The sequence below is a fragment of the Microbacterium sp. FW305-3-2-15-F-LB2 genome (genome assembly GCF_058787255.1).
On record NZ_JBYSZO010000001.1, the window covers coordinates 2,919,508 to 3,033,917 of the forward strand.

Sequence of the window (114,410 nt, forward strand, 5' to 3'; positions counted from 1 at the left end):
CAGACCCGGCCTGCGGCACGGAGTTGCTGAAGAGGAAGTTGAAGACGTAGGCGATGATGATGCCCGAGATCACCATCGGGATGACGAAGACCGTGCGCAGCGCTCTCTTGAAGCGGATCTGCGCGGTCAGACCGACGGCCAGGAGGAACGCCGCGACGTTCACGACGATCACGGTGGCCACCGAGAAGCCGAACGTGAACAGGTAGGCCTGAAGGATCGCCGGGTCGCTGAAGATCGCGATGTAGTTGGTCAGTCCGACGAAGTTCCACTCCCCAATCCCGATCGAGTCGGTGAAGCTGAAGAAGATGCCGATGATGCCCGGCACCGTGATCGCCAGCGTGAACAGGACGAGCGTCGGGATCAGGAAGAAGTAATAGATCGGCTCGACGCGACGGGAGCTGCGGCGCGCGGCCGCCTTCCCGCCGGTGACGATCGTCGTGGTGGTGGTCATCGCACGTCTCCCTCGGCGGCGGAATCGGTGGTCGACGCGGCGGGCTGCCGGAAGGCCAGGCGCGCCCAGTCCTGGTCCATCGTCCGCAGGGTGGCCTCGGGCGAGGCGCCGAGGATCATCGCCTGGGCGTAGTTGAACGTGGGGATCGTCTTGGGGACGAGCACGGACGCGCCCTGGTAGATGCGGCCCTCGTCGTAGTACGGGATCATTCCCGCGACGCGCGGGTCGGTCGGGGCGGGGGCGTCCTTCGTCGGGGCGAAGCCGAGCTGCGACTCGTTGTACGCCTCGATGATCTCCGGCTGGTAGAGGTACTCGAGGAAGTCGCGGGCGGCATCCTGATGCCGGGAGCCCTCGGGGATGATGGCGGCGAGGTCCATGTTGACGCGGACGGCGAGGTCGTTCGGGTCGTTCGTCATCGGGAGCGGGAACGTGCCCAGCGGCAGGTCGGGCGCCGTCTTCGCGATCTCGCCCAGCGCCCACGGTCCCTGCAGGTACATGCCCGCCTGGCCCTGGGCGAACGCGAGGTTGCCGTCGCCGTACGCCCGACTGTCGGCATCCGGATTGGCGTAATTCGTGGCGAGCTCGGTCATGCGATCCATGGCGCCGGCGAAGTCCTTCTCGAAGGACACGCTCGAATCGGGTCCCACCTGGTCGCCCTCGGCCGCGAGCGAGTCGAAGAAGTCGATGACGTCGACCGACCCGCCCACGGCGTAGTCGTACCAGCCCTGGCCGACGGTCCAGTCGTCTTTGAACGTGCCGTAGAAGGGAGCGATGCCGTTCGCTTCGAGGGTCTCGGCGGTCTGGATGAGCTCGTCCCACGTGGTGGGCACCGTGAGTCCGAGGCGGTCGAAGATCTCCTGGTTGTAGATCACCGACGAGGCCATGACCGAGTACGGCAGCGCGCTCGTCCGTCCCGCGCAGACGCCGTACTGGTCCATCAGCGGCTGCAGGTCTTCGCGGACGGTCGCGGCCGCAGCCGTGCCCGAGAGGTCGGTGAGCGCGCAGCGTTGCACGAAGCGGGCGACCTCGTAGTTGTAGTTCGCGAGCATGATGTCCGGCGGGTTGCCGCGGACGAAGCTCGCCGAGACGACGTCGACGCCCGAGGCATCCATCTCGACGCGGACCGTGTCCTGCGAGGCGTTGTAGTCCGCCACCACCTGGTTCATGAACGCGAGGGCTTCGCGCTTGCTGAAGGTGAAGCGGATGGTCTCGCGACCATCGGCCGAGCACCCGGCGAGCATCGCTGCCCCCAGCGCCGCCACCGTCAGCGCTGCGACCCCTCGTCGCACCGTTGCCGTCTTTGTCGACACGTGTCCTCCTCGCATCCTTGCGATCTTGAATCAGTGATTAAATCTACTCGCCAAATCAATGTGTTGACGGCAGTATTGCATCGGGGTCGAAGGGAGTCAAGATTCGATGACGGATGCCACACCCTCGGTGCCCTCGCTCCGACGCCACAGCCTCGACGCCGTGCTCGCTTACGCGTGGGACGCCGAGGCGTTCACCGCGAGCGACGTGATGGCCGCGGTCGCCCTGACCCGCTCGACGACGATCGACGTGCTCGACGAACTCGTCGCGCGCGGGCTGCTGAGCGAGATGCCGAACGCCCGCGCCGTCGGTGAGTACTCCAAGGGGCGTCCCGCCCGACGCTTCGCGCTGCGCGCCGACGCCGGACTCGTCGTCGGGGTGGATGCCGGCCGCGGACACGTCACGGCGACGGTCGCCGACCTGCGCGGCGTCCCGGTCGCGACCTCGCGCCTGTCGATCGACCCGGAGCGCGACTCCCCCGAGCGCCGTCGCCGCGCCGCCGAGAAGGTCGTGGATGCGACCCTCACCCGGGCGCGCGCCTCGCGGGGCGACCTCGTCGCGGTGTGCGTGGGCGTGCCCGCCCCCGTCGACCGCGCCGGCCGCTCGCCCGCCCACCACGACGGCTTCTGGCAGCGGATGAACCCCGACTTCATCGACACCTTCGCCGCGTGGGCACCGGTGATCCGGGTCGAGAACGACGCGTCGCTCGCGGCCGTCGCCGAGCACACGCAGGGTGCCGCCGTCGGGTACGACGACTTCGTGGCGCTGCTCGCCGGCGAGCGTTTCGGCGCCGGGCTGTGGCTCGACGGTCGCCTGCTCCGCGGCGCGCATGGCGGCGCCGGCGAGACGGTCGCGTTCGACCGGGTCGAGGGTGTCGGCAGCGCCTTCGGCCTCGCTCCCCGCACGGTCGACGCCGCGCGGGCGGCGATCGCGGCGGGCACCCTCCCCGCCGGGAGCGCGTTGGCGGACGAGTCCCCGGACGACCTGGATGCCAAGCGCGTGCTCGACCTCGCCGCCGCCGGCGACCCGGGAGCCCGCGCCGTCGCGGCCGAGGTCGGCGGCCAGCTCGCGATCGTGACGGGCCTCCTCGGCAGCCTTTTCGACGTCCGCCGGGTCGTGATCTCGGGCGCGATCGCCGCCGGCGCCGCCCCGATCATCGCCGCGGCGACCGAGTCCCTCCCCGGCGCGCTGCACCTGCCGCCGCCCGAGATCGTGGCATCCCCGCTCGGCGCCGACATCGTCTCGATCGGTGCCGTCGCCGCGGCGATCGAGTCGACCCGCCTGCGCGCGATCGATCTCGGGGCGTTCTCCCTCCCGGCCGAACGCCGAGGCGCGTGAGGGCTCAAGAATTGTCGCCTCCGCCCCGGTCGAGGCGACAATTCTTGACCCCTCACGCACACAGGGGGCGGGCGCAACCCGTCTCCCCGAGCCGACCCCGGCGGATAGCCTCACCCCATGCCCGACTGGCCCGAACACGTTCTCTGGTGGCACCTGTACCCGCTGGGGTTCGTCGGCGCGCCGATCCGTGAGGGCGTCGACCGGGATGCCGAGCCGACGCACCGTCTCGAGCGCCTGGAGCCGTGGCTCGATCACGTCATCGAGCTCGGCCTGAACGGTCTGCTGCTCGGCCCCGTCTTCGCGTCGGAGACCCACGGGTACGACACCGTCGACCACTTCCGCGTCGATCCGCGTCTCGGCGACGACCGCGACCTCGACCGCCTGCTCGCCGCAGCGCGGGAGCGTGGCATCCGGGTGCTTCTCGACGGCGTGTTCAATCACGTGGGGCGCGGGCACCCCGCGTTCCAGGGCGTGCTCGACGGCGGCGACGCGGCGCTGTTCCGCGGCGCGTGGGTCGATGGGCGGTTCGAACCCGAGGTCTTCGAGGGGCACGGGGCGCTCGTGGCGCTCGACCACTCCTCGGATGCCACCGTCGAGCTCGTGGTCGACGTGATGTGCCACTGGCTCGATCGCGGGATCGACGGTTGGCGACTGGATGCCGCCTACGCGGTGCCGGCGGAGTTCTGGGCCCGCGTCCTCCCCCGTGTGCGCAAGCGTTTCCCCGGGGCATGGTTCCTCGGCGAGGTGATCCACGGAGATGGGCCGGCGATCGTCCAGGCATCGACGATGGACGCACTGACGCAGTACGAGCTGTGGCAGGGGATCTGGCACGGGATCGCCGACGGCAACTTCTTCGAGCTGAGCCACGCGATCGATCGCCACGACGAGCTGCTGGCGACGTACGTCCCGCAGACGTTCGTCGGCAACCACGACGTGACGCGGATCGCCTCGGCGGTGGGCGGGGACCTCGTGCCGCACGCCCTCGCCGTCCTGTTCACGGTGGGCGGCACGCCGTCGGTGTACGCCGGCGACGAGTTCGGCTGGACCGGTGTGAAAGAGGAGCGCGAGGGCGGCGACGACGCGGTGCGGCCGCAGTTCCCCGCAAGCCCGGGCGACGTGACCGACGTCGACGACCGCATCCTCGACGCGCATCGCGCGCTCATCGCGCTGCGCCGACGGCATCCGTGGCTCTGGCGTGCCCGCACCGACGTGGTCGAGGTGACGAACACGACGCTCGTGCTGCGCACCGCGGTCGACGACGAGGCGGTGATCGTCGCTCTGAACATCGGCGACTCCCCCGCGTCGCTTCCGGCCGCCGACGCCGCGACGGTGGTCGTCGGCGACGGCGTCCTGCGTGATTCCCGCGCCGCTCTGCCCCCGCACGGCTGGGTCGTGCTGGAGCGCTGAAGAACCTCGTCCCACTTCTGGCGGTGCATGTCCCAGTTCTGGCCACCCACCGCCCCTCCCACCGGCAATATGTGGGACGAGGGGATGCCGGCGCCCGCCGCCTCAGCCCTCCCACCAGCAATAAGTGGGACGAGGGGTGCCGGCGCCCGCCGCCTCAGTCCCTCCCACCGGCAATAAGTGGGACGAGGGGATGCCGGCGCCCACCGCGACTCAGCCGCCGGCGCGGAAGCGGTGCTCGGGGCGGCCCGTCGAGCCGTAGCGGAGTCCCACGGTCACCACGCCCCGCTCGGCCAGGGCGGTGAGGTGGCGCTGCGCGGTCGCACGGGAGATACCGATGCGCTCGGCGACCTCGGACGCCGACGCCTCGTCATCGCCGAGCGCCGCGAGCACGCTCTGCTCGGTCGCGGAGCGCGCGAGCGACGCGCCGTCGCGCTCGCCCCGCATGACCGCGGCCGCGCGGTCGACGTCGTCCTGGGTCAGCGGCCGCGACGTCGCGAGGAGGTTGCGGTACCGCGCATAACGGTCCAGCCGCTCGGCGAGCACGCGCGTGTCGAACGGCTTCACGAGGAACGCCAGGGCTCCGGCCGCGAACGCGCGCCGCACCGTCGCGGCATCCGTCGCCGCCGACAGCACAAAGGCGTCGAGGCCGATCGACCGGACGAGCTCGATCCCGTCGCCGTCGGGGAGGTACACGTCGGCGAGCACCAGGTCGGGGGCGTACGCGGCGATCGCCGTCCGCGCCTCGCCGATCGTGCGCGCGGGTTCCAGCGCCGTGAACCCCGGGCGCGCGTCGACGGTGTCGCGGTGGAGCCCGGCCACCCGGAAGTCGTCGTCGACGACGAGCACACGAATATCGGTCATCTCTCCCCCTCGGTCGCGGGCCGCGGTGCACCCGGCGGTCGCGCAGCCCCTTCGGGGCGCGAGCGCAGCACGCCCGGCAGTCGCGCCGCGACGACGGCGCCGCGGCCGTGCCCACCGGCATCCACGATCCAGACGTCTCCCCCGTGCCGCCGGGCGAACTCCCGCGACAGCGGAAGGCCGACGCCGAGGCCGTGGACCGCGGCGGGGTCGTCCGTACGCTCGCGGGGGGCGAAGGCCGCGTCGACGTCGGCGATGCCGCCGCCGGTGTCGGCCACCGTGAGCACGACGTCGGCTCCGTCTCCGAGCACGGCGACCTCGACCTCGCGGGGCTCGCCCCCGGATGCCGCGGCGCTCACGGCGTTGTCGACGAGGTTGCCGAGCACGGCGACGACGTCCTCCACGTCGTCGACGATCGACGACAGCCAGGTGTCCTCCGAGACCCGCAGGGTCACCGCGCGCTCGCGCGCGGACAGGCCCTTCGCCCCGAGGAACGACCGCAGCATCGCGTCGCCAACGAGATCGAGACCCGGCACGGCCCAGTCGACCGACCCCCGGTCGACGAGGTCGGCGAGGAACGCCCGGGCCTCGGTGACACGGCCCGCGTCGAGCAGGCCGACCGCGGCGTGGACCCGGTTCGCGTTCTCGTGGCGCTGCACCCGCAGCGCGTCGCCGAGCGCCCGCACGCTGTCGAGGCGGTCGGACAGCGCCAAGACATCGGTGCGGTCGCGCAGCACCGCGACGCGGCCGAGGGCCCGCGGGCCACGCCGGACGGGCCGGACGTCGACGAAGACGACGCGTTCGCCGATCGGCATCCCGTTCGGGGCACCCGATCCGGCGAGCGCGACGACGACGGCGTCGGGAAGCCCCAACTCGTCGAGCGGTCGCCCGACCGCCCCCGTCACCCCGAGAAGAGTCTCCGCCGTCGCCGTGCACACCCGCACGACGCCCCTGTCGTCGATCGCGACGACGCCTTCGTCGGCGCTCTCCAGGACGGCGGTCTGCGTCTGCACGAGAGCGACGAGCTCTTCCGGCTGCACCCCGAGTGTCAGCCGCTCGAGGCGACGACGCATGAGCAGCGCCACCGCGACCCCGAGGCCCACGGCCACGGCGACGGCGATGCCGATGCCGATCAGGAGCGCGGGCAGGTCGTCGAACACGCTCGCGCGCTCGAATCCGACGCTCACCTCGCCCACGGGGTCGCCTCCCCCCGGCGGATACACCGGCACCTTGGCGCGCGCGGATTCGCCGAGCGTCCCGGTCTCCCACGTGACGACCTCGCGTCCGGCCAGCGCGTCGGCGAAGCTCGTGCTCACCACCTGTCCCAGACGGTCGGGGTCAGGATGGGCGAGCCGGATGCCGTGGTCGTCGGTGATCACGACGAACAGTCCCTCGGTCCGCGCGGTGACGTCGGAGGCGTAGCGCTCGAGCGTCCCGCCGCGCAGAGCAGCGGCATCCGGGGTTCCGGGGTCCGCGGAGTAGGCGGCGACGAGTTCGCGGACCTCGGGTGCCTCGGCGACCGAGCGGGCGATGTTGAGGGCGGACGAGTCCGCTTCGGCGCGGAGTTGTTGGATGCCGAGCCACGCGAACACCGCGGTGCACACGGCCACGACGGCCACCATCGTGCCGATCTGCACCAGCAGCATCCGGGTGGCGAATCGCATGACACCTCCGGACGCCGTCGTGCGCGAAATGCGCAGAACACACGCTACGCGCACAACGTCGCTCAATGCGAGCAAGCGCGCGCTGCGGCACCCGGATCCGTAGCCTCGCCCCATCCCCGGCGCGGAGCGTGCCGGCATCCACGACGAAGGAGTCGCGATGACCCCCCACATCCTCCTGGCCGAAGCGGCCGACTACGCCGTGGCGTACACGCCCGCCGACGGCGTGCTCGTGGCCCTCGGCTTCCTCATGGTGCTGTCGTTCATGGCGCTGATCATGACGCGGCGCCTGACCCCGATGGTCGCGCTCATCGTCGTCCCGACGATCTTCGGCCTCATCGCCGGCGCCGGGTTCGGCATCGGCGACATGGTCATCGACGCGATCGGCAAGCTGGCCCCGACGGCGGCGCTGCTGATGTTCGCGATCATGTACTTCGGCATCATGATCGACGTCGGGCTGTTCGACCCCCTCATCCGCGTCATCACGCGCGTGCTCGGCGACGACCCGGCCAAGATCGTGCTGGGCACGGCGATCCTCGCCGGCGCGGTGTCGCTGGACGGCGACGGCTCGACGACCTTCATCATCACGACCTCGGCGATGCTGCCCCTGTACCTGCGGCTGGGGATGAGTCCCGTCGTCCTCACGTGCGTCGCGGGCCTCATGAACGGCACGCTGAACATCGTGCCGTGGGGCGGGCCGACCGTCCGAGCCGCCGCGGCCCTCGGCCTGCAGCCCACCGACGTCTTCGTCCCGATGGTGCCGTCGCTACTCGCGGGCCTCGTCGTCGCCCTCGCCTTCGCGTGGTTCCTCGGCCTGGCCGAGCGCAAGCGCCTCGCGGGATCCGTCGACACCTCGCGGCTCGACGCCCCCGGCGGATTCGGCCGCCTCGGTGCGCCGAAGCTGTTCCGCGGCGCCGAGCCGAAGCCCGGCGCCGTCGCGTCGCTGCGCACGGGGAACATCGTCACCGTCCGCGGCGGCCGGAGCGCCGTCGCCGCCCCCGAGCTCGTCGACGCCGCGGACACCGCGATGGCCGACACGATGCTCGACCCGAACCGCGCGACCCTGCGCCCGAAGCTCATCTGGATCAACCTCGCCCTGACCGTCGCCGTGATGGTACTGCTGGTGATGGACGTGGTGCCCCTCGCCTTCGTGTTCATGGTCGGAGCCGCGCTCGCGCTCATCGTGAACTTCCCGAAGCTCCGCTCGCAGGCCGACGAGATCGTCGCCCACGCACCGAGTATCGTCGGCGTCGTCTCGATGGTCCTCGCCGCCGGCGTCCTGGTGGGAGTGCTCAACGGCACCGGAATGGTCACCGCGATGGCCGACTGGATCACGCAGATCATCCCGTCGTCGCTGGGACCGTTCCTCGCCGTCATCACCGGCGTGCTGTCGATCCCGTTCACGTTCTTCATGTCGAACGACGCGTTCTATTTCGGCATCCTCCCGGTGCTCGCCGAGAGCGCCGCGAACTACGGGATCACGCCGGTCGAGATGGCACGTGCGTCGATCACCGGCCAACCGGTCCACCTGCAGAGCCCGCTGGTGCCCGCGATCCTGCTGCTCGTCTCGCTCGCGGGCGTCAACCTCGGCGACCACCACAAGAAGGTCCTGTGGCGCGCGACGATCGTCTCGCTCGTGATGCTGGCGGTCGGCGTGCTCGTGGGGGCCGTGCCGCTGCTGGGTTGAGGCCGCACGGCAACGGGGCTGAGGCCGCACGGCAGCCTCGATAAACGCCCACTGCATTGAGAAACGCGGTCTCCCAGCGTTTCTCGGTGCAGCGGGCGTTTATCGGTGGCCCGGGGCGGGAGGGGCGGGCCGGAGTCGGGATCCGGCCCGCCTCTCGCTCTCAGGCCTTCAGGTCGCCGCGTCGCGCCGCGTCGCGCACGAGGATGAGGTAGACGGCGGCGGTCCAGGTGTACGCGCGATCGCGAAGCCCCTCACCCGTCTGCGCATCGAAGTTCTCGGCAAAGCCGCCCCGCTCGCACAGACGGCGGAACCGCGCGCTGATGTCGTCGGCCAGCGCCGCCTGACCCGAGCGTCGCAGACCGTCTTCGAGAAGCATCGTCGACGGAGCCCAGATGGGGCCTCGCCAGTAGCCGTCATCCTCGTAGTACGGGCTGTCGGGGCGCTCGGTGGCGGGCCCCCATTCCGTCAAGAACACGTCGACGGCGCGGGCGAGCGCCTCCGTCGCTGCGAGGGGGAGACGATCTCCCGCGACAATGACGAGCAGCGGAAGCAGGCTGCTACGTCCGACGTCGAGTCCGTCCACGACGGCCCGCGCGACATAGCCGTCCCCACGCCACAGCTCTTCCAGGGCCGCACCGATGCGCGCGCGCTCCGCGCGCCAGGGCTGAGGGTCGTCGTCGATCTCATCGGCGAGCGTAGCGAGCTCGTCGAGCTGGATCATCAAGACCGCCGCCAACTCGGGCGACTCGATCAGCCGCGTCCGATCGAACACCGTCGCGTTGTCCCAGCCGCTGTCGTTGCCGTGCTGGTAGTGAGCGAGCGCCCGTCCGTGCACCCGCCGCTCCTGCAGCCAGAAACGAGTCCAGCGAGCGAGCTTGTCGTAAACATCCCGCTTCTCGGTGTCCGAGAGGATCATGCCCTCGTCTTTCAGACGGCCCAGAGCCCACCCGTGGATCGGCGGTTTGACGAAGTTGTACAGCCGTTCCGAGTGCGCCACGGAGTCGGGGAGCGCGCCCGTGGGGTCCTGATTGTCGAAGGGCACCAGGAACTGGTCGAGGGCGAGATCCCGTTCTCCGGGTGCCAGGGCGATCGCGGTGAAGCAGTGGTCCCAGCTCCATACTTTGTCCATCCAGTGCTTGGACATCAGGACGGCTTCTCGTCGGAAGAAGCCCGCGGGCGAGACGGTCGCCGACCAGAGGACGTACGCAGCCAGCAACGAGGCCTCCCGGGTCGCAGACGGCAGGCCGGCGTCCGTGCTCCACGGCGCCACTCGTGCGGCGAAACTTCGGAACTCGTCGGCGACCGCCGCGACGCAGTCGTCGAACGAGAGGGATGTCGCGAACGGAGGGCGCGAGCTCTCGAACTCCTCGATGGCGATCTCCCACCCGCTCTCGCCCGCTCGTCCCGTCACCGTGACCGACCTCTCGGCGACACCGAGGACCTCGGCCCCCTCGATGCGTAGATCACCGCGCAAGACGGAGATGCGGTAACGGCATCCGGTCTCGTACGACGTGAACACCGCCGCACCGTCGCGGGGATCGACGTAGAGGTAGATGCCGGTGAAGGGGGTCAGCTGTGCAGCGACCTCGGTGAGTCGGAGAGCCGAACCGGCATCGCCGCGCAGCCGAACGGTGTCATTGCCGGCGAACACCGCCTCCACGCCGGCGAGGTCGCAGGTCCAGCGAAGGACCGAGGCATCCGCCGTTGTCGCCCATGCGCCACCCCCGCGACGCACGTCGGACCGGAGCTGGGGCTCCAGGGCGAGCACGGCGTGCATCCCGGTCCGATGCGAGACCAGGTGCACGTCGTCGACCGTCCGATGCGCCGCGACGACCGGGGACAGATCGAGCCACGAACCGCGTCGGCTGAACGGAACGTGCCGCAGGTCGAAGGAAGGGATGGCGCTCGTCATCGAGGACTCCGAATCGATTGTGGTTTCTTCTTGCGCAGGAGATGACCTCATTGTACTGTCGAACCGGTTCGAATCGAACCAGTTCGACACGGCGAAGACGACGGCGAGCGGGGACACTCGGTGGTACCACCGAAAATCCCGCCGGACACCGAAGCCCGGCAGAGAAAGGACAGCGACATGGTCAACATCGGCGACGTGGCGCGGGCTGCCGGCGTCTCTCGCAGCACGGCCTCCTATGCACTCTCAGGGAAGCGCACGATCTCGCCCGCCGTGCGGGAGAACGTGGAACGCGCGGTACGCGAACTCGGCTACACCCCCAATGCCGGTGCACGTGCGCTGGCGACGTCGCGCACGAACGTGCTCGCTCTGCTCGGACAGTTCTTCGACGACGAGTTCGCCCCCGCCATGCTGCAGTACATCCTCGGCATCACCAACCGAGCCCGGGAGCTCGGGTTCGACACCCTCCTCGTCACGGAGAGCGACGGAGTGGGGGCGCTCTCCCGCATCGCCGCTTCACGCATGGTCGACGGGTTCGTCCTGCTCAACGTCGCCGAGTTCGACGAGCGCCTCGACGCACTGCGCTCGGTCGCCCAGCCCGGCGCTCTGGTCGGATTGCCCGGAGACCCCAGCGGAGTGGATGCGTTCGATCTCGACTTCGACGCGGCCGGACGTCTGATGGTCGACCGCCTGCACGAGATGGGTCACCGCGAGCTCACCCTGGTATCCCAGCCCGAACACGTCGTGGAGCGCGGGGGTGCCTACGTCTGGCGTCTCGCCGACGCGGCCCGGGCGCGGGCGGAGCGACACGGGATCCGGCTCCACCACATCTTCGGGTCGTCGCACCAGCCCGACATCGGTCGGGACCTCCACGCCGTTCTGGACGCGCACCCCGACGCGACCGGCCTTCTGCTCAACAACGAAGCCGCCGCTGCCGCCCTGCCCTCGGTGCTCGCTTCCCGCGGTCTGAGTTCTCCGACCGATCTCTCCGTGATCGGGCGCTACTCCGACGAATTCGCCCGCACGTTCTCGTTGCCCTACAGCGCCATCGACAGCGCAGCCGATCTTCTGGGTCGCCGCGCCGTCGAACACCTCGTTTCCCGTGTGCACTCCCCCACGCCCACGGACACCCACGTCGTCGACCTGATCGCGCCCGTCATCGATGACCGCGGCAGCATTGCCGCACCCCCACCCCGCCGCTGAGGCGAACCCACACAGCGCTCACCCGAGCATGTTCGAGGAGGAACACATGAACACCAAGGTCCTGCGCATCGCCGCGGCCCTGGCTACGGCGACCGTCGCCGTCGGCGCCCTGGCCGGATGCTCCGGCGGCACCGCCGGAGGCGATTCCACCGGTGACGCGGCAAGCGGCACGTACACCTGGTGGGACCCGTACCCGCAGCACGCGGAGGATTCCGACTGGGCCAAGCGCGTCCAGGATTGCGGCACCGAGGCCGGTGTGACGATCCAGCGCACCGCCTACGACACCACCGCTCTGACCAACCAGGCGTTGCTGTCCGCTCAGGACGGCACCTCGCCCGACGTCATCCTCATCGACAACCCCGCCGTTTCCACCCTCGCCGACACCGGCATGCTCTCGACCACGGAGGAACTGGGGCTGGACACGTCGAAGATCGACGAGAACCTCCTCGCCGCGGGCGTCCTGGACGGCAAGACCTACGGGATCCCGATCGGTGCGAACACACTCGCGCTCTACTACAACGCCGACGTGCTCTCCGCGGCCGGAGTCGACCCCTCCTCGGTCACGGACTGGGCGTCCCTCGACGCCGCCCTGGCCAAGGTCGCCGCCGCGGGCAAGAAGGGCATCACCTTCTCGGGCATCAACACCGAAGAGGGATCCTTCCAGTTCCTCCCCTGGTTCTGGGGTGCCGGCGCTGACCTGACCGACCTCTCCTCGCCGGAGGCCGTCGAGGCCGTGACCTTGTGGAAGAACTGGCTCGACAAGGGGTACGCGCCCAACTCGGTCATCACGAACTCGCAGAACACCGTGTGGGAGGAGTTCCTCACCGGCGACTTCGGCTTCGCCGAAAACGGCACGTGGCAGGTCAACAGCGCCGCCAAGGCTCCGTTCAAGACCGGCGTGATCGAGCTCCCCGCCAAGGACGGCGGGGCCGCCCCTGCTCCCACCGGCGGCGAGTTCATCGTCGCACCGGTACAGAAGGACACCGCGCGCTACGAGACCACGCGCAAGATCATCGAATGCATGACGACGCCCGAGGGCTTCGTCGACACGGCTAACACCTTCGCCTACTACATCCCGCCGACCGAGGAGGGTCAGAAGCAGCTTCTGACCGAACACCCGGATCTGAAGACGTGGGTGTCCGCTGTGCAGGCGGCGAAGGGTCGCACCAGCGACAACCTCGGGACGAAGTACCCGCTGATCTCCGAGCAGCTGTGGACCGCCGTTCAGAACGTCCTCTCCGGCGCGCAGTCGCCCGAGCAGGCCCTCGACGCCGCGCAGACGGCGGCCAAGTCGGCGACCAGCAAGTAGAGGCACCCGTCGGCATCCGGGGGAGCGGCGACGTTCCCCCGGATGCCCCATCGAAAGAAGTCCCCATGTCCTTCTCGGCCCTTCGTGAGCGCCCCCGCGCGGCCGACGACACCGTCGCCGTGACCGTCCCCCCTGCGCGTCGCCGCCGCGCGCATCGCGACGGGTCGCCCTGGGTGGCGGCCGCATTCGCCGCTCCCCTCGTGATCTACCTCGTCGTGTTCTACCTGTGGCCGCTCGTGCGCAGCATCGACCTGAGCATCCACGACTACACGGTCCGGGCTTTCGTGCAGGGCGACGCCGCCTTCGTCGGCCTGGACAACTACCTTGCGGTCATCTCGTCGCCCACCTTCGGGCCGGCCCTGGCCAACACCGCGGTCTTCGTCGTGGTCTCGCTCCTCTTCCAATATGCGATCGGTCTCGGTCTGGCCGTCTTCTTCCGTTCGCACTTCCCTCTCAGCGGGATCCTCCGCGGACTCTTCCTCGTCCCGTGGCTGCTCCCCCTGATCGTGTCGGGATCGACCTGGTCGTGGATGCTGAACAGCGACAACGGCCTCGTCAACTCTTTCCTCGAGGCCTTCGGCATCGGGCAGATCAACTGGCTGACCTCCCCGGACACGGCGATGACTGCCGTGGTCATCGCCAACATCTGGCTCGGCATCCCCTTCAACCTCGTGATCCTGTACTCCGGTCTGCAGAACATCCCGACCGAGCTCTACGAAGCGGCCTCCCTCGACGGGGCCGGACCCTGGCGGCAGTTCCGCAGCATCACCTTCCCCTTGTTGCGCCCCGTTTCGGCGATCACGCTCCTCCTCGGACTCGTCTACACCCTCAAAGTCGTCGACATCATCTGGATCATGACGCGGGGCGGTCCCGCGGACGCGACCACGACGCTCGCCATCTGGTCGTACCGCGAGGCGTTCGGCACCGGCCAGCCCGATCTGTCGCCCGCAGCCGCTGTCGGCAACATCCTCATCGTCATTGCCCTCGTCTTCGGGTTCGTCTACCTGAGGGCCCAGCGTCGCCAGGAGAACTCATGACCACCCACCGCGCGTGGTGGAAGACGGGCCTCGGCCTGCTCTTCACCGCTCTCATGCTCTTCCCTGTCTATTGGATGCTCAACGTGTCGTTCACCAAGACGAGCGACTTGCGCGACAGCCCGCCCCACGTCTTCCCCTTCGATCCGACCGTCGAGGGCTACACCGCCGTGCTCAGCCAGCAGCTGCCCAATCTCGGCACGAGTCTGATCATCGGCCTCGGCTGCGTGCTGGTCACGATCGTGCTCGCCGCCCCAGCTGCCTACGCGATCGCCCTGCTCAATCTGCGGGGCGGACGCACGCTGAACTTCGTGCTCCTGGTGGCGCAGATGATCCCCGCTGTCGTGATGGCGATGGGCTTCTACGCCATCTACGCGCGCGCGGGTCTGCTCAACAGCGTGCCGGGGCTCATCCTCGCTGATTCCACCGTGGCCGTGCCGTTCGGAGTGCTGCTGTTCACCGCGTTCATGGGTGGTCTCCCGCGAGAGCTTCTCCAGGCGGCACGCATCGACGGCGCCGGCTCCTGGCGCACGTTCATGTCGGTCGTCCTACCGCTGAGCCGCAATTCCGTGCTGACAGTCGCCCTGTTCTCGTTCTTGTGGGCGTGGTCGGACTTCATCTTCGCCTCGACCCTGGCCCGCAACTCCGCGCTGAAGCCCATCACCCTGGGCATCTACGCCTACATCGGCAACAACACCACGCAGTGGAACGCCATCATGGCCACCGCCGCCGTGGCATCCATCCCCGCGGCGATCCTTCTCGTCGTCGCCCAGCGCTATGTAGCCGCCGGCGTGACCGCTGGCGCCGTGAAGGACTGATCCGTGGTTCTCGAACGCCCCCTGATCCCCACCGGACGGGACAGTCAGGCGGTCCCCGTCGTCCCCGCGAGCGCGCGTGTCCGAGGCGCCGGCGTCCGAACCGTCCGCCTCGACCCCGAGGGATTCTGGGGGCGGAGGCAGGTGGTCAATGCCGAAGCGACCCTCGCACACTGTCTCGACTGGATGGAACGGTTGGGGTGGCTCGCAAACTTCGACCGCATCGCCCGGGGCGAAGAGCTTGCGGGCCGTAGCGGATGGGTCTTCTCGGACTCTGAGATCTACAAGCTCCTGGAAGCGATGGCCTGGGAACTGGAACGCAAGCCGAACAACGCCCTCGAAGCGATCTTCGCCTCGCTGGTCGAGCGGATCGCGCGCGCACAGGATGAGGACGGCTACCTCGGCACCGCCTTCGGACACACCGGCCAGCCGACACGGTACAGCGACCTGTCCATGGGACACGAGCTGTACAACATGGGTCATCTGTTGCAGGCCGCCGTCGCGCGCGCCCGCACCGGTCACCCCGACGATCCGATCGTCACCGTGGCGCGCCGCGCCGCGGACCACATTTGTCGGGAATTCGGCGACGGCGCACGCGACGGCGTGTGCGGCCATCCCGAGATCGAGGTGGCGCTCGCCGAAGCGGGGCGCGCGTTCGGCGAGCGTCGCTACCTGGATCAGGCGCGCCTTTTCGTGCAACGACGGGGGCAGGGAACTCTGGCCGTGCCCCCGCTGCAGTCCCCGGAGTATTTTCAGGATGACGTTCCCGTGCGCGACGCGGATGTCCTGCGCGGCCACGCGGTCCGCGCCCTCTACCTGTCCGCGGGTGCCGTCGATGTCGCGGTCGACACCGGCGACGCCGTCCTTCTCTCGGCACTCGAGCGGCAATGGGAGAACACCGTCGCGCGGCGGACCTTCCTGACCGGGGGGATGGGTTCGCGCCACCAGGACGAGGGGTTTGGCGATGACTGGGAGCTGCCCGCGGATCGCGCCTACTGCGAGACCTGCGCGGGAGTGGCCTCCATCATGTTCGCGTGGCGCCTGTTCCTGCAGACCGGGGATGTGCGTTACCCCGACCTCATCGAACGGACCCTTTACAACGTGGTCGCCACCTCGCCCAGCGCTGACGGGCGGGCCTTCTTCTACGCCAACCCGCTCCACCAGCGCATCGCGGGATCGCCGGCGGAGGACGGTGTCAACACTCGCGCGGAAGGCGGCGTGCGAGCGCCCTGGTTCGAGGTCTCGTGCTGCCCCACGAATGTCGCCCGTACCCTGGCCTCACTCGCGGCGTACACCGCCGCGTGGGATGACGACGGCATTCTCCTCCTGCAATACGCGGCGGGCATTCTGGAGAGCGGTGGGTGGCGTCTGATCGTGGACACCCGGTTCCCCGACGACGCGCGCGTGACGATCACCGTCGAGGAGGCTCCCGCCGACGCGGCTCGTCTCAGATTGCGGATCCCGGAATGGGCTCTCGGGGCCTCGGTCACTGTCTCCGGGGACGCGGCCCGCCCGGCCGCACCGGGATGGTTCGACGTGACCGTGGTCGAGCCGGGCACGGTCGTGACGATGACGTTTCCTTCACAGCCCCGGCTGGTGTTCCCGGACGAGCGGATCGACAGCGTGCGGGGGGCGGTGGCGATCGAGCGGGGCCCGCTCGTGCTGTGTCTCGAGTCGATCGACCTTCCCGAGGGAGTGGCGATCGAGGACATCCGGTTGCTCCCCCGCATTCCGGAAGCGCACGAGGACGGCGCACGGGCGTCGGCGATCGCTGTCGAGCTCGGCATTCCCACCGGGCTCCTCCCCTACGCCGCCCAACCCGTCGCTCACCGGGCGGGGCGGCCGCTGGAGGTGACCTTCATCCCCTACCACCGTTGGGCGGAGAGGGGCCCCTCTCAGATGCGGGTGTTCATTCCCCTCGCGCCCCCGGAGACGTCGACCGCGCGCTGAGAGGCCCCTCGATGGGCCCGGCCGCCGGCTGAGCGGGCCGCCGGGCCGATCTCGGGTGGTCACGCGACGGACTCCCCCCAGCTGCGCGGGCGACGGGGCGGACGCAGCACCAGGCGTGAACCGCCCGGGGGAAGCCGCGCTGCGACGCGAAGCGCCGTTCCGAACGTCCCGGAGCGGTACGGCGCCACGGACGCCGGGAGCACGGAGAGGACCCCGGATGCCAGGCATCCGGGGTCCTTTCCGGTCGGACGGACCTCCGATCAGGCCTCCGTGCGGCGCGGACGACGCATCGTCCACACCACCCCTCCCGCGACGAGGAAAAACCCTGCCAGCAGGGCCCCGCCGAGCGGCGCCTGCGCACCGGTCGCGGCGAGCTGCCCGGCCGCGACCACCGTGATCGGCACCGTGCGGATCACCGAGCCGTCGGCACCGTAGACGACGATCGAGTGCGCACCCGCGGCGAGGTTGCCCGGGATCTGCACGTCGAACGTGACGCGGCCGTTCGCGTCGGCGGCGGGGACGCCGGCGATGCGGATCGGGTCGCTGCGGAGCTCCGCCGTGACCTGCTCACCGGCGCCGAGACCCGTGACCGTGACGCGCACGATGCCCCCGCGCTCGACCGTGGTGGCCGAGACCGACACCGACGGAGCGGCACCCGGGGTCGTCGTGGGCGAGGCCGTCGGCGTCGGGGTGGCCGTGGGCTCGCCCGTCGGCTCCGGCGTCGCGGTCGGCTCCGGCGTCACGGTCGGCGTGGGCGTCGCGGTCGGCGTGGGCGACACCGTCGGCGTCGACGTGGGGGTCGGCGTCGGCGTCGGTTCAGTGGTGTCCGGGACCTCTCGCGGAGCGACGCTCGAGAGCGTCGGCTTCACGGTCTGGAACAGCCCGTCCTCCCCCACCTCGAGGCGATCGATCGTCGTCTCGCGGTTGGTTCCGCCACCGCCCGGGATCGCGAACCGGTGGTACGCGATGTACCACTCGTCCGTGCCCGGCACGTTGATGATCGAGCTGTGCCCCGTGCCGAGGATGCCCTGCGAGGCATCCTTCGACAGGATCACACCGCGGTACGTCCACGGACCGTCGATGCTCGTCGATGTGGCGTAGCCGACGCGGTAGTCGGCCGAACCGGTGTCGTCGATCGAGTACGTCAGGTGGTAAAGACCGTCGCGGTAGTTGACGAACGAGCCCTCGCGGAAGTCGTTCAGACCCGAGATCGGCCTGATCGTGCCCGCCTTGATGCTCTTCATGTCCTCGGAGAGCTCGCCGTAGACCGGGTTGCCGTTGCCCCAGAACAGGTAGTACTTCCCCGTCTTCGGGTCGTGGAACGCCGCCGGGTCGATCGCCTGTCCGCTGTGGACGCTCTCCGCGTTGGTGATCATCGGCTGCGCCTCCGCGGTGAACGGCCCCTCGGGGCTGTCGGCCACGGCGACGCCGATCTCCTTGCGGTCGTCCTTCGGGTTGTGGCCGCTGAAGTAGAAGTAGTACTTCCGGCCCTTCTCGATGATCGTCGGAGCCCACGCGTTGCCGGTGGCCCACGGGACGTTGCCGTCGGCGCCGTTCAGGGTCAGGAAGGGCGTGTCCGAACGCGTCCAGTCGACGAGGTTCTTCGACGTCCAGACGTAGAACGTGTTGCCTCCCCATCCGGGTACGCCGTCGGTCGTGGCGTAGATGTAGTACGTGTCGCCGAACACCGCGATGTTCGGGTCGGCGTACAGGCCCGGGAGCACCGGGCTCTTCATCTCGACGGCCTTCAGCGTCCAGACCACGTCGGACTGGCCCTCCGTCTTCAGCGTGACCGTGACCGGCGTGCTGAGGTTGCGCACCGTTCCCGACTCGGGGGTGGCCGTCGTCCCGGGCGCCGTCGCGAACGTCGGACGCAGGGTCGTCAGATCGGTCCCCGGCACGACGGGGAAGACCACCGTCCGGTTCTCGGCGTCGACGATCGGAGCGACCTTGAGCGCGGCGGCATCCTGCAGGCTCACGTTCGTGAGGATGCCGGGATTCTGGGCGGCGACCTCGTCGGGGCTCAACGCGCGGTTGTAGAGCGCGAACTCGCGCATCTGACCACGGAAGAGGTTGTCGTCGTTGTACACCGACTTCCCGAGGTAGTTCGCCAGGGTCTTGCCCCCGCCGATGTCCCCGGGGCGGACCGTCACGTTGGTGTTCTCGGCGACCTTCTGACCGTCGAGGTATGCCCGGGCGGTGTTGCCGCTCAGCGTGTAGGTCAGGTGCACCCAGCGGTCGCGGGGCAGCGCGCTGGCGGTGGCGGCGTTCTGCTCGCCGGTCCAGTTGCCCGTGGTGAGCGCACCGCGGTACTGGCCGTCACCGGTCGAGAAGAGGTAGCCGTTGCCCTTGCCGTCACCACCCGTGTTGCCGAAGGCGTACAGGAAGTACGGGTTCTTCTGCGCCGGATCGATGCGCAGTTCGGTGTCGACCGTGAAGTCGGTGACCCCGGCCAGCATGTCGTCCGGCAGGTCGACGTAGTCGTTGCTGCCGTCGAAGATCAGCGCGTCGTCGGAGAACGTCGCCCCGCCCTGGATCTGCGCGTCGCGGCCCGCACCGGAGCGGTCGTGCAGCGTCGCGCCCGACCCGTCGGTGAAGTCGTACCGCAGCACCTCGCCCTTCGCGTTGGCCGTGACCGGGGTCACGGTCGGCTCGGTCGGGATGTTCTTGCGGAGCGCCGCGAGCTCCTCGGCGGTCACGGGTATGACGGTTCCGTGGCGAGGGCTGCTCGGCAGCGTGTAGCTCGCGGGGACCTGCCAGTTCGGGTCGGCGATGTCGGTGGTGGCCAGCGGGATGTACCCGCGCCCGCCGTACTCGTCGACGAACAGGTAGTACTTGTCGCCGTTGACGTCACCCGGGTTGGACTTGAAGATGCTCGGGCCTTCGACCGCACCCGTGCCGGCGTTCTTGCCGATGCACGACGTGACCTGCGTCCAGTCCTTGAGCGGGGCGGTCAAGACCGGCGAACTCTCCTGGATGATGTCGCTGCACCCGGTGGTCCCGGCGCCCTCGTCCTTCGTGAAGCGCTGGTAGACGCCGTTCGCCTTGATGACGGTCGAGTCGATGCGAGAGATCCCGCCCTGCCAGACCTGGGGCTGGCTGAAGGTGACGAAGTCGCGCGTCGTGGCGTACATCATGCTGTTCGGCACGTTCGCGGTGTGGCCGGGGTCGTCCTCGGGGTAGATCTTCGACGCCCAGAACACCACGTACTCCCCGAGGCCCTCGTCGTAGTACGCCTCCGGCGCCCAGGTGTTGCCCGCGGTGTCGGGCGAGACCCGCACGTGACGCTGATCGCTCCAGTTCACGAGGTCGTGGGACTCCCAGACCTCGATGTACTTCGAACCCACCGTCTGCGAGTCGCCCCAAGAGGTGCCGCCGCCGATCGAGAGGTCGGTCGCGATGAGGTAGAACGTGTCGCCCTCGGGAGAGCGGATGATGAACGGGTCACGCAGGCCCTTCTCCCCGTAGCTCGAGGTGAGGACGGGCTTCCCGCCGTTGAGCTCGGTCCACGACAGCGCGTTGTTGCCGTTGCTCGCGGCGAAGTAGATGTTCTCGCCCTCGATGGTGTTGCCCGTGAAGTAGGCGAACGTGTAGCCCTCGAAGGCCCCGAGGTGCACGGCCTTGCGCACGTTCACGGCGATGTCGCGCGTCTTCGTGACCGAGCCCCTCGTCACGGATGCCGTGAGGGTGACGGTCGTGTCCGCCTCCTGGCGCGAGACGACGCCCGTCGTGGACACCACGGCGGGGTTCGAGCTCGCCCACGTGACGGCCAGACCGTCCGAGGTCGTCGGCAGCGTCAGGTTGCCACGGGCGTCAGCGGCATTGACCACCGTGATCCCGTCGAGCGCCTTCTGCGCCGCGCCGGCGTCGTCGGGGATGGCGAGGACCGTCGCGGTGACGGCGGCCGTCGTCGTGGCGGATCCGCGCGTCAGGGTGGCCGTCAACGTGACCTCGGCATCCGGCTGTCCGGCCGCGGGACGCGTGACGGCGCCCGTGTCCGACACGACCGCGGAGTCGGAGGACGCCCACGCGATGGCGGAGCCGTTCACTCCCGCGGTCGGCAGGGAGATGTTCGTGGTCACGGCGCTGAGGTCACCGAGGTCGAGAGCCGCCTTGTCGCGGGCGACACGCTGCTGATCGGTGGCGACGAGCGTGGCCACCTCGTCGGCGGACAGGGCGCGGTCGTACAGGCGGAAGTCGCGGAGGCTTCCGGCGAGGCGCTTGTCGGGGGTGTAGGTCGAGCGGCCGAGGTAATTGGCCGTGGTCTTCCCGCCGCCGATCGCCCCGGGGGTGATCGTCGTGTTGGTGTTCTCGGCGACCTGGATGCCGTCGAGGTACAGACGCGAGGTCTTCTTGTCCGCGTCGAGGGTGTAGGTGAGGGTCTTCCAGACCCCGCGATCGAGGTTCGCCGACCCGCGCGTCTCCTGCTCGGTGGTCCAGTTGCCGCTGGCGATGCCGGTGCGCGCCGGGTTACCCGTGGCGAAGAGGTAGCCGTTGCCGTACCAGTCCGTGGTGTTGCCCAGACCCCAGATGAAGTAGTTGCCCGACTGTTCCGGGCGCACCAGCACGTCGGTGCTCACGGTCACCGAGGAGAGTCCCTGAAGGATGTCGTTGGGAACGCTCACATAGTCATCGGCACCATCGAGGCGGACGCCGTTGGCGCCGGTGAGCGAGGGGCTGCCGACGTAGGCGGCGTCGCGGCCGTTGCCGGAGTCGTCGTGGGCAACGGCGCCCGAGGTCTCGTCGAGCGGGTACGAAACGATCAATCCGCTCGAACTCGTTGCCGCATCTGCGGCAAACGGGACAGCAATCGGCGCCGCGACCAGCGCGGCGGCGACCGGGACGGCGAGCGTCCAGGACGGGAAGCGGCGGGGGAGCGCCGTTCGATGGAGTGTAGGCACGGGGGTGCGGGTCCTCTCGTGAATGCGACATTGCATAGGCCGTCGACGACGACGACACCCCGAATGTTAGCGCTCACACCGCGATCGACACCAGTCTGACGTGCGAATCCGCTGGAGTCAGCGGCTACGCCGGAGACCCCGACCCCCGCCCTCGGCACCGGTCATGATCACGGGGCACGGACGTCGCGGAACGCCCGGTCGTCAGGAGCGCTGCGGGGCCGAGTCGCGCACGACGAGCCGCGTCGGGAGGGGGGTGCTCTCGCTCACGGTGTCGGGCTCTTCGACCATGAGCAGAACCTTCTGCATGAGGATCTCTCCGAGGGCGGCGAAGTCCTGACGGACGGTCGTGAGGGAGGGGAAGAGGAACGGCGCCTCGGGAACGTCGTCGAAACCGACCACGCCGATGTCCTCCGGCACCCGCAACCCGCGCTCGCGGAGCGCCGACAGCACGCCGATGGCCATGTGGTCGTTCGCGACGAAGATGCCTTCACCGGGGGCGAGATCGGTCTCCGTCGCGATCCGGTATCCGCTCGCGGCCGACCAGTCGCCGTGGACGGGCGGGGTCGACTGCGCGCGGGCGGATGCGATCTCCTCGCGCCAGCCGCGCAAGCGCTCCACCGCATCGGGGTTGCGCGCGGGGCCCGCGATGTGGCGGACGGTGCTGTATCCGGATTCGAGGAGGTGGCGCACGGCGGCGCGAGCGCCGCGGTACTGGTCGATCGCCACGAGCCGCGGATGCGGCCTGCTGGTCGTCGCCGCGGCGACGATGGGCACGTCGATCTCGATCGCCTGCACCGCGGCGAGCACCTCGACGTCGACCACGATGAGCACGATGGCATCCACGCGCTGTTTGAGCAGTCCGTCGATCGCCGCGCGGACGGCCGCGACGTCGTTCTGCGGGGAGCTGATCGCGTCGACGTTGTACCGGGCGGCGCGCGCCGCGAAGTTGAAGTTGGTCGCGATCGACGAGGGCCCGTAGTCGACGGTGCCCGGCGTGACGAGGCCGATCGTGCGCGTGCGGCGCGTCACGAGGGCCCGGGCTGCGGGTGACGGGCTGTACCGCAGTTGTGCGATGGCCTGCTCGACGCGCGCCCGGGTGGCGGGGCGGACGTTGGGCATGTTGTTCAGGACACGCGACACCGTCTGGTGCGAGACGCCGGCGAGCCGGGCCACGTCGAAGATGTTGGCGGTGCGCGAGGCCTTGTCGTCAGCCATCGGAGACCTCCTCCTCCCCCGCGGCGGGCTTGGCCACGAGGGCGAGCAGGGCGTCGGAGGTGAGCTCGGCGGCCGGGACGATCTGCGCGAGCACGCCGTCGCGCATGACCGCGACCAGGTGCGCCACGCGGAGCACCTCGTCGAGCTCGGCGGAGATGTAGACGATGGCCAGACCGTTGTCGGACAGTTCCCCCACGAGGCGCTGGATCTCGGCCTTCGCGCCGACGTCGATGCCGCGCGTCGGTTCGTCCAGCACGATGACGCGGGGCGAGAGCGCGAGGAGCCGGGCCAGCAGCACCTTCTGCTGGTTGCCGCCCGAGAGGGTGGCGACGGGACGGTCGATGTCGGCGGGGCGGATGTGCAGCGCCTCCACCCAGCTCGTCGCCAGCTCGCGACGCCGCGCCGTGCTCAGACGGTGGAAGATTCCCCGCTGCGCCTGCAGGGCCAGGGTGATGTTGTCGAGGACGCTGAGATCGCCGATGATCCCCTCGGTGCGCCGGTTCTCCGACGAGTAGGCCACGCGCCGACGGATCGCCTCGCGCGGCGATCCGAGCCGCACGGCTTCACCGTCGATGCGCACCTCGCCGCTGTCCGGGTGGTCGACACCGGTCAGCGCGCGCGCCAGTTCGCTGCGGCCCGATCCCAGGAGACCTGCGACCCCGATGACCTCGCCCTCCGCGATGTCGACGTCGGCGTCGCGCAGACGAGCTCCGGATGCCAGCCCCCGCGCGCTCACGATCGACGGGCCCTCCGCAGGCCCGGGCGAACGCGTCCCGAGCGGCGCGAGGGCGTCGGCCGCAGCGCCGAGCATCTTCTCCACGAGGTCGATGCGCAGCAGCTCGCGCGTGCCGTACTCGCCCACGAGACGCCCGCCCCGCAGGACGGTGACGCGGTCGCAGATCTCGTAGACCTGGTCGAGGAAGTGCGAGACGAAGACGATCGCGATGCCCTGCGTCTTGAGATCGCGGATGACGCGAAAGAGCTCGGCGACCTCGTCGGCATCCAGGCTCGAGGTCGGTTCGTCCAGGACGAGCACCTTCACGTCGACCGAGACCGCGCGGGCGATGGCGACGAGTTGCTGGATCGCGAGCGGGTGCGTGGACAGCACCGACGACGCGTCGACGTCGACGCCGAGCGAGGCAAGGGCCTCGGTCGCGCGGTCGCGCATCGCGCGGTGATCGATCATCCCGAAGCGGCGCGGTTCTCGTCCGAGCGAGATGTTCTCGGCGACCGTCAGGTTGGGAAGGAGGTCGATCTCCTGATAGACGGTCGAGATCCCCACTGCCTGGGCGTCCGCGGGGGTCGCGAACTGCATCGGCCGACCCTCGAGGAGGATCTCCCCCTGGTCCAAGCGCAGGGCTCCGGTGATCGCCTTGATCAGGGTCGATTTGCCGGCGCCGTTCTCCCCCATGAGCGAATGGACCTCGCCGGGGCGGAGTCGGAAGTCGACGTCGGCCAGGGCCGACTCGACGCCGAAACGCACCGTCGCCCCGCGGACCTCGAGGAGGGGCGGGGCAACGGCGGACATGGGGTCAATCATGCCCGCGCGACGGTCGCCGCGCGCGCATCCTCTGCGGGCGCGTCATTTGGAAAGCGCGGACCGCGAGACGATGATCCGCTGCACCACGACGAACACCAAGAGCAACGCGCCGACGGTGATCCGCGTCCAGGACTGCTCGGCGCCCGAGAACGAGATGATCGTGCGGATCAGGCCGTAGACGAAGACGCCGATCATCGAGCCCAGCACGAACCCGCTGCCGCCGGTGAGCAGCGTCCCGCCGATGACCACCGCGGCGATCGTGTCCAGCTCCGTCCCGACACCGTTCAGCGGATAGCCCGCGCCGGAGTAGGCCGTCAGGACGATGCCCGCGAGACCCGCGCACACGCCACTGATGACGTAGACCGAGAGCTTGGCTCGCACGACGGGCAGACCCATGAGACGCGCCGACTGCTCGTTGCCGCCGACCGCGTACACGGTGCGTCCGAATCGGGTGAAGCGGAGCACGAAGGCGGCGAGCGCGACGGTCAGCAGCGCGATGATGCCTGTCGGGGTGATGTACCACCCGGCGAAGGAGAAGCGGGTGGACTGCAGCCAGAGGAGCCCCTCGTTGTCGACCTTGATCGACTGCAGGCTCACCACGAACGCCAGACCCCGGGCGAGGAACATGCCGATCAGCGAGGCGATGAAGGGCTGGACGTCGAAGAACTGCACCAGCACCCCGATGAGTAGTCCGATCGCCGCGCCGATGAGGATCATCGCCGGCACCGCGACCGCCACCGGCACGCCCTGCGAGAGGAGGCTCGCGCACAGGATGCCGGTGAAGGCCATGACCGCGCCGACAGAGAGGTCGATGCCGCCGGTGAGGATGACGAACGTCATGCCCACCGCAAGCACCAAGAGATACGCGTTGTCGAGCAGGATCGAGGAGAGGATCCGGGGAAGCTGGAAGTTCGGGAAGTAGGCCATCGACCCCGCGATCATGATCACGAGGATCGCGATCGCGGCGAAAACCGGGATCCACGAGACGTGGCGGCTGAGGAATCGGCGATACGTGGTCGCGGCGTGGCCGCGCTCGGCGGTGAGAGTGACCATCAGGACAGCACCTTTGCGTCGGGACGTCGGGAGAGGGGACGCAGGGCCGAACGGCCCGCGGTCTGGAAGAACGCGCGGAACCGGCGCGACTGCAGCAGCACGACGATCAGCACGGCCGCGGCCATGAAGACGGGGCTGACCGCCGGCGGCACGCCCAGGAAGGTGATCGTGCTCTTGAGCGTCTGGATCGTGAACACTCCGACGACCGTGCCGGCGAGGCTGAACTTGCCCCCGGCCAGCGACGTGCCGCCGAGGACCACCGCGAGGATGGCATCCAATTCGATGTAGAGGCCGGCGGCGTTGGCGTCGGCGGCCATGATGTTCGAGCTGTAGAGGATGCCGGCCATGCCCGCGAGCGTGCCGCTGGCGATGTAGGCACCCCAGATGATGCCGCGCGAACGCACGCCGGCAAGCCGGCTCGCCTCGGGGTTGATGCCGACGGCTTCGGTGAGCATGCCCAGCGCCGTTCGCCGCTCGACGATGCCGACGACGATCACCGCGGCGATCGAAACGTAGAAGGCGAACGGCAATCCCAGGACGTATCCCTGCGCCATGAACTGGTACGGGTCGCTGTTGATGGTCGTGATGAAGCCCTTGGTGATGAGCAGGGCGACACCGCGGCCGGCGAGCATGAGCACGAGCGTGGCGATGATGGGCTGGATGCCGAGCACCGAGACCAGGAAGCCGTTCCAGACGCCCAGCAGCAGCGCACTGCCCACGGCCGCCGCGATCGCGATCATGACGACACCGAGGTTTCCGGGATCGGGTGAGGCCTCGATGATCGTCAGCGCGACGGCACCCGAGACCGCCATGATCGCGCCGACCGAGAGGTCGATGCCGCGCGTGGCGATGACGAGCGTCATGCCGAGCGCGACGAGCATGAGCGGCGCGCTGTTGCGCAGGATGTCGATCAGCGACCCATAGAGCTGGCCGTTCTGCACCGTGATGCTGAGGAACGACGGCCGCGAGATCGTGTTGACGGCGATGAGCGCCACGAGCGCGGCGATCGGCCACACGAGGCGGTGCGAAAGGAACTTCTTCATGCGATCTTCTCCCGATCGGACGACGTTGTCTCGGGCTGCCCCTCGGCGATGTAGGTCACGAGGCCGTCGAGGTCGACGTCCCGGGTGGCCAGCTCGCCGATCTTACGACGGTCGCGCAGCACGGCTACGCGCTGAGCGATACGGAGGACCTCCTCCAGTTCGGAGGAGATGAACACCACCGCCAGACCCTTTTCCGCGAGCTCGGCGACCTTGCGCTGGATGTCGGCCTTCGCGCCGACGTCGATCCCTCGCGTGGGCTCGTCGAGAATGAGCAGTTCCGGCGCGGTGGCGAGCCACCGGGCGAGCAGGACCTTCTGCTGGTTGCCGCCGGAGAGGTTGCGGATGAGCGCGTTCGGGTTCGCGGGGCGCACACCGAGTGCGGTGATGTACTCGTCCACGATGGCCTGCACCTCGGCCGAGCCGAGCTTGCGGAGCGCGCCGCGGCGCGCTTGCACACCGAGGATGATGTTCTCGGCCACGGTGAGGTCGCCGACGATGCCTTCGGCGCGACGGTCCTCCGAGGAGAAGGCGATACCGCGGTCGAGGGCGTGGCGCGGTGAACCGAGGCGCGACGGGACTCCGCCGACCTCGACCTGGCCCTGGTCGGCGCGGTCGGCACCGGCGATGAGGCGGGCCAGCTCGGTCCGTCCCGAGCCCAGGAGTCCGGCGAGGCCAACGATCTCCCCGGGGAAGACATCGAGGTCGACCGGCTCCAGGGCGTTCTTTCGCGCGAGCGAAACGGCCTTCAGCACCGGCGTGCCCGAGCGATCGATCGGGCGCTCGGCGCTGGCCGAGATGGCATCCAGTTCTCCGAGCTCGCGGCCGATCATCTTCGCCACGAGCTGTTCGCGCCCGAGCTCGGCGATCGGGTATTCCCCCACGAGGGTGCCGTTGCGCAGCACGGTCAGGCGGTCGGAGATCTCGTAGATCTGGTCGAGGAAGTGCGAGACGAACAGGATGGCGACGCCGCGGTCGCGGAGACTCCGGATGACGGCGAAGAGCTGCTCGACCTCGCCGCGGTCCAGGCTCGAGGTCGGTTCGTCGAGGACGAGCACCGTCGTGTCGACGACCATCGCGCGGCTGATCGCGACCAGCTGCTGCACGGCGATGGAGTGGCTGGCGAGGACCGAGCGGGTGTCGATGTGCACCCCGAGCTCGGCGAGCGCCGTCGCTGCGGCGGCGTGGGTCGCGCGCCAGTCGACGATCCCCGCGCGACGGATCTCGTTGCCGAGCATCACGTTCTCGCCGACGGAGAGGTTCTGGCAGAGATTGACCTCTTGGTAGACGGTGGCGATGCCGGCGGATTGGGCGTCGGCGGTGGAGCGGAAGAGCCGCTCCTCGCCCTGAACGCGGATGGTGCCCGAGTCGATCCCGTAGACACCGGTGAGCGCCTTGATGAGAGTGGACTTGCCGGCGCCGTTCTCGCCCATGAGCGAGTGGACCTCACCGGGGTAGAGGGTGAAGTCCACGCCGTCGAGCGCTTTCACTCCGGGGAAGGAGATGCTGATGCCGCGCATCGCGACGACGGCAGCACGTTCGGATGTCATGCTCGATCGCTTTCTCAGAGGGTGAGCGGAGGGTGTGCGGGGCCAGGTCGGCCCCGCACACCCGTGGGGTACGGACGCGGGCGGCGTCCGCGGGTGGATCAGTACTTGCGGTCGGGCAGAGCGGCCTTGGCCTGCTCCTGGTCGAACGCCTGGTCCTCGACGATGTACTGCTTGTCGACCGACTCGCCGGCGACGACCTTCTTCACGACCTCGGCGACCTTCTCACCGAGCAGCGGGTTGCACTCGACGATGTAGTTGAACTCGCCGTCGGCCAGGGCCGTCATGCCGTCCTTGACCGCGTCGATCGTCACGATCTTGATGTCCGTGCCGGGCGTGAGACCCGCGGCCTTGATCGCGTCGAGCGCGCCCAGGCCCATGTCATCGTTGTGGGCGAACAGCAGGTTGATCTGCGAGCCGTACTTCTGGAGGAAGCCCTCCATGACCGTCTTGCCCTCGGCGCGCGTGAAGTTGCCGGTCTGCGAGTCGAGCACCTTGATGTCGGTGCCCTTGATCGCGTCGTTGAAGCCGGTGGCGCGGTCGGTCGCGGCCGACGATCCCGTGGTGCCCTCCAGCACGACGAGGTTGGTCGGGGTCGTGCCGAAGTTGTCCGCCACCCACTTACCGGCGGTCTCGCCTTCCTTCTTGAAGTCGAGGCCGACCCAGCTGGCGTACAGGTCTTCGGAGGCCGACACCGTGCGGTCTTCGAGGATCACCGGGATGTTGGCATCCTTGGCTTCCTTGAGGACGTCGTCCCAGCCGTCGGTCACGATCGGGGCGAGGACGATGGCATCCACGCCCTGGTTGATGAAGCTGCGGACCGCGGCGATCTGCGCCTCGGGCTTGTTGTCGGCCGCGTTGAAGATCAGGTTGAACCCGTTCTCCGACGAGAACGCCGTCTTCATCGACTCGGTGTTGGCACTGCGCCAGCCGCTCTCCGACCCGGTCTGCGCGAAGCCGACGGTGATCACGTCGTCTCCACCGCCGCCGGCCGTGGTACCGCCGCCGGCACAGCCGGACGCGGTGAGAGCGATCGCGCCCACGAGCGCGAGTCCGGCGAGGGTCTTCTTCGCCTTCATGTTGAAACCTCCTCGTTTCGCCGGCTGCGTCGCCGGTTTCATGTGATGCAGCCCCCTCGGGCGGGCTGACTCCTGAATGTTAGCGCTCACACTGGCCGTGGTGTCAAGACGGAATTGCAACGAGAACGTCACGGAAGGGCGGATGTGAAGCCTCACAAAGACACGGCCGTCACTCCGATGATGTGTCGCCGCGTTTCGCGTACCGGTGCCGTACCCCCTGCCGGGCGTTACCGTCGAGGTATGACTTCCCTCCCGCAGGAGCGATCCGAGAGCACGCCGACCATCGGTACGTCCGTCACGGCGGACGACTTCAAGCGTGCGTTCCGCGGCCACCCCGGCGGCATCGCCGTGATCACCGCGTACGGCGAGCACGGTCCCGTCGCGCTCACCGCCTCGTCGGTGTCGTCGGTCTCGGCCGATCCGCCGCTGCTGATCTTCTCGGTGTCGAGCCTGTCGTCGGCGACCCCGACGATCGTGGCCGCGTCCACGATCGTGGTGCACCTGCTCGACGCGGAAGACATCGGCCTCGCCCGCGCCGGCGCCACGAGCGGCCTCGACCGCTTCGCCGACACGTCAGCCTGGTCGCGCCTGCCCACGGGCGAGCCGATCTACCACGGCGTGCGGGCGTGGCTGCGCTGCGCCGTCGTCAGCCGCATGGATGCCGGCGGCTCGACGGTCATCGCCGCCCAGGCCCTCCAGGTCAACGTCGAGCGCGACCTGGAGCCCGGCGAGCCGGGCGCCGCGCTGGTCTACCACAACCGCACGTGGCACCGCCTCGGCGAGCACTCTCGCCTGGACTGAGAAGACCGGCCCGCGTCAGTGCGCGGCGTCCGCCTTCTCACCACGGCGGAACACCCGGCCGAGACCGGTCACGACGCCGACGATGATCAGGCCCAGGACGAGACCGAAGACCGCCGAGATCGCGGTGTCGACGATCCACACGACCACGGGGCCGGTCGCCTCGATCGCGTGTTCGACGGCGTGGAGCAGATCGGACGGACCCGCCCACAGCGTCTCGCCGAGGTTCTGCACCACCAGGTGGCCGCCGACCCACAGCATGGCGACCGTGCCGACGACGCTGATCACTCGGAACACGGCGGGCATGGATGCCACCACCCGTGCTCCGAAGCGCCGGACGCCACGCGCCGGGCTCTTCATGAAGCGCAGTCCGATGTCGTCGATCTTCACGAGGAGCGCGACGGCGCCGTAGACGACGACCGTCATGGCCAGCCCGATGATGAGCAGCGCGCCGAGCGTCATCCAGATGCCGAAATCGGGGTCGAGGCTGGACAACGCGATCAGCATGATCTCGGTGCTGAGGATCAGGTCGGTGCGCACGGCACCGAGGACCAGCTTGCGCTCGTCGCGCGGGCCGTCCTCGTCCTCGTGTCCGTGCGCGACACCGAACCACTCGAGCACCTTTTCGGCGCCCTCGAAGCACAGGAATCCCCCGCCGATGATGAGCAGGAACGGCAGCACCCACGGCGCGAAGGCCGTCAGCAGCAGCGCGATCGGGATGATGATGACGTACTTGTTGACGATGCTGCCGAGCGCGATCTTCCAGACGACCGGCAGCTCGCGCGCCGGGGTGATCCCCTGCACGTATTGCGGCGTCACGGCCGCGTCGTCGATGACGACACCCGCCGTCTTGGCGCTGGCCTTGAGGGCGGCGCTGAGGATGTCGTCGACGACAGCGAGCAGACCGACAGACATGAGCGATTCTCCCTGTGTGGACGGCTGCCGCGGAAGACGCGCGCAGTGACGGAGTCGTCACAGCGACCCTAGCGGCCCCGGCGTCGACGGGCGCACGGGGCGGCTTCACCCCGGCACGACGGGACGTGCGCGCCCCCGCCCGTCCGGGTGGTCCGCGGGACCCTGGGGGTTATGCTCGCCGCCTCCCTCCTTCCCGCCCTGATCGTCGCCGCCGTCCTGCTCCTCAGCGGTATCGGGAAGCTCCTCGATCTCGACGCGGCCCCGTCGACCTTGCGGGCGCTGCGGCTCACGGGGCTGCCTCCGCGTGCCGTCGTGGGCACCGTGGCGTCGGCCGAGATCGTCGTGGCGGCAGGGGTGCTGCTGGGCGCCGGGCTCGTCGCCGTCGTCGCGGCGACCGCGTCGGTCACGCTGGCGCTCCTCTTCCTCTCCGTCGGAGTGCGCGCGCAGGCGCACGCCTCGACCGACGAGTGCGGGTGCTTCGGGCCGCTGGCATCCACTCGCGTGGGTCCCGCCATGACGGCACGGAACGCGGCGATCACCGTTCTCGCCGTGCTGGGGCTCATCGGCGCCGTCGGCGACCTGCGTGCGCCCGCACTCGCCGTCCGTCTCCTGCTGTCGCCCGGCCCCGCGGTCGTGGTGGCCATCGCCGCCGCCGCCCTCGCCGTCATCGGCGCGACGCTGCGCACCCCGGGGCCCACAATCGAGATTCCCGCGAGCGACGTGCGCGATGCCGCACTCATCACGCCGGACGGCGCGGTCGTCGTCCCCCGTCAACGCGCGTTGCGGGGTCGGGCGCAGCTGCTGCTGTTCGTCCGGCGCGGGTGCAGCTCGTGCGAGAACATCATCGACCGAGTGCGGTGGGACCGGGAGTTGCTCGAGACCCTGGTCGACGTGCGGCTCATCGTGGCCGTGGGCGACGACTCCGCCGTGAGCACGGCGGGCGAGGGGCTGCACGCGGATCCGTCCGGAGAGTTCGCCGTCGCTCTCGGCATCCCCGCCGACCGTCCGGCGGGTGTGCTGCTGACCACGGCGGGCGAGCTGCTGCGGCCGATCGCGCTCGGGGGCGAGGACACCGCCTCCCTCGTCGACACGGTGCTCGCGGCGGCGGCCGACGCCCGCGGGCCCCGTACCGACGGCGCCGCGTCGTCGAATTGATCCGACAATCGTCCCTGTCGCGTCCCCGGCGACCTGGCTAGGGTGAAACTCGTCCACTCCCGGGAGGAAAAGAGGCATCCATGTCGTTCATCACTCGAGGGTTCTCCGGGCGCCGCGCCGAGCGCGATCCACGCCTTCCTCCGGGCCAGACCCTGGTGGGCGACTGGCCGGTCCTGTCGGCCGGACCCACTCCCGAGATCGACGCGGACGACTGGGAGTTCGTCGTCCGCACCGAGAACGGCGAGCACCGGTGGAACACCGCCCAGCTGCAGGCGCTCGGGATGGAGGACATCACCGTCGACATCCACTGCGTCACGCACTGGACCAAGCTCGACATGCCGTGGCGCGGCGTCTCGCTCGACCGCATCTTCGACGAGGTCGAGACGGCGCACGACTTCGTCATGGCGCACTCGTACGGCGGTTACACCACCAACGTGCCGCTCGAGGACCTCCTGGACGGGAAGAGCTGGATCGCGTTCGAGGCCGACGGCGAACCGCTCACGCCCGAGCACGGCGGACCCGCGCGGCTCCTCGTTCCGCACCTGTACTTCTGGAAGAGCGCGAAGTGGGTGCGCGGCCTCGTCACGATGCCCGACGACGACCCCGGCTTCTGGGAGCAGAACGGCTACCACCTGCACGGAGACCCGTGGCAGGAGGAGCGGTACTGGTGACACACCGCCCGACCGCCTGGCACACCGCGACGGTCGCCGTGATCCGGGCCGAGACGCCCAGCGCGCAGCGGATCGAGCTCGACATCCCGACCTGGCCGGGCAACGACGCCGGCGCGCACCTCGACCTGCGACTCACGGCTCCCGACGGCTACCAGGCCTCGCGGTCGTATTCGATCGCGTCGTCGGGCGACGGCACGCGCGTCGTGCTCGCGGTCGACGAGGTCCCGGACGGCGAGGTCTCGCCGTTCCTCGTGCACGACCTGAGAGTCGGCGACGAGATCGAGGTGCACGGTCCCCTCGGGGCGTTCTTCATCTGGACGCCGCCCACCGAATCGTCGCCGCGTCCCGTGCAGCTGATCGCGGGCGGCTCGGGCGTGGTCCCGTTGTACGCCATGGCGCAGGCGCACGGCAGCGCCGCGGATACGAGCGAGTTCCGTCTTCTGTACTCGGTGCGCACCCCCGCTGACGTGTTCTTCGCCGACGAGATCGCCGCGCTGGCAGCGTCGGGCGCCGTCGACGTCGACCTCGTGTACACGCGCACCGCCCCGCCCGAGGCATCCGTTCCCCCCGGCCGACTCACGGCCGAGCGGCTGCGCGACGCGGTCGTGCCGGCCGAGCGCGCTCCGCGGGTCTACGTGTGCGGCCCGACGCCGTTCGTCGAGGCGGTCTCGCAGTGGCTCCTGGAAGCCGGGCACCGGCCCGGCGACATCCGCACCGAGCGATTCGGAGGCTCGTGATGGACGTTCTCGACGGCAACGCGCTGGCCGGCCGGCTGGCCGACCTCCTGGGGTGGGATGCCACGGACTCCCTGATCCGTTGTCGATCGTGCGGGACCGACGCCGCCCTCGCCGTGGCCGCGGCGTACATCAGCCCCATGGGTGTGGTCGCCCGATGCCGATCGTGCGACGCGGTCCTCCTGACGATCGTGGATGCCGTCGGCGGACGCTCCTGGTTCGGGATGCCGGGCATCGACGCCCTCGAGGTGCGGCGGGCGTAGAACGTCGAGGTCGGGCCGCCGGCGAAGATACTCACGGCAGCGACCCGACCGGACGTGCGCGGCTACAGCTGCTGCAGCCAGACGTCGTCGATCTGTTCCCAGGTCCCGCCGCCCGCGCCGTACAGGCCCGCGTGGAGTCGGATCGACGTCTGTGACCCGGTCGTGAAGCTGACGACGTATCGGGTGTAGTCCGCGGCCCGGCCGTGCCGGATCTCTCCGATGACGGCATCCGTCGTGGTCTTGGCGCCGATCCACGCGTTGTTCACGCCCGTCGAGCTGCGCACCCACACGGTGAGCCGGTAGGTGGTGTTCGGCGTGACCGGAACCGTCTGTCGAAGCGCTCCCCAGGCAGTCCCCGACGTCGCGATCCAACCGTTGTCGAGCCCGGAGTGTGCCTTACCGGCGTTGACGTCGACGCCGTAGGTGAGGCCGCCGCCGTCGCTCCACCAGGGCGTCGTGGTCGCGGAGATCGCCGTCTGCGTCTCGAACCCGCCGTCGCTGACGAGGTTGGTTCCCAGGCCGGATGGCGACGTCTGCAGTTCATGGGCCCCGATGTCGGTGCCGAGACCGACATTCCTCGGATTCCCGGCCAGATCCGTCGTCGACGACGCGGCCGTTCCGTTGTCGACCGCCGGGCTCGTCTGCACCGGCCGGTAGTCGCGGGCAGAGGCGTTCACGTATGCCGGAGCGGCGATGATGTCCCCGGCGCCGAGGGCGTAGCTGAGCTTCACGGACGGCGCGAACAGGTTGTGGTCGTGCGGGAAGTTGAAGAAGCTGAACTTTCCGGACGTCTGGAAGATGTTGTTCCGGATCGTGGCCCAGCCCGCGCTCGGCGACGGCCCGGTGACGCGGTAGTAGTACTGGTCGAACAACGTCGCGCTGTCGGAGGACCGGATGACCGTGTTGTTCTCCACGACGTAGCCGCTCGGCGTGGTGGTGGTGTCCCACGCGATGAACTGCTGGTAGTCGTCGCTGACGTTCTCGCTGACGGTCACGTTCGCCGTGGACGTCTCGGTCACCTCGAGGAAGCCCTGCGACCCGCGCGAGTAGTTGTGGTGGATCGTGACGTCGTCCTTCGTGTACAGGAAGCCCTCGATTTCGACCGCGCCCCCGTCGGCACCGTAGGGGCTGTCCGTGGAACGGCAGTTCAGGAAGTCGTTGTACGCCAGCTCCACTCCGCTGTTGTTGACCGAGACCCCTATCGCGCCGTAGGAGGTTTGAATACCCGAGTCCGGACCGCGGTAGGCGATCCGAAGATTCTGGAACGTGTTGTGCAGCACCTTCGAGTCGGCGCCGTAGGTCTTCACCCCGACGCCGACGTCGGTGAAGGTGCTGTCCTGCACGAGCACCCCCGTGCCGTTGCCGGTGACGGCGACCGCGCCGCTCCGCTCGTACTTGGGGCCCGTGATGCCCGCCCCGTCAGCGTTGTCGAATACGGCGCCGTTGGAGAACGCGATGTCCTTCACGGCGACATAGGGGGCGTCGACGAGCAGCATGTTCCAGCCGCCCGGATTGGTCAGGACGGGCTGTGCGCCAGTGCCGTATGCGGTGACGGTCACGGGATTCGTGCTCGTTCCCCCACCGGAGATCGTCGCCGACCCGGTGAACGTATCTCCGCGTTCGAACGCCACGACGTCACCCGGCGAGAAGACGTGGGAGGTGACCTTGGCGAGAGTCCGCCACGCGGAGGCGGGCGACGTGCCCGCACTGCCGTCATTGCCTGACGTGGCGTCGAGGTAGTAGACGGTTCCGCCGGCCCCGGCGGCGGGGTTCCCGGAGTTGGACGGGCGGGCCCCGGTCGCGGGCGAGAGCGGATCAGCGTTCGCCGGTGACGCGACGCCTGCCACCAGCAGGGCGAGGGTGGCCGCGCCGACGGCGACAGCTCGGATGACTTTCATGTCTGCTCCTTTGCAGAGGGAGGGCCGGCAGTGTTCAGCGCTCGGATCGCGCCAGCTGAACGGTCCGAGAAGCGGCATCCACCGCCCGCGCGGTGGCCTGGTGGAGCGAGTCCCCGAGAGCGAGTCGTCCGGCGAGCACGCCGGCGAACGCGTCCCCGGCACCCGTCGTATCGACGGCGGTGACGGCCGGGGCCGGGAGGAGATCGACGGCGTCGTCGATGGCCACGAAAGCCCCCCGCGGTCCGTCCGTGACCACGACCGAGCGGGAGCCGACGGAGAGGGCACGGGCGAGGTCCGGTGCGCTCCTCTCGCGAAGGCCGGTGAGGAGCTCCGCTTCGTGTCGGTTGACGATCAGCGGGTGCGCGAGCGCGAGCACCCGTCGATCGAAATCACCCATCGGACTGGGGTTGAGAAGGAAACGCGCGTCTCGGGACTCGCACCACTCAGCCGCCCGATGCACCGCCTCCGGCGGAACCTCGAGCTGGCAGAGGACGACGGCCGGGCGCAGGAGGTCGAGCGCGGCGAAGACGTGATCGCCCGTCAGATCCGCGTTGGCCAAGGGAACGACGATGATGCTGTTCTCACCGTCCGGCGTGAGGGTGATGAAGGCATGTCCCGTCGGGTGCGACGACGTGCTCACGGCATCCAGGGACACTCCCGCACGGGTGAGCGTCGCACGCGCCGCGGTTCCCGCGGCATCCGTTCCCACCGAAGCGACCAGCGCCGTGTCGACCTCCCGCGCCGCCGCGAGGGCTTGGTTGGCGCCCTTTCCCCCGACGGCCTCGACCACGTCGCGACCCGCGACGGTCTCGCCCGCGCCCGCACGCCTGTCAGCGGTCACCACGACGTCGAGGTTCACCGATCCGACGACCGCGACGCGTGCGGCTCGGCCGGAAGCGGCGCTCACTCCTTGCTCCCGGTGCTCGACACGGAGGTGACGAAGAAGCGCTGCAGGCCGAGCAGGATCGCTGCGGGGATCACCGCGAGGATCGCCGTCTCGGCGAACACCCGACCGTAGTCGCTCGAGAACGCACCGAACGATTTCGCGATCGCGACGGGCGCCAGATCCATGGCCTGCGTCGAGGTGATCAGGATCGGCCAGAGGTAGGCCTGCCACTGGAACAGGAAGAGGATCAGCCCAGCACCGATGAGAGCGGGCCTGGTGAGCGGGAGGTAGATCGACCAGTAGATGCGGAACCACCCGGCTCCATCGAGGTGAGCGGCCTCGGACAGGGAGAGCGGGATGCCGAGGAAGAACTGCCGCAACGTGAACACGGCGAGACCGTTGCCCAGGCCCGGGAGGATCAGCGCGACGAGCGTGTTCGCGAGCCCCCAGTCCGAGATGATGCGCGAGAGCGGGATGGCGATGGCCTCGAAAGGGATCAGGAAGCTGAGGACGACCACCGTGAAGACCGCGCCCCGGCCGCGGAACGGGATCACCGCGAGGGCGAAAGCCGCGGCGGAACTGACGACGAGCCCCACGACGACGGTTGCCGCGGCGACGGCCAGGCTGTTGCCCAGCGCGGAGAGGAAACCGCTGTCGATCGCGGAACGGAGGTTGTCCAGCGTCCAGTCCTGCGGCCACAGGACGTGCCAGCTCAGCGGTGAGCTCGAGGCGAACGTCTCCGTCGCCGACCGGAAGGTGCTCGCGAGCAGCCAGAGCACCGGCGCGAGGAAGGCGAGCGAGATGACGACGGCGAGGGCCGTGAGGATGGCGCGCGACAGGAGGCGGGGGCGGGCGTTCATTCTTCGTTCGCTCCGTTTCCGAGCAGGCGGAACTGGATCGCCACGATGACGATCATCAGGACGAGGAGGACGACGAGCTGCGCGGAAGCCTGGTACGGGTCGCTGAGTTCGAAGCTGCGGTGGAAGATGTCGTACATCAGGAAGTTGCTCCGGCCTTCCGGACCCCCTCCGGTGAGGATCTGCACCGGTGCGAACAGCACGAAGTTCGAGACCGTGTCGGCGACGAGGACGAACAGCAGCGGACGCCGGAGCATCGGCAGAGTGACCGAGAAGAAGGTCCGCAGGGGGCCGGCACCGTCCAGGCGCGCCGCCTCGTAGTACACCGGCGGGATGTCGTTGAGGCCGGCGATCAGGAACATCATCCAGTAGCCGATACCGATCCAACTGGCCAGCACGATGATGGAGATCATCACCTGGTCCGGGCTGGTGAACCACGGCTGCGCGGGCACCCCGAACAGCTGCAGGAAGCCATTGACCGGCCCGTCCGGGCGCAGTGCGATGCCCCAGACGATGGTGCTTCCCGCGAGCGGCACCGCCGCTGGCAGGAAGATGAGCGTGCGCCACAGACCTCGGCCGGGGAGGTTCTGGGTCAGAAGGACCGCGAGGAGCAAGGCGAGGACGATCTGCAGAGGATTGACGATGACGTTGAAGACCAGCGTCTGCAGGACGCTGTTCCAGAACGCGGGGCTGGCGAACATCTTCGCGAAGAGGTCCAGCCCGACGAACTGCGGCTCGGCGAGACTGCCCGGCAGACCGCTGCGCGTTGCATTGACCACCGCGAGCACCGTCGGCCAGATGCGCAGCAGAACGATGAGGACGATGGTCGGGATGAGAAACGCCGCCGCGGCGAGAACGTCGCGGCGCGCGCTTCCTCGACGTCTGCCGCGCGCGCGGGCGGGCGCGGGCGCGGAGACCGTGACCGGATCCGCGCGATCGAGCCGGTGTGTTGTCGAAGTCATGGTGTCTCCCTGAGCGCCGGTACCGGGGCGAACCCCGGTACCGGCGGGTGGTCTTACTGGCGGTACTTCGACCAGGCGTCGTCGAGTTGCGTCGACGCCGATGCGAGGGCCGTCTTGGCATCCGTGCCGTTGATGATGTCGTCGAAGGTCTTCGTCATGACGTCTTCGAACTCGACGTACCCCACGGTCTGGAGTCGGAGCGTGGCGGTGTCGGCCAACTCGCTCTTCATGAGGTCGATCACCCCCGCGAACCGCGGGTCCGTGAAGGCCTCGGAGTCGTAGAACTTCGCCGAACCGACGAGGTTCGACGGAGGGACCGCCAGTGCCGACAGGTATTGCGCGTAGCCCCCGTCGTCGATCCCCATGAACTTCATGAAGATCGCGCTCGCGTTGGCCTTGTCCGGGGTCGTCTGCGGGTTCATCCCCAGCGCCCAGCCACCGGTCGGCGTCGCCGCGTCGCCGCCTTCGAACGCAGGGAACGGTGCGATGCCGAAATCGAGGCCCTGCTCGGCGACGAACTGCGTTCCCCACCACGGACCGCCGACGTAGTAGGCGACCTTGCCCGCGGCGAAGAGACTGGGCGTGTCGGCGACCGAGACCCCTCGAGGAGACAGCCCGTCCGCGAAGAGGGACCCGTACCAGCTGAACGCCTTCTCCCAGCCGTCGTTCGTCACATCCGGCGTCAGATTGCCGTCGCCCGTTCCTCCGGGGCCTCCCCCGGCGCTCTCGGCGAGAGGCTGAAGCTGGTAATACCGGTCGATCTGGTCGAACAGCAGCCCGTACTGCGCACCGGCGCCCTGCGCCTTCTTCGCATCCGCCGTGATCTGCTCCCACGTCTCACGGTCGGCCGGAGCCGCTCCGGGGGCGGCGATGCCCGCGGCCGAGAGAAGGGACTTGTTGTAGTACATGATGTTCGTCGACGTCTGATAGGGCATCGTCACGAGCTTCCCGTCCACCGTCGCCGCCTGCAGACTGCCGGGATCCACCGCGGAGGCGAGGTCGGGGAAGGTGCCCGTCATGTCGGTCAGCCACCCGCGCGCCGCATAGGCGGCGGTGCGCGGCATGTCCACGTCGAACACGTCGATGGCATCCGACGACGATGTCAGCCGTGCCGCCAGGACGCTGTTGAAGTCGTCGAAGGGAACTGCCTCGTAAGTGACGGTGATGTTCGGGTGCTGCTCGTGGAACGCGTCGAGGACGGGCTGGATCTGCTTGGCGTCGTAGGCGGCGCCGGCATAGGTGATGGTGATGGGCTGGGTCGGGTCGGTGAGGTCCGTCGGCGCGACACCGTCGATGGTTCCGGAACCGCCGGAGCCGCCGCTGCACGCCGTGAGGGCGGCCAGAGCCAGCGCGGTTCCGGTGCCGGCCGCAAGCCAGCGGGTCACGCCATTGTGAAATCGCATGTCGGGTTACTCCTTCTGCTGTGGGTGTTCGGTGCCCGGTTCGGGCGCGGGGGTGAGGTCGATGCGGGAGAGGAAGAGTCGGCGGAAGGCGTCGACGTCGGTGTCGATCGCCACGGTCGCATTCGGGATGCCGGGCACGGTCAGTGACAGTCCTCGATCCGCGACCACGAGCCCACGGGCGAGCTCGCTGACCAGTTCCACCTGGACATGAGCGCTGTCCCAGTCGCAGATGCGAGGGTCGAGATGGGCGGCGATCACGAGGGGATCGTGGAGGAAGCAGCCGACGGCGTGCTCGGGCCGCTTCGGGAACGCGAGCGCCAAGTAGTCGATCCAGGCGTTCGTGCACTCGCCGACCCACCGTGAGAACGGATCGGGGGATGCCAGCATCCGTTCGGCGTCCGCGCGGGTGAGCAGGACCTTGGAGGTCTGGTCCAGACCGACCATCGTGATGCGTCCGCCGCTGCGGAGGACGGCGTCCAGGGCTTCGGGGTCGACGTACGCGTTGAAGTCGCCGACCACGGTGATGTTCTGGGCGTAGGTCGTCGCGCTGCCGGCCATCAGGACGAATTCCCGGACGTTCGACGCGAATGCCGGCGACCTCTCGATGGCAAGGGCGAGATTGGTCATGGGGCCGATCGCGAGGATCGTGATCTCACCGGGGAATCGCTCGACCTGCTCGATCATCCAGTCCGCCGCGTCGATGTCGACGTTCGGCCCGCGCAGCTGCCCCGTGGTCGCGGCGAGAGCGTGTCCGGGTACGGCGTCGAAAAGAGCGCGCACGCAAGCCATGTCCCGCGTCAACGGGGCATCAGCACCCGCCACGACGGGGAGCTCGGGGACGCCAAGACGATCGACCAGGTTCCTCGCCACGTGCACCCCCGTCGCGAGGGTCACGTTGCCGTTGACGATGGTCAAGCCGAGGACGTCCAGGTCGGGGTCGCGCAGGGCGAAAGCGATCGCCAGGCCGTCGTCGATGTCGCTGCCGGGTTCACCGAGCCCGGGGTCCGTGTCGATGATGACCTTGCGCCGCGTCATCACCGCACCACCTTCGACGGGGCTGCGACGGCGATCCGCGCGACGGCCACGGTGCGCGCGGCGAGTTCGTCGATCGTGATGCGGTCGAAGTCCCGGATGCTGCTGCGCACGCGATGGTGCGTGGAGCCGACGAGCTCGGCGGGGACCGCGTCGTCGCCGTGCAGGGCACCGTAGACGCTCCCCGTCGTCGCGGCGGAGGAGTCCGTGTCGCGTCCGGCCGCGATGGTCAGGGCGACGGACTCGGTGAACCCGTCTCCCCACAGGAGTCCGGCGGCGATCCCGGCGGCGTTGTGGATGGTGTGCACCCAGTTGTAGTGACCGAGTTCGCGGTCGATCCAGTCGAGCGCATCGACGGCGCTCGCGCCTCCGCGGTGGACTTCGAGGATGCCATCGAGCGCCGCGGCGAGGCGGGAGCGGTCCGGGACGAAGCGCCGGGCGATGGTGAGCGCCTCCTCGGCACTCTCCGTCGAGAACGCCGCGGCCACGAGGGCGGCGGCCCAGGTCTCGCCGTAGATGCCGTTCTTCACGTGGGTGAGCCGCGCGTCGGTGAGGGCCATGCGCGCGGCGGAAGCGGGATCGCCGGGGTGGGCGTATCCGAAGATGTCGGCGCGGATCAGCGCTCCGATCCATTCGCGATACGGATTGTCGACGACGGCGGTCTCCGGAGCGTGGAGGCCGTGGACGAGGTTGCGGTAGGCCGCGCGCTCAGCCGTGAACGTCTGGGTGAACGGGATACGGTCCAGCCATTCGGTGGCGATGTCCGCCGTGGTCAGGTCGCGACCGTACCGCTCGAGCAGGTGCAGTCCGAGGATCGTCCAGTCGATGTCGTCGTCCCGGGGGACATCGGTGAACCGCCCTGCCGCGGAATCGGGAGCGGATTCGTGAAGGTGGGACACCCCGGCGGGGAGCGGATCGAGGAGCGCGACGTAGCCGGTCTGCGGCCACTGCCCCGCGGCGCGCAGGTAGGCCTCCACCTCGGCGCGGGAGAGCCCCTCGATGGGCTTTCCCAGCGTGTTGCCGACCGTCCGCCCGAGCCACGCGCCGCGCACCCGTCGCGGCAGGTCGTCCGGGTCGACCGGGCGGGGCTCGACCCCCTCGCCCAGCAGGGCGAGCGTCGCCGTGTCGCTGGGCTCGACGTAGGGCCAGTCGGCGCGCAGCGGGGCGGCGGCGAGGCGTCCGCGGATGCGAGCGAGCTCGTCTTCATCGGATGCCGCGGCGGCGACGCGCGCTCGGGACTCGAGGTCGCCGATCAGGTATCCGGAGTGAGCGAGCTGCTCCGCCTCGTCGGGAACGAGGTCGCGAGGGTCGAGCGCAGAGTGCACGGAGGCTTCTTCCTTGATGAGGGGGCGGGGACGTCGGTCGGCGAGGAGGCCGTCACGCCGATTCGCGGGTCTGGAGCGTGTGCTGGACCAGCACGTGCCGGTGGGTCGTCGTCATGCCCTCCGCGATGCGGTGGAGGAGGAGCTCCCCCGCCGCGCGGCCGATCTCTTCGGCCGGAATCCGGACCGTCGTCAGCGCGGGGCGCACCAGGGCGGCGGCCTCGATGTCGTCGACGCCGATGATCGCGACGTCTTCCGGAACGGCCAATCCCTGCCGCTGAGCGGCATCCAGCGCGCCGATCGCCATCATGTCGTTCCCGCAGAACACCGCGGTCGGCCGATCAGGTCGACTCATGAGCCGCGTCATCGCGTCGAATCCGCTCTCGCGTGTCCATTCCCCGTGCTCGACCATGTCCGCAGCCACGGGCAGGTCGAGGTCGTGCATCGCTCGCCGGTACCCGAGGTGCCGAGGCTTGCCGGGGGTGTGGCCCAGTGGTCCCGTGATGGTCGCGATGCGACGGTGGCCCAGGAGGTGCAGGTGCATCACGGCATCCGCCGCGATCCGCTCGTCGTCCGCCGTCACCCAGTCGATCGGGAGCGTGGACGCGCCGGCGCCGACGGCGACCACCGGGATACCGGCCTCACGCAGACGAGCGATGTCGTCGTCGACATCGCTCACGGCGATGACGACGCCGTCCGCCCGCCGCTGAATCGCGTCGGTGACGAAGGCCTGGGTGAGTGCGCCCTCCCCCGCGCCGGCGTCGAAGAGCATCACCACCTGGTTCTGGCTGGACACCGCGGACTGCAGACCCCGCGCCAGCGACGGGTAGAACGGGTTGGTGATGTCCTGGGCGATCAGCGCGATGGTGTTGCTCCGGTTGCGATTGAGAGCCTGGGCGAAGAAGTTCGGGCTGAAGCCGAGTTCGTCCATGACCTTCTCGACGCGGCGGCGGGTCTCCGCGGAGACCGGCCGGTTTCCGGAGAGCACGTGCGAAACGGTCGTCTTGCTGACACCCGCCGCAGCGGCGACCGCCTGGATCGTCACCGCCGGAGTCGACTCCGGTCGAGCATCGACACCACCCAAACCGGTTTTACGATCACTCATCGATACGCTCCGTCGCGAAGAGATTTGGTATGACACTGCAGCGCAAACTGTTTGCAAACTAGTTTGCGTACTGGCACACTAGCGCGAAGCTCGGCGAGCGTCAACGCCGCGTCGCCCGTCGCCTCCCCCGCATCGGTCTGTGCGCGCGAAGAACCGGCGAACCGCTCATGTGGCGACGCCGCCGACGTCGTTCTACATCCACTACGGCAGCTAGCGCCCGGACGGCGAGGGGGCCGCACGCGGTGCCGAACGATCGGGCGTCCTCCGTCGAAGAGACACAGAAAACGGCGCACCCCGGGGTCACCGGGATGCGCCGTTTCTTCGCGCCGAAGGGGTTTCAGGCGCGGATGAACTCGAGGATGTCGGGGTTGATGACATCCGCGTGCGTCGTCAGCATGCCGTGCGGGTAGCCCTCGTAGATCTTGAGGGTGGAGTCGCTGAGGAGCTCGTGCTGCTTGAGGGAGGCGTCCTTGTAGGGCACCACCTGGTCGTCATCGCCCTGCAGAACCAGGACGGGGACGGAGATGGCCTTGAGGTCCTCCGTCTGGTCGGTCTCGGAGAACGCCGCGATGCCGAGGTAGTGCGCCTGCGCGCTGCCGGTCATGCCCTGACGCCACCAGTTGGCGATGACCGGCTCGGAGACCTTCGCGCCTTCCCGGTTGAAGCCGTAGAACGGGCCGGCGGCGACGACCTGGTAGAACTCGGCACGGTTGGCCGCGAGCGCGCTGCGGAAGCCGTCGAACACCGAGATGGGCGTGCCCTCCGGGTTGTCGTCGGTCTGAACCATGAGCGGCGGGACCGACGAGACGAGAACGGCCTTGGCGACGCGACCCTGAGGCTCCCCGTACTGGGCGACGTACCGCGCGACCTGGCCGCCACCGGTCGAGTGTCCGATGTGGACGGCGTTCCACAGGTCGAGGTGCTCGACCACGGCGTTCGCGTCGCTGGCGTAGTGGTCCATGTCGTGCCCGGTGCTGATCTGCGACGAGCGTCCGTGACCGCGGCGGTCGCTGGCGATGACACGGAAGCCGTTGTTCAGGAAGAACAGCATCTGGGCGTCCCAGTCGTCCGAGGACAGCGGCCAGCCGTGGTGGAACATGATGGGCTGGGCATCGCGCGGGCCCCAGTCCTTGTAGTAGATTTCCGCGCCATCTTCCGTCGTCACAAAGGGCATGGTCGACCTCCAGGGTTATGTGATCCCGAGTTCTTCTCGGGACGGCTATCGGGCGTTCCCTGCTGCGGATCGAGCGGGAGCGGTCTCACGGTAACCGCCGCCCTCGACCACACCGCTCCTACTTTTGTTCAGACTCTTCCCCAGCGTCTCGGGACGCCGAGCCGGGTGCGGCCGCGCGTTCCCTCGGCGCTTCCGACATCTGTCCTGTGGCCGGCCGCGCGGCGACGGCTAGCGTCTGGGCCAGCAGACGAGCTACGCACGCCCTCGACGCCCTGCAATCGCCGCCCGCCCCCGCCCCGTGAGATCGGACCCGTCATGTCGCACCTTCGCATCCCCGTCTCCGACCAGGACCACAGCGTTGGTCCGACCGACGCGCCGCTGACCCTCGTCGAATACGGCGACTACCAATGCCCCTACTGCGGCGAGGCTTTCCCCGTCGTCAAGGATCTCCTGCAGCAGTACGACGGCACGATCCGCTTCGTGTTCCGCAACTTCCCCCTCCCCGAGATCCACGCCGAGGCCGTGGACGCCGCCTTCGTCGCCGAATTCGCGGCGGAGCACGGCCAGTTCTGGCAGGCGCACGACCTGCTCTACGAAAACCAGACGCGCCTCGGCCCCCAGCTGTACAAGAGCATCTGCGAGTCACTGGGCCTGCGCGTCGCGGACCTCGAGAAGGCCGCCGCCGCGGACACGTACACCGCTCGGATCCGGGCCGATGAAGACGGCGGCATCCGCAGCGGGGTGAACGGCACGCCGACGTTCTTCCTCAACGGCGCCATCGTCCAGGCCGGGACCGCCGGACTCGCGGACGCGATCCGATCCGCGCTCGCGCACGGGAAGCCCGGGTCCTGACGCATGGCGCGGGAAACACCTCTCGGGCTGCCGCAGACGTCCCACGGGGCCGGGTTCTGGGTCGTCGCGACCGCGTTCCTGGTCGTGATGGCCTACGCGACCGTCCCGACACCGCTCTATCCGCTGTACCAAGAGCTCGACGGCTTCCCGGTCGCCGTCATCACACTGATCTTCGCCGCCTTCGCGGTCGGAGTCGTGGTCAGCCTGTTTCTCCTCGGTCACGTCAGCGACTGGATGGGGAGGCGGCGGATGCTGACCGTCGCGATCCTGGTCGCGGCTCTCTCCGCCGTCCTCTTCCTCGTCTGGACGAGCGTGCCGGGACTCCTCGTTGCGCGGTTGGTGAACGGCGCGAGCGTCGGGATCCTCACCGCGACGGCCACCGCTCACCTCGGCGAGCTGCGCGCGCACGCTCGGCCGACGGAGAGCACGATCGTCGCCGCCTCCGTGGCCGGCGCCGCCAACCTCGGCGGTCTCGCCCTCGGTCCGCTGATCGGAGGGCTCTTCGCCGAGTTCCTTCCCGATCCCCTCGTCCTGCCCCACGCGGTCTTCCTCGTCGTGCTCCTGGCCGCCGCCATCGCCGTCACCTGCGTCCCGGAGACCGTTGCGTCCCCCGACGAGCCCCGCGCCTACCGCCCGCAGCGCATCGCGACTCCCCCGCGCTCGAAGACGGCGTTCGTCGCCGCGGGCTTCGGGGCCTTCGCCGGCTTCGCCCTGTTCGGGCTGTTCACCTCGCTCGCACCGACGATCCTCATCGGCACGTTCGGCGAACACGACCATCTCCTCGCCGGGGCCACCGCGTTCTCCGTCTTCGCCGCCGCAGCTGCCAGTCAGGTCGCGCTCGCGCGGGTGCCGCTGCGCGTCCGCCTGACCGTCGCCGCCGCGTGCTGCGGCGTGGGACTCGCCGCGGTCGCCGTGGGCGCTTCCACCCCCTCCCTGGTCGTGTTCCTCGCCGGCGGGGTCGTGTCCGGTGCGGGAGTGGGTGTCCTGTTCGGCGCGGCGGTGGCGACCGCCTCCGGGCTGGCAGAGCCCGGTCTCCGCGGGGAGACGCTGGCGCTGATCTTCCTCATCGCCTACTGCGGACTCGCCCTGCCCGTCATCGCCATCGGCGTGGTGCTCACCTTCGCTTCACAGACCGTCGTGGTCCTCGTGTTCGCGTCCCTCGTGCTCGTGGTGACCGTTGCCGCGGCCCTCGTCATGCGCCGCGCGGCATCCGGCCCCTCCGTCGACGGCCGGGCCTGAGACGATCGCGCGGACGCCCGCTCGCCCCGCCGGCGCGACGCGACCGGGCGGGGCGAGATGCTGTCCGGATGAGCCGTGGACATCAGGGTTTCGAGAGCGGCGACGCGATCGGCTCGGGGGATCCGTCCTCGCCGGTCTGCGCAAGGCCGATCAGCTGGGCGCGGGCGATGATGTGCGGACGGAGGCGGAGCCCCACGATTGCGGGGGTCGCGTCCTCGGCGACCACGAGGGCGGGAACGTCGAGAGCGCTCACCGTGTAGGTGTACCGGTGCGGACCGGTACCGGGAGGTGGGGCGGCCCCGATGAAGACGTCGGTGCCGTACTCATTCCGGCGGCGGGCTGCGCCGAGCGGGAGGAGCGCGTCATCGGTGCCGGCGCCGGCGGGGAGCGAGGTGACGTTGCTCGGGATGTCGATGAGCGTCCAGTGCCAGAAGCCGGAGCCACTCGGGGCATCGGGGTCGAAGACGGTCAGGACGTAGCTCTTGGTGCCCTCGGGAGCACCTTCCCAGTCGAGTTGCGGCGAGCGGTCCTTCCCGCCGGCGGCGGAGCCGCGCACCCAGAGGGGCAGCGGGCCGCCGTCGTCGAAGTCGGGGCTCGTGAGCGTGAAGGTCGGGACGATCGGGAGCTTCCAGTTCGGGTCGTTGGTCATGTCAGTGGCCTTTCTCGGGCGAGGGATCGGGAGGGAACCGGCAGGGCGGCGGTGCGGGTGCGGAACGTCGTCGTCACGGCGCGGGTCTCTTCTCCGGGACGGCGACGGATGCGGGCGGAGCGTGTTGCGGAGCGCGAAGGGGACCCGCGCTCGTTACCGCCTGGACGGCAACGCCGACGACAGCGACAGCGACAACGGCTGCCGCGTAGACGATGACGGCGGCGGCGAGGCCGAGAGGGGCGATCAGCAAACCGGCACCGATCGCCGGCACCCCGAAGGCGACGTAGTTCACGACGTAGATCGCCGAGAACAGCTCGCCCCGCTCGTGGACGCGGGCATGGGGGATGACGAGGCCCACCGCCCCGGCGAAGGCCATCCCGAATCCTGCGCCGCTGACCACGGTCCCGACCACGAGAATCGCGACGGAGCCGAGGGCGATAGCGAGGATGTCGCCGAGTAGGCCGAGCGCGATGAGGAGCGCCCCGACCGTGGCCCCCGTGCGGGCGCGGAGTCGCTGACTGAGGACGACGGTGACGGCGCCGGTCGCCGAGAGCCCCGCGATCAGAAGGCTCGTGGCGACCTCATCTCCCACGAGGAGGAGGTCGCGCGCCGTCTCTCCGACGACGGACAGGGAGAACCCTCCTGCCATCCACACGGCCGCCGCGATCGGAATGGCCTTCATGAACGGTCGTCGAGCCGCTCGTGGCACGGCCACTCGAGGGATCAGGCTCCTCGCTGCGCCGGGCCGCTTCGACGATGATTCGCGCAGCGCCGAGACCGCGCCCACGCTGACCGCGAACAGGACGGCGAAGACGCCGAAGACGACCGCCTTGGGGTCCGGGTGGAACTCCGCGACGGCCCCCGCGAAGACGGCCCCCGCAGCGAGACCGGCCAGCGGCCCGACGCTGCCGAGGGTGGCCGTCAGCCGCGCGCGGTGTTCTCCCGCGAAGTCGGCGATGGCCGCAGAGATCGCGCCGGTCGCGGCGCCCGTGGCGAATCCTTGCAGGGTGCGAGCCACGACGAAGATCCCGATGTCCTGGGAGACGAGGAAGAGAATCATCGACGCCAGCTCCAGCACGGTCGCCGCCAGCATGACCGGACGTCGACCGACGTGGTCGGAGAGCCGGCCCACGACCAGCAGCGTGACGAGGATCGCGAGGGCGTAGACGGCGAAAGCGAAGGTGAGGAGCCAGGGCTCGAAATCCCACGCCCGCAAGAGCAGCGGGAGCAGGGGCGACGGAGCCGCCGCTGCGGCGAAGAAGAGGAAGAGGACGATGGTCGCCGCGGTCAGGCCGTACGTGTCGGCGCGGCGGGACCGGCGGCGCGGGCGCGAGGCCTCCGATGCGGGTCGCGGTGTCATTCCCGCGCGGGCATCCTCGGCGGGATCAGTCAGGTGGGTCATGCGCGGACGGCGTCTCCTCGAGCGGCGGGGCTACGACCAGAACGGATCACCGCCGGGTCACTGCGACGCTAGATTCCGGGTCCTCGAGCGCACATCCCCTGCATGAGAGCGCGACCTCACCTGGTCACCCGTCTGCGAGACGGTTCAGCGCCGCGCGAGAGGCGTCGTCCGTGCAGCGCAGGACCGTCAGAGACAAATCGGACCGCCCCGGCATGGTCATCGCGTGAGCGGCGAGAGAGATCGAACCGACGCGCTGATGGAGCACGCGGAACGGCACGGGCTCGACCGTCTCGGAGGCACCGGCCCACGCCGCTCGGAAGTGCGGACTCATGGATGACATTTCACCGACCAAGAGTTCGAAATCTTCGTCCCCTTCGTATCGGAGCAGGGATTCCCGCAACACATCGGCGATCTGTTGGCGGTCGACCCTCAGATCCTCGGGGAGCTCCTCTGTGGAGAACAGGGCGCGTACGAGATTGACCCCCTCGCGGAAGACGGGTGAGAGTGCTGTGGCGAGAGCATTCGAGGCGACGACGGTCAGATAGCGATCCCGGATGAATGCGGGAACGGCGACCCATCCGTCGATCATCAGCCGCGCCTCGGATGTGGCGACGTTCGGCAGCTCACCGTCCCCCATGGTCGCAGGCTAGTAATTGCCGTGATTGTCGAGGTGGCCCCAAGGGGACCACCTTCACGGCGTCGTCGGCCCGGAAAACTGCGGTTTTCGCCTCCGGCGGGCCCGAGCTGTGAGCAACAATGAATGTCGTGGTCGTGTTGTCCGGAGGTCGCATGCGCCCAGCCCGACCCGAGAAGACGTTGGGCGAATTCCTGCGCGCCCGTCGCGAGCGGGTGCAGCCGGAAGAGGTCGGCATCATGAGGGCGCCGGGCCGACGTGTTCCGGGACTTCGACGAGAAGAGGTTGCCGACCTGGCCGGCGTCAGCCTCGATTACTACCTTCGCCTCGAGCAGGGCAAGGCCAGCAGGCCCTCGGATCAGGTCGTGGCCGGCCTGGCCCGAGCCCTTCGCCTGGACCCCGACGGCCGCCGGTACCTGATGAAACTCGCGCAGCCCCGACCCTTCATGCGAATCGCTCAGGAACAGCACACGGATGACATCGTCGAGCTGTTGTCCCAGTGGTCACATATGCCCGCGTACATCAGCGACGCCAACCAGAACATCGTGGCCGTCAATGCCCTCGCGACGGCCCTCGTCCCCCAATTGCTCGTTCCCGGGATCAACCACGTCGTCGCCGCGTACGACCAATACGCGGCGTTCATGTCACGCGCGTCCGAACACGGCGACCGGTCCGCCGAGGAGGCCGCGTGGGAAGACACCCTGCGAACGATCACCGCCGCACTCCGCTTCAATGGAAATCCGGCCGACCCGGCGTTCCAGGAGATCGTCGGACTGCTGACATCCCGTCATCCCGCATTCCGGCGCATCTGGGCGCTTCACGAAGCGAGGCCGCAGCTCAACGGCCGGGTCTCCGTCCACACCGAGGATTTCGGCTGGATCGATCTCAGCTGGCAGAACCTGGATGCCCCGGGCGCGGCCGATCTTTACGTCACGCTGCTGTTCGCCGCGGACGGATCGCGCGCGGCTCATGCGCTTGCTCAGCTGTCGACGAAACAGGGGGAAGCGCCGATGAACGGCGAGGGAGGCGAGGAGAGTGCTCAGCCGGAGACGGATGAACTCGACTCCAGGCGCGCGATCGCCGCGCGCCCGGACTCGTCGGCGGGCACGAAGACGAGCAGAGCGCACTCGTCCTGACCCGACATCCCGAGGATGTTGTACGTGCAGGCGACGGTTCCTACGGCGGTGCCCTCGAAGACGATGGGCCCTGTCATCCGGGTCCGGGTCTCAGGATCCGCCCACATCTCAGAGAAGTCGCGGGACGCGGTGGCGAGTTCGCCGAGGAGGCGCCGCGATGCGCGATCCTCGTCGTGCTCGTCGACGAACCCGCGGAGGAGGGCGACCGTGGCGGATGCCGCACTTCGCCACCGGGGATGCTCGAACTGGCGCTTCGGTGACAGGAAAGCGAAGCGGGCCAGGTTCTCGCCGACGCTGAAGGCCTCGGAGAGCCGCGGCGCGACATCCGTGGCGGCGAGCACATCGAGATGACGATCGAAAAGCACGGCGGGCAACGGTCGCCACGCGTCGAGGAGGCGCTCCCATTCCGCCGTCTCGCTGCGATCGTGACTTCTCTCGCCCATCCCTCCACGCTACGGTTTCGGCGAGCCTGCTGACTGGCACTCCCGGTCCCCCTCGGGGACCCTCGAGGCGGGTCGTCGACATCGAGCGGGAGCGTGTCAGCGGGTACGTGCCCGGGCGGTGCCGCGGAGCGCGAGCAGCAGGAGGGCGACGGCAAGGGCTGCGGGGATGACCGCGGCGTGGTCGCTGAAGAGGGTTGCGCCGCCCGCTCCGATGAGGCATCCGCCGACGAATCCGGCCAGAAGAGGCCAACTCGCCGTCCACTTCGCCCGAGCGTCGGGAGCGTCGCCGCGAGTACGCACGATGTCGGTGGCAGCCACGACCGCGGCAACCAGGTTGCCCGTCATCACGGCGGTGGAGAGGGCACGGGGCGGCACGATGTGGAGGTAGGCGTTCTGGAACGCCATCGCGCAGACCGCGCAGATTCCGATCACGATCGCCACTCCGCTCTTCGGATGGGCCGAGGCGTGAGTGGTGAAGGAGAGTGCGCCGGCGGCGACGAGGAAGAGGGCTTGCGCCCCGAACAAGACGATGGTGACGCGCGCGGAGTCCGACCCGATCCGGCGTGCGGCGACGGTCGCGATCGCCGTGGTGGAGATGAACACCGGGATGGCCAGGAGCGCGACGGCATCGGGAGGCGTGCCGGTCACCACGTCGGCGGCGACCACGACGACGTTTCCCGTGACGTGCGCGGAGAAGAATCCGCCGAGCAGCAACCAGCTCGTCACGTCGGTGACACCGGCGATCACGCTGAGCGCGGTCGGGATCAGGATCGCCCTGTTCACGCCCTCGCCGCCCGACTGAACCGGCCGTACACATGCATGGGTACCGCGAGCCCGACGGCCATCGCGATGACGATCAGCGCCGCCGTGGTGGCATCCGAGATGCCTCCGAGCAACTGCGGGTCGGCACCCCCGAACGGCAAGCTGTCGAGGGCGTCGATGGCTCGAAAGACGAACACCCCGGGGACGAGGGACACGACGGCGGCGAAGCCGATGCCGGCGAAGGGGATGTGCAGTCGATGCGAGACCGGGGCGAGGACGAGGCCGACCAGAAGGCACGCCAGGAATGCGCCGACCACGATGTTCATCCCCTCGACGGTCATCGCCCACCACCGGAGCCCGTGCGCGACGGCTCCGACGATCACCGGCCAGACGATGAACCGGTAGGGCATCGAGAAGTACACCGGGTAGGACGCCGCGGCGACCGCGGCGTCGACGACGTCGAGCCAGAACGGCACGGAGCGGCCGGCCGGGTCCGTCGGCAGGTTCGTACCGAAGACGGCCAGCGCGAGCCCGAGCCCCGTGCCGATCGACAGCAGCAGGACGGCCGCGTAGCCGAGGCGGGCGAAGCCGAGCGGGATGCGCAGTGCCAGCACGTCGAGGGCGCCGTTGAGGATGTGCGGGCCGGGGACGAGGATCATCGCCGGGCACACCGCGATCAGCCGCAGCGACGAACTGAGGTCGGCCTGCACCGCCAGCCCCCCGATGATGCCCGCGACCATTGCGGCGGCGAACACCTGACCGATCGGCCCGACGCGCGCGCGACCGAGCAGACGACGGATTGCGCCGCCGACGGCGGCACTCCCCGCCGCGAGGAGTACCGCCGTGGCATCCTGGGCGCCGAAGATGATCGCCAGCGACCCCGCCCCCGACGCGCAGGCGAGGAGGAAGATCCAGAGGTTCGCCGGGCGCGCATCGCGGGCGCGAGCGAGCGTGGCGACCAGGTCGCTCCTTCCCGCCGCCCCCTCGCCGAGCCGGTCGATGGTCCGCATCAGCAGCGCGACGGCACGCAGGGAGATCCCGGTGGGCGCCGCCGGCACGATCCTCGCGGGTGCCGCGTCCCGCGGGGAGGGGTCCGCAACGGTCACCGCGGTCCATCCCGGGATCAGCTCGAACCCCGTCCCCAGGCCCCGATTCATCCGCTCCACGGCGGCGAGGGTCACCGAGGTGGATTCACCGCCGGACTGCAGAACGGCGGCGGCCGCCGCGACGAGATCCCGATCGGATCGGTGCGCGGCCGCCGCCGCAGCCCGCACGGCCTTCGTCGTCATCAGGCTCCGCCGACGCCGTGCCCGACGAGCGTTGCGGGGACGACGATCTCGTCGAACTGTTCCGCGGTGACAAGCCCTGATGCCAGCGCCGCCTCGCGAAGGGTCTGGTCGCCGGCCAGAGCGCTCTCGGCGATGTGGGCGGCGTTCTGATACCCGATCACGGGGCTGAGTGCGGTGACCAGCATCAGGCTCTCCCCCACGAAGGAAGCGATCCTCTTCTCGTTCAGCTCGGTGCCCTTGACGGAGTACGTGAGGAACTTCTCGACGCCGTCGCCGAGGATGCGGGCCGAGTGCAGGAAGTTGTTGATGATGATGGGGCGCATCGCGTTGAGCTCGAAGTTGCCCTGCGACCCCGCGAACGCGACCGCGGAGTCGTCGCCGAGGACCTGGATGGCGATCATCACGATCGCCTCGCACTGAGTCGGGTTGACCTTCCCCGGCATGATGGAGGACCCCGGCTCGTTCGAGGGCAGCACCAGCTCGGCGAACCCCGTGCGGGGGCCGGATGCCAGCCAGCGCATGTCGTTGGCGATCTTCATCAGCGACACCGCGGCGCCGCGCAGGGCGGCGTGGGCGCGGACGATGGCGTCCAGCGATCCCTGCGCCTCGAACTTGTTCGGCGCGGTGACGTACTTCTTGCCGGTGAGCTCCGCGATCTTCTCCGCGACCTTCTTGGAGAAGCCGGCCGGAGCGTTGAGACCCGTGCCGACAGCCGTCCCGCCGAGGGCGAGACGCAGCAAGCCGTCGCGGGAGCGCTCGATCTCCCGGATGACACCGTGCAGCATCGCGGCATATCCCGACCACTCCTGGCCGACGGTGAGCGGCACGGCGTCCTCGAGGTGCGTTCGGCCGATCTTCACGACCCCCATCCACTTTTCGGCTTTCGCGTCGATCTCGGCGTGCAGCTCTCGCAGGCGCGGGAGGAGACGGTCGTCGATCTCGGTGAGAGCGGCGATGTGCATGGCGGTCGGAAAGGAGTCGTTGCTGGACTGCGCCATGTTCACGTCGTCGTTGGGGCCGACCGGGTGCTGGGAGCCGAGGGTGCCGCCGAGCAGTTGGATGGCGCGGTTGGACAGAACCTCGTTGACGTTCATGTTGCTCTGCGTGCCCGATCCGGTCTGCCACACGTAGAGCGGGAACTCCCGGTCGAGTTTGCCGGCGATGGTCTCGTCGGCGGCCTGGACGATGGCCTTCGCCTTCCACCCCGGGAGTCGACCCGCCTCTTCATTGACCAGGGCCGCGGCCTTCTTCACGATGCCGTAGGCGCGGTACACCTCGATGGGCATGCGATCGTTGCCGATCGAGAAGTGCTGGAGGGAGCGCTGGGTCTGCGCTCCCCAGTACCGGTCGGCCGGTACGGCCACGGTGCCCATGCTGTCGAACTCCCGGCGTTCCCCGGTGGCGTCGATCCCGACGGGCACGTCGGTGTACACGGGGATGGTCGAGGTGCTCCGGTCGATGGTGCTGCTCATGGTGAAACCTCCTGTGTGTGGTGGTGGTGGCGTACGGCATCCGCGCTCTCCCCGCCCGGTCGCCGTCGGTGAGAGGGGGTCACCCTCGGGATGGGTGCGGGGAGACGACCCGGTCCGTGGCTCGTCAGCCGCCGGGGCGTGATCGTCGTCGCCGTGAGAGCGGCGGCGACAACAGCCGGAAGAAGAGGGAGCGCCGCTCCGTACAGGGGATCGGCGTGGATGGCGACCGCCCCGCCGAGGGCCCCGACGACGAGAGCGGCGATGACGGCGAGGCGGATGCCCGCCGGCTGAGGCTTGCGGTCGGCGGCGTCGGCCATGAGGCTGGTGATGGTGCCGGTGACGTAGGTCGTCGTGACGCCGGAGGCCCCGTCGATGCGCTTGGCGATAGCGGTCTGGCAGGCCATCGCCATCGCGGACAGGCCGGTGAGAACAACGACGGCGACCGGGGAGGCGCCGCCCGCACCGACGGCCCACATCCCGAGGATCGCCGCCTGCGCGAGAGCCGCGACGACGAGCAGGATGACGGTCCTCCCCGTCGGGGTATCGCCGGGCGTGAACCGCAGCGCGAGGAATAACGTGCCGGCGAAGACGACGATCGCGGTGGTGATTCCCGCAATCGTGGAGCCGTAGCCGGGACGGTCGACGAGGCCGCCGAGGACGAGATTGCCCGTCATGTTCGCGGTGAAGACGCCGCTGAGCTGAAGGAACGCGAAGGCATCCGTCGCCCCCGCCGCGAAGGCGAGCACCACGGCGACCAGAGCCATCCGGCTCGATCGTCGTGCCGGCGCCCCCGCGGCGGGAGAGATGTCCATGGGTCAGGCGATCGGATCGCGCGGATTGGCGCGTGCCACGATGAGCGGATCGATGGGGGTGAAGGGGAACGAGGGCAACTCCTTCTCCGGAACCTGGAACGTCGCGGCGAGCACCTCCCGGGAGAAGGCCGTCGCTGTCGCCCGATAGCCGACGTCGCCCGGAACGAACTGATCGAAGAAGATCAGGAACTCGATCCCCTCCTCGCTGAGCGCCTCGATGTGGTGCGGGTAGGCCCGCGGCACGAAGTAGGCCTGGCCGGGGGCGAGCTCGTACGTGTCGACGGTGCCGTCGGGGTCGAGAATCGTCATTCGAGCGTGGCCGCTCCGGACGTACCCGAGCTCAGCGGTGATCGGATGCCAATGCGGTTCCCGCATCCCGCCTCCCCCGATGTTCAGCGAGTACATGGACAGGTCCTCCAGCGCCGCCCAGAACTGCTTGCGGGCGAGCTTGGCGGAACCGTACGGGTAGGCCAGCGGCGCGATCTGTCCTTCCGCGTCGAACAAGTGAGCGTTGGGCAGTCCCGCGTTCTCCGGGACGGTCGCGCTCCCCGTCCGGCGGATGATCTGCGGCGCCTCCCCCCGGGGGAAACCCTCGAACGCGGAGGCCGGGAGGTCGTACGTGTTTCCCAGGACGGCGTTACTCATCACGTTCACGCTGTTCTGGAAAGAGAAGTGCTGCGGGTCGGCGGTGCGGAGCGCGGCGATGATCTCCGCTGCCCCCTCCCCGACGTTCTCGATGTGGTAGACCGCACCGGATGCGACGTGGTACATCTGCCCGGTCTTCACGAGGAAGGTCGCGAACTCGTCACCGGTGGCGAGCATCGACACCAAGACGGTGCCCCGAGTGACATAGGCGATCTGGTTCGAATTGACGTTCCACTGCGGCTCGCGGATCGCCCCCGGCTCGAGCACGATCCGCTTGAGGCTCATCCCATCGAGGATCGAGAAGTTGCTCGCGCTCAGTTCGGCGACCGACCCGAGATCGCTCTCGAAGACGGGAGCGACGTCGACGAGGGATGCGACGTGGCGGGACGGGGTGCTCATGATCGGGTTTCCCATGGCATTCCTTTCGGTAGGGGTGTCTGCGGTCGACGTCACGCGGGGACTCGGCTCCAGGTCAGCTCGACGTGGAGGCTGCGCCCGTCGGGCGAAACCGCCTGCAGCGTTCGGCCGCGAAGGATGTCGTCGTGGACCGTGAAGGTCCGCACCTGCTCACCGCCCTGCCATCCGGGGAAAAGAGCGATGTCGATGTGATGGGTGACGGTGTCCGTCTCGGGGTAGAGGGTGAAGGGGCCGCCGTACGCGATGAAGTCTCGGGCCATGGCGACGACCTCCGCATCGGTCGCACTCTCCGGACCGGCTCCACCACTGGCAGGACGGGTGGTGCTGCCGAGCACGGCCGTGACGATGCCGTTGGCGCTGTAGCTGAGATAGCCGTCGGCGTTCGGACCGAATTGGGCTCGGCGCTCGCCGTCGGCGAAGACTTCCTCGGCGCTGACGAAGCGCCACGCTCCGACGAGGTCAGTGATGGTGGTGGTCATGACGGTTCTCCTTCTGGGGATGACGCCGAGGAATCTCCGTCGGGGTGACGGGGACGGCGATACGGGTGCGACCGACCTGGATGAGGTGATGGACGTCGACACGAGTGGCGAGGGCGCTGGCGGAGCGGATGGTCTCGTCGTCGTACTGGGTCGGGCGACTGGTGTGCTGCTGGAGGTGCTCCTGCCAGCTCCCGACGCCGAAGACCTCGACGAGGTGGCTGGGGCTCTCGCGGTCTTGGTAGAGCGTCCAGGTGCGCGCACCGGTACGCCGCCTGCTGTGCTCCACGAGCCGCATCTGCTCGACGAAGACCGTGCGATCTTCCTCGGGGATCTCGTACCGGACGAGCACGAGGGTCTGCCCCAGGGGATCGACGTCGGCGCCCCCATCGGGACCAAGAGGAAACGGGACGGTGAGACGCCGCTTCTCCGCGGTCGGAAGCAGCGGCCACCGCAGTTGTGACGCGGCGACGAGGATCACGAGGGCGCCGGCCGCAGCGATCGTCGCGGGCGCGCCGGTCCAGCTCGCGATGCCGCCGCCGACGACGGCCCCCAGAGCCAGAGCACCGAAGAAGACCATCTGGTAGATCGACAGCCCCCGGGCACGCACCCAGACGGGGAGGAAGGATTCGACGACGCCGTTCACGGTCGCCACGACACCGATCCACGCAGCGCCCACCACGGCGAGCACGGGCAGGGTCACCGCGATGCTCGACGACAGAGCTACCGTCAGGGTGCCGGCGCCGAAGACGGCCGACGAGAGGAGGACGGTGACGTTCTCTCCGATCCTGTCGCGCAGCATCGGGGCGACGAACGCCGCCGCGACGGACCCCGCACCGAGCCCGGCAAGGAGGACCCCGTAGCCGGCGGAGTCGACGCCGAGGCGGTCCGTGGCCACGAGCGGGAGCAATGCGTACAGCACACTCCCCGGCACGACGAAGAGACCGAGCCGCACGAAGAGTCGACGGATGACACCGGAGTGGGAGACGTAGCGCATCCCCGCGCGGGTCGCGTCGACGAACCGCTCGGGCTCGTGTCCGCCCGGGCGGTAGCTGCGCCAGCCGATCAGGACGACCAGGAAGACCCCGAACGACGCAAGGTTGAGACCGAAGACGAACGCCACCCCGAGGCTCGACAGGAGGAGCCCTGCGACGGCCGGCCCGATCGCACGAGCGAGATTCACGGAGATCGCGCTCAGTGACGCCGCGTTCGGGATCATCGGAGCGGGGACGATCTCGGCCGAGATCGCCTCGTAAGCGGGAAGTTGCACCGCCGATGCCGCGCCGAGCAGCAGTGTGAGCACCAGGAGCAGGTACGACGTCATCTCTCCCGCCGCCGTGAGGGCGACGAGCCCGGCACTGATCACCACCTGCACGCTCTGCACCCAGATCAGCAGGCCGCGCCGGTTCAGGAGCTCGCCCAGTACCCCGGCCGGGATGCCGAGCACGAGGACGGGTGCTGACGACGCGGTCTGCACGAGGGCGATGAGCAGCGGCGAACTCTGCTCCTCGATCAGGAACCACTGCGCCCCCACCGTCTGCATCCAGCTGCCGATGTTGCTGACGAGAGCGGCGATCCAGAGGGCACGGAAGATCGGCACGGTGAACGGCGCGAGCACGCGCACGCGGTCCGCACCGCTCTCGTCATTCGTCGCGATATCGGTCACGGCTCTGGACCTACCGGCGCGGCCGGTGCCGAGGCGTCTCGAGGACGACCTTGCCGACCGTTCGCCCGGACTCGAGCAGTTCGTGAGCGAGCGCGGCTTCGGCGAGCGGGAAAACGGTGTCGACGACCGCTCTGATGCGGCCCGCCGCGACGAGCGGTATCACGTCGCGAATGACGCCGGCGACGATGGCTGCCTTCTGATGTGCGGGTCGGCTGCGGAGGATCGTCGCGGAGATGCTCGCGCGGCGGGCCAGGAGTTCGCCGAGGTCGAACGTGACCGGCCCGACGGCACCCCCGATGATGACGAGGTGTCCGTCGTCGGCGAGGCACTCCATGTTGCGGCGAAGGTAGGTGGTGCCGACGATGTCCAGGATCGCGTCGACGCCTCGGCCGTCCGTGGCGTCGAGGGTCGCCGCGACGAAGTCGGCGAGGCGGTAATTGACCGCCTCGGTCGCTCCCAGCTCGACTGCGGCGCGCGTCTTCGCTTCACTGCCCGCGGTGGTGATGACTCGCGCGCCGATCGCCGTCGCCCATTGGATGGCGAAGGAGCCGATTCCGCCGCCGGCGCCATGGATGAGCACCGCCTGTCCGGCACGGAGACCCGCGATCATGGCGAGGTTCGAGTAGACGGTGCACGCGACCTCCGGCAATGCGGCAGCCTCGATCATGCTGAGGCCGGCGGGGACGGGAATCAGCTGCGCGGCGGGCGCAATGGCCTCTTCGGCGTAACCGCCTCCGGCGACGAGGGCGCAGACCTCGTCACCGAGGCGCCAACCGGTGACCTCGCTGCCGAGCGCGGTGATGATGCCCGCCACCTCGAGGCCGAGCCCCGGTGGTGCGTTCGGAGGCACCGGGTAATGCCCTCGCCGCTCGAGGAGGTCGGCGTTGTTCACGCCGGCAGCGGCGACTTCGATACGCACCTCGCGCGGACCGGGCTCCGGCCGTTCCACCCGTACGAGGCGGAGGACGTCAGGAGGACCCGGGTGGGTGAAGCGGATCGCGGAGGACATCGAGGTCGTTCTTCCCTTCGGGGTGCGCGCGTGATCGAAGGGGGCTCGTGGCCCCCTCCGATCACGCCGACGGCGGGGTACTGGCCGTCTCAGTGCTCGTCGTAGTGGTCCCCGTGAAGGGCATGACGGTGCGAGTCGTGGATGTAGTCGACGTGGTCGCCGTGGTCGACGGTCTCGTGACCGCATCCTTCGCCGTGTTCGTGCGCTTCGATGTCGTGATGCTCGACGTGCTCGTCGTTCGCGGTCATCGCTGATCCTCCGATGCGGCTCAGGCCGTGACGGCGGCGGCTTCGGCCGCGCGTGCCTTCGCGAATGCGGCGATGCTCTGCGCGTAGTGCGGGGTCTCGACCTCGCAGTGGGCGCCGGAGGCGTGCTGGCGGGCGGCCGCGGCGTCTTCGAAGGTCTGGCCGCTGGCGATGATGAACTTCAGGAAGTCCTCGGTCGGGTGGGACGTGACGGTGTTCACGTACCGCAGCTGGTCGCCCTCGAGCTGCTCGATACCGAGCTCCCAGATCACCTGGGTCGTCGTCCACCCGGCCGCCGAATAGACGTCGGAGATCGACACCATCTTGCAGTAGTGCGGGCTCGCGACCTCATACCGGTACTGCTGGATGACCAGGCCGGCGCCGATCATCTCGACGTTGATCGACATCGGGGTGCCGTCGTCGTCCACGGTGTAGCCGGCGGCCTTGTGGTCGCCGGGGGCGCAGCGCTGGTACTCGTGCGTCGGCAGGGTCTTCAGCCACTGCTCGATGTCGACGTACGCGAACGGCGCGGTCACGTCGGCGGTGACGACGGCGTGCGAGAGCACGAGGTCGTCGCGAACCATAACGCTCATGGGATGTTCCTTCCAGTTGTGCCGGGTTCCCGGCGGGGATGCGTGACCAGGTGGGCCACTTCGTCGGGTCTGAACCCGCAATCGGAACGTTAGGTTCGGGGTCCACGCGCCCACATCCCCCCGCGGGGTTCCCGATATCGCATGGTGCGAAGGGGGGTGCGAGAGGGTCATGGCCGACCCCCGACCGCCGGTTACGGTGGACGAGTGCTTGCTGATGGCCGACAAGCGCGCCGAATCGGCCTCGACGCGCTCTCAGGGATGGGTGCCGGCCGGTACCACGCGCCCGTTCGCGGCCGGCGGAAGGAGATTCACCAGGTCGAACATGGCCTGGATGCCGCCGCCACGGGCGATCAGGCGGTCACCCTCGTGTTCGGCGACGCCGGCATCGGGAAGACCCGATTGTTGCAGCATGCGCTGGAGCGCGCCACGGAACGCGGCTGGAAGACGATGGTCGTGGCACCCGACGTCGATTCCACGCTGTCCCCCCTCGGCGCACTGATCGGCGCGGCGACGCGCACCGATCCGCCACTCGTCATCAAGGACGACCTGGGCGTGCTGCTGCAGTCTTCGGCCCCGAAGTATTGGCTGACCAGAACCATCGCTGAGGGCCTGGAGACCATGGCGGGTGCGGCCGGAGCGTTGGTCATCGTCGACGACCTGCAATGGCTGGACGCGGGATCGCTCGGCGCGCTGACGGCGCTCATCCACGATCTTCACGGCGTTCCCGTCGTCTGGCTCTTGGCGACCCGGACCGGCGTCTACAGCGAAGCCCATCAGCGCTTTCTCGACGGGGTGAAAGGCTTCGCCGCCATCCTCGACCTCGCCCCGCTCGACAAGACAGCGGTGGACGAGATCGCGCGGGACGCCCTCGGCGGCGAGCCCGGTCCCCGCGTCGAGCACGCCCTCACGCGCACCGCCGGATACCCCCTCCTCGTCCTCGAGCTCCTCCGCGGACTCGAAGAGGAGGGGCTCCTCCGGTCAGCTCGCGGAGTCGTCGACCTCGACGACGAGACGCTCCCCGCACGTTTCGGCGCATCAGCCCGCGACAGGCTTCGCCAGCTCAGCCGGGACGCGCAGAGGATTGCGCAGATCGGAAGCCTCTACGGCAGGGAGTTCCCCCTCAACGGGGTTCTCGACATCCTGGGGCAGACGGCCTCCGCGGCCGCGCCCGCTCTGCAGGAACTCCTCGACCTCGGGTTCATCGTCGACACGAGCACGTCCCTCGCCTTTCGGCACGACACCGTGCAAGCGGCCGCCCTTCAGAGCCTCTCGCCCTCGCTTCGACGGGCAATGACGCGCGAAGTGATCCGCCGACGCCTCCAGGCGGGGGAGGGTGTCGGCGCACTCGCCTCGTCGATCCTGTCCGTCGCGGAAGCCGGCGACGACGAGTCGATCGAGCTCTTGTTCCATGCCGCCCAGCGGCTCTCCTCCACGGACGTGCAGGGGGCGGCCGAGTTGGTGATCACCGGCGCGCATCTCACCGCGGGGAGTCCAGCCCACGCCGATCGCGTCGCCGCCATGCTCCCCATCGTCCTCTTGGGAGGACGGGTCGAGGAGGCGATGGAGATCAGTCGCTCCCTCAGGCCACTGCTCACCCCGGATGCGCGCGCGAACATGAGCCTCGCCATCGCGCGTCAGCTCACCGAATCGGACTTCGACGGGGCGATCCGCGAGACCGCGGCCGGGCTCGCGATCCCGGGCGTATCCGACGAGGCACGCGTCGGATTGCTCTCCGTACGCGCCCTGAACTTTGCCAATAAGGCCGACGAGAGGGGCCTCCGCGAGAGCCTGAAGCAGGCGCGTGAGACCTCAGATCCCGACCGGGACGGACGGGCCCTGGCCACCCTCGACGCCACGGAGTCGGTGCTGGTGTTCAACCAAGGCGACTTCGACGAAGCCGAACGGCTGCAGCGCCGGGCGCTCGAGAGCATCTCGCGCCTCGGCATCCCCACCGGTCTCTGGATGCCGGAGGGTCTGTGGCTGGCCTTCATGCGCAACAGCACGGGGCACTGCGCAGAAGCCCTGCGACTGACCGATGAGGGCCTGGCCGAGGCACGCGCCGCGAAGAACGTCATCGCCGAGGCCTACTGGATGATGGTCCGCTCCCGCGTGCTCTACGACGTCGGCCGACTGGACGACGCCCGCGCGCAAGCCGAGACCGTTCTCGAGCTCGGCGAGCAGCTGGGCCTCGGCGACTTCATGAACGCCACGGCCGGAATCGTCCTGCACCGGATCTCGCTCCACACCGGGGACATTCCGCTGCGGGAGCGGGTTCGGCCGCTCGTCCAAAGCCTCGCCGACGGCGTCGGGCTCCGGCGCACCGGTCAGTGGAGCCTTGCGGTGGAGGCACGGGAACGGATGCGCCCGACCGAAGCGTACGAACACTCTCAGCTGGCCATCGCGACTCTGCGCGAGGCGACTCCCTCGATGACGACCCCCGCGGATTTCTCAGACGACTTCGTGCTCGCCGCCATCTGTCGAGAAGCCGGCGACCTCGACGCGGTCGACGTCGTCGTCGAGGTCGCGCAGCACCGGGCCGCCCAGAATCCCGACAACGTCTTCGTCGCGGCGCTCGCGCGCGCGGCGCGCGGCATCCGCGACGGCTCGGCCGACGATCTTCTCGCCGCGGCCGAGCTGCTCAGACACGAATGCCGCCCCTTGGTGACGGGCACCCTCTTCGAGGCCGTCGGAGACTTCTCGGAAAATCGGGAGCAGGCGACGAAGGCTCTCACGCAGGCGATGCAGTCTTACGCGACGTGCGGTGCGACCCGCGATGTCACTCGCGTGCTCAAGAGCCTGAGGAGCAGGGGGGTCCATCAACGACCTGCCGGCACCGCCGAGACCAGTGGGGGAAACGGCCTGTCCCTCCGCGAGCAACAGGTCGCGGCTTTCATCTTCTCGGGTCTCACCACGCAACAGATCGCCGACGAGCTCCTGGTGTCCCCGCACACCGTCGTCACCTACATCCGACACATCTACGCCAAGTGGGGCGTCAATACGAGACGTGAAGTGGCGCAGCAGTATGCCCGGTTCCGCGGCCGTGGCTGACGCCGGCGGAGAGACGTCATGACCGATCCCTCACCGTTCGGGCTGTTGCTCCGGTCGCTCCGGGTCGAACGGAATCTCACCCTGGAAGCCCTGTCGGCGATCTCGGGCGTCAGCGTCCGCACCATCGGCGACCTCGAGCGCGGCGTCAGCACGTCGCCCCAACGCCGCACGGTCGATGCCCTGGCCGAGGGCCTGGGCCTGGACGTCGCCGCCCGCCACGCGTTCCTCCGCGCGGCCCGGGCGCGCGTCCGCGTCGTCGACTCCCCCGACGCGCCCGGCGCCGTCCCGCCCCACCGCGTGTTCGATTTCGCGGGCCGGGAGCGCGAGATCCGGGACGCGCTCGACGTCCTCGAGGGCGAACCGCCCTCCGGTCGTCCCCGCCCCGCGCTCGTCATCAGTGGCGCCCCCGGAATCGGCAAGACCACCGGCGCCGTCGAGATCCTCGCTCGCGGACGCACCGCGGATCTCCCCACCGTCTTCGTCGGCCTGGACGGCTTCAATCCGTCCCCGCTGACGCCCCTGCAGATCATCACGGCGATGCTCCGTCAGCTACCGGGGTCGGAGCAGAAGCCACCGACCGACCTCGACGGGGCAGCGAAGCAATGGCGTGCCGCCGTCGACGCCTCCCCCGTTCGTGTTCTGCTCGACAACGCGGCCAACGAGGCACAGGTCCGACCCATCCTCTCGATCTGCAGCGGCGACGTCGTCGTGGTGACGTCGCGTCGGAGCCTGGCCGGACTCGAGGGCGTGCGACGACTGCGCTTCGACCCCCTGCAGCGCGACGCCAGCATCGCCCTGCTCCGCCACCTCATCCCGCAGGCCGGTGCCGACCTCGACGCTCTGGACGAGATCGCGAGCCTCTGCGACGACATCCCCCTCGCCCTCCGCGTGGTCGGCAGCCGGATCGCGAGCCGGCCGTCGTGGAACGTCGAGGACCTCCTGTTCAGACTGCGGACGGCCGAGGACAGGCTGCGGCTCCTCGTCGCCGGAGATCTCGCGGTCGAATCGGCCATCTCGCTCTCGTACGAGGAACTCGACCCCCGCACGGCCGCCCTCTTCCGGTGGATCTCCCTCATCGGCGGGAAGACCTTCGGCGCGCACCTGGCGGCGGCGGCGGTCCGCTCGACCGACGTCGCGGAGGTCGAGGTCCGCCTCGACGACCTCACGGATCTCGGCCTGCTCGAAGCGCGCGGCGGTGATCGCTACCGACTGCACGACCTCATGCGCCTGTTCGGCGTGAACAAGCTGCGGTCCACCGTCGGGCCGGACGAGATCGAGAGACGCCGTGGGCACATCCGCACCTGGCTCCTCGGAACCCTGGAGCGGGCCGGAGCCTGGTACGAGCCGAACAGGGAACCCCAGGTCGGCGGCACCGGGCGGGTGTTCGTCGACGCCGACGACGCGGCGACGTGGATCCGGGCCGAGGCGGAGCATTGGTGGCCCGCGTACTCCGAGGCCGCCGAACTCGGCGAGGATGCCACGGTCGTCGATGTCGCCGATGCGTTGCACTGGTACTCCGACGTCTGGCTCGCCTGGGGGAATTGGCATCCGTTCTTCTCGCTCGCCGTGGCCGCCGCCCGGAATCTCGGTGACGCCGCGATGGAGGCGACGCAGCTCGGGTACCTCGCGTGGGCAGACATCGTGGAGACGGGGGATCGTGAGCGCGCGGTGCTCACCGGACGCGCGGCGCTCGAGGCGGCGCAACGCGCCGGCGACGCCACTCAGGAGGGGTGGGCGAACTACTACGTGGGATGGGCGAGCTGGCTCCTCAATCGGGCCGCCGACGCCGCGATCGCCGCCGATCGGGCGGTCGACGCGTTCTCACGCTCGGACGACAGGGCCGGCGTGGAGAATGCGCAGCTGCTCGCAACGATGATCCAGAACACGCGAGGGGAGCATTTCGCCGCGATCGAGCGGATGGAGGCCACTCTCGCGCGCATCCAAGCCGACCCCGAGGCCGACAGCTTCCTCAATCTCATCACCCAGTACGCCGCCTACCTGGACCTCGTGGATGCCTATATCGCGGTCGGCCGCCATGACGACGGCATCCGCGCGGGGGCGATCGGCATCCGGATCGCCCGTGCGCTGAAGGACGACATGAGGGTCGCCCTGATGATGCGTCGTCACATCCGGGCTCTCATCGCCGCCGGCGAATCGGCGGCGGCGATGGCGGAGGTGGACGAGGCGCTCCGTCTCCTGGGCCCGGGCAGCAGCGAGGCCTTCGTCTTCGCGCGGTTCCGGGCGGAGATCGCTCAACTCCTCGAGGGCCGGGAGCTCCGCCCGAACCCGGACCCGCGCGGTTCTCGCGAGGCGCCGTAGCTTCTGCCGTCGGCGTCAGAGGGGAAGCGAGTCGCCGAGCTGCTGACCGTAGCGGGCGATGGATCGGCCCACGGGGAGCCTGTCGCGGTTGTACACGGCGAGCGCGTCGCGAACGGACAGCTCGCTGCTCAGCAGGTCCACCAGCGCCATGGCGTCACCGGCGGCTTTGGCCGCCCCCATCGCCGTGTGCGGCCGGACGACCACCGCGGCGTCGCCGACGAGGGCGACGCGGTCCGCGGACATCCGCGGCGTGACGTAGTCGTAGATCGCCTGCAGGAACGGGCGCGGCTCGGCGGCGACGGCCTGCGCGAAAGCCTCGGGCAGTTCGGATGCCGCGGCCGCGACGAGCGCGTCGCGGAGACCGGCCGGAAGGTCGCCGGGGGCGAGGGAGCTGCTCGTCGCGGCGTGCCCGCACGCGACCATGAGGGTCTTCAGACCGTCGAGCGGGAGGGACCGGTACCAGACCCAGTTGTATCGGCGCAGGCCGCGACCGGTCTCACCGTCGGGTCCCGGGACGAGGTAGCCCAGCATGTGGGAGCGTGACGCGGTGAAGAAGGCGAACCGTTCCAGGAGCGTCTCGGCCGAGGGGTCCGGAAGCGCGGTCTCGGGCACGAGGCCCCGCCACGTGACGTAGCCGACGTAACGGTTGGCGGACTGCCCGTCCGCCACGGCCTCGCGGACGACGGAGTTGAGACCGTCAGCCCCGACGACCAGGTCGAAGGAGAGATTCCTGCCGTCGTCGAGCTGGACCACCGCGCGCGCGTCCTCCGACCGCACGGACGCGACCGCGCTTCCTTGCAGATGGCTTCCGTCGGGGAGGACTCCGCGGAGCCCCTCGTAGAGGTAGTCCCACGACAGCTGGGTCTGGGGTGTCGGGTCGCGGGAGAGGACGTCGCCGCGCCGGTCGAGCGTGATGCGTTCGCGGGCCTCGACGCCCGATCGTGTGACGGCGGTCAGCCCCAGGCGGGTGAGGACGTCGAAGAGGTCCTGCTGCCCGACGAGTCCCGCGCCGCGACGCGCCAGTCCGGTGCGCGACCGTTCGAGGACCGTCACGTGGTGGCCGGCCCGGTGCAGCAGCGCCGCGGTGAACAGGCCGCCGAGGGAACCCCCGACCACCCCCACGTGCAAAGGTTTCGTCGTCATCCTCTGCCACCTGAACGCTGCATGGGGCGACGGTAGCCCCGCGCGATCGCGCTCCGCTTCGACGTTCGACGGAAGTTGGCGCACTCCGTCTCAGGCGCGGCCCGTCGCTTCCCAGAGCCGGATGAGCTTCAGCGCGACGTGGAGCGTGCTGCGCTTGACGCCGTCGGCGAGAGCCTCGCGAACCACGTCCGGCATCCGTTCGAGGCGGTAGTACAGCGTGGTGCGGTGGACGAAGAGGATCTCGCAGGCCGCCACGACATTCGCGCCCACGTCGAGATACGTCTCGATGGTGTGCCGCTGACTGTCATCGGTCTGCCGGTAGAGGGCGTACGCGGCGGGTGAGATGACGTGGAGGTGCGCGGGGTTCGCGGACGCGGATGCCAGGAGCAGCCACCCGCCCAGCTCGCTGGCGTCGGCGACGGGGTGGAACTGGGGCAGGGTCGCCGCGAGCGAGGCCGCGATGGCCGCCTCCTCGGCGGCGCCCCGCACGTCGTCCGCCTCCCGTGCCGGTGAGGCCGTGCCGATCCCGAGAACACGGATGCCGTGCTTCGCGGCCTCGTGGAGGACGACGTCGTCGACGTCTCGGCCGACGGGCGGGCCGACCAGCATCACCATGCCCGCGCGCAGGGCGAGGAAGTGGAGGGCGAGCGGTCGCAGGTGCGTGACGTGTCGCGCGAAGGCGATCCTCTGGACGTCGGTGACCGCCGCGTCGACGAGCAGCGCCCGAACGACGGAGCCCTGGTCGCGGTTCAGCCATCGCTGCTGGAGCGCGCGGGTGTAGGCCGCGCGCCGCACGTTCTCGTCGTCGTCCAGCAGATCGCGCAGCACCGAATCGCGGTCCGGACCCCGGTCCTCGCTCAGCAGTTCCCGCACGAGGACGGATGCCGCGTCGAGGGCTTCGAAGTCGAGTGGGGAGAGCGCGCGTTCCGCGTCGGTCCGGACGGAGATGTGCGCGAGGGTCACGCCTCGGTCTTCCACGGGCACGACGACCCGCGACTCGGGCGAGCGGCCCCCGGCCCCGCTCTCGAGGGCGGAGGGATGCGGCGCGCCTTCACGGACCGCGACCGGACGCCCCAGGGACGCGGTGAGCTGATCGGCGATGTTCTGCAGGCTGACGGGTGCAGTCGTGGCGTTCGGGGTGGCGCGCACGGGGGCTCCTCTCCGGGCGGGTTCATCATGCGGCGTCCGCGTCGACAACCGCCGACGCGGGCCGCACCGAGATCGAGTCACCCCATCCGACCGCCTCGCGCGCGGAAGAACCAGGAAGAAAGCAGGCAGAACTGCGCCGTCGAAGCGGCCCGCGCGTGAGGAGCACATCCACCGCGACACGTCTCCGACTCCTGTCGGAAGGCCGGGGCGGTTCTCGTTCCTAGATTCGTCTGAGCACGAGGAGGACGACCACGAGGGATCTCATGACAACAGGCACCACGGTCGTCCTCGTGCACGGCGCGTTCACGGACGCCTCCAGCTGGTGGCCCGTGGTCCTCCGTCTCCTCGGGGCCGGGCACCGGGTGCTCGCGCCGCCCGTCTTCGGCCGCAGCTTCGACGGCGATTGCCTCTACATCCGCGCCTTCGTCGAGCGCATCGACGGAGAGGTCCTCCTCGTCGGCCACGGCTACGGAGCCGCCGTCGTCACCGTGGCGGGAGACGCCTCGAACGTGACCGGGCTGCTCTTCGTCGCGGGGTACGCCCTGGAACGGGGAGAGTCCGTCGGCGAGATGGCCGGCGCGTTCGCCGCCGCCGACGTCGACGAGCACCTGGTGCCCGCGATGTTCCGGGACGAGAGCGGCTGGCCCGGCACCGAGGTCACGGTCGCCGTCCCCTCCTTCCCCGCCATGCTGGCCGAAGGACTTCCCGCCGATGAGGCGTCGGTGCTCGCCGTTTCGCAACGCCCGATCGCCGTATCCGTGCTCGATGAACGCGCCCCGGCCGCCGCCTGGCACGCGAAGCCCAGCTGGGGAGTCGTCTCCACCGAGGATCGGACGGTCCCTCCCGACGTGCAGCTCTTCGGCTACCGGCGGGCCGGATGCCGCGAAGTCGCCGCCTTCGACGCGCCCCACCTCGTCACACAGACCCACGCCGCCGAGATCGTCCGGTTCATCGAGACCATCCTCGACGAGATCGCCGCCGATGGCTGACCCGCAGGCCGTTCCTCCCGCGGCCGAGAAACCCGCGGGCTGGACCTCGGGGTTCGCGCCCCTGGCCGTTCCGATCTTCCGGCTCGTCTGGCTGGCATCCATCGTCAGCAACATCGGGAGCTGGATGCAGACCGTCGGCGCGCAGTGGCTGCTCGTCGAGTCGAACGGTTCCGCGCTCGTCGTCGCCCTCGTTCAGACGGCGTCGGCGGCGCCCGTCCTGATGTTCGCGATCCCCTCCGGCGTGATCGGCGAGTTCCTCAACCGGCGCCTCGTCCTCCTGTACTCGCAGGTGATCCAGTTCGTCATCGTGCTCGTCCTGGCCTACCTGACCTGGATCGGCGAGACCACCCCGGTGATCCTGCTGGCATCCACCTTCGTCCTCGGCACGATCTCCGCCATCCAGCTCCCCGCGTTCCAGGCGCTCGTGCCCGACATCGTCCCGCGCAACCTCCTCGTCGACGCCGCCAGCCTGTCGTCGATCGGGGTGAACATCGCGCGCGCCGTCGGCCCGGCCATCGCGGGTCTGGTCGTCGCGCAGTCGGGGGTCGTCGCGGTCTTCCTGCTGAACGCCGCCTCCTTCGTCGTCTTCCTCGGCGTCCTCTTCTTCTGGAAGACCTACCGCCCACCCGTCGGACGCCACGAACCCTTCATCGACGCGACTCGGGCGGGCATCCGGTACGTGCTGCACTCGCGGATCGTGCGGCTCATCCTCCTCCGGCTCGCGATCTTCCTGGTGCCCGCGAACGCGCTGTGGGCACTCCTCCCGACCATCGCGAAAGAATCCCTGCACCTCGACGCGGACGGATACGGACTCCTCCTGGCCGCGCTCGGCGCGGGGTCCATCATCGGCGCGTTCGTCCTGCCCTGGGCCCGGCGCGTCGCCGCGTTCAACGGGGTCATCCTCGCTTCCTCCGCCGTGTTCGGCGCCGGGCTCGTCATCCTCGTCCTCTCACCGTCGCTCTGGATCACGTTCCCCGTACTGGTGGCGACGGGGCTGGCATGGATCGGCGTGATCGCGACGATCAACGGCACCGTGCAAGCCTTCCTCCCGGTGTGGGTGCGGACGCGCGGACTGTCGTTCTACCAGCTCGTCCTGTTCGGCGGCACCGCCATCGGCTCGACACTGGCGGGCATCGCCGCCGCCGTGTGGGGATCCGGGATCGTCGTCGTCATCTCCGGCATCCTGTGTCTCCTGGGGGCCCTGTCGCTCCTTGCCTGGCCCCTCCCGAAGACCGCCGGGATCGGCCGCGACATCGTCGAGGTCCCCGGCGTCCACGACGAGCCCCGGGACGACGGCCGCGACGATGCCGCCGTGCTCGTCCTCATCCGCTACGCCGTCCCGCCCGACGCTCGCGCGGAGTTCGTCGCCCTGATGGCCCAGGTCAAGCAGACCCGCCTGCGCACGGGCGGGCGCGCCTGGCGGCTGTACACGGACGTCGAGGACGCGGACGTCGTGGTCGAGGCGTACACCGTCGGATCGTGGCGGGAGCACGTGAGCCAGCACGAGGGCCGGACGACCGAGTTCGACGGGGAGCTGATCGCCCGCGCCTGGGCGATGAGCACCACGGCACCGGTCGCGACGCACTTGCTTGAGGTCTCGCGGGCACCGGATCATCCTCACCATCGCCGCGACGACGCCTGAAACGGGGCGTGACCGGCGTCCCCCGGCAGACGGGACGGATGTCGACAACGTCACGACGGAAGTCGAAGAACCGTCGTCGACACCGTCGCTACATTCGCCTCACCGTCCTGAGGAGCAGCCGTGATCCCGATCGAAGCCCCGAGCCCGCCCACCGTTCCCCTTCGCCTCGCAGCCGAGTTCGCCGGCACGTTTCTTCTGGTACTCGGAGTCATCGGTGCCGCCGTCTTCAGCGCGTCCGTGCCCACGAGCGACGGCAACCCCGGCATCGGCTTCCTCGGCGTCGCCCTCGCCCTCGGGTTGACCGTCGTGGGTGGGGCCTACGCGTGGGGCCCCGTGTCCGGCGGCCACTTCAACCCCGCGGTCACGCTCGGCGTCGCCGTGGCCGGGCGATTCGACTGGCGGCTCGTCGGCGGCTACGTCGTCGCACAGATCCTCGGCGGCGTCGCGGCATCGTCGGTCGTCGTCGCGGTCGCCTCCGGTGGTCCCGGCTCCTTCCTCTCCACCGCCCTCGGTCACGGATTCGCGTCGACGGGCTGGGGCGACCTGTCACCGGGCGGCTTCTCGCTGGGGTCCGCATTCCTCGTCGAGGTCGCGACGACAGCGGTGTTCGTCGGAGTCATCCTCGGCGTCACCGGCCGCCGAGGGGACCACGTCACCGCGCCGCTGGCCATCGGCCTGTCACTGACGCTCATGGCCCTCATCGCCATCCCCGTCTCGAACGGGTCCTTCAACCCGGCCCGTTCCATCGCCACCGCGATCTACGGCGGACCGGTCGCCCTCGAGCAGCTGTGGATGTCGCTGGTGGCTCCCACGTCCGGCGCCGTCATCGCCGGGCTCGTCGCCCTCGCCCTGTCCCGAGCATCGGGCGAGCGCGCGACCTGATCACCGGGGAGGGAAGCAGCGATGGACGAATTCACACGCGCCACCTACACCGCCATCGAGCGGCTCGAGTTCGAGCTGATCGTTCGCGACTTCATCACGGTCCTCAACGAAGGATCGACACGGGAACTGCACGCGTTCCTCGCCGACGACGTCCACTACCGCCCCTCCGCTCAGCTCACCGTCTACGGCAGATCGGACGTCGTCGCGATGATCGAGGCCATCAAGCGCACCTTCCAGGAGTGGCGCGTCTTCCTGGTGAGCGTGGCCGTCACGGGCGACGTCGTCCTCGCCGAGCAGTCCATGAGCCTGCGACTCCCCGGCTGCGAACCGCACCTCGTGATGGGCTTCGCAAGCTTCCGCCTCCAGAACTCCCGCATCTCCGCGTGGCATCAGATCCACGCCTGAGCCCCCTCGGCCGCGGCGGAAATCTCCGTCATCTGTCTGATGAGGCGGCGACCCCCGGAGAGTGGGCTGAACGGGCCGGGACTTCACGGCGTCCCGAGCACGAAAGGAGCCTCCTCCGTGGAAGAGAACGACACCCGTCCCCCGCACCACGAGTCCCCCTCGCTGGGAAACCCCGACCTTCCGCCGGAGGGCGAGTCGAACACGGTCGACGACCCGGCGAGCCTGACGATGACCGGTCCCCAGAACCCGGTCATCGCGAGCCAGTTCCCCAACCAGATCGACGCCCCCGGAACCGACGTCTCCACGCAGGCGTTCTTCTGGTCGTCGTTCAACATCTCGCCGCGGCGGGTGCAACGCGGCGGCTGGGCGCGCGAGCTCACCAAGCAGGACTTCGCGATCTCCGACGAGATCGCCGGAGTGAACATGTACCTGGAGCCGGGCGGGATCCGCGAGCTGCACTGGCATCAGACCGCCGAATGGGCGGTCATGACCCGGGGCCGCTGCCGCGTCACCACCATCAGCCGCTCCGGGCTTCCCAGCGTCGAAGACGTGGAGGAGGGGGACCTCTGGTTCTTCCCCGGCGGAACTCCGCACTCGCTGCAGGGCCTCGGGCCCGACGGCGCCGAGTTCGTCCTCGCCTTCGACGACGGGGAGCAGTCGGAGTCGAACACCCTGCTCCTCACCGACTGGTTCGCCCACACTCCCCCCGACGTCCTGGCGAAGAACTTCGGGGTCGCGCAGGAGGTGTTCGCCGACATCCCGCTCCACAACCTCTGGATCTTCCCCGGCGACGAACCCGGCGACCTCGCCAAGGACCAAGCCGACGCCGGCGTCGAGTGGGGCGCATCGGAGCCCATCATCTTCCGCCTCTCCCGGTCCCAGCCGCTGCACAAGAACTCGGGCGGCAGCATCCAGATCGCCGACAGCACCAACTTCCCCTTGTCGCAGACGGTAGCCGCCGCGCTGGTGACCATCGAGCCCGGATCGATGCGCGAGCTCCACTGGCATCCCAACGCCGATGAGTGGCAGTACTACCTCCGCGGCTCCGCCCGGATGACGGTGTTCAACACCGGCCCGCACGCGAACACCACCGACTTCCGCGCCGGCGACGTCGGCGTGGTGCGGAAGAACTTCGGCCACTACGTCGAGAACACCGGGGACGACGTCCTCCAGTTCCTCGAGGTGTTCAAGGCACCGAAATACGAGGAGATCTCGCTGGCGAACTGGCTCAGCCACGTGCCACCCTCCCTCCTCGCCGCTCACCTCAACATCGACGAGGCGACCCTCGCGACGTTCCCGCGGGGCACCCAGGGCATCACTCCCCTGCGCGCCTGAGCGTCGCGCGCGGGGGGAAGGTAGTCCTCACAGGGCCACCACACCGCGTGTCTCCGCTCGTATCTTGGGCACAAGGACAGCGACGAGCGGAGGCACCGGTGAACGCCAGACGAAGCACATTCGGCACTGACCAGCCTCGTACCGACGACGTCGACGGCAGGGCGTCCCTCGTCGCCCAGCTCGTGGACACCGATCCCGAGCGCCGCCGGGAGTCCCTGCGTGCCGCCCGCAGCCGTCGATGGATCGACGTGTACGGCGACGTCGTCGTCCGCGCGGTCGTCGTCGACGGAGCCCCGGCATCGCGGGAGGAGCTCGTCCATACGCTGTCGGTGTCGGGGCGTGGCCACTCGCTCGTTCTCGAGGACGGTGACGCGATCCTCGTCGTCACCTCGCCCGGGCGAAGCGACCTCGACGTGGACGGGTGGATCCGGGACGCCGCCGCGCGCGCGGGCACGCGCGTCATCGGAGCCATCGGTTCGGCCGGGCTGCGCACCGACGAGCAGGATCTGCAGCGGGCGGCGGACGATGCACGCGCCACGACCGAGCTTCTCGTGCTCGTGGGCGGGGATGCCATCGGAACCACACGTGCCGAAGATCTCGGGGTGTGGCGACTGCTGCACACCATGAGCGGCTCGCCCGACCTCGTGGCCGCCGCCTCGCCCGCGGCGGACGAATTGTGGCGCGCCCCCGACCCGATGCGCAGGACCACGGTCGAGGCGTACCTCGACTCGGGATGCAACGTCGCCGTCGCGTGCCGGGCTCTCTTCATCCACCGGACGACGCTGTACTACCGGCTGGAGAGCATGCCCGAGACCGTGCGGGACGCGCTCGCCGACGGCCTGCAGCGGAGCACTCTGCACCTCGGGCTGAAGCTCCTGCGCCTCTGGGAGGGGAAGAACCGCCCCGACGCCGTCCCGCCGTCGCCCGGTGCCACGATCACGCCGATACGGCCTCGACAAGCGTCGAAACGCGCCTCGCACCCCGTGCTCTAGGTTCGGACCGTGAGCACCTCCTCCTCTCGACGCGTTCCCATCGAAGCGCAGAAAGTCGACGCGCCGCTGACCTCCAGCGCGACCTTCCTGGTCGTCGAGGTCGCGGCGGGCACGGACGCCGCGGACACCGTGCGCGACACCATCAGCGGAATCGACGACCTCATCAAGAACGTCGGTTTCCGCGATCTGGACGCGCAACTGTCGTGCACCGTGGGGATCGGAGCGCGCGTCTGGCCGCGGCTCACCTCGAAGCCCCTTCCGGTCGGGCTGCACCCGTTCACCGAGGTCGCCGGGCCGAAGCACACGGCCCCCAGCACCCCGGGAGACCTGCTGTTCCATATCCGGGCCAACCGGCAGGACCTCACGTTCGAGTTCGAACGCCAACTCCTCGACGCCCTCGGAGGCGCGGTGACCGTGGTGGATGAGACGACCGGCTTCCGGTACTTCGACGTGCGCGACCTGCTCGGCTTCGTCGACGGGACCGCGAACCCGGTCGGGAACGCCGTCGCGGAATCGACGCTCGTCGGCGACGAGGATCCGGGCAACGCGGGCGGCAGCTACGTCGTCATCCAGAAGTACCTGCACAACCTCGACAGCTGGCATGCCCTGACGACCGAGCAGCAGGAAACCATCATCGGCCGGAAGAAGGCCGACAACGTCGAGCTCGACGATGCGACGACCGGTCAGAAGTCGCACAAGACGCTGTCCACCATCGTGGTCGACGGGGTGGAGCACGACATCCTCCGCGACAACATGCCCTTCGGCAGTCCCGGGGCGTCCGCCTTCGGCACGTACTTCATCGGCTACTCGCGGTACCTGTGGGTCACCGAGAAGATGCTCCAGCGGATGTTCATCGGCGACCCGCCCGGAATGTACGACCGGATCCTCGACTTCTCCGAAGCGGTCATGGGCTGCACGTTCTTCGCGCCCTCCGCGGACTTCCTCGGCGGTCTCGCGGACGATCCCGGACCGGCATCCCCGTCGGGGCCGATGTCCGTGGACGAGTATCTCGGACTGGACGACACGTCGTCCCCGACCCCGTAGTCGCCCGTGCATCGCGCGGTCCCGTGGGTACCGCGACGGCCCGCGGCCGGCGGCGCATCGGCATGTCCAGATTCGGACCAGATATGGCCGAACCCTTCCTCACCGCGGAGGCGACGGCGATTCCATAATGACTGCATCGTGGTCTGGTGACGAGCAGGGGGTGACGCGGTGGCGGGTAACGGACCGCTCGCGGAGTTCCTCACCTCACGACGCGAACAGCTCCAACCCGAGGATGTCGGCATCCCGCGAGAGCGCGGACGACGGGTGGCGGGCCTTCGCCGCGCCGAGGTCGCGGGACTCGCCGGTATCAGCGTCGACTACTACCTGCGGCTCGAGCAGGGACGCGACCGGCAACCGTCCGCCCAGGTGCTCGGCGCGCTGAGCCGTGCGCTCCTCCTCGACCGAGTCGCGGACACCTACATGTACCGCATCGTGCAGTCCACGGGCGGTCGGCAGCGCTCCCCCCACCCGGCGGACCCCTCGGATGCCGCCGAGATCCTGCGCGCGTGGGGGGATGCGCCCGCCTACATCACGGACGCCCATCACGACATCATCGCCGTGAACAGCGGGGCCACCGCCGTCGCCCCCGACTACCTGCGTGTGGGACGGAACCTCCTGCTCGACGTGTTCGCCGTGTCGGAGAGCGCCTACGACGACGAGAGTTGGAACGACACCGCTCGGCGGCTCATCGCCGCGCTCCGTTTCCAGGCCGACGCCTCCAGCCCGCGGCTGCGGGAGATCCTCGGCATCCTCTCGGTCGAGCATCGCAAGTTCCGCCAGCTCTGGTCGCTGGGCGAGGCGTTTCCGCAGACCACCGGCGTCACCCTGAGCCACATCGATGCGCACGGGTGGGTCGACCTGCGGTGGCTGACCCTCGACGTCCCCGGGGAGGTCGGCCACTTCGTGACGACCTTCTACGCGGATGCCGGGACCCCGGGCGCGGACGCGCTCGCCGACATCGCCGCGCGGGCGCGGGATCACTCGGCGATGCGACCGTTGGCCACGATGGATGCCAGCCTGGCGAGCCGGGCCTCCGACTCCGCGTCGACACCCGCCAGCATCATGAGAGCGTCCGCCTGAGTGTCGTCGATCCACTCTTCCCGGTAGGCCAGGGTCATGTCGCCGACGGGCGTTCCGAGGAATCTGGCCACGCCCTGTCGTGCCGGCGCTTTCTCGTCCGCCCACGCCGCGGAGAACGTCGCGCTCGTCGCCGACAGCTCCCCGACCAGGTGACGGAACGGGGCGTCGTCGTGGTGGTGGTCGAGGGACTCGCGCAACATCGCCGCGACCTGGCCCGCCAGGACGTCCCAGCAGGCGGCGCCGGCGTACCCGGCGGAGTCCACGAACGTGTACCGGGCGAGGTTCGTCCCCTCCACGAAGCCCGGTGAGAGGGCGCGGGCCAGCGCGTTGGATGCCACGACGGTGAGGTGTCGATCCCGGACGAGGACGGGGACCCCCTCGACGGACTCGACCAGCGCGCGCGCCGTCTCCGGACGGTGATCGTCACGACTCATGCGGCCAAGCTACTTTCCTCGCTGGGGCGGTGCGTGGTCCCCCGGGGACCACCCTCACCGGCCTCCCGGGGGTCAGATCGGCGGCCGTTCGGCGACACCGTCCCCGGTGGTCTGGAACCTCTTCTGGTAGTCCGACGGCGTCGTGCCGTAGCGGGCGACGAAGGCGCGACGGAAGGCGACCGCGCTCGGATACCCGGCAGCGAGAGCCGTCTCCGAGACCGCGCGCCCCTCTTCCAGGAGACCGAGCGCGAAGTCCAGGCGCATCGACCCCGCGAACTCGGTCGGCGTCATCCCGATCTCGTCTCGGATGACGCGAGTGAGATGACGGATGCTGATGTTGGCGTGGCCGGCGAGATCGCGCAACGACGTCGGACGTGTCGGATCGCTCGCGACGTACTCGGCCACCGCGCGGGCCACGCTCGTCCGCGGGGGGCTCAGGCGCGCGGAGGCGGAGAACTGGGACTGCCCTCCCGATCGGCGCATGTAGACCAGGAGCAGTTGGGCGACGGATCGAGCGACATCGGCGCCGAAGTCCTCCTCCACGATCGCCAGCGCGAGATCGATGCCGGCGGCGACGCCGGCCGACGAGTAGACGTCACCGTCTTTCACGAAGATCGAGTCGGGGCGCACGTTCACGGCGGGGTACATGCTCGCCAGGGCGCCGGTGAACTTCCAGTGCGTCGTCGCCGCCTTCCCGTCCAGCAGGCCCACGGCGGCGAGCGCGAACGCCCCGCTGCAGATCGAGGCGACCTTGGCCGCGCGCTCGGCGAGGGCGAGCACCGCCTGACGGACCTCGGGAGCGTCATAGACGCCGGGGGCGATCTCGCTGCCCGGGAGGATGACGAGGTCCAGCGGCTCGTCGCCCCGGGCGGGACCGTCGACGCCCACCCGCAGCCCCATCGACGTGGTCACGTCACCGCCGTCCGGGGAGAAGAACAGCACCTCGTAGCCGTCCACCCGCTGGTTGGCTTCGGTGAACACCTCGGCCGGCCCGATGAAGTCGAGTGCTTTGACCCCCTCGAACAGCAGGATGCCGACCCGCTTGCGCCTCTTCATCGGCGTGGCCGGATGCCAGGTCGTCGAGCGCGCGTCCTCATGACGTCATCATCTCCCAGGGGGACCACGGGAGAAGCCCGAGGATCGCGAGCGGTCAGTAGTCGGTGCGCTTCTCGACCTCGATGTCGACCTCTGTCGCATCCGTGGCCCAAGACGCCAGCGTCGACCGCAGCTGGCGGAGCACCCATTCCGGGGGCAGCTGCTCGGAACCCGCCTCGAGGGATGCGAGCTGAGCGATGCGCTCGTCGACCGTCCCGCTCAGGTCGGCGGGGACGGGCTGGTTCGTCTCGGACATGGGGCTCCTCGATCCGGTCGTCACGTCATCACCGCGGGCACTCCGCGGCGCGACGTGCAGTCACCCTATGGGACGAGGTCGAGGTGTGTCTTCGGCGAATGTCGAAGATCGCCGAGACCTCGACGTTTCGTCGATTGGTTGACCGGGATCAGTGCTGGTGGGCGGATCCGACGGCGCCGATCACCGAGTGATGACCGGCGCCGACGAGGATGGCGCCCCTCCCGGGGACATCGATGACGGCGGTGCAGTCGCGCGGGACGTCGGCCTCGAGGCGCACCGTGTCGCCGTCGAGCTCCCAGCGCACGCGAATCGTCCCGTGCGGTGATTCGAGCGAGGACTCGGCCCACGTCAGACCGCCGCCGATGAGCGGGGCGATGGAGATCTCGCGGTAGCCCGGGGCCAGTGGCGCGATGCCGGCAATGCGGCGATGCAGGAAGTCGGCGACGGCTCCGAGGGCGTAGTGGTTGAAGCTCGTCATCTCGCCCGGGTTGACCGTTCCGTCGGGAAGCAGCGAGTCCCAGCGCTCCCAGATCGTCGTGGCGCCGAGTGTCACCGGACGCAGCCACGACGGGCTCTCCGTCTGCATCAGGAGAGCGAAGGCGACGTCCGAGTGCCCCGAATCGGCCAGCGCGTCCAGCACGTAGGGGGTGCCCGCGAATCCCGTCGAGATGCGGTGATCCGACGCCGCGACGAGGTCCGCTAGGCGGTTCCCCGCACGCTCGCGATCCTCCTCGGCGAGGAGATCGAAGACGAGCGCGAGAGCGTAGACGGTCTCGCAGTCGCTGCGGACGATCCCGTCGTTCACGTAATGCGCGCGGAAGGCGTCGCGGACCCGAGAGGCGAGAGCGGCGAACCGTGCGGCATCCACGGTCTCGCCGACGATCTCGGCGGTGCGGGCGACGGTCGAGAGCGTCCGATACGCGCACGCCGTCGCGACCACGCCGGGATCCGCGCGGGCGTCGGCGGGCCTGTCGGGCGGGGCGGACGGATCGAGCCAGTCGCCGAACTGGAACCCGGTGTCCCACAGCCCGGTCGGCGAGAGGAGCGCGGCGATGCGGTCGGCGTGCGCCGTCATCGAGGCGTACTGCCGATCGAGGACCCCGCGGTCGCCGTACGCACGCCACACCGCCCACGGAACCCACACCGCGGCATCCCCCCAGATCGCCGTGTCGGTCGCGGGAAGACCGCCGTACGCGGGGTCGTACTTGAGGATGTCCGGCGCCACGTGCGGCACACGTCCGCCGGCGAGCTCCTGTTCGACGGCCACGTCGCGCAGCCAGTCGGACAGGAAATCGTTCGTGTCGAACAGGAAGCAGGCCGTCTCGGCGAACACCGCGATGTCGCCCGTCCATCCCAGACGCTCGTCGCGCTGGGGGCAGTCGGTGGGCACGTCGACGAAGTTGCCGCGCATGCTCCACACCACGTTCTCGTGCAGGCGGGACAGCAGAGGGTCGGAGCACGAGAACTCCCCGATGCGGTGCATGTCCGACCCGATCACGACGGCCTCGAGGCTCTCCTCGATCGGCGGGGCGGATGCCGGCCAGCCGCTGATCCCGGCATACCGGAAGCCGTGGAAGGTCAGGGTCGGCTCGAAGACGTCGTCGCCGCCGCTGAGGAAGAAGCGGTCGGTCGCCCGCGCGCTGCGCAGCGGCCGGACGGCGAGCTCCTCGTGCTCAAGGACCTCCGCGTGACGGACCACGACGACCGCGCCGCGGGGCCCGCACACGCGCATGCGGACGAATCCGACGAGGTTCTGCCCGAAGTCCACGAGGGTCTCCCCCGACGGCGACGTCCAGGTGCGCTGCGGAGCGATGGTGGCCACGCGGCGCACCGGAGGGGCGAGGTAGGGCTCGAGCTCTGCGCGGGGCGCCGACGAGACGACGACGGGCCGTCCTGCCGCGCCACCCTCGGCGCGGAGCCAATCGTCCGCGAGACCGGCGTCGATCGACTGCCCGTCGTAGAGGTCGGCGCTGCGGACGGGGCCCTCGCTCCACTCCCATGTCGCGTCGGTCTCGACCGTCTGCACGTGACCATCGGTGTACACGACCCGAAGCGACGCGTACACCGCCCCGCGATCGCCGTAGATCCGCGCCTGCCCGCTCCAGCCCAGACGCCCGAGATACCACCCGTCGGCGAGCTGCATCCCGAGCACGAAGCGTTCGGAGACGAGTGCCGCCACGTCGGCCTCGGCGTAGCGGAGCCGACGCTCGTAGGCGGTCCAGCCGGGGACGAGGAGCATGTCGCTCGCGGGTGTCTCGCCGATCCAGGCGTCCGCGACGCCCTCGGCGCTCCAGCGCAGAACGGCGCTCACGATCTCGCTCCGCGGGCGGTCGAGCTCGACGACGCGGCGGAAGCGGGGCGGGGCGTGCGTCTCTTCCGACGCCGCGATAAAGACCGCGGTCACGACACGCTCGTCGTCGAACGGCCGACAGCGCCGGAGGCGGAGGGCGGAGCGACCGGTGCGGCGTCGCCGACGGTCGACGGTCGCACCACGAGCGTCGGTTCGACGATGCGTTGCCGTGTGGGGAACTCCCGCACGGGAACCCCGAGCTCGGCCAGGAGCAGGTCGACGGCGGTCTCGCCGACCGCATCACCCGAGGTGCTGATCGTCGAGAGCGGGATGGCGGCGACGGCCGCGATGTCGTCGCCATCGAAGCCGATCACCGCCACGTCGCGCGGAACCTCGACCCCGCACGAGACCAGCCCCCGCACCACGCCGAGCCCGACGAGGTCGTTCACCGCGAACACCCCGTCGGGCATCGTGGAGCCCCGAGTGGCGAGCTCGACCCCCGCGGCGAACCCGGCATCCATGCTCCGTTCGTCGATACGCACAGCCGTCAGCGTCGCCCCCGCCGTCTCCTCGACGGCGCGGCTGGCGCCGTCGAAACGCTCGCTCACCTGTCTCACGCTGAACGGGCCCCCGACGAAGGCGATGCGGCGTCGACCGATGTCGAGGAGGTGCTGGGCGGCGGCGTACCCGCCGGCCGCATCGTCCACGGACACCGACGCAATGAGGGCGGATGACGAACCTCGGCCCGTGATGACGGCCGGCGTCCCCCGGCGGCGCATCTCCTCGAGGCGAGGTTCGACATCGTCCAAGGTGGCGATGATGATCCCGGAGACTCGCTTGCGCTCGAACAAGTCGAGGTACTCCTCCTGCCGTCGCGTCGACCCGGCGGAGTTGCCGATCATCACGGTACGCCCGGCCTCGGAGGCACGACGCTCGATCGCGTCGGCGATGACACCCGAAAACGGATTCGCGAACTCGAACGCGATGTAACCGATCGTGCCCGTGTCTGTCGAGCTGATCGTGCGGGCTGCATCGCTGGGGACGAAGCGCAGGTCGGCGATGGCTCGCGCGATGCGTTCCCGAGTCGGCGGGGAGAGGAGGTGGGGGTGATTCAGGTAGTTGGACACGGTGGAACGGGACACGCCTGCCGCCGCTGCGACGTCCGTGATCGCCGCGCGTTTGGTGTGCATTCCTCGTCGCTCCTCTGTGTCACGAATGGTCGCATCGGTGATGGTCACTTTTTGGAGTGCTCCAATAGGAGAAGTGAGAGCGCAGCCCGCACTTCATGCCCATTTCCCTAAAGGCGCAGCGCCCGATGCAGTGCATTCGACCTCGATGATCGCACGGAAATTGGACCGGTTCAACCGGGTCGAGCGAGCGCCGGAGATCGCGGCCCCCTGCACGATCCGACGCGCCGTCGAGGCGTGACGGATCAGCCGGCGAAGGCGAACACCGGGGCTCCGCGTACGGATGAGGGCACCGCCGCGACGCGACCCGCGAGAGGCTCCGCCCCCGCCGCGACCCCCTGACGCGAGGTCGTGACGTACAGGACCGGGTGATCGCCGTCGCCGAACGCGCACGACGTCGGGTTCGTCACGGGGAGCGGCAGCACCTGATCGAGTCGCCCGTCGGAGTCGTAGCGGTGAACGGCGGCCCCACCCCACATCGCGACCCACAGGCCACCCTCGGCGTCGAGGGCCATCCCGTCGGGAGACCCCGGAGCGTCGTCCTCCATCCGCACGAACACCCGCGAGGCGCCGAACGTGCCGCGATCGGGGTCGTAGTCGTAGGCCCTGATCTCGCGGGACAGCGTGTCGGCGTGGAGCGCCGTGGTCCCGGCATCCGTCCACACCAGTCCGTTCGGGATCGACACCCCCTCCAGGGCGACGTGGACGCTCAGATCGGGGTCGAGGCGGTACACCCGCCCACCGCCCGGGCGCATGTCGTACGCCATCGAACCGCAGAACAAGCGCCCCGCCGCGTCGCACGCGCCCTCGTTCATGCGCACCGCGGGGTCGTCGAACACGGGGATCCTCCGCACGACGGCGAGGTCGTCGTCGAACAGCGCGAAGCCGCGCTCGACCGCGGCGACGAACCCGCCGTCACGACGACGCCGGATCACGCTCAAGACGTCCGCGATGTGCGTGCGATCGACGGATGCCACCTCGCCGGCGACGGTGATGAGGTCGCCAGCGAGCATGTCGACGTGTCGCAGCGTGCGCGTCGCGGCATCCCAGAAGGCGCCCTCGCCGTGGTCGACCGCGGGGTCGCCGATCCAGCGGACTCCGGCCGGACGAGTCAGATCAGAGCCACCCACCGTCGACCACCCATTTCTGCGCCGTGCACATGGCCGAGTCGTCCGCGGCGAGCCACAGCACCATGCGCGCGACGTCGGCCGGGTACAGCTTGTCCTCCAGGCTCTGGCTGCGCCGGATGTGCTCCTCGGCCTCGGGCGTCACCCAGTCGCGCACCTGTCGCGCCGTCATGACCCAGCCAGGGATGACGCAGTTCACGCGGATGCGATCGGGGCCGAACTCGCGGGCGAGCGTGCGCGTGAGTCCCTCGATGCCCGCCTTCGCCGTGATGTAGCCGACCAGATCTTGCAGATCGATGTGCGCGCTGATCGACCCCATGTTGATGATCGAGCCGCCCCCGGCCGCCCGCATCAGCGGGGCCACGGCTCGCGCGGCGAAGAAGTGGTGACGGAGGTTCACCGCCTGGCGGTCGTCCCAGTACGCCACGTCGAGCTCGTCGATCGTGTGGCGCAGGTCGTGCGCGGCGTTGTTGACGAGGATCTGCACGGGGCCGAGCTCGTCGGCGAAACGTGAGATGGCGCCTTCGAGCGCGGGGATGTCACGCACGTCGCACGTGAGGAACCGTGCGGCCCCGCCGAGCTCGGCGGCGAGCGCCTCCGCCGCGGGAACGTCGATGTCGACGAACCCGACGCGGGCGCCCTGCGCGACGAGCTGGCGGACGATCTCCTCGCCGAGGCCGGTCGCTCCCCCGCTCACGACGGCGACGCGTCCGGCGAGGCTCGGGTAGCTCGCGTACGTCATGCCGGAACACCGCCCGGAAGGATGACCGCGCGCCCGACCGCGCCGGCGGCGAGGGCGCCGAACGCCTCGTTCACCCCGTCGAGCGGGTAGCGGATGCCGATGAGCTCGTCCAGCGGGAGGAGCCCCGCTCGGTACAGCTCGAAGATCGCGGGGAGGTCGAGCGCCGGGACCGAGGAGCCGTACAGCGAGCCGACGATCTTCTTCTGCCGCTGCACCAGCTCGTTGATCGGGACGTCGAAGGTCTGACCGACGGCGCCGAGTCCGACCGCGACCGCGGTGCCGAGCGGCCGGAGCATCCGGACCGCGGTGGTGAGGGTTCGCGGCCGTCCGACGGCCTCGATGGCCCACGCCACCCCGCCGGGGGCGATCGCGAGCACGTCGTCGACCGGGTCGCCCTCCCCCGCGAGCACGGTGTGCGTCGCCCCGAGGCGACGGGCGAGCGCCAGCTTGTCCTCGTCGACGTCGACGGCGATGAGCGGGTACGCGCCCGAGAGCTTCGCCCCCATGATGGCCGCCAGCCCCACACCGCCCGCACCGATCACGACGACCGGGTCGCCCAGGCACCGCCCGATGACGTTGCGCGCGACCCCGACACCGGTGATCACGGCGCACCCCGCGATCGCGGCGATCTCCGCGGGGATGTCGTCCGGCACGGGCACGACGCTGCGCTCATGCACCACGACCCGCTCGGCGAAGCTCGACGCCCCGAGCAGGTGGTGCACGGGGCCGTCGGTGTCGCTCATGCGCGTCGTGCCGTCGAGGAGGCCGCCGGACTGGGCCTGGACGGCTCCCATCTCACACATGATGGGGGCGCCGACCATGCACTGGCGACAGCGCCCGCAGTTCGGACGCCACAGCAGGGCGACCCGGTCGCCGACGCGGATCGCGCCGCTGGTGCGCTCGCCGACCGCCCGCACGCGGCCGGCGCCCTCGTGTCCCGGCACGACGGGGAGCGGGCACCGCAGCTCTCCCCGGAGGTAGTGGAGGTCGGAGTGGCAGACGCCCGCGGCCTCGATCTCGACGAGGATCTCCTCCGGACCGGGGTCGGCGAGCTCGATCTGCTCGATCCGCGGGGGTTCGCCGACCTCTCGCAGGACGGCCGCGTGGATCAGGGACGGCATCGGGGCTCCTTCATGGTCAGTGGGATTCGCGCAGGACCGCGGGTCCGGTCGCCCCGACGAGGAAATCGAGGTCGGCGCCGGTGTCGGCCTGCTGGACGTGCTCGACGTAGAGCTGCTCCCACCCGCGGCGCGGTGCGGCGTATGCGGCGGTCGCCGCCGACGCCGGTTCGCGGGCTGCCAGCTCCTCGTCGGAGACCAGCATCCGAAGGCTCCGGCCGGCCACGTCCAGCTCGATCAGGTCACCGTCGCGCACCAACGCGAGGGGACCCCCGGCCGCAGCTTCGGGAGCGACGTGCAGCACGACGGTGCCGTAGGCCGTCCCGCTCATGCGTCCGTCGCAGATGCGGACCATGTCGCGCACCCCGCGCTCGAGGAGCTTCCGCGGAAGGGGCATGTTCGCCACCTCGGGCATGCCGGGGTAGCCCCGCGGCCCGCAGCCGCGCAGCACGAGCACGGAGTCCTCGTCGACCACGAGGTCGGGGTCGTCGATGCGGGCCCGCATGTCTTCGACGGAGTCGAACACGACGGCGGGACCGCGGTGACGCAGCAGTGCCGGAGTGGCCGCGGCGGGCTTGATGATCGCTCCCGACGGAGCGAGGTTGCCGCGCAGCACCACGATCCCGGCATCCGGCAGCAGGGGTTCGTCCGCCGTGCGGATCACCGCACGATCCCAGACCTCGTGCGCGTCGAGCTCATCGACGAACGGGCGGCCGGCGACGGTGATTGCCGTGGGGTCGAGCCGATCCCGCACCTCGCGCAGGACCGCGAGGTAGCCGCCGGCGCGGAAGAGGTCCTCCATGAGGTACGTGCCCGCGGGTTGGAGGTTGACCAGGAGGGGTACGCCCTCACCGATCGCGTCGAAGTCGTCGAGCGTGAGGTCGACGCCCACGCGCCCCGCGATCGCGAGCAGGTGAACGACGGCGTTGGTCGACCCGCCGATGGCGGCGAGCGCGACGATCGCGTTGTGGAACGACGCCTTCGTCATGACATCCGCGGGGGTCCGTCCCTCACCGGCGAGTTCGACGATGCGTCGACCGGTCGCGTGCGAGTACTCCAGCAGACGGCTGTCGGGGGCCGGGATGCCGGCGATTCCGGGGAGCGTCATGCCCAGCGCCTCGGCCATGAAGGCCATCGTCGAGGCGGTGCCCATCGTGTTGCAGTGCCCGCGGCTGCGGATCATCGACGACTCCGTCGAGCGGAAGACGTCACTGGTCAGACCTCCGGCGCGCACCTCTTCGCTGAGCTTCCACACGTCGGTCCCGCACCCGAGGGGCTTCCCGCGGAACGTGCCGTTGAGCATCGGCCCGCCGGGCACGACGATGGCCGGGATGCCGACCGAGGCGGCGGCCATGAGGAGGGCGGGGATGGTCTTGTCGCATCCACCGAGGAGCACCACGGCATCCACCGGGTTCGCGCGGAGGAGTTCTTCCGCCGCCATCGCCGCCATGTTGCGCCACAGCATCGCGGTGGTGCGGACGGTCGTCTCGCCGATCGACACCATGGGCAGGTTGTAGGGGATGCCGCCGGCCTCGTACACGCCGTTCTTCACGCTCTGCGCGACCTCGTCGAGGTGCGTATTGCACGGCGTGAGCTCCGACGCGGTGTTGGCGATCGCGATGTTCGGACGCCCGTCGAAGGCGTGATCCGGCACGCCGCGGCGCATCCACGCGCGATGGAGGTACGCGTTGCGGTCGTCGCCGCCGTAGAACTCGGCGCTGCGCCGGCCGCCCTCGGGTGCGTCGTCGGTCATGGGGTCGTTCCTCTGTTCGGGGACGGCAGCACGAGCTCGCCGTCGCGGCGGTGCGGGATGCCCGCCAGGGCCTCGTCGCGCAGATCGAGGGGAAGCGCCGCGGCGGGTGCCTGCTGGTAGGCGACCGGGCGCAGGAACCGGCGAATCGAAGTGGCCCCCACCGAGGTGTAGGTGTTCGTCGTCGCGGGCCACGGACCCCCGTGGTGCTGGCTCCACGTCACGGCGACGCCCGTGGGCCAGCCGTCGAACACGACACGTCCGACGCGCTCTTCCAGGGCCGCGACGAGGGCGTCGACCGGCTCACCCGGCTGCGCGTGGAGGGTGCCCGTGAGCGAACCGCCGACGAGGGCGAGAGCGGCGACGACCTCGTCGATCTCGTCGTACTCCACGAGCACCGTGACGGGGCCGAAGCACTCCTCCAGGAGCGCGTCGGACCGCTCGCGGAACGTGCCGATGTCGGTCGCGACGACGACCGCGCGCACGGGGCCGGACGCCTCCGAGGTCTCGCCCGCGACGACGCGCGCCGCCCCCTCCTCACGCAGACGATCCACCCCGGGGCCGAACGCCTCCGCGATGCGATCGGTGAGCAGCGTGAACGCGGGACGCTCGGCGACGCGCGCGCGCAGGCGCGGGTCGTCCGCGGTCCCGCGCGGCACGAAGACCAGTCCCGGCTTCGTGCAGAACTGCCCCCCGCCGAGGGTGAACGAGGCGACGAGCCCGTCGAGGATCGCGTCGCCCCGGGCCGCGACCGCGCCGGGGGTGACCACGACCGGGTTCGTACTCCCCAGCTCGCCGAAGAACGGGATCGGATCGGGTCGGCGAGCGATCTCATCCATCAGCCCCCGCGCCCCCGCGAGGGAGCCGGTGAAGGCCGCGGCACGGACGGCCGGCGCCCGCACGAGATCGAGCCCCGCCTGGCGGCCCTCGACGAGACCGAAGGCCCCCGCCGGGGCACCCGCGGCGGCGAGCGCATCGGTCACGATCCGCGCGGTCGCCCGCGACAGCTCCGGGTGGCCGGAGTGGCCCTTCACGACGACGGGGCATCCCGCCGCCAGGGCCGCGGCGGTGTCTCCCCCGGCGACCGAGAACGCGAAGGGGAAGTTCGACGCCGAGAAGACGGCGACCGTCCCCAGCGGCCTCAACAAGCGACGTAGCTCCGGGCGCGGCGGCACCGCGGCGAGGTCGGCGCCGTCGACGATGGCTTCGAGGTACGAGCCCTCCTCGATCACCCCGGCGAACAGGCGCAGCTGCCCGGTGGTGCGGGCGACCTCGCCACGCAAGCGCTCGGAACCCAAGTGCGTCTCGCGGTCGGCGATCTCGACGAGCTCGGGCGCCGCGGCATCCACCGCGTCCGCGATGCCCCGCAGCCACCCGGCCCGAGCCTCGCGGCTCGCGGCGCGGAGAGCCGGCGCCGCGTCGGCGGCGAGGGCGACGACGTCGCTCACCCCGCCACCGACGCGGAGGGTTTCGACCGCCTCACCGGTCATCGGGATCCACCACGATCTCGACCGGAGTGGCATCCGTCAGCTCGACGACCACGGATGCCGCGCCACTGTAGACGCGATAGCGGCCCGCGAACCCGTCGATCGCGACGATGCCGTCGGCGTCGGCGACGAGGTCGGTCGGCGCCACCCACCATTCGTCGCGGATGAGCGCGTGCAGCGCGTCGTACGCGGGCTTGCGGGAGCCGTCGGCACGGATGATCCCCGCGGGCGCGCCGAGCCAGGCGCCGTGATCGGTGATGCCCCAGTAGGTGAGCGATTCGACCGCCGGGTTGGCGAGCACCGTGCGATAGTGGCGCACGATCTCGTCGGCCTGCCGCGCCTCCCCCTCGGGGGTGCTCGGCCAGGCGTCGACGATGTAGTCGTTGAGGTCGACGATCTCCGGGGGCATGATCTCGCCCGAGAGCAGCGTGGTCTCGGTCATCTGCAGCGGCAGACCGAACGCCGCGAAGCGCTCCAGGATCTGCGCGATCTGCTCCTCGCCGCGGAACCCCTGGTGCATGTGGGTCTGCACCCCGAGCGCGTCGATCTGGATGCCGGCATCCAGGCAGTCCGCGATGAGGCGCTCGTAGTCGGCCGACAGATCGAAGTCGTTGAGGACGAGACGGGCGTCGGGGTTCGCCTCGCGGGCGGACTCGAACGCCAGCTTCACCATCTCGACGCGTCCCTTGGACTGCGCCAACCGCGTGACGGCGTTCTCTTCCGCGGTGAACACCGGGAGGATCACGGCCTCGTTGATGGCATCCCACAGATCGATCACCCCGGCGAAGTCCGCCACGACGGTGCGGACGCGGTCGCGCAGGACGTCCTCGACCTCGGTGTCGCTCAGGTCCAACAGCCACGATGGCGTGAGGGTGTGCCACACGAGCGGGTGGCCCTTGATCTGCACGTCGCGCGCGGCGAACCACTCGGCGGTGCGCTTCAGGCGGACCTCGTCGGTCTGCCCCCGCTGGGGCTCGTACCCGCGCCAGTAGAACGGCAGGGTGACCGCGTTGAAGAGGGCGAGGTAGTCGGCCGCGAGGCGTTCCGGGTCGAGGGCGAGCGCTCCGCCGAAGTGCTCGAGTTCCCGCGCGCCCTCGATGTCGGGTGCGCCCGCGATCCACTCGATGAAGTCGAAGCCGATGTTGCCGAACCCGAAAGCGTGCGCGGTCTGCTCGACCCGCGCCCGGGCGCCCGCGAGGGGACGCCCGGACGGGTCGACGAGGCGCACGCGTCCACCGACGCGGCGCTGCGAGAGATCAGGCATCGGGCGTGGACTCCCCGCGGGCGCCCGGGTACCAATCGGGAATCGTGTTCTCGGTCACCGCGATGAAGACGTCGTCGGGCCGCACACCCTCCGCCTCCAAGCGGCGCGCGACAGCGCGGAACGCCCGAGCCTTGGTCTCGTCGTCGTACATGCTGACCATGAGGATGCGGACGTAGAGCACGTCGCGACGCTCGCCGCCGAGGTAGTGGGGGTCGGCGATGATGTGATCCGCGGGCAGCGGGTGGATCACCTGGAAACGGTCCTCGATGTCCATGCCCAGGCCTTCGGCGAGACCCTGGTGCACGGCCTCGGCGTACGCGAGGCGCGTTTCGACGGGGACGGTCTCGGAGACTTCGATCGTGATGAGGGGCATCAGGCCCACACCTCCTTGGTGACGCGCACGTCGGCGCGGTTGCGAGCGGACTCTTCGATGGCGAGCCCGAGCAGATGGTCCTGGCAGGCGTCCGCCAGGGAGTAGGGGCCCTCGGCCTCGCCGCGCGCCCAGCGCCCGGTGAGTTCGAGGAACGAGGCGACCGCGATGTCGTCCTCCGACAGGCGCGTGCCCACCCAGGGGTTCCGGTAGACCATGCGCCCCTCGAACGCAGCCGAGACGACCTCATTGCCCTCGAGGTTCATGTCGACTCCGGTGCGGCGGTACGTGATGGGCGAGGTCAGTACGCCCTCGCTCGACAGGCGGGTCACCGCGTCGTCCACGATCTCTCCGAGCGATCCACGGACGACGAGCCGCCGGGCCAGCAGGGGGTTCCACCACTGGTTGTCGACGAAGTCGTACAGCCCCATCCGGCCGTCGCCGAAGTCGATCGTTCCGATCGTCGTCGTGCGCGGCTGCGGCTGCGGGTTCTCGACCCACCCGTCGAACGTGAGGGGGTCGGCCAGCGGAGCGGTGAACGTGCGCGCCGAGACGACGGCATCCGTCATTCCCGCACCGAGGTACGCCCGCATGATCGACGTCGCGTGGTACAGGTGCGTGGAGGCGACCTCGACCGCGGTCGGCTGACCGATGGCCCCCGAGCGCACGACCTCGAGTCGTGCCGCGTGCCCCGGCATGAGCATGTACTGCTCGGCGACCTGGACGCGTCCTGACGCTCCCACCGCCGCCCACAGGTCGCGCAGACCGTCCGCCGTCGGAGCCGGCGGGGTCTCGGCCAGGACGTGGGCCCCACGCTCGACGAGCTCCGTCACGACACCGGGCATCGACGGCCACGAGACGGAGGCGATCACGAAGTCGGGCTCGAGCGCCAGGATCTCGTCGATCGTGCGGACGACGGGGATGCCCCACCGCCGGGTCATGCGCTCGGCCGCTTCATCGCTCCGGGCCAGCACACCGACGGCCTCCAGGCGATCCGGAGAGGTGGCGGCCATGCGGATGTGGAAATCGGAGCGCCAGCCGGTGCCGACGACGGCGAATTTCAGGGGAGTGCTCAAGACGGGTCCTTCTACTTGGGGGATGAACGGGGGAACGAGGAGGGGGAGGTGTCAGACCTGGCTCATGCCGCCGTCGACGACGAGGTCGACACCGGCCACGAAGCTGGACTCGGCGCTGGCGAGGAACGCCACGGCGGCCGCGACCTCTTCCGGCCGACCGATCCGGCGCAGCGGGACCATCTGGGCGACGGCGGCCGCCACGGCCTCGGAGCCGCCGGTGAACTGATCGAAGCCCGCGGTCGCGGTCGGACCGGGGCTCACGGCGTTGGCCCGGATGCCGCGCTCCCCCAGCTCCGCCGTCAGCGTGCGGGCGAGCGAACGGACCGCCGCCTTGGTCGCGTTGTACACCGCGTGGCCGGGCCCGCCGTTGGCCCCTGCGATCGAGGACACCAGCACGATGCGTGCGTGGTCGTTCAGCAGCGGCGCGAACCGCTGCGCCGTGAAGAACGTTCCGCGGAAGTTGAGGTCGCTTACGTAGTCGAACGCCGCGGCATCCGTGTCGGCGATCGGGGTCGACGAGATGTCGCGCCCGGCATTGGCGACCAGCGCATCGACTCCGCGGCCCATCGTGCGCACCTCGGCGGCGAGTTCGTCGAGCCCGTCGAGGCTGCTGGCGTCGGCCTGCAACACGCGGGCCCGGGTCCCCCACGCCTCGCGTGCCTCGGCGATGCGTGCCGCGGTGAGGCCGGTCGTGACGACGTCGGCGCCCTCGGCGAGGAAGCGTTCGACGATCGCCCGGCCGATCCCGGACGTGCCCGCCGTGACCACGGCGACCTGGCCCGTGAGCAACCCGCGGGTCACTTCAGCGCTCCCGCCGCGAGGCCCCGCTCGAACGAGCGCTGCAGCAGGAGGTAGGCCGCGATCACCGGCACGGCCGTGATGACGGCCGCCGCGAGCACGCCGGTCTGATCGTTGGTGTATTGGCTCATGAAGAAGGTCGGCAGGAGCGTCACCACCTGCTTGCTCGGGTCGTTCAGCATCAGCAGGGGCAGCAGGTAGGCGTTCCAGCTGTTGATGAGGGTCAGCACGACCACGGCGCCGGCGATCGGCCGGGTGAGGGGCAGCACGATGTGCCAGAACACCCGGACGATGTTCGCGCCGTCGATCCGCCCCGCCTCCATCAGCTCGGTCGGGATGCCGTTGAAGAAGCTGCGCGCGAGGAGCACCGTGAAGGGCACCTGCAGGGCCGCGAGCGGCAGGATCACGGCGATGAGTTCGTTGTACATGTCGAACCTCGACGCGGTGACGAACAGCGGTGTCAGCAGCACGGCCTCGGGCATCGTCAGCGCGACGAGCAGGAGCCAGAACCAGATCTCCTTGCCGGCGATCCGCAGTTTCGCGAAACCGAACGCGGCCAGCATCGTGCACACGTACACGAGGGCGATCGTCGAGGCCGCGATGATGATGCTGTTCAGGAAGTAGACGTGGACGATGCCGGTGGCGAACACTTTGCCGTAGTTGCCGAGACCCTGGCCGGCGAGCGACCCCTGCACCATCGCGATCAGGGGGAACAGGTAGGGCAGCACGATCAGTGTGGCCAGGAGCTGCAGGCCCCACCGCGAGGACCGGGAGCGGATGTCGAACATGGATCAGGCTCCTTCGGACGAACGGTTGATCCGGTTCATCAGCAGACCTCCGCCGATCGCCAGCACGAGCAGGGCGATGGAGATCGCAGCGGCGTACCCGAAGTGCTTCTCCTGAACCATGGTCTGGAAGATGTAGGTGCCGAGGAACTCGGTCGCGTGGTTGGGTCCTGCCTTGGTCACGAGGTACGGCACGTCGAAGGTCTTCAGCGCGCCGATCACACCGAGCACCGCGAGGGCGACCGCGGTGCCGCGGCACATCGGCCAGACGATCGACCAGAGCGTGCGGATGTTGCCGGCGCCGTCGACGCGCGCCGCCTCCAGGATCTCCGGCTCGATCTGACTCATCGCCGCGTAGAAGAGGATGAACGTCAGACCGGTCCACTGCCAGATCGTGACGAGCATGACGACCGCCATGGCCGTGACGTTGCCGGCCAGCCACGGCTGGGTGAGCGAGCCGAGGCCGATCGCCGAGAGGATGCCGTTGAACGAACCGTTGGCGTCGAAGATCAGGCGGAAGACGGGGGCCATCGTCGCGGGCGCGAGGACGGTGGGGACGAAGATGATGACCTTGTACAGCGGCGCGAGATGGATGCGCGAGTGCATGATCGCCGCGAACACGAAGCCGATCACGGTCTGCGCGGTGAAGGTCACGACGAAGAAGATCGCGGTGTGCCCGATCGCGCCCCAGAACACCGGGTCGCCGAACATCTCGACGTAGTTGTCGGCGCCGACGGACTCCGACGGGCTGAGGATGAAGCCGTTCCAGTCGAGCGTCGAGACGTAACCGGTGTAGCCGATCGAGAAGTAGATCATCCCGACCACCAGGGCGAGGGCCGGAAGGATCCAGGGGAGGCCGCCCGGGGAGGGGGACTTGCGTCCGGTGCGCGGGGCCTGCCGCGCGCTGCGGCGCGACCGCCCCGCGGTCACGAGTGTTTCGGTGAGGGTGCTCATGTGCTCTTCCTTGAGTCGGCCCCTTCGCGGGCGGGAGACATCCCGCCCGCGAAGGGGTGGCAGCACGTACTACTTCTGCGAGTCCACGACGGTCTGCAGACCGGCGAGGGCGTCGTCGATGGTCACGTCGCCCGTGGCGACACCGATGAGGGCGTCACGGAAGGCCGAGTTCAGGTCGGCCGACACCGTGGCGAACCGCGGCTGCGACGACGAGGCCGCGACATCCGTGTACTGCTTCAGCGCCTCGAGCTGGACCTCGGGGTTGACGAGGTCGATCTCGTCCCACTGGGGCTGGATGCCGAGCAGCGACGGGATGTCATTGAGGGTGTTGGCCACGGTCTGCTGTCCGGCCTCGGTCGTCGTCAGCCACGTGACGAAGGTCTTGGCCGCCGCTTGCTGGTCGGACTGCGCACTGATCGCGAGACCGTAGTCGGCGTCGCCGAACATGTTGCCGGTGTTCCCGGTGTTGGCGACGTCCGGGAACTGGATCGGGATCATCGTGAACGGTTCGGGGTTGGACACGCCCGCCGCCTCCATGGCGCCGACCATCGTGTCGCGCACGGTGTACTGCGTGTACCAGGTGCCCATCATGACCATGGCGTACTGACCCGACATGAAGGCGTTGCTGGCGTCGGGGTACTGCTGGAGACCGACGGCGCCGTCCTGCATGATGCCGTCGTCGAACAGCGACTTCCAGATCTCCATGCCCTCGACGAACGCGGGGTCGGTGTACGGGCGCTCCCCCGTCGAGGCCTCGATGTAGGCACCGGGCTCGACGTTCTCCATGATCGCCTCGAAGGTGTCCATGTCGAACGCCCATTGCCCTGCGCCCTGGACGAAGCAGCCCTGGCCCGCGGCCTGGAAGGTCGCGCAGACCTTCTTCCACTCGTCTAGCGTCGTCGGCGGCGTCAGCCCCTGCGCGTCGAACATGTCCTTGTTGATCCACAGGCTGCCCGAGTAGACCGATCCGGCCGAGAGCCCGACGACCTTGTCGTCGACGACGAGCCCTTCGACCCCGGATGCCGACAGCTTGTCGCGCCAATCGGCACCGAGCGCCGCCTCGACGACGGGGGCCAGGTCGATCGCTCCGGCCTGGAAGGTCTCGACCCCGCCGTTGGCCGAGCCGGGCGCGACGTTGAAGATGTCGGGTCCGTCTGCCGAGGTGATGGCCGGCCCCATCACCGAGTCGTAGTTGTCGATCGGCTTCGAGACGAACTCGACCTTGATGTCGGGGTACTCCTCGTTGAACGCGGCGATCAGCTGGTCGGCGACGGGCTTGTCCGGCGTCCACCCCCACCAGACCAGGTCTCCCTCGGTCGCCGATCCCGAGTCGTTGCCGCCCGACGCGCCGCCCGAGCAGGCGGCGAGGGACAGCAGCGCGATTCCTGCGACGGCCGTCGCGCCGACGCGACGCCACGGCGATGTCTTCCTTGACATGGATTTTCTCCTCTAGTGCTGCAGGTCTGGTGCGCCTGGCATCCGTTGCTTGGCGCACGTGTGCTCGCAAGTTTTACCGACACTGGAAAGTAACTTGTTGCGCAACTTGCGTAATGGTTATAGTAGATCCACCGCCGCATCGGGGTCAAGAGCCCGCGGGTCGCCGGACGGGAAGAGGGAGCACATGTCGCAGCGCACCGCCACACTGGCCGAGATCGCTCATGTCGCCGGGGTCTCCGTGCCGACCGTCTCCCGCGTGCTCAACGGACGACCGGGCATCTCGGCTCCCAAGCGCGAGGAGATCGAGAAGCTGCTGGAGGAGCGCGGCTACGAACGTCGCAAGACCCGCCGCGAAACTTCCCTGCTCGATTTCGTCATCGTGAGCCTCGAGACCCAGTGGGCCACGGAGCTCCTCCGCGGAGCACAAGCCGAAGCCGCGCGCGCCGGAGCCGATCTTGTCGTGACCGCGACAGAAGGATCACCGGCCGGCTCCCCCGAGTGGCTGCAGCGCGTCGCCGGGCGCGGAACAGACGGCATCGTCATCGTCGTGTCCGAGATCGATCCCGTCGGCCGCGACGAGCTCGCGAGGTTGAACGTGCCGGTGGTTCTCGTCGACCCGGTGGGCACCGATACCGAGTCCTTCGTCACGGTGTCGGCGGCGGACTGGTCGGGGGCACGGGATGCCACCGACCACCTCCTCGACCTCGGTCACACCCGCATCGGTTTCGTGACCGGCCCCCTCAACCTCGAGTGCCATCAGGACCGGCTCGACGGCTACATGTCGGCGCTCGGACGCCGCGGGATCACGCCTGATCCGTCGCTGGTGCGGATCGGTGATTCGCTCACCTCGGGCGGCATCCGGTTCGGCGGGGAGCTGCTGGACTCCCCCGACCGCCCGACCGCGATCATCAGCGGCTCCGACGAGCAGGCGTACGGGATCTACCTGGCGGCCCGCGAGCGCGGACTGAGCGTGCCCGACGATCTCTCGGTCGTCGGCTTCGACGACGTCGACCTGTGCCGCTGGGTGAATCCGCAACTCACCACCGTCCATCAGCCTCTCGCCGGCATGGCGTCCGAGGCGGCCCGCCTGGCTCTGGCCATGTCGCGCGGCGAGACCATCGCCAACCGCCGCGTGCAGCTGTCCGCCGAACTCGTCGTTCGCGAGTCGACGGCGCCGCCGCGGGCGGTCTAGGGCGCGTTGCCGGAACGGGAGTCCATCGCTCGCGCGGTGAGCGTCAGAATGTCGCGGACGAGCGCCTCGTCGTCACGCCCGGCTCGCAAGCCGGCGGGCACCTGATCGTCGAGGAGGAGCCCGGCGAGTCCGTGCACGAACGACCACGAACTGATGAGCGCGTCACCCGGTGTGTCGTCACCGAAGGCGCCGCGCATCACCGTGGCGGCTGACGCGACGCTCGCGACGGACTCGTCGCTCTCACCGCCCGTCGCGCCGGAGAACATGAGGCGGAACAGGGCCCGGTGCTCGAGCGCGAAGCGCACGTAGGCGAGCCCGCTCTCCACGAGAGCGTCGCTCGGGTCCGAGATGTCGGCGCGGGTTGCGGCGAGCTTGTCGAACCCGGAGGCGGCAAGAGCCGCGAGCAACTCGTCCTTGCTCGCGAAGTGGCGATAGGGCGCGTTGTGCGACACGTCCGCGCGCCGGGCCACCTCGCGCAAGCTCAGGGCACCGACGCCGCCCTCCTCGAGAAGCTCCTCGGCGACGTCGAGCAGCCGGGTCCTGAGATCGCCATGGTGATACGGGCGCGCCGAAGTTGACATTGACAACATTCCTTCCCTACGATGTGGGCATTGCCAACATCTTAGAGGAGAATCATCATGAACACGCCCGATCGCGACGTCTGGATCATCGGAGGGTCACGAGGCCTCGGCCACGAGATCGCGCGCCAGTACGCGAATGCCGGTCGGCCGGTCGTCGGCTTCGCACGATCCGTGATCGCCGACGCCGCCCCCTTCCGTCACGTCTCGACGCTCGATGTCAGCGACGATGTCGCGGTCGACGCGACCATCGATCACACGATCCGCGAGCGCGGCACGCCTGCTCTCGTGGTCTACCTGGCGTCGCAGCTGTACCAGGGCAGCATCCTCACGCGAGTGGATGCCGACCTCGTCCGCGAGGTCGACGTCAACTACCTCGGGTTCGTCCGAGTGGCGCGCGCACTGGCCCGCCATAAGGATGCCGCCCACGCCACCCGTCTCGTCGCCACGGCATCGACGCTCGGGTACATCGGCACCCCGTCACTGGACAACTTCAGTGCCGCGAAAGCCGCTCTCGTCTCGTTCGCACGGTCGGCACGCTTCGAGCTCGGCGGTCGGGGCATCGAGATCGCGATCGTCTCCCCGCCGCACATGGAAAACGGTGCGGATCTCATCGGTCCCCAGCGCTACCCCATGTCGTGGGCGGCGCCGCGGTTCGCGCGCGAAGCGGCGGGCCGACGCTCCGAGTACCTTCTCGGGTCATCGAACCGCAGCATGCAAGCCATGGCGCGGTACGTGCCCGGCCTGGCGCGGTCGATCATGCGGGGCATCGGCGCCGACGCTCTCCAGCGGGGCGCGTCGAGCACTCACGCCTAGCTGCGCGGTGTGGAGGGTCGCCTGAGCCGACCGGTGCGGTGTCCGCCTCAGAAGGAATCGGACGCCGGGCCGCCCATGATCTCCTCGTCGAGGTCGGCCAGCTCGGCCGCGCGGCGTCGATCGAGCACACGGTCGGCTCGGCGCGGCGAGCTGTCCTCGCTCGGGTGGAGAGCCCGCACGACCTCCTGATCGGTGGGCGCCGGGGCGGACGACATCTCGCGCAGGAGCTGCGCGTTGCGCGCGTCCGCTGCCTCGACCCGGTCGTGAGAGCCTTGACCTCGCCCTCCCGACCGGGCCACTCGGAGGAGGAACGGGTCCTGTTGCACCCCGGCCCGGCTGAGCGACGTCGCCGTGCTCCGGTCCGGCAGCCGGACGAGCTCGTCGACCGGCCATCCCGCCAGACGAATCGACGACCGTGGCGCCGCGTGGAGCCCCAGCCGGAAAGAGAAGGTCGAACCGACGTTCGCCTCCACCGCGACCTGCATGGCCGGGGTGAGCGAGTCGAAACTCTGGGTCGCGACGATGACGCCCACACCGAACTTGCGCGCCTCGGCGAGCAGGGTCGGCAGCGCCCCGAAGGTGTAGAGGTGGGCCTCGTCGACGAGAAGGATGTGCGGCCGCCGATCGCGGCGTCGCCCGAGGGCGACCAGGTGCTTCAGCAGCCAGAGCGCGCCCAGGGTGCGCGCCGAGGCGGTACCCAGGGTGGGCCCGGCGAGGTCGACGAGCAGGGGGACCGCATCGTCCATGACCTGGACGACATCGACGCAGTCCTCGGCGCGTCCGACGATCTCACGCATCGCCCGTTGGCCGACCAACGGCTGGAATTTCGACAGGGCCCACGACGTCACGTTGACGGCCTCCTCGCCCCGAAGCATGCCGATCTCCGATCGGAGGCGGTGGGACAGTTCGGGCTCGGTCGAAGCCAGACGCGCGGCGAGCGCGTTCACACGCGACAGGTCGGAGGCGACCGCCAGGACGTGCAGGAGAGTCGCGCGGGGGCCGAACCACGCGCACACCCCGTCGACGAGCAGGCCGAACCAGCGTCGCCACCGGGGACCGACGATCCCCTCGCCCCGTGGGTCGAACATCGACTGCACGAGTTCGACGAACTCCGACACGGCCTGCTCCCGCGCGTCGGGATCGGGTTCGGCCAGCAGGTTGAGAGGGGCGGGCACGAGGAGGTCACCGTGGCGGACCACGCGCACGCGTCCCGACTGCTCGTCCGGAAGAGCACGCAAGACCTCGTCGACGCCGGAGCCGTGGTGCTCCAGCAGCGTGAATCCCACGCCCTGAACGGCGAGCTCCAGGGCCATCCGGCTGAGCAGCGTCGTCTTCCCCGCACCGCTGCGACCCTCGACGAAGGCGTGCCGCAGCAGGTCGTCCACGGCGACCCGCACACGGGTCGTGCCGGCACCGGCCACGCGTGCGGTTCCCAGATCGATGGATGCCACCGAGCGGCGCGGCACGCCGGCCACGTCGATGGGCCGGTCGGGCACGGGGCGAGGGCTCGTCGGCATCGCGAGGATCGGCGCCCGGCCGGACGCGGGAAGCCGGAGCAACGCGAGACCCCATCCCTCGGGGCGCACGGCACCCCGCACGTTGACCGAGGCGGCCTCGTCGAAGCGGGGACCTTCGGCATCCGCGAGGCGAAGGCCGATGCCCCAGCTGCGCACGGCTGCGCGCAGGGGCGCGAAGCCGGCCCCGACGCCCCGGGCGCAGCCTGCGATCCCGATGAACGCGCGCGCGAGGACCGGCGTGCCTCGATACGCCTCGATCGCGGCGATCTCCGCGGGGGTGCCGCCGGGGCCGAACAAGTCGTCGTCGAGCATCGAACGTTCGAGGGGGCCGGCGGCTGCGACCAGCATCCGCACGAATCCCCCGTCGATCTCCCTCAGGGCCTCCAGCAACGGGGTGGCACCCTCCCGTTCCCCGCGCGGCCAGGAGGGCGCGGTGACGGAGCCCTCCGGCGCGGCGCGGACGTCTGCCCGGTCCCGGACGAGTTCCGCGACGATCGACGGTTCGAGCGGTCGTCGCGGGCGTGCCGTCGCGGCGACCGTGCCGATGCCACCCAGTGCCAGGGCGACGTCGGCCTGCCATTCGGCAGGAACGTCACCCAGGGCGACGACATCCACCTCCACGCGGGAGCCCGTCGTCGATCGAGCCACGACGTCGATCCCGGCTCCCGCGGGCCACTCCCCGATGGTCCGCAGAAGGGCGCGTTCGGCCGTGGCGGCGCGCGCCTCGGGGAGATCGTCGCGCCACAGTGAGCGCACGATGAGTCGGTTCCTGCGGGCGACGGGTGCTCCGCCGATCACGGAGCCGTCGCCCCGTCACCGACGGCCAGGGCTTCTTCGAGCCCTTCCCAGAACCCCGGGCTCGCCGGCGCCACACGGGCTGCCAGATCGCCGCAGACCACGCACGCCGGGTCGCGTTCGACCTTCACCCAGACGCTCTGCGGGGCGACCTGGGTGGGACCGCCGACGACGTCGGGGAAGAAGTCCCACGCGGGGTGGGTCGCGAGCATCCCGAGCGTGCGCCCACGTCCGACGGATTCCGCCACGAGCGGTGCCAGTGCGCCCTCCGGTCCGGCGAGGATGCCGAGGGCCACGAGACTCGCCGCCGACGCGACCAGTTGGATCGACGCACCGAGTCCGGGCTCGGCGACCAGCCGTCCGCCGAGGCCATAGTCCTTCGCGGGCCGGTGCATGTCGGTGGTCGCCCCGTTGCCGAGGGCGCAGGACACGCACGCGGAATCCGCCGACGGGAGAGCGATCACGATCTCGCCGGCGCGCGCCCCGGCGTACATCGCGCAGCAGACCATCGGGATGCCGGCGGCGTAGGCGTGGTGGGCGAGCAGGAACTGCTCGCGCATGTCATCCGTGGCACCGATGACGAGCGTGGCGTCCCGGACGAGCGCACCGAGGTCGGTCTCCCCCAGGGTCTGCGGCACCTGCCGCACCACGGCATCCGGGGCGACCTCCTCGAGGCGACGCGCGAGAGCCGCCGACTTGGCGAGCCCCACGTCGCGCGCCACGTAGACGCTGCGCGAGAGATTGGCGGCCTCGACCTCCTCGGGGTCGATGAGCGTCAGGCGTCCGACGCCGGCGCGGACGAGGTCCTCGGCGATCCGACTGCCCACCGAGCCCAGCCCCGCGACCACGACATGCTGCTGCGCGAGGTCGCCCACGAGCGGGAGCGCACGGTGCAGCCGCTCGCCGCGGTCGATCGACGACACTCCGCCCGCCAGCGCCCGCAGTTGGGGCGCCGGCGGCGTGGCCGGGTCCCAGGGCGACGGGAGGATGCGAGGACCCTGAGCCCCCGCCTCGACCCGGACGGGACCGGCCAGCGGGTACGCCGCAGGCACCACCAGCACCCGCTCGGGCCCGGCCTGCAGGAAGACGCTCTCTCGACCCCGGTACCGTCCGGTGCGCGGGTACGGCGCGTCGCGCTCGAGCCCGTCTCCCGCGGACACTCCACTGTCGACGCGGATGCCGACGTCGGCGAGCGGCGCCACCAGGTCGACGACCGACCCGGTGATGCGCACGACGACGGGGCGGCCGCCCTCGAGGTGCACGCGATGCAGCGACATCCGGTGGTCGACACCGATCGAAAGCTGGCCTGCGCCGGGCTCGCCCCGAGTGATGATGGCCACGATGAGGGAGCCGATGTGGGGGTTGAGGCGCAGCGTCTCCGCCGTCGAGGCGATGTCGGTCCCCGAGGGGTCGACGACGCCACGGGGGTGACTGTGCACGGTGCCCAGGAACTGACCCGCGCCCGCGCGCTCCAGTCGCTGGACGGTCTCATTGATCTCCGGGCTGATGTCCCAGTGGGCGGGGCCGTAGTCACCGAAACCGTCGTGGACGGCGAGGGTCACCAGGTCGGCCATGCCCAGGAGCACGGCGCCGCGTTCGGGCGGAACGGACGCGATGTGCGTGACGAGCTCGGCGATGACGCCGTCGCTGAAGCGCACCGGCGCGGCGAGCGTCCGGGCGCTCACAGCGAGAATCCCGGGTTGTGGCCCGCCATCCGGGCGGACGTGTAGTACATCCATTTCGCGGCGACACCGCGGACCTCGGTGAGGGTACGACTCGGCTGGCCCGCGGGGCCGCAGAGGATCGGCATCTCGCGCCCGCCGACGCGGGTGCGGATGACGTGGTCGGCGTGGCCGAACCGGGAGTCCACGTTCGGCGCGATGGACGCGATGTCCCACAGGTTGCCGCGCGAGGGGTTGCGGAAGGCGAGGAACGTGAAGCGCTCGCCCGGAAAGGGCGGCTGCATGTCGAACAGCCAGCCGCTGAACTCGCCGTTCGACGAGCGCACCGGACGCCAGTTCTCCACGTTGTCGGGGTCGAGGCGCGACACCTCCCACACGTCATCGCTCGTGACGGCGCCCGGCTGAGCGGCCATGCGCACCGAGGGCACGACGCTCACCGGCTCGGAGGTGCTCCCCTCGTGCTTGGTGATCGCGCCACCCGGTCGCACCCCGAGGTCGGGACCGTTTCCCGATTCGAGGTCGCGCACCTGGTCGAAGACCTCCTGCCATCCGGATGCCGCCATCCGCTGGCGCGGCACCGTCGACACCGGGGTGGGGTCGGCCTCGTCGGCGACCGCCGTGATGACGCCCGAGGGACGCACGACGAGGTCGGCGCCGGGGCGCGCGACGGGGAGGTGGGCGTCGGCGCGGACGGCGACGACACCGCGGCCGGTGGGCGGGGCGCCGACGAGCGCCGCGTCGACCGGGGGCATGGGTTCGGGCGCGGGCGCCCAGCGGACGGGTTTGCCGTCGCGCACTTCGATCAGCGTCAGGACGCCGTCGTCGTCGGTCATGAGGGACTCCTTCTTCGCGGTGGGGTGGGTGGTCAGTAGTGCCCGTGGACGAGGTGGAACGCCGCCACGAGGGGCGGGCCCTGAACATCGAGTTCGATCGCGCCCATCACGAGAGGATCCGATCCCGGGGCCGCCTCCACGGCGGAGCGCACGATCTCGGCGCCCGAGTCCTTCTTGGTCTCCGACGGGACCGCGGCGATCGCCCGGGGCTTCGATTGCTCTTTCACGTTCACCCTTCGGCGATGGCCAGGGCGATGGCGACGATGGCGGTGATGACGAGCGCCGCCGCCGCCACGACGGCGGCGATGATGACCACCGCGGGAAGGACGGCGACCATCCCCGCGATCGCGACGGCGACCAGCGTGCGTGACTGCACGACATCCGCCCGGGCGAAACCTCCGGTCCTCGCCGCGAGCACGACCAGGGCGACGGCGGATGCCGAGAGCACCGCCGGCTGGAGGGCGGGCACGGGCCACAGGAGAATCGCGGCCGGCACGGCGCCCAGACCCTCCGCGGTGGCCGCGGTACTCAGCAGCGTCGGGAGGGTGACGAACTCCGCGATCGCCGCAGCCGCCGCAACGACGAGCACGACCCAGAAGAAGATGCGCGTCCGACGGGTGAGAGCGGCCGCCGCGCGCGAGCGCGCCTGTGCGACGTCGGCGAGCGTCGGGCGCCGCGCGGGCTGATCGCGGAACTGGTCGAGAATGCTCACGCTTCGCTCTACCGATCCCCGTCGATGACACACGCAAGACGTGCGCCGCCGGGGATCGGTACACGGAATGCGGCCGAAGCCGACCGGGCTCCGGCCGCTCCGGACGCGGCCCCCGCCGACGGGATTTCTGACACCTGGAGGCCCGGGGAACCCTCCGAAATGGAGAATGCCCGCCCCCTCAGCAGCGCCGTTTTTCCTGCTCCACGCTGACATCCACCCCGACGACGGCTCGGGAAATCAGCGAAGGAGCATCACCGTGTCAGAGTTCCTCCCCTTCTCCCCCGAACGCCTCGAGAACCCGCCCACGAGCCGGGCGGAGGCCCTGGCTCACGCCATCCGTGACACCGACCCCGCGACGACCTCGCTCGCCCTGAGGTGCATGAAGTCGCTCTACGCCGGCCTGATGCCGCGCGCCAGCAGCAGCAAGCCGATCCCCGCAACCCCGGCCTCGATCCGCATCGCCGAGATCGCCGGCGTCGAGATCGACACCCTGGCCGCGGCGAACACGATCGCGCTCAACCAGGCGATCGACCCGGCGCTCGGCGCACAGATCACTCGTGTCGGCGAGGTCCTCGCCCGTGCGGTCGAGGCGGTCCTCTCGGCCTCCTCCACCGTTCGTTCCGAAGTGATCGCCGCGCAGGAGCGGCTCGTGGGGCGCACCACCAGCTCCGAGGAACGGGCGAACTTCCGCACCCGGATCACCTCGCGCCTCGGCGACGAGGCCGCCGACGCCCTGCGGAACGACCCCGCCCTCGTCCTGGACGCCTTCGGCGTGGAGCAGGCGATCCTCGCCGCCGCCCGGGCGGGCATCGCCGATCCCTCGAACCCGCGATGGTCCGGCCACTGGACGGCCGAGCGGCGCCGCGCGAACGGCGAACCGCGTCCGATCGCCGTCCTCGACTCCGAGGCCCGGGCCCGATGGGAGGCCCACGCGGCAGCCGCGCGTCCGCGTCTGCTCGCGGTCGCGCTCCGCTACGCGAAGCACGATCTGGCGCGTGCGGAAGACCTCGTCCAGGAGGCGCTGGTGAAGATGCTGCAGTGCGCCGGCGCGGACGACCTGGACACCTTCGTCCGTTACGGCCTCACGCAGCTCAAGCAGGTGAACGCCGACGGCTACGTCAAGGCGGACCGCGCGATCAGCGTCGACTGGGAGCACCGCGAGGAGGGCGAAGACAGTCTGACTCCGGAAGACCGCGCCTTCGGTCACCTCGCCCGAACATGGGCGAGCGACAGCGAGCGTCAGGATGGACGCCTCGATGGAATGGCCGCGCTCCGGCGCCTGTCGACGGTGGCGGACGCCACGCCGGAGGGTGTGGTGCGCCGCGAGATCGGCCGCATCGCGGAAGCCCTTCGGGCCGGATCGATGGATGCCGAGCTCCTCACCGATCGGCCCGCGCTGATCGCCCACCTCGTCCAGGTCGCGCGGACGGAGAACGTCCTCAGCGCCGCGTCCGCGAAGAGGATGGTGATCGCAACGCTCGAGAAGATCGCGGGCGAGGAGCGCTAGCGCGGAGCGGGGCGAGCCCCGCCGAGGGCTAGCCCCGCTCCGTCTCTCGGGCGACGATCATCGTCGAGTCGCAGATCGGGCAATGGGCTCCGCGCACCTTGCTCGTCGGCCCCGCCCAGTTGCAGTTCTGGCACGTGATGTCGGTGTCCTCGGCGCCCGATTGGATGAGGCCGAGGACCTCGATGTACGAGCGCCAGCGGGAGAATTCGCCATGACTTCGCTGATCGAGAAGGTCGGCGATCTTGGTACCCGGGGTGACTTTGCCGACGACGCCGTAGTTCCAGTCCTCATCGAAGATACGAAGCGTGGCGACCATGCGATTGCGGCCGTCGAGATGAACCGAGTGCCGCCGCGTCCGCCGATGGTCGATGTCGGCAGTCAGGAAATCGAAGCCCTGCAGCGCGGGGGCGATTCTCGGCGGGAACGGCAACATGCCCCCGGTCAGAAAGGAATGGAACAGCACGCCCTGGAGAACCGAGGCCACGTTGCCCCGGGTGATTTGGGTCGTGGTGATCATCTGCTCGTACGCCACGTCGAGATCGAGGACGGTCGGCAAGGCCTTGGCGCGGAGAAGAAAGGCCGTGGAGACGGCGAAAGCGGCGCACAACGCACGGTGGCGCATGACGCGGGTGGTGACTCTCCAATTCAGGCTGGAGAGGTATCCCATCTCATACCGCTCTTTGGCGAGATACTCCTTCGTCTCGAGGATCTCCAGGATCTTCACAGTGCGCGCCGACCAGTGCAGCGCTCCCGCGATCTCGCGGGAGACGATCTCCGGGCGCTTCTCGATCTGAGTCCTGGCATCCGAACTCATGAACGCTTCGAGCACCCTGACGGCGCCGCCGGCGAGAGCCAGACTCATCTGATGCTCGGTCTCGAGCGACGAGCGTTCATCGACACGGACATCGCTGAATTCGTCATCCAGCATTCTTCGCGTCCGGTAGACCTCGGTCACCCCGCGGATGCCCTCGTCGATCGTCCGCGCCAATCCCTCTCGCGTACCCTCCTTCGTCGCCAGAACTGCTCTGTCTCGACGATTGAACGCGGCGTACTCGAGCCCGGCCACTCGCGATTGCTTCAACAGCTCGCCGAGGAGCTTCTGGAGTGCCGCATCTCGGATGTTGACGCAATCGAGGCTCACGGACTGATCGGCGAGCAGAACGGTGCGCTTGCTCGCGGGGAGCATCGCATCGAACCGCAGATCTTCGTCTCGCCGCAGTGTGAGGTACTCCCGGATGACGGCCCGCGTGGGCTGGCTACGGACGTGAAGAGCCAGGGCGAAGATCTCGCGCGCCTTGGCATTGGCAGCACGGACGAAGACGGGGAGGGAGGGGTCGAGGGTTGCCTCTCCGCGCGCGGCGTCGTCACGTTTTTCCGTGACATGCAACGGCCTCGATAGCAGCCGCTCCTCGAACTGCGTGAATGCATCGGAGAGCTGATCGAGCCCGAGGAACAGCCGCCGAGCCGAACTCCGCCGGTCGAGAACCGCATCCACGGTCTTCTGATTCCATTCGTGGATCACCGAGTAGAACTCCATGCGGGCGATGCTGGCCTGCGATCGCAGGATCTGCTGACGCTCGTCGCTGCTGTCCTCGATGGTGACACCGAATTCTTCCGCCCCGCCCATGTCGAGCAGATCGTTCGTGAACCACACCCGGGCCATCGAGTGCCGCAGATGAAAGAAGTGTCGCTGGGTATCGACCCGCGCCCCGAGGTAAGCGGCATGACGGTCAACGGCGAGGCGGCGCAGAACCATGAGCAGCTGAGCATTGCGCGCTTTGTCGCCCTCGCCCGGTCCCACCACCCGCGGGTCATTGTTCAGAGCGTCACGGAGACGGGAGAGGAGCCAGTCCCCCTCGCTTCCCGGCAAATCGGGCTCGGGGGGCCAGGAGAGGGATCTGCGGTTCTCAAAACTCCACCGCGGGTGCGCGGTCGCTTTCCTGGCGCTCCACTCGGCGTCCACGGTCGCCCAGTCGAGATCGAGCGGCTCGGCGGCCGCGGCGATGGCGTTCGGGTGACCAGCCACGGCGGCCTGCCATCGCGATCGATCCGAGTATTCGAGCAGCGGGGCGGCGGCGGCCTCCTCCGCGGGGGCACTCAGGTCCCCGCGATCGATGAACGGGTTGCCATCGACGGCATCGGAGGGGAATCCGTCGATCCCCCAGCGGCGCGCGATCACCTTCGCCGTGTGGGCGATGTCCTGACGCGACCGCGCCGGCGGCGGCGCCGTGCGGTAGGCCTCGACGACCCTTCGCAGCACCAATCGCGCGGCGGTCAATCCGTCGGGACGCCACACGCCGTCGTCATCTCGGACGAGCCGGTTGAGCGGGCCCAACTGCGCGGCCGTCCAGCTCTTCGACATCCCCTCGGAGCCCCGGATGACGTGCCGGAACCCCGTGGCCAGGGCCACGATGTTCTTTGCCGTCGGCAGAACGGTCGGCGTCTGTTCGTCCCCCATTGCGCCCTCCCCGTGCGTTTTCGGATCATATCGATGTCCCGCGGAGGCCGGTGTCCCGATTCCGCGGACCGGCGGAGGGATCGGATCGCGCTCGTGGACGGTATTGGTCCTTGCGCCGACGCGGCACGGTCCACCATCATCGAGCTGATCGCCGCTATGGGGGTGGCGGAGTCCGGGGGGACGAAAATGGCGTGTGCGTGCGTGAACGCGGGAAAGCCGACCTGCGCGATGTGCAAGGAAGCGAAGACGAACGGGCTGCCGGTCGGCATCCACGCCTGCCAGTGGGGAACCTGCTCCTGATGCCCGCAATCGATGTCGAGGCGGTCCGCGCGAAGATCGCCGAGCGCGACGAGACCCGCGCGCGTTGCGCGCAGTGGTGCGCCCAGGCGCTGCAGGAGTTCCCGGATGCCGTCCGCGCGATTCGGACCCCGACGCGTGGTAATCCTGACTTCTTGAAGCATGTCTTCGGCCGCGACGCGAGCACCGGGGTGTGGCCCATCCTTCGCGTGGACAACACCGACAACTTCCTGATCGAGATCGGCCACGGAGCCGCATTCACCGGGTCGGGCAAAGTCTGGGCCGACGGGAAACAGGAGAGCGTCGACACGGTCGCCTGGTGGATCGCCGCCCGGTGCGGTTACTCGATGAGCGTGGCCTCGACCGTTTTCGAGAAAGCCCTCATGGGTGAGTCATGGTCGGTGCGGGACGCGCTGAGGGCGGCCGGCACCGTCTGAGCCCGACGCCGGTGGGGCAGCCGCCGCGGTCAGTCGCCGAAGGGGATCCTGACGGTGCGGTTCTTCCGCGCCAGGGAGTCGACGAGGTTGCCGCCGGCATCCGTGTGGGCACGAACTCGGGGAGGTCGGTGGACGCGCGCTCGGTCCGAGCCCGCACACGAGCAAGACCCGCGTCGGATCGGGAACGACGTCCTCGATCCGACGCGGGTCGGTGTCCGCGAGCCGGCTCAGCGCAAGCGGGCTTCGAGCCCGCGGATCTCGTTGAGCACCCGCTCCGCCGAGCGCGTGTTCGAGTCGGCATCGCGCTCGGCATCCGCCGCCTTCTGGTCGCACTCCCGCTGGTGCTCGTACGCCCGCGACGGGTTCGAGGGGCGGTCGCGCTGGGCGCGGAAGCGCTGCGCGTTCGCGCGCTGCGCGCTGGCCTGCGCCAGGTGCTCCTTGCGGATCGCTTCCAGGTCAGCGATCTGGTGCTTGATCAGTCCGGTGTCACTCATGTCGGGCTTCCTTTCGGGGCGTTGTCGTCGCGACCCGATTGCTCTACCGATCCCCGGCGGACGGCGCGAACCATCGCACCCATGGGCCGGGGAGTCGGCGCCGATCAGGCGGCGAGGGCGAGCGCTTCGCCCGCCCCGAGGCGCAGCTTCGCGTGCGTGTGGCAGGCACGCCAAAGCTCGGCGGAGGAGCGGCCGCGTCCGAGGATCTGCCGCGTCGCCAGTCCCGCCGCGTCCGCGGCGTGGGCGAGCCCGGCGAAAGCGTGGTCACCGGATGCCACGATCAGGGTGCCGAAGCGACGAGCGACGAAGTCCAGGTCGGCGAAATCCAGCAGTGCGAGATCCGCGCCGTCACGACCATTGCGGACCCGCCACTGCACCGGCTCGCCGACGAGAGCGAGCGCTGCGGACTTCGCGGTGACACCGCTCGCCGCGATCACCAGCTGGTCGCCCGGCCGCGCCGCGACGGCGAAATGGCGGTAGACGTGCCACACCCGCCGGTATTCTTCCGCGGCCAACCCGGGGCCACCGGCGAGGTTCTCGATGTCGATGAGATGAAGGCGGCGAGCGCGTGTCTCGCAGCGCTCACGGGTGACACGGCGTGCGATGCGGTGTTCGGCACGGATACTGCTCATGATCGCTCCCTCCGTGGACCGCCGCCGTCGCCCTCGCGACGGTTCACGGCGGATCCGACACGCCTGCTACCGATCCCGCCGTCATGACACCTCGTCCCCGGGATCGGTTGATGATTCGATGACCTCGACGATGGAGAGGAGGGCGACCATGCAGAACACCACCAAGGAAGCGCGCAAGTGCGGCTACTGCAACACGAGCAACAACGTCAACAACACGCAGTGCATCCAGTGCGGCCGCGAGCTGTGACCGTGGCGGAGGGGCGGGCTTCGGCCCGCCCCTCCCGTGCGCGTGGGGCCGCCCCGCCGCCCAGCGAGGTCGCGGCCCGCCAACGACGAAAGCCCCGGCGAACCGGGGCTTTTCGTGGCGGAGACGGAGGGATTTGAACCCTCGGTCCCCTTACGGGGACTCCACCTTAGCAGGGTGGTGCACTAGGCCTGACTATGCGACGTCTCCAGGTGATCGACGCCGGAGCGCGAGCACACCGGTCCATACTAACCGGTCGGGGCGTGGCATCCGAATCCAACGAAGGGATGCCACGCCCCGCCGCTCAGCGGACGTTGCCGTTCGAGCAGGTGGCCTGCGCCGCGGTCTGACCGGCGATCTCGGACGGCAGCGTGATGACGCTCGACGACGGATCGGGCGTCGGGGTCGCACCGTCGGTCGGCACCGGGGTGTCCGACGGTGCGGGTGTGGCGCTCTCGTCGGCTATGACGCCGTCGCCACCGCTGAGGTCGCCCGACAGCTGGATCGGCTGGTTCGCGGCGAGTGCCGACCACAGAGCGTCCGCGGCGTCGTAGTCGGGCACCACGCGGTTCGGGTCGGCCGGGTCGGCGAAGGTGGGGTACTGCACGAACACGATCTCGTTGAACGGCACGTCCTTGACGGCCATCGCGATCTGCACGAGCGTCAGCGGGTTGGTCAGCGACGTCGACGGGTCGACGTTGCGCAGAGCGGTCGAGGCGAGCTTGTACAACGTCGCCGGGTTCGAGAGGACTTCCTCGCTGCGCAGCTTCGTCGTCAGGCGCGACATGTACTGCTGCTGGTTCGAGATGCGCCCCAGGTCTCCGCCGTCGCCGACACCGTGGCGGGTGCGGAGGAACTGCAGGGCATCGAGGCCCTGGATCGTGCGCATGCCCGCGGGCCAGTCGATGCCGGTGTTGGAGTCCTTGATGCCGTTGGCGATACAGACGTCGACACCACCGATGGCGTCCGTGATGTTGATGACGCCGCCGAAGCTGACCTTCGCCGCGAAGGGGATCTGCAGCCCGCTCAGCTCGGACACGGTCTGCACGACGCACGCCAGGCCGCCGTACATGTAGGCGCTGTTGATCTGTTGCTTCGACATGGCCGAGCTGACGTTGCCGTCCGCGTCGGTGCACGACGGGATCGGCGCCATGAGGTCGCGCGGGAACGAGATCACGGTGACGCGTCGCGGGGCGTCGGAGATGTGCACGAGCATGTTGACGTCGTTGAGGTTGTCGCCCGCGTCCGGCCCTGTGCAGCGGTCGCCGAAGTACTGCGCGAAGTCGGGTTCGCACTCGTCCGTGCCGACGAGGAGGAGATTGACTCCACCCTTCAGTTCACCCAGGTCTGGCGGAACGGCCGGCTGGTCCGGCAGGTCGACGGCGTCGGCGGTGAAGCTCGACGACAGGTCGTACACGGCGTACGCGGCCACGCCGGCACCGGCGACGAGAACGACGGCCATCGCCACGGCGAGCGCGCGGAAGAACTGGGCGAGCGGTCCCACCGACCGCAGGCGTCCGTGACGCGCGATCGTCGCTCGTCCGCGCGGGGTCGTGGTCTTACTCACTCGGGTCCTTTCGGGAGGACGGATGCCAGAGGGCGGCACCTCAGGACCTCGACGAAGCGCAGGTCGGCGACAGTTTAGGTACGTGAGCCTGTGAACTGCGTGAAGAAGTGGACAGCAATTGTTCACGTCGCGTCCACTCGCTCACGGGGCTTCGTACGGAGGGACGTGTCCGCCCCTCCGTACGGATGCCACCCGCGAGCGAGCTCGGCTCTCCGGGCGCTTAGGCCGCGCGCGTGCGTGCTTCTTCGTGCAGACGCCGTGCTTTGCGGATGAGTTCGACGCCGTCCGGCCCCCAGAGAAGACGCATGACACGCGCCTCGTTCTCCGGGTTCTGGAACTCACGGACGTCCGCCTCGCGGGCCCGGATGATGTCGCCCGCCGCGGCGATGGTCTCCGGGGAGCGCCCGGCGGAGGCTTGCAGGTTCGCCGGGAGGATGGCATCCATCAGCTCGGTCCACCGCTGATAGACGTCCTCGAGCGCCTCGACCGCGAGCGCGTGACTGGGGTGCCAGTTCTGCTTGCCGACCTGGTGATACTGCTCCAGCATGTCGACGCCGGTCTCGAGGTCGCGGAACACGCTGTCGGAGTGCCCGAAGAGGGGCCAGTACTTCTCGTAGAGCGCCTGGAGCTCCGCCCAGGTGGTAGGGATCTCCGACTCCTCCGCCCCGACGAGCCGCAGGTACGACCCCATCTCGAGGACGTACTGGTCGCGCTGGGCGGCGGTGAGCGGCCGCGGCGGCTCGTCGCCGTGCCACGCCAGGTTCTCGTAGACGCTCAGGATGCACTGCATCTCGGTGATAGCCGCCCACATGGCATCCCGCGGTTCGGCGGCAGCGTATCCGCCGAGAGACGGGTCGTCGGGGTCGATCACAGGCCCCTGCACGTGGCCATGGATGCGGTGCAGGTGCGTGGCCATGTTCTGTGCGGTGGTGGTGTCGCCGAGCCACATCGGCGCGTGCATGCCGGAGTTGCGCTGCAGACGCTCGAAGAAATCGAACATCGTGAACCGGCCGGCGCGCGCCTTCCGGCTGATGGGGTCGGCATCGCGGATGCCCGCCACGACCGGCTTGTACAGGAACTGGATGGACCCCTGCGCGGCGGTCTCGAACACGATCGTGGCGGGGTGCAGGAGAAGCTCCCACGTCACGGACCCGGGACCGAAGAGCCCGTAGTCGGGCGTGCCGTCCGGTCGGGTCGAACCGCCGGCCGGAACGACCTCGCCGAAGCGTCGCCAGCGGGCGGCATCGCCGTCGATCAGTTCTTGCGTGATCACGGGGATCTTGCGGTCACCGGAGATGGTCGGTGTGGACATCGCGACTCCTTCGTCTTTTTCGTACGGTATGCGTACGAAAATAACGTTAGAACCGTCGGGCGCGGGACGCAAGAGCCGATCGGTATCGTGGATGCCGGGAAGGCGGTGCGGTCGTGACCGACACGGATACTCGCCCCAAGGGTCGGCCTCGCGATCCTCAGATCCGGGCCAAGGTGCTCCTGGCGGCGCAGCGGGTCTACCTCGCCGGGGGGCTGCCGGGATTCACCTTCGAGGCCGTCGCGCGTGAGTCCGGCGTCGGCAAGCCGGCGCTCTACCGCCGGTGGGAGTCCACGGACGAGCTCCTCGACGACGTCCTCCGCTCGCACGCTCTCGTCCCCACGGAGACATCGACGGGCGACATCCGCGCGCAGCTGATCGACATCGCCCTGGCGACCCTCCGCTTGGCGCACTCGGAGGAGGGGTCGTTCGTCCTCCGCGTGAGTTCAGAGCGCGGCTCCGGCGGGGGGATGTTCGAGAGGTACTTCGAGCGGTTCCGCAGCTTCATCCACTCGCAGAACCGTGCGCTCGTGGCCGCGGCCATCGACCGAGGCGAACTGAGCCGCGACCGTGACCCGGACATCATCGTGCTGTCGATCACGGGCGCCATGCTCGCGGGGACGTTGCTCTCGCTCGCACCCTCGCCGGTCGCGGATCCTGCTGCCGCCGAAGACTACTGCCGCCGTGTCGTGGACGAGGTCCTCGGGGCGGATACGCGCCCGACGGCGGATGAGGGTCGGTCATCCCGCACCACTCGCTGAAACGGTGCTCGGCCGATGGATCAGGCCGCCGGTCGGCGCACCAGCCGCCACACGTTCCCCCCGCGACGCTCGACCGAGAGCTCGTCGCAGACGGCCGCCGCGATGGCGAGTCCGCGACCCGATTCGGCGAGTGCGTCGACCATCGTCTGCGCCCTCGGGTCGAAGGTCACCGGGGCCGCGCTGTCGCGCAGCGTCGCGCGCAGCTCCTCGCCCGCCGAGAGCTCGACGGAGAGGGAAACGTCCTCGTCGCCGCGCGGACCGTGCACGGCGATGTTCGTCGCGATCTCGATGACCGCGAGAGAGAACAAGCTCAGGTCGAGCTCGGAGATGTGCGCTGCCTGCGCGCCGAGCTCCTCCAGCGCCTCGTGGAGCCCCTCGACGAAGTCGAGTGTCGCGAGGCCCTCTCGCGACACGGTGACCTCAGACACCGTCGAACGCGCTTTCGGCGTCGGGGTAGACGTGGAGGACGCGGTCGAGGTTCGTCAGGCGAAGCACCTGCCGCACCTGTTCGCCCGCGGCCGCGATGCGAAGGTCGCCGCCGGCCACCCGCGTGGCCTTCAGCGCCCCGATGAGCGCACCGAGACCCGACGAGTCGATGAAATCCACCTTCGTGAGATCGACCGCGACCCGCGGCCGGCCGTCGTCGACGAGGTCGGCCACCGCGGTGCGGACCTGCGGAGCGACGGCGGCCGTGAGCCTGCCGTCGAGCGCGAGCACCACGAAGTCGCCGAGGTCGCGGCGTTCGATGTTCATTCCGTTCCTTCCTGGGGCGCGTCATCGGTGCGCGCCACCACCATCACGGTCACGTCGTCGGTGGCCGTGGCACCGCGCGCGAGGCGGGCGGCCTCGTCGAGGGCGCCCTGGACGCCACGCTCCCGCAGCACGCGCCGGACATGCCCGAGAGGATCCGCCATGTCGAGCACGTCCAGCAGACCGTCGCTGCACACCATGAAGATGTCCCCGGGACGGATCTCGGTGTGTGCGGCGGTCCGCACGTCGGCGAAGCCCATGCCCAGCGGCATCCCCGTCGACACGAGGTGCTCCCACGTGTCGTCGGCGCGGAGGATGTAGCCCAGGCTGTGCCCGGCGTCGACGAAAACGGAGCCGACCGGTACCGGCATCCAATTCGGCATGAAAAGCCGTGGCGAACGTTCCGAGGTCGGAGACGTCGGCGTCGAGGAGACGGTCCGCTTCGCGCACGGCCTCGAGCAGATCACGGTCGGGAAGCGTGCGGAGCGACGCGCGGAGCCCGGCGGCCAGGAGCGCCGCCCCGAGGCCCTTGCCCATGACGTCCGCGAGGGTGAACCGCACGCCGCCGTCCACGGGGTACCAGTCGTACAGGTCGCCCGAGATCTGCCCGGCGGCGACGGTGACCGCGGCGACCTCGTACCCGGGGAGCTCTGGTGCGCTCCGCGGGCGCAGCGTGCCCTGCAAGGCGACGGCGTCATCCAGCTCGTTCTGGCGCAGGATCTCGGACTGCACCCACCCGGCGAGCTCGCGGAGCAGGTCTTCCTCGCGCTCGTCGAGCACGCGAGGCTGCGTGTCGAGCAGGCACAGCGTGCCGATGCGTTCCCCACCCCCGGCTTCGAGGGGATGTCCGGCGTAGAAACGCAGATGCGGATCGCCCTCGACGAAGGGGTTGCCCGCCCAACGCTCGTCCTCGCTCGCGTCAGGGATGACGACGGTGCGCCCCTCGCGGACCGTGAAGTCGCAGAAGGCGTCCTCACGCGGTGCCTCCCGGCCGCCCAGACCGATCTCGGACTTACGCCACTGGCGGTCGCGGTCCAGAAGGGTGACGCTCACCATCGGGACGCCGAACATCTCCTGGGCGATGCGCGTGACACGGTCGATGCGCTCGTCACGCGGCGAATCGAGAATGCCGAGGCTCTCGATCGCGCGCTGCCGGGCGGCGTCATCGAACGGGGGGACGACGGTGGTCATCTCATCTCCTTCCGGGTCACCCGGCGGGCGTGCTCCGCCAGGCGTTCGGCCTCGGCGACCGGGTCGTATCCCTTGAACGTGGCCGCCTGGAACAGCACACTCAGCACGACCAGGTCATAGATCGCCCAGGCGATGTTGACCGCGGTGCCGATCGGCTCAGCACCGTTGACGAACAGTCGCACGCATCCGGCGATGATGGCCAGGACCAGCAGCACCATC

Annotated in this window: 101 protein-coding genes, 1 tRNA gene and 1 pseudogene (2 of these 103 only partly in view); 32 read left to right on the forward strand and 71 right to left on the reverse strand. The window is 69.7% G+C overall.

All coding sequences use genetic code 11. The features are described 5' to 3' along the window. A protein-coding gene (locus tag AC3WLZ_RS14165; protein ID WP_492470468.1) for a carbohydrate ABC transporter permease crosses the window boundary here: on the reverse strand, nt 1-451 show its 5' portion. 464 nt of this gene lie to the left of the window's left edge; 451 of the gene's 915 nt are visible here — the first part of the coding sequence; it begins with the start codon at nt 449-451; its stop codon lies beyond the left edge, outside the window. Beyond that, complete coding sequence (locus AC3WLZ_RS14170) at nt 448-1,776, reverse strand: ABC transporter substrate-binding protein (protein ID WP_492470469.1); 1,329 nt, start codon at nt 1,774-1,776, stop codon at nt 448-450. Before AC3WLZ_RS14170 ends, AC3WLZ_RS14165 begins: the two co-directional genes overlap by 4 nt. Nucleotides 1,777-1,867: 91 nt before the next feature. Here AC3WLZ_RS14170 and AC3WLZ_RS14175 point away from each other — a divergent pair, with 91 nt between their 5' ends. After that, a complete protein-coding gene (locus AC3WLZ_RS14175; protein WP_492470470.1) occupies nt 1,868-3,097 on the forward strand; it encodes an ROK family protein in 1,230 nt (409 codons plus the stop codon). Nucleotides 3,098-3,214: 117 nt separating this feature from the next. Beyond that, nucleotides 3,215-4,504, forward strand: a complete 1,290-nt coding sequence (locus tag AC3WLZ_RS14180; RefSeq protein WP_492470471.1) for an alpha-amylase family glycosyl hydrolase — start codon at nt 3,215-3,217, stop codon at nt 4,502-4,504. Between the two features lie 210 nt (nt 4,505-4,714). Here AC3WLZ_RS14180 and AC3WLZ_RS14185 read toward each other — a convergent pair whose 3' ends face one another. After that, nucleotides 4,715-5,365, reverse strand: a complete 651-nt coding sequence (locus AC3WLZ_RS14185; RefSeq protein WP_492470472.1) for a response regulator — start codon at nt 5,363-5,365, stop codon at nt 4,715-4,717. Next, a complete protein-coding gene (locus tag AC3WLZ_RS14190) occupies nt 5,362-7,026 on the reverse strand; it encodes a sensor histidine kinase (RefSeq protein WP_492470473.1) in 1,665 nt (554 codons plus the stop codon). The genes AC3WLZ_RS14185 and AC3WLZ_RS14190 overlap by 4 nt, the downstream gene beginning before the upstream one ends. A 157-nt stretch (nt 7,027-7,183) precedes the next feature. Here AC3WLZ_RS14190 and citH point away from each other — a divergent pair, with 157 nt between their 5' ends. Continuing rightward, entirely contained in the window at nt 7,184-8,710 is a 1,527-nt protein-coding gene (gene citH / locus AC3WLZ_RS14195; RefSeq protein WP_492470474.1) for a citrate transporter CitH, read from the forward strand. Nucleotides 8,711-8,870: 160 nt separating this feature from the next. Here citH and AC3WLZ_RS14200 read toward each other — a convergent pair whose 3' ends face one another. After that, entirely contained in the window at nt 8,871-10,622 is a 1,752-nt protein-coding gene (locus tag AC3WLZ_RS14200; protein ID WP_412925557.1) for an amylo-alpha-1,6-glucosidase, read from the reverse strand. 177 nt (nt 10,623-10,799) lie between these two features. Between AC3WLZ_RS14200 and AC3WLZ_RS14205 the strand changes: the two genes are divergently transcribed. The 5 genes from AC3WLZ_RS14205 (at nt 10,800) to AC3WLZ_RS14225 (ending at nt 16,930) form a co-directional block, all read left to right on the forward strand. Further along, nucleotides 10,800-11,822 (forward strand): LacI family DNA-binding transcriptional regulator, encoded by a 1,023-nt coding sequence (locus AC3WLZ_RS14205; protein ID WP_412925558.1) that lies wholly within the window; start codon nt 10,800-10,802, stop codon nt 11,820-11,822. A 46-nt stretch (nt 11,823-11,868) separates the two neighbouring features. Further along, nucleotides 11,869-13,131, forward strand: coding sequence for a sugar ABC transporter substrate-binding protein (locus tag AC3WLZ_RS14210; RefSeq protein WP_412925559.1), 1,263 nt, complete (start codon nt 11,869-11,871; stop codon nt 13,129-13,131). Between the two features lie 65 nt (nt 13,132-13,196). Beyond that, on the forward strand, nt 13,197-14,168 hold the full coding sequence (locus AC3WLZ_RS14215; RefSeq protein WP_412925560.1) for a carbohydrate ABC transporter permease: 972 nt from the start codon (nt 13,197-13,199) through the stop codon (nt 14,166-14,168). Beyond that, nucleotides 14,165-14,983, forward strand: a complete 819-nt coding sequence (locus AC3WLZ_RS14220) for a carbohydrate ABC transporter permease (protein ID WP_492470475.1) — start codon at nt 14,165-14,167, stop codon at nt 14,981-14,983. Before AC3WLZ_RS14215 ends, AC3WLZ_RS14220 begins: the two co-directional genes overlap by 4 nt. Before the next feature lie 3 nt (nt 14,984-14,986). Further along, nucleotides 14,987-16,930 (forward strand): glycoside hydrolase family 127 protein, encoded by a 1,944-nt coding sequence (locus AC3WLZ_RS14225; protein WP_492470476.1) that lies wholly within the window; start codon nt 14,987-14,989, stop codon nt 16,928-16,930. Nucleotides 16,931-17,190: 260 nt separating this feature from the next. Here the strand turns inward: AC3WLZ_RS14225 and AC3WLZ_RS14230 are convergent, their stop codons facing one another. From AC3WLZ_RS14230 to AC3WLZ_RS14260, 7 genes are all read right to left on the reverse strand, one after another. Beyond that, entirely contained in the window at nt 17,191-21,696 is a 4,506-nt protein-coding gene (locus tag AC3WLZ_RS14230; RefSeq protein ID WP_492470477.1) for a family 43 glycosylhydrolase, read from the reverse strand. A 336-nt stretch (nt 21,697-22,032) separates the two neighbouring features. Then, entirely contained in the window at nt 22,033-23,046 is a 1,014-nt protein-coding gene (locus AC3WLZ_RS14235) for a LacI family DNA-binding transcriptional regulator (RefSeq protein ID WP_412925564.1), read from the reverse strand. Next, complete coding sequence (locus AC3WLZ_RS14240; protein ID WP_492470478.1) at nt 23,039-24,574, reverse strand: sugar ABC transporter ATP-binding protein; 1,536 nt, start codon at nt 24,572-24,574, stop codon at nt 23,039-23,041. Before AC3WLZ_RS14240 ends, AC3WLZ_RS14235 begins: the two co-directional genes overlap by 8 nt. Nucleotides 24,575-24,628: 54 nt before the next feature. Continuing rightward, the gene (locus AC3WLZ_RS14245; protein WP_492470479.1) at nt 24,629-25,639 is read right to left on the reverse strand and encodes an ABC transporter permease subunit; all 1,011 of its coding nucleotides are present in this window, start codon (nt 25,637-25,639) and stop codon (nt 24,629-24,631) included. After that, nucleotides 25,639-26,682 carry an ABC transporter permease gene (locus AC3WLZ_RS14250; protein ID WP_492470480.1) on the reverse strand — a complete coding sequence of 348 codons (1,044 nt, stop codon included), beginning with the start codon at nt 26,680-26,682 and terminating at the stop codon, nt 25,639-25,641. Before AC3WLZ_RS14250 ends, AC3WLZ_RS14245 begins: the two co-directional genes overlap by 1 nt. Next, nucleotides 26,679-28,229: a sugar ABC transporter ATP-binding protein gene (locus tag AC3WLZ_RS14255; RefSeq protein WP_492470481.1), complete on the reverse strand. Its 1,551-nt coding sequence runs from the start codon at nt 28,227-28,229 to the stop codon at nt 26,679-26,681. Before AC3WLZ_RS14255 ends, AC3WLZ_RS14250 begins: the two co-directional genes overlap by 4 nt. Before the next feature lie 98 nt (nt 28,230-28,327). Beyond that, a complete protein-coding gene (locus AC3WLZ_RS14260) occupies nt 28,328-29,305 on the reverse strand; it encodes an ABC transporter substrate-binding protein (RefSeq protein WP_412925569.1) in 978 nt (325 codons plus the stop codon). A 240-nt stretch (nt 29,306-29,545) separates the two neighbouring features. Here AC3WLZ_RS14260 and AC3WLZ_RS14265 point away from each other — a divergent pair, with 240 nt between their 5' ends. Continuing rightward, nucleotides 29,546-30,106 carry a flavin reductase family protein gene (locus AC3WLZ_RS14265; protein ID WP_412925570.1) on the forward strand — a complete coding sequence of 187 codons (561 nt, stop codon included), beginning with the start codon at nt 29,546-29,548 and terminating at the stop codon, nt 30,104-30,106. 15 nt (nt 30,107-30,121) lie between these two features. On the opposite strand, the gene AC3WLZ_RS14270 is transcribed toward AC3WLZ_RS14265, so the two are convergent. After that, entirely contained in the window at nt 30,122-31,018 is an 897-nt protein-coding gene (locus tag AC3WLZ_RS14270) for a DUF808 domain-containing protein (RefSeq protein ID WP_412925571.1), read from the reverse strand. A gap of 171 nt (nt 31,019-31,189) precedes the next feature. On the opposite strand from AC3WLZ_RS14270, the gene AC3WLZ_RS14275 reads away from it, so the two are divergent. The 4 genes from AC3WLZ_RS14275 to AC3WLZ_RS14290 all read left to right on the forward strand — a co-directional run bounded on the left by AC3WLZ_RS14275 (nt 31,190) and on the right by AC3WLZ_RS14290 (nt 33,841). Beyond that, a complete protein-coding gene (locus tag AC3WLZ_RS14275; protein WP_492470482.1) occupies nt 31,190-32,173 on the forward strand; it encodes a MauE/DoxX family redox-associated membrane protein in 984 nt (327 codons plus the stop codon). Nucleotides 32,174-32,253: 80 nt separating this feature from the next. Further along, nucleotides 32,254-32,844, forward strand: coding sequence for a molybdopterin-dependent oxidoreductase (locus AC3WLZ_RS14280; RefSeq protein WP_412925573.1), 591 nt, complete (start codon nt 32,254-32,256; stop codon nt 32,842-32,844). Next, nucleotides 32,841-33,581 carry an FAD-binding oxidoreductase gene (locus AC3WLZ_RS14285; protein WP_412925574.1) on the forward strand — a complete coding sequence of 247 codons (741 nt, stop codon included), beginning with the start codon at nt 32,841-32,843 and terminating at the stop codon, nt 33,579-33,581. Before AC3WLZ_RS14280 ends, AC3WLZ_RS14285 begins: the two co-directional genes overlap by 4 nt. Continuing rightward, nucleotides 33,581-33,841, forward strand: coding sequence for a DUF6510 family protein (locus tag AC3WLZ_RS14290; RefSeq protein ID WP_412925575.1), 261 nt, complete (start codon nt 33,581-33,583; stop codon nt 33,839-33,841). The genes AC3WLZ_RS14285 and AC3WLZ_RS14290 overlap by 1 nt, the downstream gene beginning before the upstream one ends. Before the next feature lie 62 nt (nt 33,842-33,903). On the opposite strand, the gene AC3WLZ_RS14295 is transcribed toward AC3WLZ_RS14290, so the two are convergent. The 9 genes from AC3WLZ_RS14295 to AC3WLZ_RS14335 form a co-directional block, all read right to left on the reverse strand. Then, nucleotides 33,904-35,739, reverse strand: coding sequence for a choice-of-anchor Q domain-containing protein (locus tag AC3WLZ_RS14295; protein WP_412925576.1), 1,836 nt, complete (start codon nt 35,737-35,739; stop codon nt 33,904-33,906). Nucleotides 35,740-35,773: 34 nt separating this feature from the next. After that, a complete protein-coding gene (locus AC3WLZ_RS14300; protein ID WP_412925577.1) occupies nt 35,774-36,646 on the reverse strand; it encodes a ribokinase in 873 nt (290 codons plus the stop codon). Next, on the reverse strand, nt 36,643-37,485 hold the full coding sequence (locus tag AC3WLZ_RS14305; protein ID WP_412925578.1) for a carbohydrate ABC transporter permease: 843 nt from the start codon (nt 37,483-37,485) through the stop codon (nt 36,643-36,645). The genes AC3WLZ_RS14300 and AC3WLZ_RS14305 overlap by 4 nt, the downstream gene beginning before the upstream one ends. Next, nucleotides 37,482-38,444 carry a carbohydrate ABC transporter permease gene (locus AC3WLZ_RS14310; protein ID WP_492470483.1) on the reverse strand — a complete coding sequence of 321 codons (963 nt, stop codon included), beginning with the start codon at nt 38,442-38,444 and terminating at the stop codon, nt 37,482-37,484. Before AC3WLZ_RS14310 ends, AC3WLZ_RS14305 begins: the two co-directional genes overlap by 4 nt. A 53-nt stretch (nt 38,445-38,497) precedes the next feature. Continuing rightward, nucleotides 38,498-39,847 carry an extracellular solute-binding protein gene (locus tag AC3WLZ_RS14315; RefSeq protein WP_492470484.1) on the reverse strand — a complete coding sequence of 450 codons (1,350 nt, stop codon included), beginning with the start codon at nt 39,845-39,847 and terminating at the stop codon, nt 38,498-38,500. A 6-nt stretch (nt 39,848-39,853) separates the two neighbouring features. After that, complete coding sequence (locus tag AC3WLZ_RS14320) at nt 39,854-40,882, reverse strand: nucleoside hydrolase (protein WP_492470485.1); 1,029 nt, start codon at nt 40,880-40,882, stop codon at nt 39,854-39,856. Beyond that, nucleotides 40,882-42,204 (reverse strand): ADP-ribosylglycohydrolase family protein, encoded by a 1,323-nt coding sequence (locus AC3WLZ_RS14325; RefSeq protein WP_412925582.1) that lies wholly within the window; start codon nt 42,202-42,204, stop codon nt 40,882-40,884. Before AC3WLZ_RS14325 ends, AC3WLZ_RS14320 begins: the two co-directional genes overlap by 1 nt. 52 nt (nt 42,205-42,256) lie before the next feature. Beyond that, nucleotides 42,257-43,306 (reverse strand): LacI family DNA-binding transcriptional regulator, encoded by a 1,050-nt coding sequence (locus AC3WLZ_RS14330; RefSeq protein ID WP_412925583.1) that lies wholly within the window; start codon nt 43,304-43,306, stop codon nt 42,257-42,259. A gap of 337 nt (nt 43,307-43,643) precedes the next feature. Then, nucleotides 43,644-44,480, reverse strand: a complete 837-nt coding sequence (locus AC3WLZ_RS14335; protein WP_412925584.1) for an alpha/beta fold hydrolase — start codon at nt 44,478-44,480, stop codon at nt 43,644-43,646. Between the two features lie 315 nt (nt 44,481-44,795). Between AC3WLZ_RS14335 and AC3WLZ_RS14340 the strand changes: the two genes are divergently transcribed. Both AC3WLZ_RS14340 and AC3WLZ_RS14345 read left to right on the forward strand, forming a co-directional pair. Beyond that, complete coding sequence (locus AC3WLZ_RS14340; protein WP_492470486.1) at nt 44,796-45,332, forward strand: DsbA family protein; 537 nt, start codon at nt 44,796-44,798, stop codon at nt 45,330-45,332. A 3-nt stretch (nt 45,333-45,335) separates the two neighbouring features. Beyond that, a complete protein-coding gene (locus AC3WLZ_RS14345) occupies nt 45,336-46,571 on the forward strand; it encodes an MFS transporter (RefSeq protein ID WP_492470487.1) in 1,236 nt (411 codons plus the stop codon). An 82-nt stretch (nt 46,572-46,653) separates the two neighbouring features. Here the strand turns inward: AC3WLZ_RS14345 and AC3WLZ_RS14350 are convergent, their stop codons facing one another. The 3 genes from AC3WLZ_RS14350 to AC3WLZ_RS14360 form a co-directional block, all read right to left on the reverse strand. Continuing rightward, nucleotides 46,654-47,220 carry a YbhB/YbcL family Raf kinase inhibitor-like protein gene (locus AC3WLZ_RS14350; RefSeq protein ID WP_492470488.1) on the reverse strand — a complete coding sequence of 189 codons (567 nt, stop codon included), beginning with the start codon at nt 47,218-47,220 and terminating at the stop codon, nt 46,654-46,656. A gap of 73 nt (nt 47,221-47,293) precedes the next feature. Next, entirely contained in the window at nt 47,294-48,622 is a 1,329-nt protein-coding gene (locus AC3WLZ_RS14355; protein WP_492470489.1) for an MFS transporter, read from the reverse strand. Between the two features lie 124 nt (nt 48,623-48,746). After that, a complete protein-coding gene (locus tag AC3WLZ_RS14360) occupies nt 48,747-49,259 on the reverse strand; it encodes an MmyB family transcriptional regulator (RefSeq protein WP_492470490.1) in 513 nt (170 codons plus the stop codon). A 152-nt stretch (nt 49,260-49,411) separates the two neighbouring features. Between AC3WLZ_RS14360 and AC3WLZ_RS14365 the strand changes: the two genes are divergently transcribed. After that, entirely contained in the window at nt 49,412-50,392 is a 981-nt protein-coding gene (locus tag AC3WLZ_RS14365) for a helix-turn-helix transcriptional regulator (protein WP_492470491.1), read from the forward strand. On the opposite strand, the gene AC3WLZ_RS14370 is transcribed toward AC3WLZ_RS14365, so the two are convergent. The 9 genes from AC3WLZ_RS14370 to AC3WLZ_RS14410 all read right to left on the reverse strand — a co-directional run bounded on the left by AC3WLZ_RS14370 (nt 50,296) and on the right by AC3WLZ_RS14410 (nt 59,383). Further along, a complete protein-coding gene (locus AC3WLZ_RS14370; protein WP_412925591.1) occupies nt 50,296-50,835 on the reverse strand; it encodes an MmyB family transcriptional regulator in 540 nt (179 codons plus the stop codon). The genes AC3WLZ_RS14365 and AC3WLZ_RS14370 overlap by 97 nt on opposite strands. Nucleotides 50,836-50,931: 96 nt before the next feature. After that, nucleotides 50,932-51,618: a YoaK family protein gene (locus AC3WLZ_RS14375; RefSeq protein ID WP_412925592.1), complete on the reverse strand. Its 687-nt coding sequence runs from the start codon at nt 51,616-51,618 to the stop codon at nt 50,932-50,934. Continuing rightward, nucleotides 51,615-52,886 carry a threonine/serine exporter family protein gene (locus tag AC3WLZ_RS14380; protein WP_492470492.1) on the reverse strand — a complete coding sequence of 424 codons (1,272 nt, stop codon included), beginning with the start codon at nt 52,884-52,886 and terminating at the stop codon, nt 51,615-51,617. Before AC3WLZ_RS14380 ends, AC3WLZ_RS14375 begins: the two co-directional genes overlap by 4 nt. Then, complete coding sequence (gene fumC / locus AC3WLZ_RS14385; protein WP_412925595.1) at nt 52,886-54,358, reverse strand: class II fumarate hydratase; 1,473 nt, start codon at nt 54,356-54,358, stop codon at nt 52,886-52,888. Before fumC ends, AC3WLZ_RS14380 begins: the two co-directional genes overlap by 1 nt. Further along, on the reverse strand, nt 54,355-55,122 hold the full coding sequence (locus AC3WLZ_RS14390; RefSeq protein ID WP_492470493.1) for a YoaK family protein: 768 nt from the start codon (nt 55,120-55,122) through the stop codon (nt 54,355-54,357). Before AC3WLZ_RS14390 ends, fumC begins: the two co-directional genes overlap by 4 nt. 51 nt (nt 55,123-55,173) lie before the next feature. Continuing rightward, on the reverse strand, nt 55,174-56,214 hold the full coding sequence (locus AC3WLZ_RS14395) for a cupin domain-containing protein (RefSeq protein WP_492470494.1): 1,041 nt from the start codon (nt 56,212-56,214) through the stop codon (nt 55,174-55,176). Between the two features lie 50 nt (nt 56,215-56,264). After that, on the reverse strand, nt 56,265-56,711 hold the full coding sequence (locus AC3WLZ_RS14400) for a lipocalin-like domain-containing protein (protein ID WP_492470495.1): 447 nt from the start codon (nt 56,709-56,711) through the stop codon (nt 56,265-56,267). After that, nucleotides 56,692-58,374 (reverse strand): MFS transporter, encoded by a 1,683-nt coding sequence (locus AC3WLZ_RS14405; protein WP_492470496.1) that lies wholly within the window; start codon nt 58,372-58,374, stop codon nt 56,692-56,694. Before AC3WLZ_RS14405 ends, AC3WLZ_RS14400 begins: the two co-directional genes overlap by 20 nt. 10 nt (nt 58,375-58,384) lie before the next feature. Further along, nucleotides 58,385-59,383: an NAD(P)H-quinone oxidoreductase gene (locus AC3WLZ_RS14410; protein WP_492470497.1), complete on the reverse strand. Its 999-nt coding sequence runs from the start codon at nt 59,381-59,383 to the stop codon at nt 58,385-58,387. A 47-nt stretch (nt 59,384-59,430) separates the two neighbouring features. Here AC3WLZ_RS14410 and AC3WLZ_RS14415 point away from each other — a divergent pair, with 47 nt between their 5' ends. Continuing rightward, on the forward strand, nt 59,431-59,637 hold the full coding sequence (locus AC3WLZ_RS14415; RefSeq protein ID WP_492470498.1) for a hypothetical protein: 207 nt from the start codon (nt 59,431-59,433) through the stop codon (nt 59,635-59,637). 14 nt (nt 59,638-59,651) lie between these two features. On the opposite strand, the gene AC3WLZ_RS14420 is transcribed toward AC3WLZ_RS14415, so the two are convergent. Beyond that, nucleotides 59,652-60,221 carry a hypothetical protein gene (locus AC3WLZ_RS14420; protein WP_412925602.1) on the reverse strand — a complete coding sequence of 190 codons (570 nt, stop codon included), beginning with the start codon at nt 60,219-60,221 and terminating at the stop codon, nt 59,652-59,654. Nucleotides 60,222-60,425: 204 nt separating this feature from the next. Here AC3WLZ_RS14420 and AC3WLZ_RS14425 point away from each other — a divergent pair, with 204 nt between their 5' ends. Together AC3WLZ_RS14425 and AC3WLZ_RS14430 are read left to right on the forward strand one after the other, a co-directional pair. Further along, a complete protein-coding gene (locus AC3WLZ_RS14425) occupies nt 60,426-63,269 on the forward strand; it encodes a helix-turn-helix transcriptional regulator (protein WP_412925603.1) in 2,844 nt (947 codons plus the stop codon). Nucleotides 63,270-63,287: 18 nt separating this feature from the next. Next, nucleotides 63,288-65,588 carry a helix-turn-helix domain-containing protein gene (locus AC3WLZ_RS14430; protein WP_492470499.1) on the forward strand — a complete coding sequence of 767 codons (2,301 nt, stop codon included), beginning with the start codon at nt 63,288-63,290 and terminating at the stop codon, nt 65,586-65,588. Nucleotides 65,589-65,603: 15 nt separating this feature from the next. Here the strand turns inward: AC3WLZ_RS14430 and AC3WLZ_RS14435 are convergent, their stop codons facing one another. Next, a complete protein-coding gene (locus tag AC3WLZ_RS14435; protein ID WP_492470500.1) occupies nt 65,604-66,731 on the reverse strand; it encodes an FAD binding domain-containing protein in 1,128 nt (375 codons plus the stop codon). Between the two features lie 90 nt (nt 66,732-66,821). Then, on the reverse strand, nt 66,822-67,880 hold the full coding sequence (locus AC3WLZ_RS14440) for a helix-turn-helix domain-containing protein (RefSeq protein WP_492470501.1): 1,059 nt from the start codon (nt 67,878-67,880) through the stop codon (nt 66,822-66,824). Between the two features lie 263 nt (nt 67,881-68,143). Here AC3WLZ_RS14440 and AC3WLZ_RS14445 point away from each other — a divergent pair, with 263 nt between their 5' ends. From AC3WLZ_RS14445 to AC3WLZ_RS14480, 8 genes are all read left to right on the forward strand, one after another. Then, nucleotides 68,144-68,869, forward strand: a complete 726-nt coding sequence (locus AC3WLZ_RS14445) for an alpha/beta fold hydrolase (RefSeq protein ID WP_492470502.1) — start codon at nt 68,144-68,146, stop codon at nt 68,867-68,869. Next, nucleotides 68,862-70,511, forward strand: coding sequence for an MFS transporter (locus AC3WLZ_RS14450; RefSeq protein ID WP_492470503.1), 1,650 nt, complete (start codon nt 68,862-68,864; stop codon nt 70,509-70,511). The genes AC3WLZ_RS14445 and AC3WLZ_RS14450 overlap by 8 nt, the downstream gene beginning before the upstream one ends. Before the next feature lie 120 nt (nt 70,512-70,631). Then, the gene (locus AC3WLZ_RS14455) at nt 70,632-71,393 is read left to right on the forward strand and encodes an aquaporin (protein WP_412925609.1); all 762 of its coding nucleotides are present in this window, start codon (nt 70,632-70,634) and stop codon (nt 71,391-71,393) included. 21 nt (nt 71,394-71,414) lie between these two features. Next, the gene (locus tag AC3WLZ_RS14460) at nt 71,415-71,798 is read left to right on the forward strand and encodes a nuclear transport factor 2 family protein (RefSeq protein ID WP_412925610.1); all 384 of its coding nucleotides are present in this window, start codon (nt 71,415-71,417) and stop codon (nt 71,796-71,798) included. A gap of 117 nt (nt 71,799-71,915) precedes the next feature. Then, the gene (locus tag AC3WLZ_RS14465) at nt 71,916-73,133 is read left to right on the forward strand and encodes a cupin domain-containing protein (protein ID WP_492470504.1); all 1,218 of its coding nucleotides are present in this window, start codon (nt 71,916-71,918) and stop codon (nt 73,131-73,133) included. 98 nt (nt 73,134-73,231) lie between these two features. Beyond that, nucleotides 73,232-74,125, forward strand: a complete 894-nt coding sequence (locus AC3WLZ_RS14470; protein ID WP_412925612.1) for a helix-turn-helix domain-containing protein — start codon at nt 73,232-73,234, stop codon at nt 74,123-74,125. A gap of 9 nt (nt 74,126-74,134) precedes the next feature. Further along, nucleotides 74,135-75,169, forward strand: a complete 1,035-nt coding sequence (locus AC3WLZ_RS14475) for a Dyp-type peroxidase (RefSeq protein WP_492470505.1) — start codon at nt 74,135-74,137, stop codon at nt 75,167-75,169. 168 nt (nt 75,170-75,337) lie between these two features. Next, nucleotides 75,338-76,249 carry a helix-turn-helix domain-containing protein gene (locus AC3WLZ_RS14480; protein ID WP_492470506.1) on the forward strand — a complete coding sequence of 304 codons (912 nt, stop codon included), beginning with the start codon at nt 75,338-75,340 and terminating at the stop codon, nt 76,247-76,249. On the opposite strand, the gene AC3WLZ_RS14485 is transcribed toward AC3WLZ_RS14480, so the two are convergent. The 17 genes from AC3WLZ_RS14485 to AC3WLZ_RS14565 all read right to left on the reverse strand — a co-directional run bounded on the left by AC3WLZ_RS14485 (nt 76,147) and on the right by AC3WLZ_RS14565 (nt 94,419). Then, nucleotides 76,147-76,683, reverse strand: a complete 537-nt coding sequence (locus tag AC3WLZ_RS14485; protein WP_492470507.1) for an MmyB family transcriptional regulator — start codon at nt 76,681-76,683, stop codon at nt 76,147-76,149. The two genes, AC3WLZ_RS14480 and AC3WLZ_RS14485, sit on opposite strands and share 103 nt — an antisense overlap. A 72-nt stretch (nt 76,684-76,755) precedes the next feature. After that, nucleotides 76,756-77,739 (reverse strand): GlxA family transcriptional regulator, encoded by a 984-nt coding sequence (locus AC3WLZ_RS14490; RefSeq protein WP_492470508.1) that lies wholly within the window; start codon nt 77,737-77,739, stop codon nt 76,756-76,758. A gap of 94 nt (nt 77,740-77,833) precedes the next feature. Further along, nucleotides 77,834-78,034 (reverse strand): hypothetical protein, encoded by a 201-nt coding sequence (locus AC3WLZ_RS14495; protein WP_412925617.1) that lies wholly within the window; start codon nt 78,032-78,034, stop codon nt 77,834-77,836. 148 nt (nt 78,035-78,182) lie between these two features. Next, the gene (locus tag AC3WLZ_RS14500) at nt 78,183-80,438 is read right to left on the reverse strand and encodes a family 78 glycoside hydrolase catalytic domain (protein WP_492470509.1); all 2,256 of its coding nucleotides are present in this window, start codon (nt 80,436-80,438) and stop codon (nt 78,183-78,185) included. Further along, nucleotides 80,435-81,514, reverse strand: a complete 1,080-nt coding sequence (locus AC3WLZ_RS14505; protein ID WP_492470510.1) for a LacI family DNA-binding transcriptional regulator — start codon at nt 81,512-81,514, stop codon at nt 80,435-80,437. Before AC3WLZ_RS14505 ends, AC3WLZ_RS14500 begins: the two co-directional genes overlap by 4 nt. A gap of 242 nt (nt 81,515-81,756) precedes the next feature. After that, complete coding sequence (locus AC3WLZ_RS14510) at nt 81,757-82,641, reverse strand: SMP-30/gluconolactonase/LRE family protein (RefSeq protein WP_492470511.1); 885 nt, start codon at nt 82,639-82,641, stop codon at nt 81,757-81,759. Continuing rightward, nucleotides 82,628-83,380 (reverse strand): SDR family NAD(P)-dependent oxidoreductase, encoded by a 753-nt coding sequence (locus AC3WLZ_RS14515; protein WP_492470512.1) that lies wholly within the window; start codon nt 83,378-83,380, stop codon nt 82,628-82,630. Before AC3WLZ_RS14515 ends, AC3WLZ_RS14510 begins: the two co-directional genes overlap by 14 nt. Next, a complete protein-coding gene (locus tag AC3WLZ_RS14520) occupies nt 83,377-84,501 on the reverse strand; it encodes a zinc-binding dehydrogenase (RefSeq protein ID WP_492470513.1) in 1,125 nt (374 codons plus the stop codon). Before AC3WLZ_RS14520 ends, AC3WLZ_RS14515 begins: the two co-directional genes overlap by 4 nt. A 16-nt stretch (nt 84,502-84,517) precedes the next feature. Further along, on the reverse strand, nt 84,518-86,251 hold the full coding sequence (locus AC3WLZ_RS14525; RefSeq protein ID WP_492470514.1) for an IlvD/Edd family dehydratase: 1,734 nt from the start codon (nt 86,249-86,251) through the stop codon (nt 84,518-84,520). Next, nucleotides 86,248-87,738: an aldehyde dehydrogenase (NADP(+)) gene (locus tag AC3WLZ_RS14530; RefSeq protein ID WP_492470515.1), complete on the reverse strand. Its 1,491-nt coding sequence runs from the start codon at nt 87,736-87,738 to the stop codon at nt 86,248-86,250. Before AC3WLZ_RS14530 ends, AC3WLZ_RS14525 begins: the two co-directional genes overlap by 4 nt. Further along, nucleotides 87,728-88,999, reverse strand: coding sequence for an endo-1,4-beta-xylanase (locus AC3WLZ_RS14535; RefSeq protein WP_492470516.1), 1,272 nt, complete (start codon nt 88,997-88,999; stop codon nt 87,728-87,730). Before AC3WLZ_RS14535 ends, AC3WLZ_RS14530 begins: the two co-directional genes overlap by 11 nt. After that, on the reverse strand, nt 88,992-89,372 hold the full coding sequence (locus tag AC3WLZ_RS14540) for a tautomerase family protein (RefSeq protein WP_128216211.1): 381 nt from the start codon (nt 89,370-89,372) through the stop codon (nt 88,992-88,994). The genes AC3WLZ_RS14535 and AC3WLZ_RS14540 overlap by 8 nt, the downstream gene beginning before the upstream one ends. Then, a complete protein-coding gene (locus AC3WLZ_RS14545) occupies nt 89,372-90,445 on the reverse strand; it encodes a Gfo/Idh/MocA family protein (protein ID WP_492470517.1) in 1,074 nt (357 codons plus the stop codon). Before AC3WLZ_RS14545 ends, AC3WLZ_RS14540 begins: the two co-directional genes overlap by 1 nt. A 51-nt stretch (nt 90,446-90,496) precedes the next feature. Then, the gene (locus AC3WLZ_RS14550; protein WP_412925627.1) at nt 90,497-91,246 is read right to left on the reverse strand and encodes an SDR family NAD(P)-dependent oxidoreductase; all 750 of its coding nucleotides are present in this window, start codon (nt 91,244-91,246) and stop codon (nt 90,497-90,499) included. After that, nucleotides 91,243-92,031: a carbohydrate ABC transporter permease gene (locus AC3WLZ_RS14555; protein WP_412925628.1), complete on the reverse strand. Its 789-nt coding sequence runs from the start codon at nt 92,029-92,031 to the stop codon at nt 91,243-91,245. The genes AC3WLZ_RS14550 and AC3WLZ_RS14555 overlap by 4 nt, the downstream gene beginning before the upstream one ends. A 3-nt stretch (nt 92,032-92,034) precedes the next feature. Next, a complete protein-coding gene (locus tag AC3WLZ_RS14560) occupies nt 92,035-92,982 on the reverse strand; it encodes a carbohydrate ABC transporter permease (protein ID WP_412925629.1) in 948 nt (315 codons plus the stop codon). Nucleotides 92,983-93,051: 69 nt separating this feature from the next. After that, nucleotides 93,052-94,419 (reverse strand): ABC transporter substrate-binding protein, encoded by a 1,368-nt coding sequence (locus tag AC3WLZ_RS14565; RefSeq protein ID WP_492470518.1) that lies wholly within the window; start codon nt 94,417-94,419, stop codon nt 93,052-93,054. 184 nt (nt 94,420-94,603) lie between these two features. Here AC3WLZ_RS14565 and AC3WLZ_RS14570 point away from each other — a divergent pair, with 184 nt between their 5' ends. Next, nucleotides 94,604-95,611, forward strand: a complete 1,008-nt coding sequence (locus AC3WLZ_RS14570; protein WP_412925631.1) for a LacI family DNA-binding transcriptional regulator — start codon at nt 94,604-94,606, stop codon at nt 95,609-95,611. Here the strand turns inward: AC3WLZ_RS14570 and AC3WLZ_RS14575 are convergent. Beyond that, nucleotides 95,608-96,192 (reverse strand): TetR/AcrR family transcriptional regulator, encoded by a 585-nt coding sequence (locus tag AC3WLZ_RS14575; protein ID WP_492470519.1) that lies wholly within the window; start codon nt 96,190-96,192, stop codon nt 95,608-95,610. The two genes, AC3WLZ_RS14570 and AC3WLZ_RS14575, sit on opposite strands and share 4 nt — an antisense overlap. A gap of 57 nt (nt 96,193-96,249) precedes the next feature. Here AC3WLZ_RS14575 and AC3WLZ_RS14580 point away from each other — a divergent pair, with 57 nt between their 5' ends. Further along, entirely contained in the window at nt 96,250-97,005 is a 756-nt protein-coding gene (locus tag AC3WLZ_RS14580) for an SDR family NAD(P)-dependent oxidoreductase (protein ID WP_492470520.1), read from the forward strand. Between the two features lie 47 nt (nt 97,006-97,052). Here the strand turns inward: AC3WLZ_RS14580 and AC3WLZ_RS14585 are convergent, their stop codons facing one another. From AC3WLZ_RS14585 to AC3WLZ_RS14605, 5 genes are read right to left on the reverse strand one after another with little or no spacing between them, the layout of a single operon-like run. Next, nucleotides 97,053-99,278 carry an ATP-binding protein gene (locus AC3WLZ_RS14585; protein WP_492470521.1) on the reverse strand — a complete coding sequence of 742 codons (2,226 nt, stop codon included), beginning with the start codon at nt 99,276-99,278 and terminating at the stop codon, nt 97,053-97,055. A 38-nt stretch (nt 99,279-99,316) separates the two neighbouring features. Continuing rightward, entirely contained in the window at nt 99,317-101,002 is a 1,686-nt protein-coding gene (locus AC3WLZ_RS14590; RefSeq protein WP_492470522.1) for a ThiF family adenylyltransferase, read from the reverse strand. Beyond that, nucleotides 100,999-101,832: a hypothetical protein gene (locus AC3WLZ_RS14595; RefSeq protein ID WP_412925636.1), complete on the reverse strand. Its 834-nt coding sequence runs from the start codon at nt 101,830-101,832 to the stop codon at nt 100,999-101,001. The genes AC3WLZ_RS14590 and AC3WLZ_RS14595 overlap by 4 nt, the downstream gene beginning before the upstream one ends. Nucleotides 101,833-101,864: 32 nt before the next feature. Beyond that, nucleotides 101,865-102,059 carry a hypothetical protein gene (locus AC3WLZ_RS14600; protein ID WP_492470523.1) on the reverse strand — a complete coding sequence of 65 codons (195 nt, stop codon included), beginning with the start codon at nt 102,057-102,059 and terminating at the stop codon, nt 101,865-101,867. Nucleotides 102,060-102,061: 2 nt separating this feature from the next. Next, on the reverse strand, nt 102,062-102,544 hold the full coding sequence (locus AC3WLZ_RS14605; protein ID WP_492470524.1) for a hypothetical protein: 483 nt from the start codon (nt 102,542-102,544) through the stop codon (nt 102,062-102,064). A gap of 256 nt (nt 102,545-102,800) precedes the next feature. Between AC3WLZ_RS14605 and AC3WLZ_RS14610 the strand changes: the two genes are divergently transcribed. After that, nucleotides 102,801-104,051, forward strand: a complete 1,251-nt coding sequence (locus tag AC3WLZ_RS14610) for a sigma factor (protein ID WP_492470525.1) — start codon at nt 102,801-102,803, stop codon at nt 104,049-104,051. A 28-nt stretch (nt 104,052-104,079) separates the two neighbouring features. On the opposite strand, the gene AC3WLZ_RS14615 is transcribed toward AC3WLZ_RS14610, so the two are convergent. Then, entirely contained in the window at nt 104,080-106,509 is a 2,430-nt protein-coding gene (locus AC3WLZ_RS14615; RefSeq protein ID WP_492470526.1) for a hypothetical protein, read from the reverse strand. Between the two features lie 299 nt (nt 106,510-106,808). On the opposite strand from AC3WLZ_RS14615, the gene AC3WLZ_RS14620 reads away from it, so the two are divergent. Then, nucleotides 106,809-107,243 (forward strand): hypothetical protein, encoded by a 435-nt coding sequence (locus tag AC3WLZ_RS14620; RefSeq protein ID WP_412925641.1) that lies wholly within the window; start codon nt 106,809-106,811, stop codon nt 107,241-107,243. A 227-nt stretch (nt 107,244-107,470) separates the two neighbouring features. Here AC3WLZ_RS14620 and AC3WLZ_RS14625 read toward each other — a convergent pair whose 3' ends face one another. From AC3WLZ_RS14625 to AC3WLZ_RS14645, 5 genes are all read right to left on the reverse strand, one after another. Next, nucleotides 107,471-107,737, reverse strand: a complete 267-nt coding sequence (locus AC3WLZ_RS14625) for a hypothetical protein (RefSeq protein WP_412925642.1) — start codon at nt 107,735-107,737, stop codon at nt 107,471-107,473. A gap of 104 nt (nt 107,738-107,841) precedes the next feature. Beyond that, complete coding sequence (locus AC3WLZ_RS14630) at nt 107,842-108,369, reverse strand: hypothetical protein (RefSeq protein WP_492470527.1); 528 nt, start codon at nt 108,367-108,369, stop codon at nt 107,842-107,844. A 362-nt stretch (nt 108,370-108,731) separates the two neighbouring features. Next, nucleotides 108,732-108,823: transfer RNA gene (locus AC3WLZ_RS14635), tRNA-Ser, on the reverse strand. A 94-nt stretch (nt 108,824-108,917) separates the two neighbouring features. Beyond that, on the reverse strand, nt 108,918-110,180 hold the full coding sequence (locus tag AC3WLZ_RS14640) for an LCP family protein (protein ID WP_412925644.1): 1,263 nt from the start codon (nt 110,178-110,180) through the stop codon (nt 108,918-108,920). 220 nt (nt 110,181-110,400) lie between these two features. Beyond that, nucleotides 110,401-111,492, reverse strand: coding sequence for an oxygenase MpaB family protein (locus AC3WLZ_RS14645; RefSeq protein WP_492470528.1), 1,092 nt, complete (start codon nt 111,490-111,492; stop codon nt 110,401-110,403). A 113-nt stretch (nt 111,493-111,605) separates the two neighbouring features. Between AC3WLZ_RS14645 and AC3WLZ_RS14650 the strand changes: the two genes are divergently transcribed. Continuing rightward, nucleotides 111,606-112,250, forward strand: a complete 645-nt coding sequence (locus tag AC3WLZ_RS14650; protein ID WP_492470529.1) for a TetR/AcrR family transcriptional regulator — start codon at nt 111,606-111,608, stop codon at nt 112,248-112,250. 20 nt (nt 112,251-112,270) lie between these two features. On the opposite strand, the gene AC3WLZ_RS14655 is transcribed toward AC3WLZ_RS14650, so the two are convergent. The 5 genes and pseudogenes from AC3WLZ_RS14655 to AC3WLZ_RS14675 all read right to left on the reverse strand — a co-directional run. Next, nucleotides 112,271-112,678 carry an ATP-binding protein gene (locus AC3WLZ_RS14655; protein WP_412925647.1) on the reverse strand — a complete coding sequence of 136 codons (408 nt, stop codon included), beginning with the start codon at nt 112,676-112,678 and terminating at the stop codon, nt 112,271-112,273. Then, the gene (locus AC3WLZ_RS14660) at nt 112,671-113,003 is read right to left on the reverse strand and encodes an STAS domain-containing protein (protein ID WP_412925648.1); all 333 of its coding nucleotides are present in this window, start codon (nt 113,001-113,003) and stop codon (nt 112,671-112,673) included. The genes AC3WLZ_RS14655 and AC3WLZ_RS14660 overlap by 8 nt, the downstream gene beginning before the upstream one ends. Next, entirely contained in the window at nt 113,000-113,371 is a 372-nt protein-coding gene (locus AC3WLZ_RS14665) for a SpoIIE family protein phosphatase (RefSeq protein WP_492470530.1), read from the reverse strand. The genes AC3WLZ_RS14660 and AC3WLZ_RS14665 overlap by 4 nt, the downstream gene beginning before the upstream one ends. A gap of 34 nt (nt 113,372-113,405) precedes the next feature. After that, nucleotides 113,406-114,191: pseudogene (locus AC3WLZ_RS14670) on the reverse strand (GAF domain-containing protein); the annotation flags it as partial. Beyond that, nucleotides 114,188-114,410, reverse strand: partial view of a glycosyltransferase gene (locus AC3WLZ_RS14675; protein WP_492470996.1) — the 3' portion only. 1,760 nt of this gene lie beyond the right edge of the window; only the last 223 of its 1,983 coding nucleotides appear in the window; its start codon lies beyond the right edge, outside the window; its stop codon occupies nt 114,188-114,190. The pseudogene AC3WLZ_RS14670 and the gene AC3WLZ_RS14675, both read right to left, overlap by 4 nt.

Bases quoted from the DNA above. Each gene is read 5' to 3' on its own strand.
- AC3WLZ_RS14170 (WP_492470469.1), bottom strand. From the start codon at position 1,776: ATGCGAGGAGGACACGTGTCGACAAAGACGGCAACGGTGCGACGAGGG.
- AC3WLZ_RS14175 (WP_492470470.1), top strand. From the start codon at position 1,868: ATGACGGATGCCACACCCTCGGTGCCCTCGCTCCGACGCCACAGCCTC.
- AC3WLZ_RS14180 (WP_492470471.1), top strand. From the start codon at position 3,215: ATGCCCGACTGGCCCGAACACGTTCTCTGGTGGCACCTGTACCCGCTG.
- AC3WLZ_RS14185 (WP_492470472.1), bottom strand. From the start codon at position 5,365: ATGACCGATATTCGTGTGCTCGTCGTCGACGACGACTTCCGGGTGGCC.
- AC3WLZ_RS14190 (WP_492470473.1), bottom strand. From the start codon at position 7,026: ATGCGATTCGCCACCCGGATGCTGCTGGTGCAGATCGGCACGATGGTG.
- citH (WP_492470474.1), top strand. From the start codon at position 7,184: ATGACCCCCCACATCCTCCTGGCCGAAGCGGCCGACTACGCCGTGGCG.
- AC3WLZ_RS14200 (WP_412925557.1), bottom strand. From the start codon at position 10,622: ATGACGAGCGCCATCCCTTCCTTCGACCTGCGGCACGTTCCGTTCAGC.
- AC3WLZ_RS14205 (WP_412925558.1), top strand. From the start codon at position 10,800: ATGGTCAACATCGGCGACGTGGCGCGGGCTGCCGGCGTCTCTCGCAGC.
- AC3WLZ_RS14210 (WP_412925559.1), top strand. From the start codon at position 11,869: ATGAACACCAAGGTCCTGCGCATCGCCGCGGCCCTGGCTACGGCGACC.
- AC3WLZ_RS14215 (WP_412925560.1), top strand. From the start codon at position 13,197: ATGTCCTTCTCGGCCCTTCGTGAGCGCCCCCGCGCGGCCGACGACACC.
- AC3WLZ_RS14220 (WP_492470475.1), top strand. From the start codon at position 14,165: ATGACCACCCACCGCGCGTGGTGGAAGACGGGCCTCGGCCTGCTCTTC.
- AC3WLZ_RS14235 (WP_412925564.1), bottom strand. From the start codon at position 23,046: ATGGCTGACGACAAGGCCTCGCGCACCGCCAACATCTTCGACGTGGCC.
- AC3WLZ_RS14240 (WP_492470478.1), bottom strand. From the start codon at position 24,574: ATGTCCGCCGTTGCCCCGCCCCTCCTCGAGGTCCGCGGGGCGACGGTG.
- AC3WLZ_RS14245 (WP_492470479.1), bottom strand. From the start codon at position 25,639: ATGGTCACTCTCACCGCCGAGCGCGGCCACGCCGCGACCACGTATCGC.
- AC3WLZ_RS14250 (WP_492470480.1), bottom strand. From the start codon at position 26,682: ATGAAGAAGTTCCTTTCGCACCGCCTCGTGTGGCCGATCGCCGCGCTC.
- AC3WLZ_RS14255 (WP_492470481.1), bottom strand. From the start codon at position 28,229: ATGACATCCGAACGTGCTGCCGTCGTCGCGATGCGCGGCATCAGCATC.
- AC3WLZ_RS14260 (WP_412925569.1), bottom strand. From the start codon at position 29,305: ATGAAGGCGAAGAAGACCCTCGCCGGACTCGCGCTCGTGGGCGCGATC.
- AC3WLZ_RS14265 (WP_412925570.1), top strand. From the start codon at position 29,546: ATGACTTCCCTCCCGCAGGAGCGATCCGAGAGCACGCCGACCATCGGT.
- AC3WLZ_RS14270 (WP_412925571.1), bottom strand. From the start codon at position 31,018: ATGTCTGTCGGTCTGCTCGCTGTCGTCGACGACATCCTCAGCGCCGCC.
- AC3WLZ_RS14275 (WP_492470482.1), top strand. From the start codon at position 31,190: ATGCTCGCCGCCTCCCTCCTTCCCGCCCTGATCGTCGCCGCCGTCCTG.
- AC3WLZ_RS14280 (WP_412925573.1), top strand. From the start codon at position 32,254: ATGTCGTTCATCACTCGAGGGTTCTCCGGGCGCCGCGCCGAGCGCGAT.
- AC3WLZ_RS14290 (WP_412925575.1), top strand. From the start codon at position 33,581: ATGGACGTTCTCGACGGCAACGCGCTGGCCGGCCGGCTGGCCGACCTC.
- AC3WLZ_RS14295 (WP_412925576.1), bottom strand. From the start codon at position 35,739: ATGAAAGTCATCCGAGCTGTCGCCGTCGGCGCGGCCACCCTCGCCCTG.
- AC3WLZ_RS14305 (WP_412925578.1), bottom strand. From the start codon at position 37,485: ATGAACGCCCGCCCCCGCCTCCTGTCGCGCGCCATCCTCACGGCCCTC.
- AC3WLZ_RS14310 (WP_492470483.1), bottom strand. From the start codon at position 38,444: ATGACTTCGACAACACACCGGCTCGATCGCGCGGATCCGGTCACGGTC.
- AC3WLZ_RS14315 (WP_492470484.1), bottom strand. From the start codon at position 39,847: ATGCGATTTCACAATGGCGTGACCCGCTGGCTTGCGGCCGGCACCGGA.
- AC3WLZ_RS14320 (WP_492470485.1), bottom strand. From the start codon at position 40,882: ATGACGCGGCGCAAGGTCATCATCGACACGGACCCCGGGCTCGGTGAA.
- AC3WLZ_RS14330 (WP_412925583.1), bottom strand. From the start codon at position 43,306: ATGAGTGATCGTAAAACCGGTTTGGGTGGTGTCGATGCTCGACCGGAG.
- AC3WLZ_RS14335 (WP_412925584.1), bottom strand. From the start codon at position 44,480: ATGCCCTTTGTGACGACGGAAGATGGCGCGGAAATCTACTACAAGGAC.
- AC3WLZ_RS14340 (WP_492470486.1), top strand. From the start codon at position 44,796: ATGTCGCACCTTCGCATCCCCGTCTCCGACCAGGACCACAGCGTTGGT.
- AC3WLZ_RS14345 (WP_492470487.1), top strand. From the start codon at position 45,336: ATGGCGCGGGAAACACCTCTCGGGCTGCCGCAGACGTCCCACGGGGCC.
- AC3WLZ_RS14350 (WP_492470488.1), bottom strand. From the start codon at position 47,220: ATGACCAACGACCCGAACTGGAAGCTCCCGATCGTCCCGACCTTCACG.
- AC3WLZ_RS14355 (WP_492470489.1), bottom strand. From the start codon at position 48,622: ATGACCCACCTGACTGATCCCGCCGAGGATGCCCGCGCGGGAATGACA.
- AC3WLZ_RS14360 (WP_492470490.1), bottom strand. From the start codon at position 49,259: ATGGGGGACGGTGAGCTGCCGAACGTCGCCACATCCGAGGCGCGGCTG.
- AC3WLZ_RS14365 (WP_492470491.1), top strand. From the start codon at position 49,412: ATGCGCCCAGCCCGACCCGAGAAGACGTTGGGCGAATTCCTGCGCGCC.
- AC3WLZ_RS14370 (WP_412925591.1), bottom strand. From the start codon at position 50,835: ATGGGCGAGAGAAGTCACGATCGCAGCGAGACGGCGGAATGGGAGCGC.
- AC3WLZ_RS14380 (WP_492470492.1), bottom strand. From the start codon at position 52,886: ATGACGACGAAGGCCGTGCGGGCTGCGGCGGCGGCCGCGCACCGATCC.
- fumC (WP_412925595.1), bottom strand. From the start codon at position 54,358: ATGAGCAGCACCATCGACCGGAGCACCTCGACCATCCCCGTGTACACC.
- AC3WLZ_RS14390 (WP_492470493.1), bottom strand. From the start codon at position 55,122: ATGGCTCTGGTCGCCGTGGTGCTCGCCTTCGCGGCGGGGGCGACGGAT.
- AC3WLZ_RS14395 (WP_492470494.1), bottom strand. From the start codon at position 56,214: ATGAGCACCCCGTCCCGCCACGTCGCATCCCTCGTCGACGTCGCTCCC.
- AC3WLZ_RS14400 (WP_492470495.1), bottom strand. From the start codon at position 56,711: ATGACCACCACCATCACTGACCTCGTCGGAGCGTGGCGCTTCGTCAGC.
- AC3WLZ_RS14410 (WP_492470497.1), bottom strand. From the start codon at position 59,383: ATGTCCTCCGCGATCCGCTTCACCCACCCGGGTCCTCCTGACGTCCTC.
- AC3WLZ_RS14420 (WP_412925602.1), bottom strand. From the start codon at position 60,221: ATGAGCGTTATGGTTCGCGACGACCTCGTGCTCTCGCACGCCGTCGTC.
- AC3WLZ_RS14430 (WP_492470499.1), top strand. From the start codon at position 63,288: ATGACCGATCCCTCACCGTTCGGGCTGTTGCTCCGGTCGCTCCGGGTC.
- AC3WLZ_RS14435 (WP_492470500.1), bottom strand. From the start codon at position 66,731: ATGACGACGAAACCTTTGCACGTGGGGGTGGTCGGGGGTTCCCTCGGC.
- AC3WLZ_RS14445 (WP_492470502.1), top strand. From the start codon at position 68,144: ATGACAACAGGCACCACGGTCGTCCTCGTGCACGGCGCGTTCACGGAC.
- AC3WLZ_RS14450 (WP_492470503.1), top strand. From the start codon at position 68,862: ATGGCTGACCCGCAGGCCGTTCCTCCCGCGGCCGAGAAACCCGCGGGC.
- AC3WLZ_RS14460 (WP_412925610.1), top strand. From the start codon at position 71,415: ATGGACGAATTCACACGCGCCACCTACACCGCCATCGAGCGGCTCGAG.
- AC3WLZ_RS14485 (WP_492470507.1), bottom strand. From the start codon at position 76,683: ATGAGTCGTGACGATCACCGTCCGGAGACGGCGCGCGCGCTGGTCGAG.
- AC3WLZ_RS14490 (WP_492470508.1), bottom strand. From the start codon at position 77,739: ATGAAGAGGCGCAAGCGGGTCGGCATCCTGCTGTTCGAGGGGGTCAAA.
- AC3WLZ_RS14495 (WP_412925617.1), bottom strand. From the start codon at position 78,034: ATGTCCGAGACGAACCAGCCCGTCCCCGCCGACCTGAGCGGGACGGTC.
- AC3WLZ_RS14505 (WP_492470510.1), bottom strand. From the start codon at position 81,514: ATGCACACCAAACGCGCGGCGATCACGGACGTCGCAGCGGCGGCAGGC.
- AC3WLZ_RS14515 (WP_492470512.1), bottom strand. From the start codon at position 83,380: ATGACGTACGCGAGCTACCCGAGCCTCGCCGGACGCGTCGCCGTCGTG.
- AC3WLZ_RS14520 (WP_492470513.1), bottom strand. From the start codon at position 84,501: ATGCCGTCCCTGATCCACGCGGCCGTCCTGCGAGAGGTCGGCGAACCC.
- AC3WLZ_RS14525 (WP_492470514.1), bottom strand. From the start codon at position 86,251: ATGACCGACGACGCACCCGAGGGCGGCCGGCGCAGCGCCGAGTTCTAC.
- AC3WLZ_RS14530 (WP_492470515.1), bottom strand. From the start codon at position 87,738: ATGACCGGTGAGGCGGTCGAAACCCTCCGCGTCGGTGGCGGGGTGAGC.
- AC3WLZ_RS14535 (WP_492470516.1), bottom strand. From the start codon at position 88,999: ATGCCTGATCTCTCGCAGCGCCGCGTCGGTGGACGCGTGCGCCTCGTC.
- AC3WLZ_RS14540 (WP_128216211.1), bottom strand. From the start codon at position 89,372: ATGCCCCTCATCACGATCGAAGTCTCCGAGACCGTCCCCGTCGAAACG.
- AC3WLZ_RS14555 (WP_412925628.1), bottom strand. From the start codon at position 92,031: ATGTTCGACATCCGCTCCCGGTCCTCGCGGTGGGGCCTGCAGCTCCTG.
- AC3WLZ_RS14560 (WP_412925629.1), bottom strand. From the start codon at position 92,982: ATGAGCACCCTCACCGAAACACTCGTGACCGCGGGGCGGTCGCGCCGC.
- AC3WLZ_RS14565 (WP_492470518.1), bottom strand. From the start codon at position 94,419: ATGTCAAGGAAGACATCGCCGTGGCGTCGCGTCGGCGCGACGGCCGTC.
- AC3WLZ_RS14570 (WP_412925631.1), top strand. From the start codon at position 94,604: ATGTCGCAGCGCACCGCCACACTGGCCGAGATCGCTCATGTCGCCGGG.
- AC3WLZ_RS14575 (WP_492470519.1), bottom strand. From the start codon at position 96,192: ATGTCAACTTCGGCGCGCCCGTATCACCATGGCGATCTCAGGACCCGG.
- AC3WLZ_RS14580 (WP_492470520.1), top strand. From the start codon at position 96,250: ATGAACACGCCCGATCGCGACGTCTGGATCATCGGAGGGTCACGAGGC.
- AC3WLZ_RS14595 (WP_412925636.1), bottom strand. From the start codon at position 101,832: ATGACCGACGACGACGGCGTCCTGACGCTGATCGAAGTGCGCGACGGC.
- AC3WLZ_RS14615 (WP_492470526.1), bottom strand. From the start codon at position 106,509: ATGGGGGACGAACAGACGCCGACCGTTCTGCCGACGGCAAAGAACATC.
- AC3WLZ_RS14620 (WP_412925641.1), top strand. From the start codon at position 106,809: ATGCCCGCAATCGATGTCGAGGCGGTCCGCGCGAAGATCGCCGAGCGC.
- AC3WLZ_RS14625 (WP_412925642.1), bottom strand. From the start codon at position 107,737: ATGAGTGACACCGGACTGATCAAGCACCAGATCGCTGACCTGGAAGCG.
- AC3WLZ_RS14630 (WP_492470527.1), bottom strand. From the start codon at position 108,369: ATGAGCAGTATCCGTGCCGAACACCGCATCGCACGCCGTGTCACCCGT.
- AC3WLZ_RS14645 (WP_492470528.1), bottom strand. From the start codon at position 111,492: ATGTCCACACCGACCATCTCCGGTGACCGCAAGATCCCCGTGATCACG.
- AC3WLZ_RS14660 (WP_412925648.1), bottom strand. From the start codon at position 113,003: ATGAACATCGAACGCCGCGACCTCGGCGACTTCGTGGTGCTCGCGCTC.
- AC3WLZ_RS14665 (WP_492470530.1), bottom strand. From the start codon at position 113,371: ATGCCGGTACCGGTCGGCTCCGTTTTCGTCGACGCCGGGCACAGCCTG.